This window comes from Streptomyces virginiae, assembly GCF_000720455.1.
Classification (GTDB): Bacteria; Actinomycetota; Actinomycetes; order Streptomycetales; family Streptomycetaceae; genus Streptomyces; species Streptomyces virginiae.
This window is the reverse complement of sequence record NZ_JOAK01000016.1, coordinates 1-114,299: the sequence shown is the minus strand read 5'-3', so window position 1 is coordinate 114,299 and position 114,299 is coordinate 1. Positions and strand designations below refer to the sequence as shown.

Genomic DNA, 114,299 nt, shown 5'->3' with positions numbered 1-114,299 from the left:
GGAGCTCCTGGCGGAGCTGTTCGCGCAGGTGCTGGGGCTGCCGTCGGTGGGCGCCGAGGACAGCTTCTTCGAGCTGGGCGGCCATTCGCTGCTCGCGACCCGGCTGCTCTCGCGGATCCGGGCCGTCCTGGGCGGCGATCTGGGCATCCGCCAGCTGTTCCAGCACCCGACGGTGGCCGGGCTGGCCGCCTGCCTGGCGCGGGAAACGGCCGCCGGGGCGGCCCACCGTCCGGCCCTGACCGCGGCGGCGGAGCGGCCCGAGGCCCCGCCGCTGTCGGCCGCCCAGCGCCGGCTGTGGTTCCTGAGCCGGGCCGGCCAGTCCGCGGGCTACCACTGCCCGTTCGCGCTGCGGCTGCGCGGCCCGCTGGACACGTCGGCGCTGGCCGCGGCCCTGGGTGACGTCACCGATCGGCACGAGGCCCTGCGCACGGTGTTTCCCGAGGCGGCGGGCGAGCCGTACCAGCGGGTGCTGCCCGCGGGCGGCGGCGTACCCCTGGACCTGGTGGAGTGCGGTCCGGAGGGAACCTCCGCGGCCCTCGACGCACTGCTGGCCCGCCCGTTCGACCTGGCCGCGCGGCCCCCCGTACGGGCGGCGCTGCTCGCGGCAGGCCCCCAGGAGTGGGTGCTGGCCCTGGTCGTGCACCACATCGCGCTCGACGGGTGGTCCTGGGGGCCGCTGTTCCGGGACCTGTCCGAGGCGTACGCCTCCCGGTGCGCGGGCGCCGCGCCCGGTTTCGAACCGCTGCCGGTGCAGTACGCCGACTACACGCTGTGGCAGCGGGAGCTGCTCGGCGCCGAGGACGACCCCACGAGCCCGATCGCCCGCCAACTCGCCTTCTGGACCGGCGCACTGGCCGGTGCGCCCGCCGAGCTGGCCCTGCCCCACGACCGGCCGCGCCCGGCGGTGGCGGACTTCGCGGGCGGCTCCGTCCCCGTCGTGCTGGACGCCGATCTGCACGGCCGGCTGCTGGAGGTGGCCCGCGCGCACGGCTGCACCCTCTTCATGGTGGTGCAGGCGGCGCTGGCCGTGACCCTGTCCCGGCTCGGCGCGGGGACCGACGTACCGATCGGGACGCCCGTCGCGGGCCGTACGGACGAGGCCCTGGACGACCTCGTCGGCTTCTTCGTCAACACCCTCGTCCTGCGCACCGACGTCTCCGGCGATCCGACCTTCGCCGAACTCCTGGGCCGGGTCCGGGAGACCGACCTCGCGGCGTACGAACACCAGGACGTGCCCTTCGAGCGGGTCGTGGAGGCGGTCAACCCCGAGCGGTCCCTCGCCCGCCACCCCCTCTTCCAGGTGCTGCTCCAGGTACAGGACGGCGAGGACGGGACGCTCGCGCTGCCCGGCCTCGACTGCCGCCCGGAGCCGTTCCGCTTCGACGTCGCCCAGTTCGACCTGACGCTGGACGTCCAGGAGCGCCGGGACGCCGAGGGCCGCCCCGCCGGGATCTCGGGCTTCCTGGAGTACGCGGCCGAGCTGTTCGACCACGCCACCGCCGAGGACCTCGCCGCGGCCCTGGTACGGATGGTCGCACTGCTCGCGCAGGCGCCGGAGCTGCCGGTCGGGGCCGCCGACCCGCTGGCCCCCGCCGCCCGCCGGCGGATGCTGGAGGAGTGGAACGACACCGCGCTGCCGGTTCCGGACGCCACCGTGCCCGAGCTGTTCGCGGCGCAGGCCGCCCGCACCCCGGACGCGACGGCGCTGGTGCACGGCGCCGAGCGGATCGGCTTCGCAGCCCTCGACGCCTGGTCCGACCGGCTCGCCCGGCGTCTCGTCCTGGACGGGGCGGGTCCGGAACGGGTGGTGGCCATCGCCCTGCCGCGCTCCCCGGCGGCGGTGGCCGCGATCCTGGCCGTCCTCAAGTCCGGTGCGGCGTTCGTCGTGGTGGACACCGGATACCCGGCCGAGCGGATCGCGCACATGCTGGCCGACTCCGCCCCGGCGCTGGTGGTCACGGACTCCGCGACCGCCCCGCTGCTGCCCCTCGCGGAGTCGGCGCGGCAGGTCCCGCTCGTCCTCACCGACGGGGAGGACACGGCCGCCCGCGCGCCCGGTGCCGGGCCGCTGCGGCGGCCCCGGCCGGGCGACGCCGCGTACGTCGTGTACACCTCGGGCTCCACGGGCCGGCCCAAGGGCGTCGTCGTCGACCACGCCGCGCTGCGCAACCTGTACGCCTTCCACCGCGCCCACACCATGGCCGAGGCGGAACGGACCTCTGCCGGACGGCAGTTGCGGGTGGCGCTGGTGGCCTCGCTGTCCTTCGACGCCTCCTGGGACGCCCTGATGTGGATGGTGGCCGGGCACGAACTCCACCTGATCGGCGACGCCGTGCGCCGCGACGCCGCCGCCTTCGCCCGGCACGTCGCCGACGCCGCCCTCGACGTCGTCGACACCACTCCGACGCACGCCGAGCACCTGATCGAGGAGGGTCTGCTCGACGCCCCGCCGCGGCTGCTGCTGATCGGCGGGGAGGCCGCGGGCGAGGGCCTGTGGAGCCGGCTGCGCGCCACGGAGGGGATGCTCGCCTACAACCTGTACGGACCCACGGAGTGCACGGTCGACGCCCTGTGGTGGGACACCGCGCGCAGCGAGCGCCCGCTCATCGGCGGTCCCGTCGCCAACACCCGCGCCTACGTGCTCGACGCAGCGCTGAACCCGGTGGCGCCGGGGGTGCCCGGCGAGCTGTACCTGGCGGGTGCCGGGCTGGCGCGGGGCTACCTGCGCCGCCCGGGGACGACGGCGGAGCGGTTCGTGGCCTGCCCGTTCGAGGACGGGGCTCGCATGTACCGCACGGGCGACCTCGTCCGCCGGGACCGCGAGGGCCGCATCGAGTACCTCGGCCGCGCCGACGACCAGGTCAAGATCCGCGGCTTCCGCGTCGAACCCGGCGAGATCGAGGCCGCGCTCGCGGCGGCGCCCGGGGTGGACCGGGCCGCGGTGACCGTACGGGAGGACGGCCCCGGCGGTGCGAAGCGGCTGGTCGGGTACGTGGTCCCGGCCCCCGGCGGCGACGGCGACGGCGGCACGTGCTCCGCGGTGGACGCGGCGGACCTGCGCGCCCATCTGGCGGGGACGCTCCCGGCGCACATGGTGCCGTCGGCGTTCGTCGTGCTCGACGCCTTCCCGCGGACCCCGAACGACAAGCTCGACCGGGCCGCGCTGCCCGCGCCGGACCCCGGCGGGGCCGGGGACGGCCGTGTGCGCCGGGCGCCGCGCGGCCGGCGGGAGGAGGTCCTGGCGGGCCTGTTCGCCGAGGTGCTGGGGCTGCCCGCGGACGCCGTCGGCGCCGACGACGGCTTCTTCGACCTGGGCGGCCACTCCCTGCTGGCGGCCCGGCTGATGGCCCGGGTGCGCGAGGCACTGGGCGAGGAGCTCGGGGTCCAGGACCTGTTCGCCGCGCCCACGGTCACCGCTCTCGCCGCCCGCTCCGGCGGCGCGGTCCCCCGGGGGGACGCCGACCCGCTGGCGCCGCTGGTCACGCTGCGCACGGGAGCGCCCGGCGCGCCCGCCCTGTTCTGCGTCCACCCGGGCGCGGGCACCGGCTGGGTGTACCGGGGGCTGCTGGAGCACCTGGACCCGCGGCAGCCCGTGCACGCCCTGCAGTCGCGGGCGCTGAGCGAGCCGGGGGCACGGTCCGGGAGCGTGGCGGAGCTGGCCGCGGAGTACGCGGCGCGGATCCGCGCGGTGCAGCAGCACGGCCCGTACCACCTGCTGGGCTGGTCCTTCGGGGCGGTGGTCGCGCACGAGGTGGCCGTGACGCTCCAGCGGGACGGCGAGGAGGTGGCCGCTCTCACCCTGCTGGACGGGTATCCGGCGGCCCCCGGCGAGACGGCGGCCCCGGCGGCGGACCCGCTGCGGGACCTGCTGGAATCGCTCGGCTACCCACCGCGGGAGGAGTGCGGCGCGGCCGGAGGGGGTCCGCTGACCCTCGCCGGGCTGGTGGCGGCGGCTGCCGAAGAGGGCCCGCTGTCTGTCTTCGACGGGGAGACCGTCGCCGCCCTGGGCGAGGCCTACGTCCACCACGACCGGCTGGCCGCCGCCCACCGTCCGGGGGTGTTCCGGGGCGGGGTGACGCTGGCCGTCGCCGCCCACGAACCGGACGCGCCCGGGCCTCGGGTGTGGGATCCGTACGTCACAGGCCCGGTCACCCAGCACGAAATACCCTGTGCGCACGGCGAGATGATGGCGACCAAGCCCGCCGCCGAGATCGCCGCGCTGCTGGGCGAGGGCACGGTGGGACGGTGAGCGCCGGTCGCGGCGCGCTGCGCCGCCGGGACTTCCGGCTGCTGTGGGCGGGCGAGTCCGTGAGCCAGTTCGGGAGCGCGGCCACCCGCGTGCTGCTGCCGCTGATCGCGGTGGACACGCTGGACGCGGGGCCCTTGACCATGGGGGTGCTGAACGCCGCGGCCTGGGTGCCGTGGCTGCTGTTCGGACTGCCCGTGGGGGCGTGGACCGACCGGATGCGCCGCCGGCCGGTGATGATCGTGTGCAACGCGGTGTCGGCGCTGCTGATGCTGTCGCTGACGGCGACGGTCTGGCTGGAGGTCCTGACGACCTCCCAACTGATGCTGGTGGCCGTCCTGTCGGGGACCGCCGACGTGTTCTTCCGGGCCGCCTACAGCGCGTACCTGCCGACCCTGCTGCCGCACGAGGAGCTCGCCGACGGCAACGCCCGGCTCCAGACCAGCGAATCGGTCGCGGAGGTCGTCGCACCGGGGGCGGGCGGGGCGCTGGCCCAGGCCGGGGGCGCGGCGGTCGGCTTCCTCGCCGACGGGCTGAGCTTCCTGGTCTCGGCGGCTCTGCTGCTGCGGATCCGGACCCCGGAGGGGCCGCCCGGCGGAGAGGAACGGGCACCCGCGGAACGGTCGTTGGCCAAGGAGATCCGCGAGGGCGTGGCCTTCCTCGTCCGGGACCCCTTCCTGCGGACGATCCTGCTGTGCGACGCCGCGATGAACCTGTTCCTGGCCGGTGCGCAGTCCCTGTCGATCCTGTTCCTGAGCCGGACGGTGGGCGCGCCGGGCGCGCTGATCGGTGTCCTGATCGCCCTGGCCGGGCTGGGCGGGGTCCTGGGCGCGGTGGTCTCGCCGCGCCTGACCCGCCGGTTCGGGACGGCCCGGGCGGTCCTGCTGTGCGCCTTCTGCGGGGGCCCGTTCGGGCTGCTGATCCCGCTCACCACGGACGGGGTGGGGCTGCTGGCCTTCCTGGTCGGGGAGTTCTGCCTGATGACCGGGGTGGTCGCCGGGAACGTCATCATCGTCAGCTTCCGGCAGGCGTACTGCCCGCCGGACATGCTGGGCCGGGTCGGCTCCACCATCCGCTTCGTGATGTACGGGACGATCCCCGTCGGCAGCCTCCTCGGCGGCGCCCTCGGCACCCTCCTCGGCGAACGCGACGCCCTGTGGCTCCTCTACGGCGGCAACGCACTGTGCGCTCTGCTCCTCCTGACGGGCCCGCTCCGCGCCGGGCAGGACCTGCCGACGGTACCGGAGCCGGCCGGGAAGGGGGACGGGATCACCCCGTGAGCGCGCCGGGCGCCCGGCGGTGCGGCCGGTCTTCCTTCATCCGCGCCACTCGAACAGGACGAGCGTCGCGTCGTCCGAGGTGGTTTCGCCGCGTGCCCTCTTGAGGGTGTGGGACAGGTCCCGGGCCACCGTGCGGATCCCGTGGTCGTCCTGCTCCAGCCGGTTCACCCAGTCGATCAGCTGTTCCTCGCCGAACTGCTCCTGCCCGCTTTCGTGTTCTTCGATCAGACCGTCGGTGAAGCAGAGGACACGGTCGCCGGGCTCCAGCGCCACCGCGCTGACCTGCGGCTGCGCCCCTCCGAAGCCGACGGGGAGGGTCGTGGGGCTGTCCAGTCGGCGTACGACGCGGTGCGCGCGGATCAGCATCGGCGCGGGATGCCCCGCGTTGACCCACTGCAGGCGCCCCGTGTCGGTGTCCAGGCGCATCATCTGGGCGGTCACGAAGTGGTCCGGGTCGAACTGCTCGGCGACGGCCCGGTCCATGAAGAGGTAGATCTCGGACAGTTCGATGCTGATCCGGCGGGCGTGGCGGTACGCGCCGATGGCCACCGTGGCCATCGTCGCCGCGTCCAGGCCGTGCCCCATGGCGTCGACCATGGCGAGGTGCAGGACGTCGCCGTTCAGGGCGTAGTCGAAGCTGTCCCCCGCCACGGCGTAGGCGGGCTCCAGGACTCCGGCGACCGCGACGTGCGGCATCACCATCGACAGCGGGGGCAGCAGGGACCACTGGATCTCCGCGGCCACGGTCATCGGTTCACTGCGGCGGGTCCGGAAGAAGAGGTCGGTGTAGCCGTTCTTGGTCTGCAGCAGGTCGGCCACCAGGCCCGCGATCCTGCGCAGGAGGCGGCGGGCGTCGTCGTCGATCCCGTCCAGGGTGACCGAGAGGACCCCCACCTGGTCGCCGCCGTCCAGCAGGGGCAGGTGGACCCGCACGCCGTCGGGCGCCAAGACCTCGACGGTGCGTGACTCCAGGAAGCACCGGCCGGCCTCGGACCGGTCGATGGGCTGCGGATCACCGGCGCCCGCACCGTCGGCGGGCAGGGGGACCAGCTGCTGCTGTCCGTAGTCCTGGAGCAGGACCTGCGGTGCGCGGCCACCCATCCGGGCCACCGTCTCCGCGACGAGCGGGCCGACCAGATGGGGTGGCAGCTCGTGCGCACGATCCAGGAACACCCCGAGCAGCTCCTCCCCGAAGCTCTCCGAGCGGTCCGGGTCCCCGCGCCCTCTGACGGTCATCCTGTTGCCTCCAACCAGGCGGCGGGACGGCATCCGGTTGCACGGGCGGCCTGCCCTCCAGGATGCTCCCCGGTGACCGGGCACGCCACACGGCTTCCGTGCGCGCCCCGGCCCTCGTCGGCCGATGATGGGGGTACGGCCGAACACGCGGAGCTGACCATGACGGGGTGGCGCGTCAGGGACTACACCCAGGACGATCTCGAAGCGGTGCTCCGCGTGGACGCCGAGACAGGGACGGGCGAAGAGTCACCGCTCTTTCCGCTCTCGGACACCGTGGCGGCCCTCCAGGCCCTCCACCCGGCGGTGGTGGCCACCGCCGACGAGGAGGTCGTCGGCGCTGCCGTGAGCAGGGTGGAGGGTGACCGGGCGTGGATCCTGCGCATAAGCATGGCGCCGGCCTGGCGGCACCAGGGGCTGGGCAGCGACCTGATCACGGCCCTCGAACACCGGCTGTTCGCCGGTGGCGTCCGGACGGTCCACGCGGTCCTGCCCGACGGTGAGACCGGGGCCACCGCCCTGCACAACTGCGGCTTCGGCGCCCGTCCGGGCCTGGTCTTCTTCGAGAAGCGCGGGCGGGTGACCCCGCAGGCGGTCGGCATGCTCGCGTCGCTGGGAGCGGAGCTGCCTCCCGGAGGACTGTGGCAGAGGGTCGCGGGCATGCAGCGGGAGAAGGAGCTCATCGAGCGGCGTCTCGTCCTGCCACTGGCCCATCCGGAAATGGCCGCCCAGCACGGAGTGGAGCTGCCTCGGGCGGTGATGCTGTTCGGGCCGCCCGGGACGGGGAAGAGCACGTTCGCGCACGCCATCGCCAGCCGTCTGGGATGGCCGTTCCTCGAACTGTTCCCCGCCCGGCTGGCCGCCGAGTACGGGCTGGCCAGCGGGCTGAACCGGCGATTCGACGAGATCGCCCGGCTCGATCACGTCCTGGTCTTCATCGACGAGGTCGAGGAGATCGCGGGGACCCGGAGCGGCGCCGACGCGACCGCGGTCGGCGTCGTCAACGAACTGCTCAAGGCGATCGTGCGGTTCCGGGGCCAGGACGGGCGGCTGCTCGTCTGCGCCACGAACGACGTGACCACGCTCGACTCCGCGTTCCTGCGGCACGGCCGTTTCGACTACGTACTGCCGATCGGCCCGCCCGACGACCGCGCGCGGACCGCGCTGTGGGAGAGCTACCTGGCCCGGGCGGGCGCGGAGGCCGACAGCGCGGTGCTGGCGACCGCCAGCGAGGGGTTCACCCCTGCCGACATCGCCCATGTGGCGCGCACCGTCTCCCAGGTCCAGTTCGAGCGCACCTTCGACACCGGAGCCCGGGCCCGCCCCACCACCGACGACTATCTGCGCACGATCGGCGGGACCAGGCCCACGGTCAGCGCGGCCATGGCGCAGGAGTTCGCCCGGCAGACCGAGAAGTTCGCCCGCATCTAGACACGCCCTAGGCGTGCTGTTCGGATGGGGCCGGGCCCGGGGCCGTCCCTTCCTCCTCGGCCTCCATGCGCCGGATTCCCTCGTGGGTGAGCGTGACCATCGCCGGGGTGTTGCCGGGTTCCCAGTCGACGGTGATCAGCCCTTCGCCCGCCAGGTAGGTGCAGGCGGCGGCCAGGTCCTGTTCCGGTACCTGGAGGTCGCGCCGCAGCTGTGTTCCGGTGATGCCGAGGAGGCGGTTGCCCTCGACGGCTTCGTACAGGACCCGGAGCACTTGATCGCGGTAGGTCTTGCGTTCGCGCAGGGTGGCCATGACCGCGTCCTTTCGTGTGGGGGTGGGTTGGGGGTGGGCTCCGGGGCCGGTCGGGGCTTCTCAGATTTCGTCGGAGTGCGCGCCGGTGCCGGCCGGGGTCCTGCTGGCGGCCAGCCACGAGCGGGCGGGGCCAGAGGGGGTCGCCGTGTCCACGGTGAGGTGGAGGCGGGTGTTGCCGTCGAGGGCGGGGTAGCTGCGCTGTTCCGCGCCTGCGAAGCAGCGGCGGAGCGCCTCCGCGACCGCTCGGGCGGCTTCCGGGGTATGCGCGATGATCCGGACCTCGGCGTGCCCGAGCGAGGGCAGTGTCTGGGTCTCGATGTACTTCACGTAGGCGTGTTCCCTTTCTGAGGGGTGAGAGGCCGGCGGAGCGGGGCGCCGGGGCGCCCCGACCGCTGCCCCCGGTCGGAGGAAGGTGTTCCTCACCGGCCGGCACCCGTGTGGTGGGCTCGACGACCGGTGTCGTCCGGCAGGCCGGAGGGCCTCGGCAGGGGGTCACTGAAGCGGTAGGCCTCGATCCGCGCGTCGTGCCGGGCGTTCAGCAGGTGGATCCAGCGCATTCCGATGCCGATCATGAGGATGATCACGGCGATGACGACGACGGTCTCCACGGAGCTCACCTCCAGCCGTTCGCGGACAGCGGTAGGGCGCTTCGTCCGAACGGCTCACCGAAGGTGGACATGCAGGCCCCGCCCTCGTCCTCCCAGGCGGCTTCCCGACGGCGCGCGTCGCGGACGCCACGTCCGATGACGGTTTCGTTGGCCATCAGGACGCCTGCGGCCAGGACGCTGCCCGGGATCGCGGCGGCGGCCATCAGCCGGGCCGCGGCCGCGGGCTCGGTCTCGGGCGGGACGACGAGGAGGTCCCAGCGGCCGACGGTGTAGGAGAGCAGGATCAGCTTGTCCGGGTCCTGTTCGGTGAACCAGCCCACGTGCAACAGGTGCCCGGCCACGGCGACCGTGCGCGGGATGACCGGCCAGCGGCTGGGGTTCACGCTGACGCGGGTGATGCGCCCCCAGGTCTCGTCCAACGCGGCGGCGAGAGGAGGGAGCTCGGCTTCGAGGTCACGCGAGCGGGGCCACCAGGCACCGTCCAGTTGACCTGCGAGGGTGGTCTTCGGGGTGAGGGACAGTCGGGCCGGGCGCAGGACAACAGCCGGCTGCGCGGCGCGGTCGAGGGTCGTGGTCATGTCGCGGACCCGTCCCCGGGCCGTTCGTGAACGGCCCGGTGCAGTGATCGCCGGAAACGACGTCCGCGTGGGAGCGGGTGTGCGAGGTACTCCCGGTCTCTTCACCGTACTCCGGTTCGCGAGCCAGGAAGCCGCTTCTGACCAGTGTATTTTCCGGCGCAGACGGCGAGAGCGGCGCAGCCGGTCCCCCTCGCCGCACCGTGGGGGCGGGCGGAGTACCGTGAAACGACGGAGACGCTCCGCAGCTCAACAGCCCTTTCGGCGCCGCCGCAGGCAGTCGGACGGGGTGCCGCCGCACCGTGAGACAGGCGGAACCACCATGGCCGCATCCGACCACCCCGACCCTTCGAAGCTCCTCCCGGACGCGATCCACGAAGCGGTCAGGCCGGGCGCCGCCCTGCTCCGGCTGGAAACGACGCGGTCCCGCCAGGGGCTCCTGGACGGCGCCTGGTGGCCGCGCTCCAGGGACGTCACCGTCGAGCTGCCCGCCCTGATCACGGCACTGACCGCACATCTCGGGCCCATCACGCGGGTCGGCCTGGACACCTCCGCCTGGCAGGACGTCCCGACCCGCCTGGTCATCGACGGCCAGGTCGTGCACCTCGACGCCGACCCCGTCGGCGACGACACCGTCCTCGTCACGCGCGGCCACAACGATCACTTCGCCCTGCTGGTGGTCCCCCCGGACACCACCGCCGACGCCGCCCGCGAAGCGATGGCCCGCGCCGTCCGGGCCGACAACATCACGCAGGCCACTCAGATCCTCGTCACCACGACACCCGAACCTGAGGACGGCGCCGCCGAGGCGGCGGGCTGATCCCTCATCCTCAGCGGCGAGTGCCCGAGTGGTGCGCCGGTCAGAGCCCCTCGTCGTGCAGGTCCTCTTCGCGCAGAAGATCGTCCTCGCGGCGGCGCGACGTCTCCTTCTGCCCGGACTTGTGTCCCTTCTCGCGGGAGGACCTGCCGGGCTGGGGGTGCGCGGGGTCTCCGGGGCGACGGTGTTCCTGCGCCTCGCGCCCCTTGCCCGGCTCCTGGTGCTTGTCGTGCTTACCGTCCATGACGGCCACTCCTCTGGATGCGTGGGGTACGGGTTCCTCTCCGATCACGCTGACACGCGCCGCGAGGGTCTGCATCACGTCGACCGCGAAGCGAGGCACACGGCTGACGCCCCCCGCCGGCCCCGCGGAGCGAACCGGGACCTGACAGAGCCCGGCCGGGGCGAGTACGGGCTCCGGCCGGGCTCTGCGTGCGTGGGGTGACCCTCGGTCAGAGGTTCTCGTCGCGCAGGTCCTCTTCGCGCAGGAGGTCACCCTCGCGACGGTGCGTCTTCTCCTCGCGGCCCGGCTGACGGGACGGCCGGGCAGGCCCGGGGTGCATCGGGTCCTGGCCAGGGCGCTGCGGACGCTGCTGTTCCTCGCGGCCCTTGCCCGGCTCTTGGCGCTTGTCCTGCATACCGCCCATGACGGCAACTCCTTCGGGTGGGGAGGCGTTCGTGCCTCCCTCTCACGCTCGCACGCGTTGTCACATCTCGCATCTCGTTGACTACGGAGCGTGGCGCGCGGCAGCCGTCTCCGGACCTGGGCGAACCGGTTGTGAGCCTCGACATCCCTGCGGCACTGCCGTCCGCCTCCGGCTTCCTCTCCGACGCCGGAGCATCCGGGCAGTTTCCTCTGACGCGACGTGTACAGGAGAGTGAGGCGAGCCGGGTGGCCGGCTCATGTGCGTTGGGCGCGGTGCAGGAGGGGGTGGAGCCCGTGGCGTCGCAGAGCGGCCCGGGCGGCGTTCGCGCCCGGGGCACCGTGGACGCCGCCGCCGGGGTGGGCGGCCGCGGAGGCGAGGTAGAGGTTCTTGACGGGGGTCTCGGGGCGGCCGGTGCCCGGGGTGGGGCGGAAGATCGCCTGCTGGTGCATCGCGGTGGTGCCGTTGTTGACGGCGCCGTTGTGGAGGTTCTCGTTCATGGCCTGGAGGGTGGTGGGGGCCAGGATCCGGCGCGCGGCGATCCGGGCGCGGAAGCCCGGTGCGAACCGTTCCACCTGCGCTTCGATGCGGTCGGCCATGGCTTCCTGTTCGCGGGCATCCCAGCGGCCGGTGATGCGGTCGGGGCCCGCGTCGGAGGTGATGCGCTGCGGAAGATGGGTGTAGGCCCAGGCCGATTCCGTGCCGGCCGGTGAGCGACTGGGATCCGCCGTGGTCATCTGGCCGAACAGGGCGAACGGCTCGTCGGGAACCTGTCCCATGGCGATCTGCGAGGCGAACCGGGTCAGGCCGTCCACGCCGTCGGCCACGTGGACCGTCCCCGCTCCGGCAGCCTGCGGGGCCGTCCACGGCACCGAGCCGGTCAGTGCCCAGTCGACCTTGAACGTCGCAAAATCCCACTGAAAGCGTTCCAGGTCCCGCAGGAGGCGGGACGGTAGGTGTTCTTCGCCGACGAGGTCCCGGTACAGAGCCGGAGCGGACGTGTCGGCCAGTACGGCCCGTCGCGCGCTCACGGTCTCCCCGCTCGCGGTCCTCACCCCGACCGCCGTGCCACCGCGTACGGCGACGGAGGCGACGCGCTCCCCGCAGCGCAGGACGCCCCCTCGGCGCCTGAGGCGGTTCACGAGCGCCTCGGTCAGCGCGCGGGCGCCACCCACGGGCACGGGGAAGCCGTGGCTCTGGCCGAGCATCGACATCAGCCAGCCGAAGCCGCCGCTGCCGACGGCCTCCGGGGCCAGGTCTGCGTGCAGGGCGTTGCCGGCCAGCAGGAGCCGGCCCCCGTCCCCGGCGAACTCCTCCTCGCCCAGGCGGCGCACCGGCAGGGCCAGGTTCCGGGCCAGCCGCAGCCCCCCTGCGGCGCGGAGGCCGGCTGCCAGACGGAGCCCGGAGCGGACCGGCGGGAAGGGGGTGAACAGGGCCTGCACGAGGTCCGGGCCGACACGGCTCCACGCCTCGTACATGTCGCGCCAGGCGTCCGCGTCGGCCGCAGCGAACTCCCCCAGCCCGGCTGCCGTCTCCTCCATACGACGCTCCAGCACCGCGCACCGTCCGGTCCGGAGCGGGTGGGCCAGTACGGACGGGGCGTGGCTCCATCGCAGGCCCTCCGCGGCGAGGTCGAGGCGCGCGAGCACCGGGGAGGCCGCGGCCAGCGGGTAGAAGGCACTGAAGAGGTCCGACACGTAGTCCGGATGGACACCGCGGTCGCTGCGCACGGCTCCGCCGGGCTCCTGCTGTGCCTCCAGGACCTCCACGCTCCATCCCGCGTCGACCAGGAGGTTCGCGGCCACCAGCCCGTTCGGGCCTGCGCCGATCACCACCGCGTCAGGCATGACGGACCTTGCGGGGGTCGTTCTCGACGAGCCTGGCCAGGCGGGCCAGCATGCCCCGGTGCCGGAGCTGGAGCGCCACCTCGCTCACGGGGTTGTGGAGAGTGCCGCCCAGGCCGCGCAACGGGTGCTCGTCGCATACGACGAGCGTCTCCTCGCCCCACGGCCGGAGTTGCAGGAAGATCCTCGCCGTGCCCAAGGCCTTGAACGATGCCTCCAGTTCAAGTTCACGGCCTGGCACCTGGTGCCGGACCGTAGTCACCCCCTCGGCCGACCAGGGGCCCAGTCGCACGGTGTAGAGAAGCCGGGAGCCGACCTCGGGCCAGGCCTGATCAAGTGGCGTGGACTCGGATGGTCCCACCACCCACTCCCCGTAGCGGCTTGGATCCGCGAGTACCGCCCAGACAGCCGACGGCGAACGGTGGATCAGCTGGTTCCGTACGGCCATGAGCAAGTCCTTCTCGTGGACAGGAGAATGCGAACGCGGAGGGTGCCCCGCCTCGTTGCCGGCGCCTCGGGCCGTCGCCTGCGCGCGTGCAGCAGGAAGGAGGTACTACGGTTTCACACGACCCGGTGCACTCGTTGGTGCCGGAAAACCGCTAGCCGGCGCTGCGCTTGCCGGGCGGGTCCTGAGGGTCCACGCCCGTCGTGGCGGACGCGTCCTTCGTTCCGCTGGGCCGCTGGGAGCGGCCGCGGGGGCCCTGGTCGTGCATGCCCTTCTCCCCGGAGCCCTTGCTCTGGTCCTCGCCTCGTGTGCCGTGGCTCTTGACCGGCTTGCCGTGGGGGTTTCCGGCCTCTTCCTTGGAAACGGTACGTCCGGGGCCCTTGGCCGGCGCGTATGTGTCCGGGTGGAAGGAACGATGGGCGCTCGGGTTCTCCTGCTGACGGGTTTCGTCCACATCGGGGGACCAGCCGTGCTGCTTGGTGCCCTCGTGGGGACTCGGTCCCTCGCCGTGCTTCGGCTGGGACGGCTTCGGCTGTTTCGTCATGGCCTGGCCTGCTGTCCGGTTCGGGAACGGCGCGCATAGGGACCTGCGCGTTTGCCGTCGGTCTTCCCATCGTCCCACCGTCCACCGCAGCGGTCGCGTCGGCTCCGGACCAGGCGCCCTCCCCTGCGGTCGGCCGACAGCCCGGTTTCGCCGCGCCTGGCAGCCCCGGCATGGCACGACCGGCATCGCCCAACTGGCCTACGATGCCATGGGGGCCGCGGGACGAGCAGGACCGGAGGGCACATGCGAGAGCCGGGCCGGGAGACGGAGGCTGACCCGATCAACGCCGCCCAGCAAGGGGTACTGCGGTGGGTCGGCCTCACGGCTGCCTCCGATACCGGGATGGACCGGTTCGCCCGGCTGGTTTCACGAGTGCTGGGCGTGCCGGTGGCCTTCGTTTCGCTGGTCGAAGAGAACCGGCAGATCCTGCCCGGACTGATCGGTCTGCCGGAGCCCTGGGCCGGGCGCCGCGCACTTCCGCTGTCGCATTCGCTGTGCCGGTACGTGGTGGCTTCCGGTCAGCCCCTCGTGGTGCCGGACGCACGCGCCGACGAGCGGCTCCGCACCAATCCGGCCGTCACGGACCTTGGGGTCGTCGCTTACGCGGGCATTCCACTGAGAGACACCGACGGTCTCGTCCTGGGCTCCCTGTGCGCCATCGATCATCAGCCACGGTCCTGGCAGCAGGGCGAACTGTCCGACCTCGACGATCTGGCCGCGGCCTGCTCCGCCGAGCTGTGCCTGCGCATCCTGTCGGCCAAGAGCCGGTCCGCACAGCAGGTCCTGGAAACCGCTCGCGCCGCCGCCGAACACGCCCGGCGCGATGCCCAGCGTCTGGAACAAGAGGCCCAGGCCGGACTGGACCACGCTGAGCTGCTACTGCGGGCGTCTGAGGAACTGGCCCAGACCTCCGGGCTGGAGGACGTCCGACGACGGGTGCGGGACCTCTTCGTCGGCGCCGGGAAGCCCTCCTATGTCGGCCTGCTGGTCGCGGACAAGGACGAACTGCACCGGGTCGCCGACCCTGACATCGAACACTCGGTGGAACAGGAAGTCCTCACGCTGTCCGTGGACGCTGCGTTCCCGAGCGCCAGGGTCATGCGGGATCGGAGGGCGGTGTTCGTTCCCGACCGCGAGACGCTCGTCGCCGGGTACAGCCCCGTGGCGGTCCGCTTCTTCGACCGCATGGGCTTCACCACCGCGCTGTGCCTGCCGCTCTGGGGCAGCCGCGCCCTCCTGGGCGTGCTCGCGATCTGCTGGGCCAAGCGGCACGAGGTGGACGTCACCGAGCGGGCAACCCTCACCGCCGCGTCCGGCTACGTCGCGCAGGCGGTGGAACGTGCCCTGTACCTGGACGAACGGATCTCGGTCGCCCGGCAGCTCCAGGCCGCCATGCTCACCGACCTCCCCCTCGCCGACGGCGTCGAGATCAGCGCCCTGTACCAGCCGGCCGCGGACGACCACATGATCGGCGGAGACTGGTACGACGCCTATCACCTGCCCCGTGCGGCCAACTCGGACGGTGAGACCTCGGCGCTGATGGTCACGGTCGGCGACATCACCGGCCACGACATGCACGCCGCCACGATCATGGGGCAGATCCGCAGCATGCTGCGGCAGGCCACCCTCGACCATCCGCCCTACAGCCCGGCCGCCGCTCTGGCCGCCCTCGACGCGGCCTGTTCGATCCTGCCCCTGGAGACCAGCGGCACCCTCGTGCACGCCCGCCTCGACCCCGTCGACGGCAGCCCCGACTGGACGCTGACCTGGTCCAACGCCGGCCACCCGCCGCCCCTGCTCCGCGCTCCCGACGGGCACGTGACCCAGCTGCTGGAACACGACGTGCTGCTGCACCGGTCGCTCGGGGCCTTCGACCGCACGGAGCACCGACGCCCCCTGCAACCGGGCTCGACGCTCCTGCTCTACACCGACGGGCTCGTCGAACGCCGCGGTCACGACATGGACGCGGCCGTGGCACAGCTCATCGCCCTGCTGGCCCGCCACGGGGGCGGTTCCCTGGACGAATTGCTCCGCCGGATCAGCAACCGGCTGGCTCACCCGGCGCCCGAGGACGACGTCGTCCTGCTCGCCGTGCGTACCCCCGTGGTCGCACAGCCATAGCGGTGCGGAGACGACAGCAGCCACGGCGCCTCGGGACTCCTTCGTCGCCGTGATCCGAGCCGCGTTTCGCGGCTCTCCGCAGACCAGGCCTTTGTGACGCAGATCTGAGCGTTGAGCGCAGTTGGCGGGGCAGGCGCAGACCGGAGGTGGTCGATCTTGCTCAGAGGGGTGGATACGGCGCGAAGGATCTGGTCGGCGGTCACGGAGCGAGCCGGCTATCTGCGCCGCGCGGTGCGGGGAGCCGGGGGTGAGCGCGACGAGGTGCTGCTCGTCGCCAAGACGGTGGTCGCGGCGATGGCGGCTTGGGTGCTGGCGCGCCATCTGCTGCCTCCTGCCGTTTCGACGTTCGCACCGTTCACCGCGTTGGTGGCACTTCAGGCAACGGTGTACCGATCGGTCCGCGACTGTCTGCAGTACGTGGTGGCCGTGGCAGCGGGAGCCACGCTCGCCGCCACCCTGGCGGCCGTAGCCGGCATCCACGGCTGGACGTTCGGCTTGCTCACGCTCATCGCCCTCTGCATCGGCAGGGTCCGGCGCTTCGGGCAGCAGGGCATCCAGGTCGCCATCGTCGGCTTCTTCGCGTTCTCCTCCGGACAGGGGCAGATCGACTACATCGGCCACCTGATCGCGTCCGTGGGCATCGGCGCGCTCTGCGGCCTCGCCGCCCACATCATCCTCGCTCCCGCCCGGCACACCGGCCATCGGCAACAAGCCGTCACCGACCTGTACACCACCATGGCCCAGCGCCTCGACGACCTCGCGGTCACCCTCGAAGCGAGCGATCCCGATCGGGACCACCTGCGCCAGTGGCGCCGCGACTGGCGCAGCCTGTCCGAGGAGTGCGAGCGCATCCGCCACAGCATCGAGGCCGAGATCGAAAACGGCCGCTTGAACCCTCGCCGAACCCTCAGCGGCTCCGGCGAGGCCCTCCCCCGCGCCCGGGAAGCGATCACGGTCGCCGAACGCAGCATGGACCACCTCCGTTCCATGACCCGGACCCTGGACTACGCCCTCGACAGTGGGGAACTGGGGAACCTGCCGGCGTCTTTCCGGCCCCGCTTCAGCGCTGTCCTGCGCGCTGTGGCCACGGTGCTGGAGGAAATCGGCAAGGCGGCCCACGTCAGTCCGAACGTCCTCGACGCGAAGACCGACCGGGCAGCCGCAGAACTCGACCTCGTGCAACGGCAGGAACGGACCGCCCCGGAAGCCTCTCCGGCAGTGCACGCCTTGCAGGGCACGCTCCTCACGGACGCCGGCCGCCTCCTGGCCGATCTCCGGTCGGGGCGGCAAAGCCTCGCGAGCACCTGAGGACCCGCGCACCAACCCCGGTCCCGCGTGGTGTGACGTAGCGGGGGCGGGGTAGGCGGCCATGAGAAAGGCGTCAGCTGCTCCTGCGGACGGACGTCCACCGCGGTTGAGTCATTCGAGGTCAACCGCGCGCCAAACGCCCCCTCAGATGCCACCACCCTCCGTGGAGCGTCCGGTGAAGCGTGGCGTCGGCAAGGAACGACCATGAAAGCGGCAGTGTACGAAGGTCCGCGCACGGTGACGGTCAAGGACGTCCCCGACGCGAAGATCGAGCACCCCGGCGACATCCTGGTGAAGATCACCACCACCAACATCTGCGGCTCCGACCTGCACATGTACGAGGGCCGGACCTCTTTCGAGACGGGCCGGACCCTCGGCCACGAGAACCTCGGCCAGGTCGTCGAGGTCGGACAGGCGGTCAGCAAGGTCAAAGTCGGAGACTGGGTTGTCCTGCCCTTCAACATCGCCTGCGGCTTCTGCAAGCAGTGCGAGCAGGGCCTGACGAACTACTGCCTCACCATGCAGCCCGAGCCGGACATGGCCGGCGCCGCGTACGGCTTCGCCGAGATGGGCCCCTACCAGGGCGGCCAGGCGGAACTCCTGCGCGTACCCTACGGCGACTTCAATGCCCTGCGCCTGGGCGAGGACGCCGCCGAGCGCCAGCTCGACTACGTGATGCTGGCCGACATCTTCCCCACGGGCTACCACGCCACGGAGATGGCGGGCGTCAAGCCCGGCGACCAGACGATCGTCTACGGCGCGGGCCCCGTCGGCCTCATGGCCGCCTACTCGGCGATCCTCAAGGGCGCCGGCCGCGTCTGGGTCGCCGACCACCACCCCGACCGACTGCGGCTGGCCGAGGAGATCGGCGCGATCGCGATCAGCACCGCCGAGCAGGATCCGGCCGAGGTGGTCAAGGAAGCCACCCTCGGTCTGGGCGCGGACAACGGCTGCGAATGCGTGGGCTACCAAGCCCACGACCCCCAGGGCGAGGAGGACGCGACGCTGACCATGAACGGGCTCATCGAGTCGGTCCGGTTCACCGGCGGCATCGGCGTGGTCGGGGTGTTCCTGCCCGAGGACCCGGGCGGAGCCGAGGCCCAGGGCGAGCTGGAAGCCCAGGGGAAGGTGCCGCTGGACTTCGGCATGCTCTGGTTCAAGGGCCAGCACATCGGTACCGGCCAGGCTCCCGTCAAACGCTACAACCGGGCCCTTCGGGATCTCATCGCCGGCGGCAAGGCTCAGCCGAGCTTCCTCGTCTCCCACGAACTCGGCCTCGACGAGGCGTCTTCGGCCTACGAGCACTTCGACAACCGCGACGACGGCTGGACCAAGGTCGTTCTCCACCCCAACGGCAGTGCCGGCAGCGGCCGCCGGACGTCCGCCGCCAAGCGCAGCGGGCGCACCACGGGCGGTTCCTCCGAGCACACCCTGGAGGAGCTGCGCCGAGAGGCCAGAGCGCAGGGCATCGAGGGCCGTTCTCACATGAACAAGCAACAGCTGGAGCGGGCTCTCGAACACTGATCGCGGACCGGGCCGGACCCGCCCTGCCGGGTCCGGCCGCGGATCAAGACGGCGGAGCCTGCCGGAACACCGCACGCCGACGGCTTGAGCCAAAGGGGATGAAAAGGGATTGCTTGCGACATCAAAGGCGGGGGTGGGGGTAGCCGAACACCATGGATCCCAACAATCACACCCCGCTCCGCGCTGTTGCGCTCGTTCGCACCCTGTCGCCCTCTCGGTCGCCGCGGTCTGTGTCGTCGGCAACGAGGACGCAGCCCACACGGTCAGCGCCGGCCTCTTCCGGGGCCTGAACGACGTCGGCTTCCCTCGCCCCGAACGCCGTCACCTGCTGGGTCGGCGAAGCCTCAGGGCAGCCCCCTGCCCGGCGAGCTGACCCACAGCCCCGCCCCTGCGTGCCCCGGAGACCGGAGATACGAATGTCGTCCCAGAAAGCGCCCCGAGTTTCCGACCCCGTCACCCGCCACCCACGCCCGCCGTTCCCCGACCAGGAGCAGGAGCCCCCGGGCTCGACCGAGGAGATGGATCCCCGACCCGATCACGGCGAGGGCTCCTACCAAGGCCACGACGTCCTCCTGGACCGGGCGGCCCTGGTCACGGGAGGCGATTCCGGCATCGGCAGGGCCGTATGCCTGGCCTTCGCCCGGGAGGGCGCGGACGTCGTCCTCACCCACCTGCCGGAGGAAGCCGACGATGCGGCCGAGACCGCCCGTCTGGTCGGTGAGGCGGGCCGCAAAGCCGTCCCCGTCCAGTGCGACATCCGCGACGAGGCTCAGTGCGAGGCCCTGATCGACCGTGCCGTGAGCGAGCTGGGGCACCTCGACATCCTCGTGAACAACGCCGCGTACCAGATGTCCCAGCCCGACGGGATCGAGGCGATCACCACGGAGCAGTTCGACCGGGTGATGAAGACCAACCTGTACGGGATGTTCTGGCTCTCCCGTGCGGCCCTCGCCCATATTCCGCGTGGCGGGTCGATCATCAACACCGCCTCGGTACAGGGCTATCAGCCCAGCCCGCACCTGCTCGACTACGCGATGACGAAGTCGGCGATCATCTCTTTCACCCACGGGCTGGCGCAGATGGTCGCCGAACGCGGCATCCGCGTCAACGCAGTGGCCCCAGGACCGGTCTGGACGCCGTTGATCCCGGCGACCATGCCCGACGTGACGGAGTTCGGCAAGCAGTCGCCCCTGGGGCGGGCGGCCCAGCCGGCGGAGATGGCTCCCGCCTACGTCTTCCTGGCCTCGCCCCAAGCCGGCTACATCACCGGCGAGATCGTCAATGCCACCGGCGGCACACCCCTCCCGTGACCTGCGGAGAGCAGATGCGCAGGCCCCTCGTCCCACCACACCGGCGCCCATGAGGAGACCGACCATGACGAAGCAACAGCAGTCGGCAGAAGACGCCGCCAGGAACGAACTGCCGGGCCGACCGGGCCCCGTACCCCCGCCCGTGGCCGAGCCCCTGCAACCGGGGGAACCGCTGCCCCCGAAGCCGGACCAGGAAGGCCCCGAGACGGTGAGCCCCACCGGACAGCCCACCGGAGCGGACCAGGCACGCGTGGCGCAGAGCGGCGCATACCTGACCACCGCCCAAGGCACACGTCTGCCGGAGACCGATCACTCACTCAAGGCCGGAGCCCGCGGTCCGGTCCTCCTGCAGGACCACCACCTACGCGAGAAAATCACCCACTTCGACCACGAGCGGATCCCCGAGCGAGTGGTTCATGCGCGTGGCGCCGCCGCGCACGGGGTCTTCCAGGGGTACGGAACGGCGGGCGAGGTGTCCAAGGCCGCGTTCCTCGCCAAGGACGTGGAGACGCCCGTCTTCGTACGCTTCTCCACCGTCCTCGGCTCACGCGGCTCCGCCGACACGGTGCGCGACACCCGTGGGTTCCCAGAGCGCGCACGACACCTTCTGGGACTTCGTCTCCCTGCACACCGAAGCCACCCACCACACCATCTGGAACATGTCCGACCGGGGCATCCCCCGCTCGTACCGCATGATGGAGGGCTTCGGAGTCCACACCTTCCGGCTGGTCAACGCAGCCGAGGAGAGCGTGCTGGTGAAGTTCCACTGGAAGCCGAAGCTGGGCGTGCACTCCCTGGTCTGGGAGGAAGCACAGCTCATCAGCGGCATGGACCCGGACTTCCACCGCCGGGACCTCTTCGACGCCATCCAATCCGGCGCGTTCCCACAGTGGGAACTGGGCATCCAGGTCTTCCCCGACACCGACGACCAGATGTTCGAGGGCATCGACCTCCTCGACCCCACCAAAATCGTCCCCGAGGAACTCTCGCCCGTTCAGCCCATCGGCCTCATGACCCTGAACGCCAACACCAAGAACTACTTCGCCGAGACGGAGCAGGTCGCCTTCCACCCCGGCCACCTGGTCCCCGGCATCGACGTCACCGACGACCCGCTGCTCGCCGGCCGGCTCTTCTCCTACCTCGACACGCAGATCAGCCGGCTCGGCGGCCCGAACTTCGGGCAGATCCCGATCAACCGGCCGCACGCGCCCGTCAACGACATGCTCCGCGACGGCATGCACCAGAGCGCCGTCCACACGGGCGTAGCCCCCTATCACCCCAACAGCCTCGACGGCGGCTGCCCCTTCCTCGCCGGCGCCGACATGAGCGCCTTCATCGAAACGCCCGTCAAGGTTCCGGCAGCGAGCAAGGTCCGCGAGGCACCCGCCTCCTTCTCGGACCACTTTTCCCAACCGCGGCTCTTCTGGCTCAGCATGACCCCGCCCGAGCGCGAACACATCGTCGCCGCCTACACCTTCGAACTGAACAAGTGCTACGAGCAGGCCATCAAGGAACGCACCCTCCAAGTCCTCGCGAACATCGACACGGAACTCTGCGAACAGGTCGCCACCGGACTCGGCCTCCCGGCCCCCACGTCCACCGAACCGCTCGCTTCGCCCGACCCCAGTCCGGCCCTCTCCCAGATGGGCGGGACCTGGCCGCCGGACGGCCGCGTCATCGGCATCATCGCCGACGCCGCCTCCGATGTGGACGGCGTACGTAGCGCCCGGCAAGCCGTCCTCGACACCGGCATGGTGCCCCTCGTCATCGCCCCGACCGGCGGCACCCTCGGCCCGGACGGCGACCCGATCGCGGTCCAGCGGACCTACGCGACCGCCCGCTCCGTCGAATTCGATGCGCTCCTCCTGGCAGGTGAGCCCCGGGCGGGCGCAGATGCGTACGGCGCCCGCGACGCCAAGGCCGGCACCGCGCAGCCGCCACAAGCCCCCGACCCGCGCGTGCTGCTGCTCCTGACGGAGGCGTACCGCCACGGGAAGGCTGTCGGCGGGTGGGACGGCGCGGAGCGCCTACTGGAGTCCGCCGGCATCACTGCGGACGAGCCGGGCATCGCCACCGGCGAATCCAGCACGGCCGTCGTGGCGGAACTGACGCGGGCGCTGGGTGGACACCGCGCATGGGACCGCTTCCCTGCCAACCTCTGACGCCATCGCTCCTTGCCGCCCACCCGCGGGCTCGCGGATGGGCGGCAACGGGCGGGTCGGTAAGGGCAGCGCGTCCCGGCTCGGGGCTTACCGCGGTTCACCCGTGAGGTGGTGTGGTGTCGGCCTCACCGGCTCCCGGCGCAGGTCCGTGAGGGAGATCAACACGGTCCTTCATCTGAGGAGCAGCGCCCGCCGGCACGCTTCGGCGGTCGCGTCTCCCCGTGAGCGCGCGAGCGAGCCGACCGGCCCGCGATCAGTCTTTGGCGCTCGGGACGGCAAGGGGTTCGCCGGGGGCCTTCTTCTTCGCCGCCTCCATCTGTTCGCCCAGTTCCGTGAGACGGTTACGGCCCATGGCCTTGCGAACGTCGGGGAACCACTCCTTCTCCTCTTCCTCGACGTGGTGCCGGACGTTCTCCATCAGCACGCTCATCTTCGCGTCGAACCGCTCGTCGGCCGCGTCCAGGTCCTTCAGCTCGGAGAGCATCCACAGCACGACGTGATGCTCCTCGATGCTCTCGAGGACGTGGTCCTTGGTGTCGGGGGCGGCCTCACGCGCGGCCGGGTAGAAGATCTTCTCCTCGATCCAGGTGTGGGTGGTCAGCTCTTCGATCACCTGGTCGGCGATCTTCCGTTTCTCCGCGTGAGCGTCGTCGTCTGCCTTCTCGAACTGCTTGAACAGCTTCTCGACCGTCTTGTGGTCTTCCTTGAGCAGCACGATCCCGTCCACCAACGCCTCCAGAGCTCGCAGTACCGGGCGGCCCGGCCGGCCACCCACGCGCGTGTACCCGGCCCGCGCTCGCGGCGCTCGCCCGAGAGGAGGGATTGGCCAGGACGGGTGACATGCCTACGCCGTCCGCTGGGCCACCGAACCGCGCCGGCACACCGTCCGGCATAGACCCGTTCGACGTCTTGGCATGTGCGTGAACGGCCTGGTCCTCGGAACGTGCCGGAGGCTTCAGCATGACGAGCCCCTGCGCGCCTGCTCCACCCCGCGGGGAAGCCCCGGCCGGTCATCCGGGTTCGATGGCCCTGACCGACGCCCCCGGCGAGGCGGGCCTTCTTCAGGAGGGGGGCGTTGCGGTGTGATCGGGATGGTCGGGGGTGCGGCGAATCGTTTTGAGGCGGGCCTCCAGCAGGTGGTCGCGTCCACCGGCCACCTCGTCGACGATGTTCCGTTCCACCGCGGCGAAGGGCCGGTAGTAGGTGGAGTTGTAGGCCTCGATGATCTGGAACGTCCAGTGGCCCGGGATGACGTTGCGGCCCACGATCTCGCGCTCGACGCGGGCGGCCTGCTCCTCGTGCCCCGCCTCGCGCAGGAGCCGGGCCGCGTCGCCCAGCTCGAAGTCCGCGGTTCCGGTCAGCTGGTGGAACCCGTAGAGGTGACCGCGGGCTCTCTCCGTGGTTTCCAGCGCCTTCGAAAGCGCGCCCAGAGCGCGCACCGTCTTCTCGTCGACACCCTCCGGAGCCTCGTGGGCCGGATCCATCTCGTGATTGCTGTCCATGGAGCATGTCTGCCCCAACGCCCCTTTGGCGCCTTGCCGACTGGGCCATTCGGCGTAAGGCGGCCCTCTGCGTGCGCCCGGCTCCGCGCGTCTGGCGCCCAAGCGTCGTCGCGGAGAAGCGGGTGATCGCAGGCGAGATCTCCTGCCCTTCGGCCGGAATAAGAAACACATAAGAATCGCATACATGTCCTGGGTCCGGTCGGGCACACGGTGCTTCGGAGGTTGATAACTATGGTTCCCCTGCTTCTCGTTCTTCTGCTGGCCCTGATCCTCTTCGGCGCGGGTTTCGCGGTGAAGATTCTCTGGTGGGTGGCTGTCGCAGTCCTGATCCTGTGGCTGATCGGTTTCGTCGCCCGCCCCAAGGGCGGTAGTGCCCGCTGGTATCGCTGGTAGCCGTACCGGTCGCCGTGACTCAGCAGCAACCCGTTCGATCCGGGTGCGTGAAGTCGCAAAGGCGGGGCAGGCGAAGTTCAGGCGGAACGCAGGACCATCCGCCGAGCACGACGTACGGAACAAAGAGGACGACGGAGAACCACTTCTCCGTCGTCCTCCATTGACCGGAGGAGTTGTTTTTCGCGTGACTGAGCATGTGTGGAGTTACCAGCCGACCTCGGGCCACCTGGCCGGTGCGGATCTGACCGGCTACAAGGTCGAGGCGACCGACGGCAGCATCGGCAAGGTCGACAAGCACTCCGACGAGGTCGGTGACGCCTACCTGGTGGTCGACACCGGTGTCTGGATCTTCGGCAAGGAGGTCCTGCTGCCGGCGAGCACCGTCGTCAGGATCGACCCGGAGGAGCAGAAGGTCTTCGTCGACCGCACGAAGGAACAGATCAAGAGCGCCCCCGAGTTCCACCGGGACAAGCACCTCGGCGACGCCGGGTACCGGGAGGAACTGGGCACGTACTACGGCACCGGAGCCCCCTTCGGCGGCCGCCCCGCCTGATCGCCATCCCGCACGACGACGCCGGTCCCGGCACCCACCTGGGTGCCGGGACCGGCGTCGTGAGGGTCAGCCCTCCTCGAATTCGAGGACCTCGGCCAACGCGGCTTCCTGCTCCTCCACGTCTCCGGCACGCCTGGCGATCACCGCGTCCGCGTCCGCGTACACAACCACGCCCTCGCCGCGCTCCGGGTCGAACGCCAGACGGGAGGCGCGCAGCCGGGCAAGGGCTCCTTCGAAGTCCGCGGGGCTGCGCGTCCAGCCCTACGCCACCGACCAGTGGCAGCGGTGTCGGCGGCCGCGGTCGGTCCACGCCGAGCTGCCCGCCGCGGGGTGGAACGACTTCCCGCGTCCCGGTCGGGTTCGTGGCGGCAGTCAGGGGGTCTGCGGCACTCTGAGAGGGGCTCCGGCCGCGTGGAGGCTGGCGAGGGTCTGCCGGTAGGAGTTGACCAGGCTGGTCTCCAGGTAGCTGACCCCGAGCTCCCGGCAGTACCCGCGGACGATGATCCGGGCCCGGCGCAGGTGCGGGCTGGGCATGCTCGGGAAGAGGTGGTGCTCAATCTGGTAGTTGAGACCGCCCAGGACGATGTCCGTGAGCCGGCCTCCGCGCACGTTGCGGGAGGTCAGCACCTGGCGCCGCAGGAAGTCGGGACGGTCGGCGCCCCGCAGGACCGGCATGCCCTTGTGGTTCGGCGCGAAGATCGAACCGAGGTAGACGCCGAAGAGGCACTGGTGGACCAGGATGAACGCGACCGCCTTGCCGGGCGGCAGCACCAGGAACATCGCGCCGAGGTAAGCGGCAAAGTGCGCGGCGAGCAGGACCCCCTCCCACACCCGATGCTTGAGCGAGCGGTCGAACAGCGACCGCACCCCGGACACGTGCAGGTTGAACCCTTCCAGCGTGAGCAGCGGGAAGAACAGCAACGCCTGCGAGCGGCCGAGCAGCCGCGGCAGTCCGCTGGCCGCGCGGGCCTGGTCCTGCGTCCAGACGAAGATGTCCGGGTCGAGGTCGGGATCGAGGTCCTCGTGGTTGGGGTTGGCGTGGTGGCGGGTGTGCTTGTCCTGCCACCAGCCGTACCCCATGCCGATGCCGAAGTTGCCGGCGAGGCGTCCGGACACCTCGCTGGCCCTGCGCAGTCGGAACACCTGCCGGTGGGCCAGGTCGTGCGCGAGCAGGGCCACCTGCCCGAACACGAAGGCGAGGAAGGCAGCCGCCGACAGCGTCCACCAGTTGTCGCCGATCAGGAAAAGGGCCGTCCACCCGGCGGCGTACAGGGACGTCACGGCCACGATGCGCAGCGCGTAGTACCCGGGGCGTCGGGCCATGAGACCCGCTTCTTGGATCTTCCGGGAGAGTCGGGCGAAGTCGCTCCCCGAATCCGCCCGTACGGGAGGGGGACGCACCGTCTGGGAGGAATTCATGTCAGGAGTCGCTTTCCTCGTCGGTCTCGGAGGAGCGGCCACGGCACCTGCGGAACGCCCTGTGCCGGGCCCACCCGGCCCGCGGGTGACGCTCCCCGTCCCAGTGCGCATACCCGCGATATCGACATTGACGTGCCCGGCTGCCAGCGCGAACGTCATGGTGTGAGGCAGGGACGCAGGGTGAAGAGATTGCGGGTGCCGGTGAGGTCGAGGACGCGCAGTGCTTGGCGCGGGACGCCGCACAAGTGCAGGACGCCGTCCTCGGCGCGGGCGCGGTTGCGCAGGGTGAGGAGCACGTTGAGGCCGCTGGAGTCCATGTAGGTCAAGGCCGACAGGTCGAGGGCGAGGATCTGCCCATGCAGGGTCAGGTCGTCGGTGGCTCGGGTGACGTAGGGGCAGGTGGTCATGTCGAGTTCGCCTGTCACGGTCACGACCGTCACGTCGGGTTGTGCACTGACGACGAGGTCAAACCTGTTGGGGAGCATGGCTGTCCGCCGTTCGGGGATCGAAGCCCATTACGGTCGGCTCCCGCGAGCGCGGAGGAGGCCGTCAAGCGTGCAGCCGTCGGAAGGCCACTCACAGCCGAGCGAGACCACCCGTGCCGCCGGTCGCCTTCAGGCGTGCGGGGTCTCCCACCAGACCAGGCTGGTTCCCCCTGAGCGTGTCACGCCGACGCCGGGAACACCAGACCGCCCCACCCGTCGACGGCGGCAAGCGCCGGTAACCGTGCCACAGCGATCCGCTGTCGCATCTGTCCGTCCGCACTGTCCGGCCGCACTCGGCATACGGTGTCGCGGTTTGCGTTCGCGTAGCGGGGCATCCGCCAGTCAGGCACGCCGGGCAAAGGAGGAACAGGTGACCACAGCCGTCCTGGATCAGTCGCTGTCTCGTACCGGCTGGCCTGGAGCAGCAGCTCGCGAGGCCACCCGTGCCTTCCTCGCGCGCGCAGCCCGCCTGCGGGCGCCCACCAGGGACGGAAGCATGGATGACGTGCTCCTCGTGGTGGCCGAGCTGGTCGCGAATGCGACCCGGCACACCGACGGCCCCTCTTCGCTGCACCTGGAACTGCTCGATGACGCCGTCGATGTCTGCGTCTGCGACCCCAGCCCCCGGCCGCCCGAGCCGAGGACCCCTCGCACGGACGGGAGCGGTGGGTGGGGATGGTTCATGATCCAGCGCCTCGCAACCCACATCCGGATCGGCCCGGCAGTCGGCGGCGGAAAGATCATCTGCGCGAAACTCCCCTGGTAGCAGGATGTCGGCGCGGCTCGTGACCGGTCCCGGCCGAGCCGACTCCGGAACGTGTCGCCGCGCAGGCTGCGGGTTCACCGGCCGCCCGGGGTCCCGTGGTGCAATGTGACTGTCCGACGCCGCCTTGGCGCGGGTCTCCCCGATCCGCGACGAGTCCGGGCCTCCATCACGCGATAAGGGGTCGTTGTGACCGCAAGAGAGCCGGACGACGCGCATGCCTCTCGTCACTCCATGGGCGGCAGCCGACCCGGCCTGACCATGACGTTGGCGGAAACGTTGGAGGCTGCGGAGGCCGCGGCGCCCGTGGAGTCGCTCGATGTGGTCGCGCGCATGCTCAGGGAGCACCTCGGGGCAGCCTCGGTGTCCTTCTTGATCGCCGACTTCACGGGCAGTTCGGTCGTACGCCTGGGGGTGGCGGGCAGCGTCGACACGGGCGAGCCGGCCGCGCGCATTCGGCTGCGGGGGACCCTGTACGACGACGTGATCCGCAGCCAGCGGCCGCAGGTGGAGGACAGGGGCGGCGGTGAGCTGGTGCGGGTCGTCGCCCCGGTGACCAACCGGGGGGATGCCATCGGGCTCCTGGAGCTGTTCCTGCCCACCGCTCCGGGCGACGAAGTGATGCGGGAGATCGGTGAGACCGCGCACGCGCTGGGGTACATCGTCATCGCCAACCGGTCCCACACCGATGTGTACCAGTGGGGCCGGCGCACCAAGCCGCTGAGTCTGGCCGCGGAGATCCAGCACCGCCTGCTCCCGGCGTCGCTGGCATGTGAGGCGGCACAGTTCGCGGTCGCAGGCGCCCTGGAACCCGCCGACCACGTCGGGGGCGACACCTTCGACTACGTGATCGACCGGGATACGGTGCAGCTCTCCGTCACCGACGCCATGGGGCACGACGTCGACGCCGCACTGCTGGCCACCCTCGTCGTGGGGGCCCTGCGGAGGGCGCGGCGGGCGGGCGCCGACCTCGAGGAACAGGCCCGCCAGGCCGACCGGGCCATGCGCGATCACGGCCGGGGCGGTTACGTCACCGGTCAGCTGCTGCGCATCAGTCTGCTCGACGGCCGGGCCGAGTTCGTCAACGCCGGGCATCCCTGGCCGTTGCGGATGCGCGACGGGCAGGTAGAAGAGATCGTTCCCGAAGTCGATCGGCCGTTCGGCCTTAATGTCCAGGGATCCCCGGCCGGCACCTACCGGGTGCAGAAGCTGGATCTGCGGCCGGATGACCGGCTGGTGATGTTGACGGACGGCATGCTGGAGCGCAACGCCGAGAGTCTCGACCTGTCGGACCTGATCCTCCGCACCCGCGCCCTGCATCCCCGCGAGGCCGCCCGCACCCTCATCGGAGCGATCGTGGACGCCGGCAACGGCCGTCTGGACGACGACGCAACCGTCATGTGCCTGGACTGGCGCGGCGTCGGCGCCTCCGAGCGTGACGCGGCCACGGGCGCCGACCTCGCCGATGCCTCACGACCGTCGACTGCGCAGCTCTACCCGGACGCGTAGGGGACAGACCTCGGGCCACAGGCGCATGGAACGGGCGCCGCGGGACACACGTATGCCAACGGGCCTGAGTGCAGGCACAGTCGGGCCGTCCGTATCCACGCGCGCCTGGAAAGTGAGACGTCATGCCGCTGACATTCCGCAAGAGCTTCAGGATCCTGCCCGGTGTCCGACTCAACATCAATCGCAAGTCGTGGTCGATCACCACCGGCGGCGGCAAGTACGGCCCCCGCCGTACCCACAGCAGCACCGGACGCCGGACCACTTCGGTGGATCTCCCCGGCCCCTTCGGCTGGCGCAAGAGCCGGGGCTGACCCGCGAGGGTCCGCGGCGCATCCACGAGCCCCGGTCGCACGGGCCGGGGGCCCACCGCTTGATGTACACGGTCCGTGGTCGGCATCCGGCCGCCCGCCTGATCCCGGCGGCCTGGTCCGAGCGAGCCCGCATCCCCGGCCGGGGATGCGGGCTCGCCGCGTCCTCAGAGTGTGCCGGGCGGCGATGCGGCGGGCGACAGCTCCTGGGCGGCGACCCACCAGCCCTTGCCGGTTCGATTCCCTGGCCATCTCCATCGACGAGTCGATGGCCTGCTGGTCCGTGACTCCGTAGAGGCCGCACAGGTCCCGCACATCGCGCAGGCTGATCCCGCGACGGCCGGTCTCCACATGGCTGACCTTGGGCTGGGAGATCAACAGGTGTTCGGCCACCTGCGTACCGGTCGGGCCACTGGCCAGACGGAGCCAGCGCAGCTCCGCGCCCAGCCGGCGTCGCCTGACGGTCGGGTTTCCGTTCACCGCCACGGGCGGTCTGCCTCCGGCTCGGGACTGTCCACCAGCCACAGGAACCGCCGCGGCCGGGCCCGAATGAACGCATGCGGCGGGAAATGATGATCTACGGGCCCCGCTGCCGAGCGTCACGCGCCGCGAGCGCAGCCGCGTGCACAGCCCGAGCCCACCCGAATGCCCCGACACTCCACCTATCTGCCGGAAACGAGAAGCGGACGAAGTCACCGGCGGGTGAAGTCACGCTCGATTCGACAGGGCAGACACGCTCACCAATTCGACCAGGCCGGTGTTCGAGTTCGCGCAAGAACCCGCGCAAGAAAGGGAGCGCAACGGCTCCCGCCAGAGCCACAGGGATTCACGGAAGACTCGATCGGCGCGCCCGCCCTCCATCAACCTCACGAAATCACCCTCCTGGCGGCACTCCTCACGCGCGGCCGGGTTTGACGCATGCACATATGAACGGTTCCGCCTCGTGTGAGTTAATTCGGCCCCACTCGACGGAAACAACATCACATAATACGTGCGGTAGGTTTTGGCATTTTCATCGCGCCTCGCGGCGCTGAATATGCTTGTCATTCCCCCTCCTTCCCCTTGCCTATTTTTGACACGTGAATATGCCTGCGTAATATGCGGCGACACGACAAAGGCTTCCCGGGCGATCGGTAGGAGCCCGGTATGCCACGGCCCCCACAGGAAGTGGCCCCCTCGATGAAGCTGAAATTCCAAGCGGCTCAGCGCCGCACCATGTCCGGCTGGCTGGCCTCGGCCGTCGCCGGAACGGTTGCCGCTGTGATGGTCGCCGCACTGCCCACGCAGGCTCTGGCCATCGCGACACCCGTGCCCCTGGCCACGGCCGCCAGCTTTTCCGTTCTGGCAGGTCAGGGCGTCACCAACACCGGCCCCTCCGTGATCAGCCACGACCTCGGGACGCACCCGAACCCTGCCATCTCCGGATTCCCGCCCGGCCTGGTGCTTGGCGCCGTGCACGCTGCGGACGCCGTGGCGCTTCAGGCCAAGTCCGACCTGGTCCAGGCCTACAACAACGCAGCGGGCCAGGCCACGGACTTCGCGCTCGCAGCGGGAATCGGCGCCGGCCAGACGCTGCTTCCGGGCGTTCACACGGCTGTCGGCGGTGTCGGACTCACCGGCGACCTGATCCTGGACGCGGGCGGAAACCCCAACGCCGTCTGGGTGTTCCAGATCCCAGAAGCCCTGACGACTGCCTCCAATAGCCGTGTGCTCCTCACGAACGGCGCTTCGGCGTGCAACGTCTACTGGCAGATCGGGAGTTCGGCCACCCTCGGCACTACCTCCACTTTCGTGGGCACCATCATGGCTCTGACCTCTATCAGCGTTACCACGGGGACGAACATCGAAGGCCGGGCGTTGGCCCGTAACGGTGCCGTGACGCTCGACACCAACAGGATCTTCCTCGGCGGGTGCGCCACCGGTGGAACGACGACCGGTACGACCAACGGCACGACGACCGGTACGACCACCGGCACGACGACCGGTACCACCGGAACGCCTACCGCCGGATCGACGACCGGTACGACCGTGGGGCTGATCGGTGGTGGCCTCCTGGGCGGACCGATCGTCGACCTCGTGTCGGGCGGCACCTCGGGGAACATCGCCGGCAACACCTCCGGCAACACCGCGGGCAACACGGCCGGAAACAGCACCGGTGGCAACACGACCGGCGGCAACACGACCGGCGGAACCATCACCGGGGGCAACGTCACCGGCGGGCACGGCGGTCAGCCCGGCGGCCCGGGCCACGGCGGACCGGGCGGCCCGGACCACCATGGCGTGGAACACCACGGTCCGGAGCACGGCGGGCCGGGCAACGGGCACGACGAGGGACCCGGCAAGCCGGATCACGGCCACGGCCACGACGGGAAGCCCGGCGACCACTACGGCTACGGCAACAAGCCCGCGGGCCACGAGGGTCACGAAGGCCACGAGGGCTAGACAGCAGGCTGCACGAAGCCCGCTCATCGGATGACGGTGCGCGGCGGGATCCTCATGGATCCGCCGCGCGCCGTCGGTAAGTCCCAGAGACCTCAGGCGAACAGCAGACATGAGAAGGACCGGGTGGGTGGTGTCGAGCGGAGTTGAATCTGTGGGCGTGAAGGAACTTCATCAGTCCGATTCCGGTCCGGTCCTCCAAGAGCGTCGTGACGAAGCGGCCATGCCGGGCAAGCGGCCCATGAGAATTCGCGCAGTGGAAGCAGGGCTGCGCACCGCCGTAGCCCTCTGCCTGGTGACGACTCTGGTCCACGTCGTCCTGGTATTCCTTCACGTTGCCCCCTCCAACCCTGTATCGAAGCGTTACAGCTCGCAGGTCAACGGATGGGTGTACCCCCTCTTCGAACAGAACTGGCGACTCTTCGCCCCGGACCCCGACTCCTTCAACCGAAAAATCCTGGCGCGAACCGCACACACCGACTCCAAAGGATCGGTGCAGGTGACGCCCTGGTTCGACCTGGCTGCCGTGGACCATTCCGCGGTCGACCACAACGCATTTCCGAGCCATACGTCCCAGAACCTTCTGCGCCGCGCCTGGACCTCTTATGTCGAGACACATGGAGGAAGCGACACGGCTCGCTCCGAACGGGCCGTGATGCTGCAGACGTACCTGCGCAACATCGCTGCGGACCGCGTCGCCGCCCACAACGACGACCGCGCATTCGACTTCATTCAGCTCCGGGTCGTCACACTGCCCGTCGCTGCGCCGGGGACGACGGCCGGTGACCACCCGCCGCCACCCACCGAGGACCGGCTCCTGCCCTGGTGGAAGGTGACCTCCCATGGGAAGTGAACAGATCCCCCGACCCCCCTCCACGGCAGCCGCACAACACCTGCCCGCGACCCAGGAGGCTTCGGTCGCCGGCAGGGCCCACCGATGGCTCCTCGACCGGACCGGCGCTCTGTGGGCGCTTCTCACCGACCGGCCGGTCTCCCTGTACGCCGCGTCGGTTCTGCGCATCGGCTACGGGCTGCTCTACCTGGTCTTCCTCCTGCGCGAATTCCCGCACCGTGACGAGATCTGGGGCCCCGGCTCCCCCTGGACACCCGCGCTGGCACAGCAACTCTTCGACCAGACGGGCTGGAACAGCATCCTGCTCCTGTCCGACAGCCGCGCCTACTTCGAACTCTGCTACGTGACGGCGCTCTTCACGTCCGCACTGTTCATGCTGGGCTGGCGGACCCGGGTCATGTCCGTCCTCTTCGCCGTCGTGGTGGCCTCCTTCCATGCCAGATCGATCTTCATGACGGACGGGGGCGACAACCTGATCCTGCTGATGGCCCTCTACCTCGTCCTCACCGCGTGCGGCCGGCGCTGGTCCCTGGACGCACGCAGGAACCGGCTCAAGGCAGGCCGTGCGGGCGACGCGCCGGAGCCGGTGCGGAGCCTCTTCGCACAACAACTGCGCGACGCCCGTGACACCTTGACCACAGTGGTGCACAACTGCGGCATCCTCGTCATCGCGGCGCAGGTCTGCTTCCTCTACGGATCGGCCGGCCTGTACAAGATCCAGGGCCCGACCTGGGGCGGCGGCACCGCTCTCCACTACGCGCTGAACCTCGAACTGTTCCAGCCCTGGCCCGCGCTCTCCCACCTCGTGGACGACTACCCGATGGTGATCGCGATCGCCAGCTACGTGACGGTGCTCTTGCAGGTCGCCTTCCCGTTCGTACTCTTCGGCAAGCTCAAGTACCCCGTTCTGACCGTGCTGCTGGGCATGCACATCGGCATCGCCGTGCTCCTGGGACTGCCCCTCTTCTCCGGCGCGATGATCGTCGCGGACGCCGTGTTCCTTCCCGACCGCTTCTACTCCTTCCTGCCTCGCCCGTGGCGACGCGCGACACGGCGCACCGGGGTGTGGCGGCCGGAACCCGGCCGCGCGGCGGGATCCACGTCGGTACCTCCGCAGGGACGGCCCAGCGAACCCACCTCGAAGCATCGAGTCACTTCGGCAGGGCAACTGAACACCGCGCCCGCCACCGTCGAGGTCGCAGATGCCGGTAAGGGTTTCAGTTGACGCCGGTGCGGTCGGCCCGGTGAGGCGGCTACTGGCGGGCCATGTGCATGCGCATCTCGCTCTCCGCGTCGACGATGAGGTCGCCGGACAGATCGACGGTGACGCTGTGGAGGGTGCCGGTGAAGGGAAACTGCCCCCGGTAGTCGGGGGTGACGGCAGAGCCGGGGTTGGCGCCGCAGGCCATGCCGCCCGGGTTGATGGCGATCGGGGTGGTGACCGGCATGTCGCCGCCCTGTCCTACGAGGCGGCCGTCGAGATGGAGCTGGGCGCTCAGTAGGAGTTGCGGGAGACCTTGATCAGCTTGCACTCGATCTTGTCCCCGGACTTTGCGGACTTCGCCACGTCGAATGCCAGGGCCCCGGCGTTGTCGTCCGTGTACTTCTGGCCGGGTGCCAGGTTCTGACCGGTGGAGAAGATGTCGCTCTTCTTCTCGCCGTTGACGGTGATCTCGCCCTCGGCCAGGTAGTTGAACCGACGGTCACCGCTGTTGATGTACTCGATCTTGAGGTCGAGCTCCTTGATTCCGTACTCGCCGGCCTTCACCTTGCAGGACGTGACCTTCACGTCCTTGGTGATGTCCGGCTCGTCGACCTTCGAGCTGCCGCCGCCCCGGGCAGCGCCGTCAGGAGCGACGGCTGCGGAGTCGTGGTTCTTGTCGAGCTCCTTGCCGGCGTCGCTGGCGGCCTTGGTGAACAACAGCCCGCAGCCGCCGATCAGAATCAGACCGAGGACAGTGGGGATACCGCATCCCAGCGCCACCTTGAGGCCCGTGCTCATCCCCTGCTTCGGCGGAGGCTGGTACCCGGCCGGCTGGTGCGGATTGCCGTGACCGGACTGCGGCTGCGTGGACATGGAACATCTCCTGGGGGTCTGCGTGAGCAGCGCTCAAGTAATAGGCAGGTGGCCTGAGCAGGCCGATGCGCGGGGGCGAAAACAGATGTCATGCCGCCGGGCGCGGTGCCGCGAGGACGCGGGACCGTCGAGGTACGAAAGATGCCCGCGCATCCCGGGCCGTCCCCGACGCCAGGTGGGTACGACATCCCAACGCCCCTGGGACAGGCCGGTTACCGGCAACACGCCCATCGAAGCCTCCGAGATCCAGATTGGCCGGATCTCACAGCACGTGGCCGGTCCTGCAGTCGACGTCCCGCAGGCTGGGGGCTCCGGCTCGTCCCCGCACCGCCCAAGATCCGTCGCCTGGACACCGGCGACCACCCGGCGACGGGTGTGCCCACCGCACCGACGTTCCCCTGCCGTTGCCGACCGGTCACGGTCGCGGGGGGTCCGCCCAGCCGTTTCGGACCGCGTGGGCGCCGAGCTGCATCCGGCTTCGTACGCCGGCCAGGTCCATGAGGTGACGCAGACGCCGGTGCAGCGTCCGCGCCGACAGACCGAGCTGTGCCGCAGCCGTCAGGTCCGTCAGGCCGGCCAGGAGCAGCCCCAGGATCCTGCGGTCGAGCTCGGTCGGGCCTTGCGGACCGACCTCGACGGTGGCTTCGGCCTCTCCGTCGGTGGCTGAGAGCGCGAGCGGGTGGGCGTTGCGCCATACCGTCTCGAACAGCGCGTCCAGCGCGTCCAGCAGGCCGCTGCGGTGCAGCAGCACGGCGCCGGGCTCCCCGTCCGGTGTGACCGCGAGGGGGACGAGCCCGAGGTCCGCGTCGGCCAGCACGAGTTTCATCGGCAGCTGGTCGGCGACACGGAGCTGCACGCCCTTGCCCAGTGAATCGATGGCGTCGTCGACGATGCCCGGCTCTGCGAGCACGGCCCGGTCCAGTACCGCCCGGAACTGCACGCCGCGGCCGATGGCCACGGGCTCGGCCGTGTTCTCTTCGGGCGGCAGGGCGACGAACGGTGCGGTGATGAAGGAGCGGACCTGCGTGCGTGCCGCCTGCTGCACCTGGAGGAAGCGGTGGCGGATGGCGTCGACGCCCGTGACGACCTCGATCAGATCATTGATGCTGTTCCCGGTCATCGCCGCCCGGTGCTCCTCGGCGAAGGTCACCAGGGCATGCTCGGCCATCCGCAGCCCGTCCCGCCGCTGGCTGATGAGCGCGCCGAGAGCCATGGCCGGCGGCGCGGCGGTGAACCGGTCGTCCGCCGACCTCGTCACCAGCCCCCACCCCACAAGACGGGACAGGGCCTTGTCGACATGGGCGTACGGGAGGGCTACCTCGTCGCTCAGCAGGATCGCAGTGGAGTTCGGCCGTCCGAGCAGCGCCCGGTAGACACGCTCGTCATCGGGTTCGAGGCCCAGAACATCCAGCATCGGCGACCGACTCTCTTCCGCTTGCCGCAGCGGGGAGAGTATCCGCCATGGCGGCAGACCCTGAATAGTCCCTGCTGGGAGCGGGTGCGAGAGGAAGGGCCCCGGGGAGTCGCCGCCCCGGGGCCCGACAGTGCGGTTCATCGCAGGCCGTACGCCCGGATGATCTCGTTCCTGACGCTGAAGCCGCTGTCGGTCTCGGCGCTCGCGCGCACCGAAATGTAGCCGCCGGGCTTCTCGGCCGTCCTGAACGAACCCGTCCAGCGGCCGTGTGCGCCCTTGGTCACGGTCACCTTCTGCCAGGTGGCGCCGTCGTCGTACGAGACGTCCAGTTTCACCGACTTGACGGTGCCCGGCACCGTGCCGACGCCCATCGACACCGGCTTGAGCGCGATCTCCTGGGTCGCGCTGGCCTTGACGTCGCCGTGCAGGTCCGACTCCAGCGCGTAGTCCAGGTTCAGCACCGGGAACGGCTCGAAGAACTCCGAGTCGACGGTGTCGGACATGAACGTCCACTCGGTGTGGGTGCGCGTCGACAGCCGGAAGAGGTCACCGGGCCGCTCGGCGTCGAGGACCGCCCGGTAGGGCAGGTTGCCCGCCGGGACCTCCACCCACTGCATGTCCGTGCTGTACGGGTTGTCGTGGATCAGCCTGTCGCCCTGGAAGACCTGCAGGTGGGTCGGCGTCTCACCCCACTGCAGGAAGCCGCCCAGTCGCATGGTGTCGCTGGAGGAGGCCCACGCCTGCACGTTCCAGGTCATGTGGTTCTGCCAGCGGGAGTTGTACACGCCGAAGGACTCGCTCTGGGCGGGCCGGGTCACCGGGGCGAACCAGTCCAGACGGGTGGTGCTGCCCTTGGCGTACGTGTTGTCGCCCGACACCATCACCCACGGCAGGGCCGTGTCGACGCCCTGCGCGTGGAACTCCCTCCAGACCTGGCCCGGGGTCACCCACTCGGTGCGGGTGCCCGGGTGCCACTCGCGCTCGGGGAAGTTGACCGACGGGCTGAGGGTGAAGTCGGACCTGTAGCCTTCCGCCGACCGGCCGTCCGTGGCCGAGTAGTAGCGGGCGTCGATCCGCGCGAGGTCGTCCTTGGCCGGCTTGTAGACCAGGGCCCGGTCCGGAACCCGGCCGGGGTACTCCCGGGTGAGGTCGTAGACGAACGGCGTGTACTCGGTCTGCTCCACGGTCAGCTTGTGGCTGCCGGCCGTGGCCATCGCGACAAGGGCCTTGCCCGCCTCGCGGTGCACGGTGGCGACCGGGATGTGCGATTCGCCGACGTACTCCATCAGACCGCCGACACCGTCGTTGACCACGATCAGCGCCTTCGCACCGGCCGCGACCGCGGCCTCGGTGCGCTCCTGGGGCGAGACCCCGTCGCTGCGGTCGATGACGACGACCTTGCCCTTGGCCTTGACCTTCTCGTACGCGGCCGTCGCGCCGTTGCCCGCGTAGACGGCGTCCAGCGTGTCGCGGGCGGTACCCAGGGAGCTGCCCGCCTGCACGAGTGCCTCGAATGGGAGCCGGCCGCCCGGTGTGCTCAGGCCGAGCTGCGGCTCACCCTTGCGCCAGCGGGTGGTCAGGATGAACTCGCCCTGCTTCATGGGTTCCGTCGGCGCGACGTAGACATCGTCGTACGTCGGCGGCAGCACGTACGCGCTGCGGTAGTCCGTGAACGGGTCGAAGCCCTCGTAGTGGACGTTGAAGTCGACCTTGCGCTGTCGGTCCTCGGTGCGCTGCGGCGCCTCGGTCTGCAGCAGGCGTGCCTTGCTCGCGTCCAGCACCACCTCCGCGGAGCGGTCCTTGAGTACGGTCTCCGGGTCGACCAGCACGGCCAGACCCGAGCGGTCGGCCTTCTCGCCGGCCACGTCGAGGTATCCCGCGGCGGTGTACGTACCGGGTGCCATGCGCATGGTGGTCGTGCCGTCGACGTAGAGCGACCAGGGCCAGAGGTCGCCGGCCAGGTTGACCGTGACCCAGCCGGCGGCGGGCTTGCCGTCCCGGCCGACCAGCTTGATGTTCAGGTCGTAGCGCTCCTCCTCTTTGAGCAGCGCCAAGGACGTGCGGGTCACCGGCTGCCCGGTGGCGACGTCGGTGGCCGTCACGTGGCCGACGTGCCGGCCGGCGGCCGCGGCCTTCGGGTCACCGGTCACCGGGACGGCGGCCGTGCCGCGCGCCGGGACATTCACCCTCGTGGCTCCCAGCGTGAACGGGCCGCCGCCGGTCTGCGCGAGGTTCAGGGTGATGTCGGTGGCACCGGTGTTGGTGAAGGTCAGGTCCTTGGTGACGGCGGCGTCGCTCGGCTCGTGCGGCCACGTGTGGTTGCCGAAGAAGAGCGATCCGGTGCCGCGGACCGTGGTGCGCACGGCGGCGGCCACGTCGAGACGCCCGGTGCCCACCTCGTACGGCGAGTACCCGCCGTCCAGGCCCTTCGCGGTGCTCATCAGGTGTTCCTTGAGCTGCGCGCCGGTCCAGTCCGGGTGCCGCTGGGCCAGGATCGCCGCCGCGCCGACGACGTGCGGGGTGGCCATCGAGGTGCCGCTGAGGGTGCGGTAAGGGCCCTCCCCACCGCCGGTCATCTCCTGCGAGCGGGCCGCGGTGATGTCCACGCCGGGCGCCGCGATGTCCGGCTTCATACCGCCGGAGTGGGCCAGCGGGCCGGTGCTGGAGAAGGACGCGAGCCGGTCCTGCTTGTCCGTGGCGGCCACGGTCAGCGCCGAGGCGGCCGCGCCCGGTGCGGAGATGCTCTCCGGGCCGGAGTTGCCGGCGGCTATGACGAACAGCGTGCCGTACTGCGCGGACAGTGCGTCCACCGTCTGCGACATGGGGTCGCTGCCGTCCGTAGGGTAGGAGTCGCCGAGGCTCATGTTGACGACGTCCGCACCGGACTCCGCGGCCCACTGCATGCCGGCCATGACCCAGGAGTCCTGGCCGGAGCCCTCCGCACCACCGAGGACCTTGCCGACGAACAGGTCGGCGCCGGGCGCGACGCCCTTGTTGCCGCCGCCGGAGGCGGCGCCCGAACCGACGATCGTGCCGGCGACATGGGTGCCGTGCCCGTTGACGTCGGTGACGGCCTCACCCGGCACGAAGCTGGCCGTGCCGTCGATCAGGCCGGCGAAGTCGGGGTGGTTGACGTCGATGCCGGTGTCGAGCACCGCGACCTTGGCGCCCTTGCCGTCGTACCCGGCCGCCCAGGCCTCGGGCGCCCCGATCAGCGGCACGCTCTCCTTCAGACTGGCCTTCACCCGACCGTCGAGCCACAGCTTCGCCACGCCCTCGCCCAACGACCCACTGCCCTGCGGCGCGACGGTGGTCCAGAAGGTGCGGGCCTGCCTCTTCTCGGTGCTGAGCGCGGCACCGCCGATGCCCTTGAGCGGGCGGGTCACCTTGCTGCCCCGGGGGGCCGCCGGCTCCCCGGCCGACCGGGACTTCGACTCGGCGTACGTCGCGATCAGCGGAACAGCAGCCGACTTCGCGTCGTCGTAGCCCATCTCGATCAGGTCCGTCACGTTGAACAGCCGCCGGTCCAGCTTGTCCGTGCCCAGCAGCGGCGCCGCCTCGTCCGGGATGACGAACAGGTCTCCCTTCACCTGCTGGATCTTCACGCCGCCGACGGCGCTGTCGGGCCGGTCGACTTCGGCGGTCTGCTTGCCGTCGGCCATCGTGGTGACCGTGACGACGTCACCGGTGACCAGGGTGACCTTGTGGGTCGCCGATGACCTGGCGGAATGGGTGGGCTTGCTCGGAGCGGCTTGTGCGGGCGCTTGCAGGACCGCAAGCCCCGACGCCAACAGCGGCACCGCGGTGGCGGCCGAGATCAGCTGCCGGCGCCGACGCCGGAAGGCGGAAACATGAGAGGGGGAGGACATGCCAAGGGTCTATCGACCCGAGAGTGCCGACGTGAAGGCATCATGACGGCAAGTCCTCGCCATGGCAGATGCTTGACAACCGTGAACCGCTCGACAGCGGGTGCAAAGACGCCATACGTCGGGACGGTCCTTCGCGCCGACACGGTGCCGGGGCGAAGCCGTGCCGGAATCGATCAGGGCTCGCGCAGGGCGGTGTCCGTGGACCAGGCGTGACCGCAACAGGTCAAGATCGTTGGCCGGGCATGAACAACACCACCCGCGTAGTTGCAATCTTCGCCCTCGCCGGAGTCGCCCTGTCGGTCGTGGCTACCGCGCACGCCGCCGGTCCTGCGCCCGTTGCGGGCCCTTCGCGACTCTCCCCCGATGACGCCCTGGTCGTGGAAGCCGTCCACACCGACGCCTGGCGCTCCGGCTTCGGCATGGACAGCGGCGGCTTCTGAACCGGCGGACCAGCGGTCCGAAAGCAATGGACATGGACACACACGACCGGCTCCTTCGGGTGAAAGACATCGACGTGCCGAACGGTGGCAGCTCTGGCCCGCGCGTTGCACACACCCGAGATGGAGTTGCTGGAGCCGCGACGACGCGCCACCACAAATCCGGCCCCCGGAACCGGGCCGGAGTTCGGGGACTGCCCTGCGCGACCGACCGATCGGCCAGTGGAACCCTCACGACCTTGAAGTCCACCCCGCTGCACCAGCCACCGGGCAGCAGGCACTGCCGGGTCGCCGTCGTGACCTCCGCGTCCATCACGTCGAGCGGCAGCATGACCGCGCGCACCGGGTGGACGTCACGCCCCCGCGGTGCCCGGCAGCACGGCGAGGCCAGAGCACCCACAGGCACGACGCCTGGCGTACCGCCACCACCAATGTCCTCGCAGCAGTGCGCAGCGTGTCCCCCCGAGCGGTGGGAGGCGAGGACGTCCGCAATGGCCGACCGGCGGCGACTGTGAAAATCGCTGTCCGATCATCGGAGCACGGTGATAGACATCCGGCGTGGAAAAGAATCTTGAGTTCCCTGACCTGTTGCGACTGATCGATGAGCGGTCGACCGCCTTCCGCGCCGTGGTCGCCGCCGCGCCCGATCTCGACGCGCAGGTGCCGTCCTGCCCCGGGTGGACGCTGTTCGATCTGGTGAAGCACCTGGGTGGGGGAGACCGTTTCTGGGCCGCGATCGTCGGCGCGGGGTCTGCCGACGCTCCCCCGGCCGAGGCCGTCGCCGCGCGCGCCGCGCTGGAAGTGCCGCAGGAGCGTGAGGCCCTGCTGGCCTGGCTGGACGCGTCGACGCAGCTTCTGCTGGGCGCCCTGCGCGCGGCGGGACCGGAGGGCGGTTGCTGGACGTGGTGGCCGGCGTCGCAGTCACCGCAGACCGCCGGCGGCACCGCCCGGCACCGGGTCCAGGAGACCGCGGTGCACACGTACGACGCCGAGCTCGCCGGGGGCTCCCCGCAGCCGCTGCCGGTCGAGCTGGCACTCGACGGTGTGGAGGAGTTCCTGTTCACCGTCTGCGCAACGCCGAGTGCCTGGCCGCACAAGCCCACGGCCTTCGACTTCCACGCCGCCGAGGGCCGCTCCTGGCGCCTCACCGTCGACGGCGACGGCGCACGCATCACCCGCATCCCCGCGCCCACCGCCGCGACCGGCGAAGACTCGGACGCAGCCGGCGCCGCCGTCCACGGCACGGCCAGTGAGCTGGTCCTCTACCTGTACGACCGGATCCAGGCCGACTCCTTGCACGTTGACGGAGACGCAGGGCTGCTCGACCTGCTCCGCGCCTGGGAGCCGGAGGAGAAGTAGGACGCAGCGGGGGCGGCTCGCCGCGCCTCGAGCCGGTAGGACACGACTCTTCGCCGGGTTCGTCAGTCCCGGGCACGGTTTTCGACTTCGCCGCCTCCGCCGGTTCGGGCCGCGCCGGCTCCACACCGGGAGCAGGCAGACCTTCGGAGGCGGCGGGGCCGACGACGGCGTCGTTGCCCGGGGCCAGTACCTCACCAACGCGTGAGCGGGCGATGCCCACTGGAGGCGGTCGGCCTCCTCCCGCAGATCGTGGACACGACGGCGAGCGGTGAGCTCACGCTGTTCCACCAGTCCCACAACGACGGCCACGCGCACTGACCCCGCGGATCACACCACCGGCGACTGCCCGGCGCCACCGAGCAGAACGGCCAGCAGCCGCCCCGTGATCGCCTCCGGTTCGTCTCCGCTTCCGGGAACGCGCGTCATCAGCAGGTGGTGAATCGTGCCGACGAGGGCGAGCGCGATGGTGGCAGCGTCAGCGTCGGCGGGCAGTCGGCCGCCGCGCTGCTCCGCCCGCAGGTAAGCGGTGAAGGCGTGCTGAATCGCCTCGAAGGCGGGCGCGCCGGCCCCAAGACCCTCCCGGGTGTGCAGCACGGCCGCCGGGCGGGTCATCGCCAGCCCCACCACCGCCGGCGGCAGAGCCTCCAGCAGGGCGAGAACGATGTCCTGAAGATTGGCCGCCACCGTGGCCTGCCCCACCTTGGCGTCCAGCGCCTCGGCCCGGCGGGCGCTGGACGCGAACCGGTCCAGGACCAGCTCGGCGACGAACTCGTCCAGGCCGGCGAAGTGCGTGTGCAGGACGCCCTTGCCGCAGTCCGCCTCCGCCGTGACCGCGCGGCTGGTCAGGGCTGCGGCGCCATCGCGGTCCACCACGGCCTGTGCGGTGTTGATGTCGCACGATCGGCATTCCGGATCAGAACCAGAACGGCGGGGGCAGGCGTCGTGGCCTGCACACCGATGCCGTCACGGCTCAAACCGGAACGACATCCACCACCCCATGCGGGTGCACGATCCATGGCCCCGCAGGGTCGTGCCCACTGTGCGGACGGTCACCTTGACGGCGATCGACGCTTAGGCCAGCCTTACCTTCGCTCACTCCTTGCATGTGTGGGCGCACCCTGCAGAAGATCCCTGGAGCACCCATGTCCGCCGCCGCCGACGCCACCGCGACCGAACGAAGACATGGACGGGAAGCGGACCTTCTCCAGCTCCCCTCGTGGTGCGGAACCGCCGCGGCATCGCTGGCGGTCTGCGTCGGCTGGGCGGCGACCACGTGGATCGCCCTGCATCTGCGCGCCGATGTCACCCTCCACACCGTGGCGCTCTTCGCGCACCTCGCCTCCCTGGTGCTGGGATTCGGCGCGGTGCTCGCCATCGACTACTACGGCGCGCTGTGGCTCATGGGCCGCAAGACACTCCATGAGGTGCTCGACTTCACGGCCCCACTGCACGTGCCCGTGTGGGCCGGCCTCGGCGGGCTGCTCTTCAGCGGTGCCTTCCTCCACCCCGATGTCAGCTCACCTCTGACGTGCGTCAAGCTCGGCCTCGTCCTGGTGCTCTCCCTCAACGGCGTCCAGGCGTCCGCCCTGCACCGCCGGCTGGCCGCCGTCGACGGCGGCCCCGTCGGCCGTCGGCTGATGATCCGCGGTGCCGCGACGGCCTCTGTCTCACAAGCCGCCTGGTGGGGTGCGGTGGCGATCGGCTTCCTGAACAGCCGGCACTGATCGCCCTCTCTCATCCATGCGGAGCGGGCGGCCGTTACGCGCCAGCGGCTGCGCGGCGACCTCGCGCACGACAAGATCGAGCACGGCAGGCGGAACGCGAGCAGCGCTACTCGTACGTGCTTTTGCGCAGGGCGCGGTGTCGGCGGTCGCCCTGGCCGGCTCCGTTCACCACTGTGAGGGACGGGAGCGCCGCTCCGTTGTTCCACAGGCCGAGGTGGTCACGGTGAACGGCGACGACATCGTTCTGCACGGCGCAGCGTTCGGCGGGGCCGCTGAAGTACGTGGTGGTGACGAAAACGGCGACGTCGGCTTTGAAGTGCACCTGCGAGCCAAGGAGGTTGCGGACCTCCCCATTGGAGATCTTCCGCTTCGGGTTGTACCGCTTGCACTGGATCACCATGGTGCGGCCGTCGGGCAGACGTCCGCGTACGTCGGCGCCGTCGTCACCCGTGCGGCCGACGCGGCGGACTTCCGTACATCCGTCCCGCCGGCACAGGTCGGCCACGAAGTCCTCGAACTGCGTGCCGTCCATCCGGTCCACTTCGGCGAGCGTTCGATGGCCGACGTCGACCGCGTCCTCGTGACGCCACTGCCGGTCACTGCCCCGGATGAGACGGTCCGTCCTCCACAGCCACCAAGTGCCACCGCCGACAGCCCCGAGCAGCAACAATCCGACCAGGTACGGCCAGATGGCCGACCAGAACGTCAGGAGCAGCGCCAGGACGACTACGCCGGCCCATGCGCCCGCCTTGAGCCGAGCCTTCCCGCGCTTCCGTGATGCCGACCGGCGCCTCTTGCGTACCGCCACCCAGTACCTCCCCGTCTCCGATCAGCAGTCTGGGCAGGAGGACGCGTGTCAGTAAGGGCGCCCGTCGGCCGTGGCCCGATCCCTGCGGGCCGCCCACCGAACGGGGCCGGGCGCGTGCTCGACGACGACCCACTGTCCCCGCGGCCGAGGCCGAGGAGCACTGGAGGTCATCCGCTCGGGCCGTTGCCCGGACGAGTCCCGAATGCTGTGACGGCGGCGGTGATCGACAGTGCGGCGAGCAGTGCGAACAGTGCGGGGTAGCCGCCGAGGGGTCCGGCCAGGAGGGCGCCGGCGAAGGGGGCGAGGGCGGCTGCGGCGTGTGCGGGTGCGCCGAGGAGTCCGGAGAGTCGGCCGTAGTGGGTGGTGCCCCAGCGGTCGGTGACGGCGGTGGCCTGGAGGAGGGTGAGGTTGCCGCGGATCACGCCGGCGAGGACGGATACGGCTACGAGGAGCGCGTAGGGGCCGGCCACGGTGGCGAGGGCTGCGGTGGTGAGGGCTCCGAGTGCGATCAGGATGACGGTGCGGGCGGTGACGCCGAGGTGGCGGGCGAGGGCCGCGTAGAGGGTGCGGCCGAGGGTCTGGCCGGCACCGCCGAGGCCGAGGGCCCATGCGGCCTGGGTGGTGGTGTAGCCGCGTTCGAGGAGGAGGGGAACGAGGCCGATGACGACGGCGTACATGGCGAACGCGGAGAGGGTGAAGGTGACGGCCAGCATCCAGAACGCCCGGCTGCGCACGACCCGCTCGTGGCCGCTGGTGACGTGCGGCGGGCTCGGCGGGGCCGGCGGCCACGGGGCTTTCAGTGCGATCGCGTGGGCCGGGACGGTCAGGGCCGCGAGGATGCCGGCGAGGACTACGTAGGTGGCGCGCCACGACATGTGGTCGGCGAGGATCGCGGTCAGGGGGGCGAAGACGGTCGAGGCGAGTCCGCCGGCGAGGGTGACGATCGTGAGTGCGCGGATGTGGTCGGGGGCCCACCAGCGCGTGAGCGCGGCGAAGGCGGGCTGGTAGAGGATGGCGGCCATGGCCGCTCCGGCGAGCAGCCACCCGGCGAAGAAGACGGCCAGGTTGGGGGCGGCGGCCATCACCAGCAGACTCAGCGAACCCAGGACGGAGCCGGCGGTCATGACGGTGCGGGGCCCGCGGTGGTCCAGGACGCGGCCGACGTAGATCCCGGCGACGGCGGACACGACGAGGGCTGCGGAGAACGCCGCGGTGGTCGCCCCCGCGCTCCAGCCGGTGTCGGCGGTGATGGCCGGGTTGAGGACGATGAAGGCGTAGTAGACGATGCCCCAGCTGGTGATCTGGGTGAGGCAGAGGGCGGGCAGGACGGCGCGTGGCCGCGACCGGACCCCCGTCCCGGCCGCGGCCACGCCGCTTTGAAGGTCGCTCACCTCAGCAGCCGCCGGAGGCAGCGGGAGCGGGAGCGGGAGCGGCGCCGATGGTGAGGGTGGCCGGGGCCGCGCAGCACCCGCCACCGGTCTCTTCCGCGGCCGCGGGCTCGTCGAAGAGGCCTGCACCGCCGCACACGCCCGTCTCGGGGAGGGTGAGTTCGACGCGCTCGGCCGCTTCGTGGTCGCCTGCGAGGTGGGCGGCGATGGAGCGGACCTGCTCGTAGCCGGTCATGGCGAGGAAGGTGGGGGCGCGGCCGTAGGACTTCATGCCGACGAGGTAGACGTCCTTCTCCGGGTGGGAGAGTTCGCCCACGCCGTGCGGGTAGACCGTGCCGCAGGAGTGCTGGTTCGGGTCGATCAGCGGCGCCAGCTCGACCGGTGCCTGGAGGCGCTCGTCCAGGCCGAGGCGCAGCTCGCCCAGGAAGGACAGGTCGGGGCGGAAGCCGGTGAGGACGACGACCTCGTCCACCGGGTCGAGGCGGCGGCCGTCCTCACCGATCAGGATCACGTGGCCGTCTTCGGTGCGCTCGACGGTGTCGGTGCGGAAGCCGGTGACCGCGTCGGCGTGGCCGCCGTCGACTGCGGCCTTGGCCGCCAGGCCGAGGGCGCCGCGGGCGGGCAGCTGGTCGGCCTCACCGCCGCCGAAGGTCGATCCGGAGATCCCGCGGCGCAGGATCCACGTGGCGTGAGTCCCCTGGCCGTCGGCGGACTTGGCGAGATCGGCGAGGTGGGCGAGGGCGGTGAAGGCGGAGGCGCCGGAGCCGATGACGGCGGTGCGCTTGCCCGCGTAGCGGGCACGGACGGCGGGGTCCTTCAGGTCCGGGACCCGGTAGGTGATGTGGTCGGCGGCTGCCTTCTCGCCGAGGGCGGCGAGTCCGCTGCCGCCGGCGGGGCTGGGGGTGGACCAGGTGCCGGAGGCGTCGATGACGGCGCGGGCGAAGAGGCGGTGCTCGTGGCCATCGGCGTTCTCGTAGTGGACGACGAAGGGCTGGGAGTCGCGGTCGGCGTCGACGATGCGGTCGCGGCCGGTGCGGGAGACGCCGGTGACGCGTGCTCCGTAGCGGACCTGCTCGCCGAGTACGTCGGCCAGCGGCTGGAGGTAGCGCTCGGCCCAGTCACCCCCGGAGGGGTAGGTGCCTTCGGCCGGCTTGGTCCAGCCGGTCGGGGCCAGGAGCTTCTCGGCGGCCGGGTCGACGAGCTCGCCCCAGCGGGAGAACAGCCGTACGTGGGCCCACTCGCGCACGGCGGCCCCGGCGAGCGGGCCGGCTTCCAGGACGAGGGGTTCCAGGCCGCGGTCGAGGAGGTGGGCGGCGGCCGCGAGTCCGGCAGGGCCGGCCCCGATGACGACGACGGGCAGCTCGGTGGTGATCTCGCTCATGGCATGTCTCCGGGTCTTCGTGCAGGCGGGCGGGCGGGGGGGGGCGGGGGGCGGGGGCTTCAGGCGGTCAGCAGCAGCCGACGCCGGTGGCGACGGCTTCGCGCTTGGCCTGCGGGTCGCAGCAGGCTCCGGCGGCCTCCGCGCCCTCACTGGTGCCACAGCAGGGTGAGGACTGGACGGACGCCACCTCGACGGCGGGCTGAGCGGGGGTGGGGCCGCAACAGGAACCTGCCGCCTCGGCGCGGTTCGGGCTGGTGGGCGTGACCGGCTCGTTCATGACGACTCCCTGGTGTTTCGAAGTTTGTCTATGGCTTGCGCGATCAGGATGACACCTGTATCGATAGACGTCAACATAGACATTCATCTAATCAATGGGGTTGTCGTGGAACACGTGGAAGCGGTCGTCGTCGGAGGCGGGCAGTCGGGGCTGGCCACTGCGCATGCGCTGGTCAGGGCGGGGCTGAAGCCGGTGGTGCTGGAGGCCTCGGACAGGGCGGCGGGGTCGTGGCCCCGCTACTACGACAGCCTGACCCTGTTCTCCCCGGCCCGGTTCAGCGCGCTGCCCGGCATACCGTTCGGCGGGGACCTGGACCGCCACCCGCACCGGGACGAGGTCGTCGCCTATCTGACCGCCTGCGCCGACCGCCTCCAGGCCGACATCCGCACCGGACAGCGCGTCATCGCGGTCCGGGCCGACGGCAGCGGGTTCACGGTCGAGCTGGAGGGCGGCGGGCGGCTGTCGGCGCGGGCGGTGGTCGCCGCCTCGGGCAGCTTCGGCCGCCCGCACCGCCCCGACCTGCCGGGCCTGGAGACCTTTGCCGGCCAGGTCCTGCACGCGGCCGACTACCGCAGCCCGACCCCGTTCGCCGGGCAGCGCGTGGTGGTCGTCGGGGCGGGGAACTCCGCGGTTCAGATCGCCGCCGAGCTCGCCCGCGAAAGCCGCACGAGCCTGGCCACGCGGACGCCGGTGAAGTTCGCCCGGCAGCACCTACTGGGCAAGGACCTGCACTTCTGGCTCACCCGCACCGGCCTGGACACCGCCCCGCTCGGACATCTCCTGAAGAATCCGCCCGCCCCGCCGGTCCTGGACGACGGCCGCTACCGCGCCGCCCTCACCGCCGGCGCCCCCGACCGGCGCCCGATGTTCACCCGGCTCACCGGCGACCGGGTCACATGGGCCGACGGCACCACGGAGCGGCTGGACGCGCTGATCCTCGCCACCGGTTACCGCCCCCACCTGCCCTACCTCGCCGGACTCGACGGCATCCTCGACCCGGCCGGACACCCCCGCCACCGCGGCGGGGCCTCCCCCGCCCATCCGGGCCTGGCGTTCGTCGGGCTGGAGTGGCAGCGCAGCCTGTCCTCGAACACCCTGCGCGGAGTCGGGAGGGATGCCGCCCGGGCGGCACGCCGACTGGCCGCCCACCTGGCCCGCAGCTGACCCCTGCCTCTTAGTTCGATGTGTGTCAACATAGACGTATGTCGAATGTGAAGGTTCTGCCGCTGCTGGAGCCCGACGTCGTCGCGGCCTGCTGCCCGCCGCTGAACGAGCGCCCGATGTCGGCCGAGGAGGCCGAGGTCGCGGCGAAGATGTTCAAGGCCCTCGGCGACCCCGTGCGCCTGCGCCTGTTCTCCGCCGTCGCCTCCCACGAGGGCGGGGAGGCGTGCGTGTGCGACATCTCCGACGTCGGAGTCTCCCAGCCCACCGTCTCCCACCACCTGAAGAAGCTCAAAGAGGCCGGCCTGCTGTCCTCCGAGCGCCGCGGGACGTGGGTCTACTACCGGGTCGAGCCGTCCGTGCTCGCCGCCATGGGCGCGCTGCTGGCCGGCCCCGCGAAGACGGTGTGACCGGCGTGCGGATCGAGGCGCTGCTGCCCGAGCACGCCGAACAGGTGCTGGGCATCTACCAGTCGGGGATCGACGAGGGCAATGCGACCTTCGAGACGAAGGCCCCCGAATGGGCCGCGTTCGACAAGACCAAGCTGCCGGGCCACCGCTTCGTCGCCCTCGACGACGACGGCCGAGTGTTGGGCTGGGTCGCGGCGAGCGCCGTCTCGGACCGGTGCGCGTACGCGGGCGTGGTCGAGCACTCCATCTACGTCCACCCCGAGGCACGCGGCCGCGGCGTCGCCCGCGGTCTGCTGGACGCGCTCATCGCCTCTACCGAGACCGCGGGCATCTGGACCATCCAGTCCGGCGTCTTCCCCGAGAACACCGCCAGCCTCGCCGTCCACGCACGTGCCGGGTTCCGCGTCATCGGCACGCGTGAGCGCATCGGCCGCCACCACGGGGCCTGGAGGGACGTGGTCCTCCTGGAACGCCGGAGCCCTCTGATCGACTGAACAGGGTCCGGCGGCTCTGTCCGCGGGGCCCCGACGACATGCGGAGGCGTCTCGGCGCAGTCATTCGTGACGGGCGAGCTTGACCGCGGACACGAGGAGGATCACGGCGAGCAGAGGGACAAGGATCAGATCCGGGAAGACGCCCAGGAGCAGCCCGCCCACGACCGCGCCGGCGATGGAGCCGACGGCCATGATCGCCGTGAAGCGGAGGTTGGCGCCGAGGACGGCGAAGCTGCCGTCGCGGCTGTAGCGGGCGAACGCCACGAGCATGGTGGGCAGGGAGACCAGCAGGGAGAGGCTTCCGGCGGTCTTGATGTCCTCTCCGAACAGCAGCACGATCGTCGGGATCAGCAGCTCACCGCCTGCTACACCCATGATCGCAGCCACCCCACCGATCCCGAACCCGGCCACCACACCAGCGGGTACCTGCGCCCACAGCGGCAGATCGAGGGTGCCGAAGGCAGTGGTGTGGGTGACCACGAGGGCGGCGGCCATGAGCACCATCAGGGCGGCCAGCACCTTGTAGAGGGTGCTGCTGCGCATGCGAACTGCCCAGCTCGCTCCCGCCCATGCGCCCAGCAGGCTGCCGGCGAGGAGGTTGACCGCCACAGGCCAGCGTGCCGCGATCTCGGCCGCCGGGACCGCGCCGAGGCGGGCGGGCAGCGCGACCAGGACCACGACCAGGCTCATCGCCTTGTTCAGGATGACCGCCGAGAGCGCGGCGAACCCGAATAGACCGATCAACAGCGGCAGACGGAACTCGGCGCCGCCCAGCCCGATCATCCCGCCCAGAACACCGATCGCGGCGCCCGCCCCGAACACGACCGGCGTCGCGTGTGTCGAGCGGAGAGGGGCGAGGTTCGCGTCAGCCGGCATGACGGACATCCTTGCTGGTCACAGCCCCATTCGCTACGAGGCGATCCCAGCTTCGGGGAAAGGCACCGGCCGTGCACGCAGCCTTCGTCCAGACCTCCGAGCGCCGTATGCTGCCCGCCGAGCTGCCCGGGCACGTCTGGGGTGACGGCATACCGCTGTGGAGTCGCGGTCCAAAGGCGGGGTGGACGATGAGCCGGCGTGTGCTGTCTTCGTGGAGCATGCGCAGGACTCGGTGGACGTTGGTGCCGTCACTGCGGCCGGGGCCTGCTGCAGCTGCGGGGCGGAGCACAGCGTGCCGCCGGCGCCCACGAGTTCGGTGTCGATTCCCCGCGGAGCCGCGTCGGCATCCGCAGCGGCCAGTTCGTAGTGGCGCACCGGCTCGCCGGCTGCCCGGAAGAGGTGGTCGAGTACCGCGGTGGTGGAACGCAGCTGGTCGAAGAGGAAACCCCAGTCGCGGCGTACGAGGGCGTTGGCGGGCATCCCGAGCGGCTGGCCGACCGCGCCGCGGTGACGGCCAGGAGCAGCCGGTCGCCCAGCTCCCGCCGACCCGAGCCCTTGGAGCCTCTGCGGCTCCCGGCCCGTTGTCGATGGCGCCGGCAGGGGCAGCGCGGGCGGGGTGCGGCGGATGTGGGTGCCCTTGGGGGTGTCCACGAGGAGCGTGAGCACCTCGGGGTCACCATCTTGGTCAGGAAGCCACAGGAAGGGTGCTTGAGGGGCCGTCACACCGGCCCTTAGGCGCGTTATCCATCCACCCTGTCCTGATGTTTAGCAGCATCAATGGCGTATGAAGTCAGCGATGTCCCGGGCGGCCTCCCGCGCCGGGCGGCCGACGCCGATGAGGGTGGCGGAGGCCGGGCCGGTCCAGTCGCCGTAGCCGAGCAGGTGCAGGCGCGGTTCGTCCACCGCGCGAGTGCCGACGGTGGCGATGTGTCCGCGGGTACCACGCAGGCGCAGGGCGGCGAAGTGCGCCAAGGCGGGACGGAATCCGGTGCACCAGATGACCGTGTCCGCCTCCGCCCGGGTACCGTCGGCCCACTCGACCCCGGTCGTGTTGAGCCGGGCGAACATCGGCCTGGAGGCGAGGAGTCCGGCGTCGCGGGCGGCGCGGACGGGCGGGACGGCGACGATGTCGCCGAGGGAGGCGACGCCGCCGGCGTCGGTGCGGCCTTCGTCGAGGGCGCGGCGGCGGGCGGTCGCGGCGTCGAAGAGGGCACGGCCGTCGATGTCGTCGGCGAGGTAGCGGGGCGGTCGCTGGGTCACCCAGATCAAGTCGATCCGTGCGTGGGCGAGGTCGGCGGCGATCTGGGCGCCGGAGTTGCCGCCGCCCACGACGACCACCCGCTGCCCGGCGAACTCGGACGGCCTGCGGTACTGCACGGTGTGGAGCTGGCGACCCCGATAGTCCCGCCTGCCAGGAACGGCAGGCAGGAACGGGCGGGTCCAGGTGCCGGTGGCGCTGATGACCGCCCGCGCAGTCCAGGGTCCGGAGTCCGTCCCGACCCGCAGGACGGGGCCGTCACGGTCCACGCTGTCGACCCGCTGGCCGCGCTGGACAGGGAGGTCGTAGCGCTTCTCGTAGTCCGCGAGGTAGTCGACCACGTGGGCGGCGTTCGGGTAGAGCTCGCCCGGCCGGGAGGGCATGAGCCGCCCGGGCAGGGAGGAGTACTGGGCCGGGGAGAACAGGCGCAGGGAGTCCCAGGTGTGCTGCCAGGCTCCGCCGGGCGCCGTCTGGGCGTCGAGGATGACGTGCTCGATGCCCAGGCGGCGCAGGTGATATCCGGCGGCGAGCCCGGACTGGCCGCCGCCGATCACCACCACGTCGGTGCGCTGCGTCATGCCGCGGGCGTTCCGTTGTCCGTCTTGCCGCGCATGAAGATGACGGCTACGAGCACCAGGCCCACCACGGCGCCGACGAGCTGCATGGCGATGAAACCCGGGACCGAGGCTGGGGCGATGCCCGCGAACGTGTCCGTGAAGGCGCGGCCGATGGTGACGGCCGGGTTGGCGAAGGAGGTGGAGGAGGTGAACCAGTACGCGGCGCCGATGTACGAGGCGACGGCGACGGGCGCAAACCGGAGGCGGTCCGTGCGGGCCAGACCGAAAATCAGCAGGATCAGACCGGCGGTCGCCACGACCTCGCCCAGCAGCAGGTTCCCGGCGGAGCGGTCGTGCGTGGACCACCTGACCAGCGGCTCGCCGAACATCGCGTCGGCCAGGACCGCGCCCGCGATCGCACCCGCGATCTGCGAGGGCACGTAGACAGCGACCTCGCGGGCGGTGACGCCGGCGCCGCCGCGGCGGGCAGTCCACCATTCGGCCAGCGTGACCGCCGGGTTGAAGTGGGCACCGGAGACCGGGCCGAGGAGGGCGATGAGGACGCCGAGCCCGAAGACCGTGGCGGTGGAGTTGGCCAGCAGCTGCAGGGCCACGTCCTGGGTGAGCTTCGTGGCCTGGATGCCCGAGCCGACGACGACCGCCACGAGGGCCGCGGTACCGACCAGCTCGGCGGCGGCGCGGGCGATGAGCGGGGTGCGGGGCGGGGTCGCGCCGGGTGCGGGCTGGGGCTCGTCGGCAGGTATCGGGGGGCCGACGGGCTGGGTGGCGGTCAAGGCTGGTTCTCCTCGGGCAGGTGAGGCAGAGCGCGGAAGGCTATGGGCAGGACCGCTTGAGGTTCGCTTCGGCGGTGGCTCGCGCGGTCCGGGCGAGGTCGGCGAACTGACCGGCGAGGGCTTCGATGACTTCCGGGCGCAGGCGGTAGTAGATGTACCTCCCGCACGGTTCCGTCTCCACGACCCCGGCCTCGCGCAGCACCTTCATGTGGTTGGAGAGGTTCGTCTGCTTGGCGCCCGTCTCCTCCACGAGGTGGGTGGTGCAGAGCGTCTCCTTGGCGAGGAGGGCCACGATCTTGAGCCTGAGCGGGTCGGCCAGAACCCGGATCAGATCAGTGTCGACTGACGTCATCATGGACTGATACTGTCACATCAGTTGGGGCTGATACCAGCCCGAGCTGATCCGATTGGCTCCTTTGAACGGGATCGCCATGCCCTCGCCTTCCTCACCCCTCCAGATGGCCGCCGCCCGCCCCGCCCACCGCGCGGGCAGTCGGGTTACCGTCTCCTCCGCGCGCACCCACCCCGCAGGCGAGATGGCGCCGCAAGGCCGGAGTGGGCCTGGCCCACGCCTACCCCAAGCCGCTGACCGAAGAGGTCGTCCAGGCCGTCGACAGCGTGATCGCGATGAGCTGCGGCGACGCCCGCCCCGTGGTGCCGGGCCGCCGCTACCTCGACCGGCCCGTCCGCGGCATCCGCGGCACCATCGACGCCCGCATCTGCGACCCGTTCACCCAGCTCACCCCTCAAGCCCCACACCCCAAGGAAGAACAGATGTCCTCCGCTCCCGCCGCCTCCGTCCTGTTCGTCTGCATCCACAACGCGGGCCGCTCCCAGATGGCGGCCGGGTTCCTGCGCCACCTCGCGGGTGACCGCGTCGAGGTCCGCTCCGCCGGATCCATGCCCGGCGAGCAGATCAACCCCTCCGCCGTCGCCGCCATGGCCGAGCTGGGCATCGACATCTCCGACCAGAAGCCGAAGATCCTCACCCCCGAGGCCGCCCAGGCGTCCGACTACATCATCACGATGGGCTGCGGGGACGCCTGCCCCTACTTCCCCGGCAAGACCTACCTCGACTGGCAGCTCGAGGACCCGGCAGGCCAGGGCGTCGAAGCCGTCCGCCCCATCCGCGACGAGATCAAGGGCCTCATCGAGGGCCTCATCGCCGAAATCGACGCCACGTCGAAGGCCTGAGGGACCTGCCGTGACCGAGACGACCCGACCGACGACGTCCGCGACGTCATCGTCATAGGCTCCGACCCCGCCGGATACACCGCCGCCCTCTACGCCGCCCACGCACAGCTGAAGCCGTTGCCCTTCGGCAGCTCCGTCTTTGTGGGCGGCTCCCTCACCACGACCACCGAGGAGGAGAAGCCTGCACGCGCGGCAGCCTTCGGCAGAACCAACCTCTGACGGCTACGCTCCGTACAACCTGACGCGCAGGGCCCGAGGACCGCGTCCGCGGTTCTTTCCAGACCGTGGAAGGCATCCGGCAGCCTGACGAACCGTCACCAAAAGCATCGGGTCCGCATTGGCGCCGAGGAGTCCCGCACCGTATGGCAACGAAGTCGCTCGCCCACAGCATGGGCACCTTCTAGAAGGACTGCGAGCACCCGCAGTCCCGCTGTCGAAGTGCCCGCACCACCACACACTCCGATACCGCGACGCGATTGGGAAGCGGACCCGGTGCTTCGTCACGAGACCCCGATCCCCGCCAGCTGCATGTAGTACACGCCGAACTGGTCGGCGGTGAGCGTGGTGCCGGTGACCTTCACGTACCGGGCGGTGGCGGCGGCGAAGGCGAAGGAGAGGCCGCCGGCCCCGGGACGCGGGTACGAGCTCTTCGACACCACGGTGGTCCAGTTCGTGCCGTCGGCCGAGAGCTGGACGGTGAAGGCCGACGGGAAGCCGCGCCCGGTGTTCGGGATGTCGTCGCGGGGGTACAACGTGACCCGGCTGATCCGTGACGGGCCTCCGAGGTCCACCCGCGCCCACTGCGTGGTGTTCGGGGAGCCGGCCCCGGCGCTGCTCCAGCCCGAGGAGTTCCACAGGTCGGTGTGATGGGTACCGTTGGTGAGGTTGGCGGTCAGCCAGCCCTCGGTGGGGTACTCGACCGAGCTGGAGGTGGTCGCCGTGCGGCCCAGTGCCAGATCCCCGCCGACAGCCTCGATCTCCGCGAACTGCATGCGGAAGGCACCGAACTGATCTCTGCTCAGATTGGTTCCCGTCACCTTCACGTAGCGCGCGGTGACCGTCGCGAACGGGAAGGTCTGCGCCGTGGCGCCGGGCCTCGCGTACCCAGTCTGGGTGCTGACCGTGGTCCAATTCGTGCCGTCGGTGGAGGTCTGGACGGTGAAGTCGACAGGGAAGCCCTGACCGGCGTTGGCCCCGTCGCCGCGCGGGTAGAGGTCCACTCGGCTCAGCGGCCGGGTCGAGCCCAGGTCCAGCCGCACCCACTCGGTGTGGTTGGTCTCTACACTGCCGGAGCTGCTCCACCCCGCAGCGTTCGGCGCCGACGGCCGCTGTCCGTCGACCGCCGAGCGGATGCCCCAGCCGTCGGCCTCGTACGAGCTGGAGGCGGTGACGGCGGCACTCTCGGCCGGGGCGAGAGAGGTCGGCATGACCCGGGCGTTCCAGAAGTTCGCGCTGGCGCCGCCGGTGACCAGACCCACGTCGCCCGCGGTGAATGCCGCGTCGGTGACGGTCAGCACCGGCGCATGCCCGGTTCCGGAGTACACCGTCAGCGCGTTCCCGCGCGCCACTACGCGCAGGCGGGTGCGCTGCCCCGGCACGTAGCCGGGCACGGACGCCGAGCCGATCGTTGTGCCGCTGCGGTAGACGAAAACCTGACCGTTGTTCCGCTGGGCGATCAGGTAGCCGGAGTCCATGTCCGTGCCGTTGGCCGAACGGACCATCAGACCTGCCCAGTTGGTGCTTCCGCCGAACGAGCTCACTCCGGTGATCTGCAGGTCCACGCCGACCGAGACGTCGGTGTAGCCCCGGCCGCGCAGGTAGGAGACGTCCCCCCACCTCGCCGCCGCGTCGGACTGCGCGTACCGGGCGCCGCTGGTCGACCAGGCCCCCCGGGTGTGGGTCCAGAAGTGGTCGCCGCCGCTGAAGTCGTCCGTGAACGGCAGCGCCAGGTCACCGGTCGCGGAGGCCAGTTCGTCGAGGAGCTGCTTGTGCCGGCCCTCGACGTTCCACCCGGAGAGGTCGTACGCCGTCGGGTTGGTGATCAGCGTCTCGGCCAGGGTGCGTGCCGCCTGCGGCTTGACCGCGGCCAGCTGCTGGAGCAGTTCGAAGTCCTGCAGGCCCGCGGTCTGGGCTTCGCTGCGGAGGCTGTCGTAGATGCCGTAGGCGGCCTTGTTCGGATAGACCAGCCAGTGGTCGCCGGTCTGCCAGGTGTTGAAGGTGTCGGCGGCCGGGTACGGCGGGCTGAAGTCGTCGTGCCAGTAGTTCCAGCCCCAGTGCAGGTAGCCGTCGCCGCCGATCTTCCAGGTCAGCCAGGGGAGGAGCCTGGTCGCGCTGAGGTGGTTGCTGGTGAAGCGGTTCATGTACGAGCCCTGCGGGAGGATGCAGCTGTACAGCCACAGGTCCTTCCCGCTGATCCGGTAGTTCTGGTAGAGCGCGACGTTCGCGTCGTAGTTCGACGTGAGGGGGGTCTGCGTCGACAGGTGTGCAGCGTTCCCGGTGAAGTTGGTCAGCTGCGCCTCGTTGGTCCGCGGGTTCGGGAAGTACTTCTCGTACTGCGTGTAGAGCCAGTTGGCAGCCGTCGCCTGTTGCGCGGTAGTGGGCTCGTCCAGGGCGCTCATGTAGAAGTTGTCCGTCCAGCCCTTGGCATCCAGGTGCGCCTTCAGTGCCGGGAACAACTGGTTCAACCAGTTGTTGGTGTCCGGGCAGCCGTTGGCCGCAGCGGAGTCGGGCCGGCAGAGCACGTGCTTGACCGCGCCGCTGACGCCGTTGGCCGGCACCAGGGTGTCGAGCTGCGGATCGGAGGCGGGCGGCTCCAGCAGGGTCGGGGTGTAGAGGTACTGCATGGCCCCGGCGCTGACGAAGAGGTTGACGAACCGGTCGAAGGTGGACCAGCCGAAGGTGAAGCGGCCCGCGGCGTCGACGGTGGTGTCCGGAATCAGCAGGGCCACCGCGTCGGCGTAGATCACGTTGTTCCGGTGCCGCGCCATGTTCGCCGCGATGTTGGTCTCGACCTTCCACCAGTTGGCGTCGTACATCTGCACGCCGTACTCGTTCGGGATCGACGCCTCGGTGCCCGCGTAGTCCCAGCCCGCCGAGGAGAACCAGTTGTTCATCTTGAACGTGGACTGCGACGTCGGCGGGATCGTGGCGCTGTACACGGTCACCGAAACCGGCACCGTGACGGCGCCCAGGCTGCTGTTCACCGTGGCGTTGCCGATGTAGACGCCCGGCGCCTGACCGGCCGGGACGTAGACCTGGTAGTACGCGGCGTACGTGGTGTTCGCCGCCACCGGCTGCGGAGTGTTGTCCATCAGCGCGTCGTAGTAGGCGGTTCCACCGTCGGGCGGGTTCTGGACGTTGCCGACCTTCTGGATGTTCGGGTGGTTGTACTCGTAGCGCGTGGTGATGTTGGCGACGGAAATGACCGCGCCACCGGGTCCGGTCAGTGCCCCGGGGGTGACGGACACCCCGGTCTGCGCCGAACCGGACCGCACCAGGATCTGCGCCCCCTCATAGGCGTTGCGGGCCGCGTACAGCTCGATCTCTGTCGGCGCCCGGCCCGGCGGGGTGGTCGAGGTGAAGGGCCTGTCGGTGGCGTCCAGGATCCACACGGTCGGCCCGCCGGCTGCGTCGGCCCGAGGCGCGGCGAGGACGGACAGCGGCACTGCATACAGTGACAGTGCCAGGCACACCAGGAGACGCAGGGATCTGCGGCGACGCGTGCGCATGGAAACCCTCCGGACTCTGAGAAATGGCTTCGAAAGCCGAGCAGGCCTTTCCTATGGACCTGTTCGGGCCGCTCGCAATTGTTTTGCGGCGACTTTCGGTCGACGCGGGGCCTCGCTGTTCGGAGTCCTGATGGCGGCGCGCGGGCAGCTCACGGCAATGACAGCGAGATCGGGGATGACACGAAGGGCGGCCGCTGGTCGCGCGATCGCATCGGGGATATGCGCACCCGGCCACCTGACGGCCAGCACGTTGCCCTTCGGTAAATGGAGTATTTCCAGAATTGCGATCCGCAACCATGCGTGCTTGAACATTATTTGACTGAGCGTCACTGTCCCTTCGGCCGGGGGGGTGACACCGTGTCCATGCCGTGCAGCTCAGGTCAGGTCAGGTCAGGTCAGGTCAGGTCAGGCGAGCCCCACACGGGCTGCGGCGGCGTCCCACGCGCGGATGTCTCCGGACGGCTCGTAGCGCCGCAGTCGCTGGGTACGGGCGATCAGGCGACGCATGGCGCCGAGGTCCTCGACCAGGCCGTGGGTGCGGGCCTGGACGAGAATGTTGCCGATGGCGGTGGCCTCGGCGGGGCCCGCGATGACGGGCAGGCCGGTGGCGTCGGCGGTGAGCCGGCACAGCAGGGCGTTGCGGCTGCCGCCGCCGACGAGATGGACGGCGCGGATCGTGCGCCCGGTCAACCGAGCTGCGGTGAACAGCGCGTGACGGTGCGCCAGCGCCAGGCTCTCCAGGATGCAGCGGACGACGGCGCCCTGGTCCCCGGGTGGCTGCTGGCCGGTGCGGGCGCAGTGCTCGGCGAGGCGGGCCGGCAGGTCACCGGGGGCGAGGAACTCGGGGGCGCCGGGGTCGACGATCGCCGCCAACGGGCGTGCGGCGGCGGCGCGTTCGAGCAGCTCGGGCAGGTGGTGCCCCTCGCCACGGGCGCGCCAGGTGCGCTGGCTCTCGCTGAGCAGCCACAGGCCCATGACGTTGCGCAAGTAGCGGACGGTGCCGTCGATACCGAGTTCGTTGGTGAAGTTGGCGGCGCGGGAGGCGTCGGTGAGGACGGGCGCGTCGAGTTCGAGGCCGACGAGCGACCAGGTGCCGCAGGAGATGTAGGCGAAGTCCTCGGTGGCGGCGGGGACGGCGGCGACCGCGGAGGCGGTGTCGTGGGAGGCGACCGCGACTACCGGGGTGTCGGGGCGCAGGCCCGTGGCGGCGGCGACGTGCGAGAGGACGGTGCCGGCGTGGTCGCCGGGGCGGCGCAGTGCGGGCAGGAGGGCCGGGTCCAGGTTGAGCGCGGTGAGGACCGGGGCGGACCAGGCGCCGGTGCGGGCGTCGTACAGGCCCGTGGTGGAGGCGTTGGTGACCTCTGCGCCGACGGTGCCGGTGAGCCAGTGGGTGATCAGGTCGGGCAGCAGGAGCAGGGTGCGGGCGCGGTCGAGGTGCTTCTCGGCGGCGAGCTGGAAGATCGTGTTGAACGGCAGGTGCTGAAGGCCGGTGATCCGGTACAGCTCACGGGCCGGGAGGCGGCACCAGACCGCCTGGACGGCGGCGGCGCCGCGCGGGTCGCGGTAGTGGAACGGGTTGCCGAGGAGCGCACCGTCGGCGTCGAGGAGCCCGTAGTCGACGGCCCAGCTGTCGATGCCGACGGAGGCGAGGTCCCAGCGCGCGGCGGCCTCGCGGAAGCCGTCCAGGACGCCTTGGTACAGGCCGAGGGCGTTCCAGTGCAGCCCGTCCGGGAGTTGGACGGGAGTGTTGTCGAAGCGGTGGGTCTCGGTGAGATCGAGGCGGTCACGGCCGACCCGGCCGACGAGCACCCGTCCGCTGGTGGCGCCGAGGTCTGCCGCGGCGAAGGCGGCCGGGGTGTGTGGGGTGCGGGGCGTCACGGCCGCCTCAGCGCAGGAAGGCCGCGGCGACGCCGGCGTCGACGGGGATGTGGAGGCCGGTGGTGTGGGTGAGGTCGCCGCCGGTGAGGGCGAATACGGCGGCGGCGACGTGCTCGGGCAGCACCTCGCGCTTGAGGAGGGTGCGCTGGGCGTAGAACGCGCCGAGGTGCTCCTCCGCGATGCCGTAGGTCGCGGCGCGCTGGGCGCCCCAGCCGCTGGCGAAGATGCCCGAGCCGCGGACCACGCCGTCCGGGTTGACGCCGTTGACGCGGATTCCGTGTTCGCCCAACTCGGTGGCGAGCAAACGCACTTGGTGGGCCTGGTCGGCCTTGGTGGCGGAATACGCGATGTTGTCGGGGCCGGCGAAGACCGCGTTCTTCGAGGTGACGTAGACGAGGTCGCCGCCCAGGCCCTGCCGGATCATGGTGCGGGCGGCCTCCCGGGAGACGAGGAAGGAGCCGCGGGCCATGATGGCGTGCTGCCGGTCCCAGTCATCGGCGGTGGTCTCCAGCAGCGGCTTGGAGATGGAGATGCCCGCGTTGTTGACCACCAGGTCGACACCGCCGAAGGCCAGGACCGCGGTGCGGAACGCCTCGGCGATCTGCTCCTCGGAGGTGACGTCGACGGTGACGGCCACGGCCCGGTCCGAGCCGCCGAGTTCGTCGGCGACGGCCCGGGCGGTGGCGGTGTTGACGTCGGCGACGACGACGCAGGCGCCCTCGGCGGCCAGGCGGTGCGCGATGGCCCTGCCGATGCCGGAGCCGGCGCCGGTGACCAGGGCGACGCGGGTGTCCAGCGGTTTGGGCGCGGACATCCGCCGCAGCTTCGCCTCTTCCAGTGCCCAGTACTCGATGGCGAACTTCTCGCGCTCCTCGATCGGGGCGTAGCCGGAGACCGCTTCCGCGCCGCGCATCACGTTGATCGCATTGAGGTAGAACTCGCCGGCTACGCGGGCGGTCTGCTTGTCCCTGCCGAAGGAGAACATGCCGACGCCCGGGACCAGGACGATCGCCGGGTCGGCGCCGCGCATGGGGGGCGACTCCGCGGTGGCGTACCGCTCGTAGTAGGCCCGGTAGCCGGCCCGGTAGTCGGTGTGCAGCTCCCGCAGGCGGACGATCGTCTCGTCCAGGGGCGCGATGGCGGGCAGGTCGAGGAGCAGCGGGGCGACCTTGGTGCGCAGGAAGTGGTCGGGGCAGGAGGTGCCGAGGGCGGCCAGGCGAGGATGCTCGGCGCGGGCGAGAAAGTCCAGCACGGGCGCGGCGTCGGTGAAGTGGCCGACCTGCGGGAGGTCGGTGGAGGCCAGACCGCGGATGGCGGGGGCGAGCGAGGCGGCGCGCCGCCGGCGTTCGGCCTCTGGCAGCGCGTGGTAGCCGTCGAGCTGCGGGCCGAACGGCTCGGCCTTGCCGTGGCGGGCCAGGAAGGCCTCGGCGGTGCCGATGATGTGCAGGGCGTTGGCCTCGCACTCCTCGCTGGTGGCGCCCCAGGCGGTGATGCCGTGACCGCCCAGGACGCAGCCGATGGCCTGCGGGTGGGTCCGATGGAGCTCGGCGATGTCCAGGCCGAGCTGGAAGCCGGGGCGGCGCCAGGGCAGCCACGGCACGGCGTCGCCGAAGCAGGCGGCGGTGAGCCTTTCGCCGTCGGCGGCGGTGGCGAGCGCGATGCCGGAGTCGGGGTGCAGGTGATCGACGTGCGCGGCGTCGACCAGACCGTGCATGGCGGTGTCGATGGACGGAGCCGCGCCGCCATTGCCGTGCAGGCAGTACTCGAACGCGGCGACCATCTCGTCCTCCTGTTCCACGCCCGGGTAGGTGTCGGCGAGGGCGCGCAGGCGGTCCAGCCGCAGCACGGCCAGGCCCGCCTCGGCGAGGGTGGCGAGGTCGCCGCCCGAGCCCTTCACCCACATCAGGTCGACGGGCTGCCCGGTGACGGGGTCGGTGGCCGCGCCCTTGGCAGAGGTGTTGCCGCCGGCGTAGTTGGTGTTGCGCGGATCCGATCCGAGCCGGTGGGAGCGGGCGAGGAGGGCGGCGACGACGGGGTGCTGGGCCATGGCGGGAGCAGCTTCCTTGTCCGGGGGCGGTGGCGCTCTCATGGGGGGCACGAGGAGGGTGCGGGCCGGCCCGTGGGTACGAGGAGGGTGCGGGCCGGCCCGCGGGTACGAGGTGGTGCGGGCCGGCCCGCGCGGCGGACGGGTCAAGCCCCCCATCCGGCCTGGGCGCCGCCGACCCGCTCGGCGACGATCTTCTCGGCCCAGCCGCCGGCCCGGTAGGCCGCGACCGGATTCGGGTCCCGCCCGTCCTCGGCCCGGACCTCGGCCAGCAGCGGACGGACGTCGGTGGCGTAGGCGTCCATCAGCACCTCGTTCGCGCCGAGTACGTCGCCCGCGTCCTGGGCGGCCGTCAGGGCCGGGCGGTCGACCAACAGGGCCTTGGCCGTGGCCTCCTGGACGTTCATCACCGAGCGGATGATCGCGGGAATCTTCGCCTCGATGTTGTGACACTGGTCGAGCATGAACGCGACGCCGGCCTCGGGGGCGAAGCCGCCGTTCCCGGTGACCTCGTGCAGGATCCGGAACAGCTGGAACGGGTCGGCGGCGCCGACCATCAGGTCGTCGTCCGCGTAGAAGCGGGAGTTGAAGTCGAAGCCGCCGAGCTTGCCCTCGCGCAGCAGGAACGCGACGATGAACTCGATGTTGGTGCCGGGGGCGTGGTGGCCGGTGTCGACGACGACCGCGGCTCTGGGCCCGAGCCGCAGGCAGTGCGCGTACGCGGTGCCCCAGTCAGGGACGTCCGTGGTGTAGAACGCGGGCTCGAACAGCTTGTACTCCAGCAGGATCCGCTGGTCGTCGCCGAGCCGCCGGTACACCTCTGACAGGGCGTCGGAGAGGCGTTGTTGGCGGGCCGAAATGTCGTCCTGACCTGGGTAGTTGGTGCCGTCGGAGAACCACAGCTTGAGATCGCGCGAGCCGGTGGCGTCCATGATGTCGACGCATTCCAGCAGGTGGTCAAGAGCCTTGCGGCGCACCCGCGGGTCCGGATGGGTGACGGAGCCGAGCTTGTAGTCCTCGTCCTGGAAGACGTTCGCGTTGATCGCGCCGATCTCGAGCCCGAGCTCGCGGGCGTGGGCGGACAGCGCTCCGTAGTCCTCGACCCGGTCCCAGGGAATGTGCAGCGAGACCTTGGGGGCGACACCGGTGGCGGCGTGCACCTGGGCCGCGTCGGCGAGCTTCTCGAACGGGTCGCGCGGGACGCCGGGTTGGGCGAAGACCTTGAAGCGGGTTCCCGAGTTCCCGTAGCCCCACGAGGGCGTCTCGATGCGCTGGGCCCGAAGGGCGTCCTTCACGGCGGATCGGTCGGCCACCGGAGCACCTCCCACGATCTGAATCGTTTCATCCCGACGGTAGGTAGGACCGTGGGGAGCGTCAAGGCACCGACGGGGGGCGGTTGGCGTGATGTCGTAACCTGACCTCCGGGTCGGCTGTCGGAGCCGGTGAAACATTTCAATGGTGGGAAATGGGCGGCGCGGCGAGCATCAAGGACGTGGCACGGGCAGCCGGTGTGTCGGTCGGCACGGTCTCCAACGTGATCAACCGGCCGGAGACGGTCGGCGAGGGGACCAGAGCCAGGGTCCGGGCCGCGATCGAACAGCTCGGCTACGTACGCGACGAGTCGGCGCGCCAGCTGCGCTCCGGCAGCAGCCGGATCATCGGTCTGCTGGTCCTCGACCTGGGCAACCCGTTCTTCGTCTCCTTGGCGCGCGGGGCCGAACAGGCAGCGCGCGCGGCGGGCCTGGGCGTGATGGTCTGCAACAGCGCTCAGCAGCTCGCCGACGAGGCGGACTACCTCGCCCTCTTCGCGGAGCAGCGGGTGCGCGGGGTGTTGCTGACCCCGGCCGACGCGGAGGGGTCGGGAGCGGCGGCGCTCCGTCGCAGCGGCGTGCCCTTCGTGCTGGTGGACCGGCTCGCCGCGGGGCTGGAAGCCTGCTCGGTGTCGGTGGACGACGTCGGGGGCGGCGCCCTGGCGGCCGGGCACCTGCTGGAGAGCGGTCACCGACGGATCGCGTTCGCGGGCGGCCGCCACCGGCTACAGCAGGTCGCCGACCGCCGCCGCGGCGCGCTGCAGGCGCTGGCCGGTCGCGACGCCGTCCTGCTGGACCTGGAGGTGGACGGGCTGGACGTGGCGGCGGGCCGCGACGCCGGCGCCCGCCTGCTGGGGATGTCGCCGAGACCGACCGCAGCGTTCTGCGCGAACGATCTGTTGGCCCTCGGAATGCTGCAGGCCGCGTTCGCCGCGGGCCTGCGGGTACCAGAGGACCTCGCGATCGTCGGCTACGACGACATCGAGTTCGCCGCGGCGGCCGCGGTGCCGCTGACCTCGGTGCGCCAGCCCGCGGAGGCGATGGGGCGGACGGCGGCCGAGATGCTCGCCGAGGAGACCGGACCGGGCGGAGCGGCCCACCGGCACCGGCAAGTCGTTTTCGAGCCGGAGCTGGTGGTGCGGCGTTCGACGTCGGTCGTGCCGCTGCCCGGCTGAGCGTGGCCTCTACGCCGCGCATCGCCGGCTGCCCACACCGTCCCGCCGGCCTGCGCGACGGAGCGCCAGCCGCCACGGCCTCGGGCGAGACACCATCCAGAACCGACCGTGGCAGCCGGAGAGTCCGTTACGTCATCCTCGGTGCCATCGACGCCCAAGCGGTCTGCCGAGCCGTCCACCCCGACTACCACGCCGACCGCTACCCGCACACCCAGGACTACCGCGACCACGTCGCCAGCGGCCGCCCCATCCGCATCATCCGCATACGCCTCGCCCGGGCGAAGGCTGTGTGGCTCCCACCGAGTACCTGCCGCACGACGGTTCAACCGAGGCTCAGGACCGGCCCTCAGCCGCCGCACTCTGGCTCGGGCACTGGCCCCGCGGCATCCTGCCCTCCCTCATCTGACCTCTCGCGGGGATGCCTTCTGTGGGACTCAGACTGATGGCAAGGCCACCCGGTAGGCCCGGGGCACCACGCGGACCGCACAGCTTCGCGGTCGTCAGGACATCCGCGGCAACAGCAGTGCGGGCCGCCGCTCCCCGGCAGCGGCGGCCCGCACTCCCCCATCGCCGGAGGTCGCGGAGATCGCATGCCCCTGCAAGCTGCGAGCGCTTGCGACAGCAGGTCGGGCAGGGAAATCTGGCGAAGCTCGGGCCAAAGGTGCCGTATGGTGGAGGCATCGACGCGGGGTGGAGCAGCTCGGTAGCTCGCTGGGCTCATAACCCAGAGGTCGCAGGTTCAAATCCTGTCCCCGCTACTGCTCGGAAGGGCCCAGATCTCCCATAGAGATCTGGGCCCTTCTGCTGTATCCGGCACCGACGTTCTCAGGTGCGCGCCTACGCCCTTCACGTGCCCCTGCCTTCCGGGCCCTGAGCCGCCCTGACACCCTGATCCGGTCGAGCGCCACGTTCAGCCAAATCGCGAAAGAGGGCCTGGGCCGCCGCCCGTGCCAGTGGCCGTACCGGCGGGCGGAAGTGCAATCTCGGCCCGCGCCATGTGCAGCTGGTGCGGAAGATGCGCTGACAGCGGCCGGACTCAGCTCGGTCCGCTCCTCGGCAGCCGCGGAATGGACTTCACGCACCGTCGTCCTGGCGACCAGCCGGCCAAGCCGCGAATCCGCGACGACGGGCCGGTTCGTGCTCTGGCCGTCCGGTGGGTGTTCAGCGCCTGCCCGGGCCCACAGCAGCCAGTCCCGCCAAGCGTCGTGCTCGCCGGGCCTCTGGGCCGTGGCGCCACGGACCTGCCGGCGCAGCGCCCCGACATGGCCAGACTGGTGTTCCTCGACAATCACACCCGCGAGACGGCGTCTGTGGCCTGCGGGGCCGCCGCGAGGAACGAGGCCGGCCCCGGCCCTGCCTTCTCCGGCCGCGGGGTAGAACTCGGTCGCTGATGTCGCGCCTCGTCCCACCCCCGCAGGCTGCCACCAGGGAGGAATCCCTCGTCCACCCGTTTGGCAGCACAGCGAGCCGCGCCCGCTGGCCTGGGGCGCCCCTAGGATGCCGACCGTGAGACCCACACTCCCGAAGACCGAGGGCGGGGGCCGGGTACAGGGCCTCCTGCAACTCCTCGAGGACGGCATCCACCTCATTGTCGCGGCGCTCCTCGTACTGCTCGCGGGACTCCTGACCGTCGGGGTCGTCCACGACGTCATCAGGTCGATCCAGGGGCCGTACGAGGAGGAGGCGGTCGTTCTGTCCGCCCTGGACAACAGCCTTGTGCTGTTCATCGTGGCCGAGCTGCTCCACACCGTCCGCCTGACCATCAGGAACCAGACCCTCGACGCGGAGCCGTTCCTCGTCGTCGGCCTGGTTGCCGGCATCCGCAAGGTGCTCATCGTGACGGCCGAGGCGGAGAAGTCCTTCCGGTGGAACGTCGAGGGGATCGAACTGCTCATCCTGGCAGGTCTGATCCTCGCGATGGCGACAGCGGGGTACGTGTGGCGTCGCTCGACGCGGCCGGCAGACTACTTCCCGCTCCAGGAGGCGCGGCGCGCTCCACCGTCGCCGGAGCCGTCACCCACCCCGGTGGGCAGGTCCTGATCCGTCACCTTCCGCCGCCGCGGCCGCCCGTACCCGTTGCTCCTCGCGAGCGGAGCCGACGTCCCGTTCCAGGGGTGTACGGCTCACGGCCGTCGCGAGGTCCTCCAACGCCTGCTTCTGCATTTCCGCCCCGCGCCGCACCACCGGGCTCCCGTCTCCGGCGGCGGCGCCCTCCCACGCGTGGAGCACCTCCTCCACGCGCACCCAGTCCGGATTCCTGTGCTCGCGCACGTCTACCGCCGCCTGCGCGGTGTCCGCCTCCAGGGCCTCGGCGAGCCGCTCCGCCTGCGGGACGGGACGGCTGTCGTCCCTCGGGACGTGGCTCTCCATGAGCATCGCCGCCCGGTCGAACCCCTTGAGCGCCTCCTGCGCCTCCTCCGCCTCGCGTGACGTCAGGCCCCTGGGGCGGACCGGTTCCTGTCTTGCCCGGTCGTATGTCTCCTGCCAGGCGGCACGTGCCTCCCTGCTCGCCAGCAGTGCCCTGCGCAGGTCGGCGTGATGTTCCCGGGTCGGTTCGGCGTAGCTGCGGAGCACCGCGGCCGCGTATCGGCCCTCGGCGGCGAGCCAATCCGCAAGCCGGCCCGGCAGCCGGGGTGTCTCCCATGCGGGGAACACCACGTACGCCAGCATCGCCAGGGCCCCGCCGAGCAGGGTGAGCACGACCCGCTCCGGGACCGTCTGCTCCCATGCCTGGCCGCCCATGCCGAGCAGGAAGACGACGTATGCGGCAGTGAAGCACTGGGAGTAGGCGTAGCCGGTACGGTTCAGCGTGAACGACAGGCCCGCCGAGACCACCGCCAGCAGGCCGAACACCTGGGCGTCCGGGCCCAGGGCCCGCACCATCCCGGTGGCGAGCGCGACCCCCGCCAGGGTCCCGGCGAGACGGGCCACCGCCCGCGCGTACGTCTGGTGGAAGTCCGGCCGCATCACCATCACCGAGGTGATGGGCACCCAGTAGCCGTGGCCCACGGGTAGCCGGGCGGCGATCAGGTACCCGAGCGTGGCCACCGCCGCCAGGCGGACGGCGTGCCGGAACACGGGCGAGTCCCGGCGGAGCTCAGGGCGGACCGCGCGGACCACGACCGGGACCAGCCGGAACATGGTCGGGCGCACCAGGAACTGGGCGTTCGCGGGGCCGGGCGGCGCGGGCATCCTCCCACGCGTGCCGCACCGGGCGATGTCCAAGGCCTCGCCGAGCAGTTCCACGAGCCGCTCGGCGGCCTGCCGCGCGGGGCCCTCCAGCACCTCGTGCTCCTCGTCGACGCGCAGGGCGTCCGTGCTTCCGGGCGACACCTCGGCGGGAGTGCCGCGGCGGATCGAACGGGCGGCCGCATCCAGGACCTCGGCGGCCGCGTCGAGCAACTCCCTTGCGCGGTCCCGCCCGGGTCCCTCCGCCGGGGCGCCGACGTCCGGGTCGGCGAGTGCGGCGACGACGGGCCGAATGCGTTCGGCGAGCCCCCGGGGGCCGTGCAGGACGGGGGGCCGGGTGCGGGCCTGCGACGGCGTCACGGCGGCCGCGTCCCGCGCCGTCATCAGCGGTTCCGGGTCGAACGGGGCGGTCGGGTCGTGCCGCAGCCGGCGGGCGTGGTCCGCCACGGCGGCCAGGGCGTCGGCGAGCGCGTCACGGTGCGCCCCCCAACGGCGGATCGGGAACAGCAGGATCAGCAGGGCCTGCGCCACTCCCCCGAGCGCGATGATCCCGGCGTGCTCCAGAGCCCGCCCGATGCTCGTGGGCAGGGTGACGGTCACCAGCATGCTGCCGACCGTCGTCGCTGCGACGATCCCGGCGGTCGATCCGACGGCCCACGCCATCCCTGCGGCAAAGGCCCATACGGCCAGCAGTGGGAGGAACGTCGCGAGTCGCCCCGCCGCCAGATAGCCCAGGAACGTGCTGAGCGCCAAACCTACGCCCGCGCCGAGCGCGATGACTTTGCGGGGACGCCATGTGCGCTGGAAAGTGGCTGCGCCCGCGGAGTAGGCACCGAGGGCGGCGGACGCGGCGTACGCCGGGGAGGCCAGCCACAGCGCCGGCCCGATGACGATCGCCACCCCCACAGCAGTGCGCAGCGCGAGCAGGGGCTCCAGTCGCGCCTCCTCGATCGTGAGTCCGGATCGCACGACTTCCCGGAGGGCCCGCAGCCACGTCACGGACAGGAGCCTAGCCCGACCCCCTACCAGGTCGCGTCGGCCACGCCGCCGATTCCGTTGAGCGCGAGGCCGGAGCCCTCGTGTCCCTCGGGGGCGACTCAGGTCACCAGCTGGTCACCGTGGTCGCCTTGGAGCATGTGGCGACGTTCCTTCTCGCGCGTGGAGTAGGCGGCCGCGCGGATCGCCTCGTCGCTCTCCAAGCCTGATCCCAGCGCGCCGGCCACCGTGGCGACCGAAGCGACGAACCAGGACAACGTCAAGTACTCCGTGGCGTGCAGCGGGGTTCCTGTCATGGACGCGAACACTCGGTCGTTGAGGATGAACAGCGCCCACACCAAGTTGACGACCATCAGACCCACGTAGCAGACGAGCGCCCCGATACCGACGGTGAGGACCGTCGAGGTGTTGTAGAGCCGCGCCCTCTGCCTCGCCTCCGGCGAGCCCTCTGTCGATCGATGCCACAGCTCCCCGTCCACGATCAGCCAGCCCATCATGAGCCCGACGGACCCGACCATGGCGATCACGAGGCGTGGCGCGCTCAGGGCCCCGGAGAGGCTCCAAGTGGTGGAGTCCAGGGTGGCGATGGCCCCCGTGGCGAGTGCGGCCGCCAGGGCTTTCGACAGGCCCGACACCAACCGCCAGGGCCGGTTGGCGCGGACCATACCGACGAGCACCCGCAGGTAGCCGCGCGGCCCGCTGACGACGTATCGAAGATCGACGGTCTCCTCGTCACCGACCCGGCCCCGTTGGACAGGCGCGAGCCGACCGGCAAAAGGGCCCAGATGCGGCTGACTCTGCGGAAGCCCCTCGGCCCCGGCGGCCTGCGGACCCACCAGGCCGAGCACGGCTTCTTCCACGGCCCGCCGGGCCCTCGTCTGCAGCCGCAGGCCCCCCAGGGAAGGAAGGGACAGCAGCGCCAAGCCGTGTTCGCGGCTCAGATCGACAACGATCTTGCGCCCGTGTGAGTGCAGCGGAAGGTCGGTGAGGGCCACCACGATGTCCCAGTCCTCCGCACTCCCGCGGTCCATGATCCGGCGCATCAAGGTGGGCGGGTCCTCGGTCCCTGAGGTGAATGGCTCACTGACCACCGTGACGTCGAACCGACGCCCTTGGCCCGCCCTTTCGGCGAGCCGATCAGGGAGTATCCGGGCGATGCGCTGCGCGATGTCCGTGGGCGCGTCCGGATCCGCCAGGAGAGCCACGACCGTAACGCCCTGCGCCGACACCCGCACGACCGGACCATCCTCCTCGGCTGCCCTCCGCGATTACAGGGGTTCACAGGATGCCCCGGGGTGGAGGCGAAGCCGCGGTGACACGCTGTTCTTACGGGTTGCGCCACCTGTGGGGTCGGTCAGGGGCAGGGTCAGCGCGAGGACACGGACCCGCCCGCTACCGGCCGACGCCCCTCGGAGTCGGCGGTGACCAGGTTTCCCCTCCGTTCCCGGTGCTCGTGCACGAGACGGATCGCCATGGCGCCTTCACCGGTCGCCGAGGCCACCCGTTTCACCGAGCCGCTCCTGACGTCGCCGGCGGCGAAGACCCCGGGAAGGGTGGTCTCCAGCAGCATCGGTTCGCGGCCCAGCGGGGCCCACCGGTTCGCGTCGGCCACCGCCCCGGCGTCGGCGCCGGTGAGGACGAAGCCCTTCTCGTCCAGGGCCAGCACGCCCCCCAGCCATTCCGTGCGCGGCCGGGCCCCGATGAACACGAACAGCGCCGCGGCCTGCAGTTCACGGCGCTCATTGCTTGCGTTGTCCTCCACCGTCAGCGACTCCAGCTTCTCCTCCCCGGCGACGCCCCGTACTTCGGTGTGGAGCAGCACCTCGATCTTGGGGTGCTGCTCCACCTGGTCCACCAGGTAGCGCGACATGTTCGCGTTGAGGTCGCCGCCCCGGACGAGGAGGTGGACCCCGGACGCGTGCTGGGCGAGGAACAGCGCCGCTTGCCCAGCGGAGTTCCCGCCGCCGACCACGGCGACCGGGTCCGCCCGGCAGAGGCCGGCCTCGTGGACCGTCGCCGCGTAGTAGACGCTGATGCCTTCCAGGCGGTCGATGCCGGGCACTTCGAGCCTGCGGTACCGCACGCCCGAGGCGAGCACCACGGCGCCGGCCTGGGCCCGGGACCCGTCTGTGAACGTGACGACGTACTCGTCGTCCTGCGGGGTGAGCGTGCTGACCTCCGCCGGCACCATGAGGCGGGCGCCGAACTTGTGGGCCTGGAGCACCGCACGTTCGATGAGTTCGCCCCCGGAGATGCCGGACGGGAAGCCGAGGTAGTTCTCGATGCGGGACGAGGTCGCGGCCTGGCCTCCCGTGGCCACGGCGTCGACGGTGACCGTGGTGAGGCCGTCGGAGGCACCGTACACGGCGGCGGCGAGTCCTGCGGGGCCCGCACCGACCACCATGACGTCGCACCGTTCGTTCTCGGACGAGGGGGCGGGAAGCCCGATGAGGCGGGCGAGTTCGGCGTTGCTCGGATTGCGCAGGAGCCGCTCGCCCTGCCAGAGGACCACCGGCGTCTCCTCGGGACGGATGGCGAACCGGCGCAGAAGTGCCTCGGCCTCCTTGTCCCTCTCCAGGTCCACCCAGCGGTGGGGCAGCCGGTTGCGGGCGGCGAACTCGCGCAGCCTCAGCGTGTCCCGTGAATAGCACGACCCCAGGATCCGGAAGCCGGCACCGAGGCCGATGAGCAGGTACCTGCGGCCCAGGTAGGCGCGGAGGATCAGGTCGCCGAGGACGGGGTCGCTGCCGACCAGGGCGCGTTGCCGCTCCACCGGTACGGCCAGGATCTCGCCGGCCTCGCGCACCACGGCGGTGTTGAACGCTGCCTGGCCCTCCAGCAGCCCGAGTTCGCCCAGGAACCTGCCGGGTCCGTGGACCGCCACCGTCCGCTCGTCGGGGCCGCCCTGGTCGTGGAGGATCTCGACGGTCCCGCTGAGGATCGCGAGGAACTCCCGGAACGGCTCGCCCTCGCGGTACAGCACCTCGCCCTCGGCGGTCCTGCGGCGCTCACCGTGCGCGCTCAGGTCCTCGAGCTGCTCCGGGGTGAGGCGCGGGAACGCCCCGTACCGGTCAGGTGTCTCGCGGACCGCACCCTTCTCGTGCTCGGCCGTGCTCATCAGACCAGGGCCTCGTGGACGTAGCACCAGCGCCAGTCCTCTCCCGGCTCGAAGGACTGTACGACGGGGTGAGCGACGCTCCCCGCGTGCCATCTGGCGTGCTTGAGGGGGGAGGAGTCGCAGCAGCCCACGTGCCCACAGGTGAGGCAGAGGCGCAGGTGCACCCACGGGGAATGCACCCTGAGGCACTCCTCGCAGCCCTCCGGGGTACGCGGTGTCACTGGGCGAACCATCGCCAGGTGCGGGTCGACAATCGTGGCCATGAGAGTTTTCCTTCCGTGAATGGGCCTGATCGGCCGCGGCCGACGGTCTTCTTCAGCACCGTCGTCCTCACCCTCCCGCGGTGGTCTTCCGGCCCCCCATCGCCTGCTCGACCCACGAGCGCAGGACGTGCGCGGGTGCCGCGCCGGCCTGCCGGGCGAGCGTCTCGCCCCGGTCCAGGACGAGCAGGGTCGGCACCGCCTGCACCTCGAACCGCCGACTGAGCCGTGGGTTCTGGTCGACGTCGACCTTGACGAGCTTGATCTGTCCGGCGAGGTCCCGGGCGACCTGTTCGAGGGCCGGGCTGACCATGCGGCAGGGGCCGCACCAGGTGGCCCAGAGGTCGACGACGACGGGCACCGTGGCGTTGTCGGCGACCTCGGCGAAGTCGTCGTCGCCGGCGTCGACGACCCAGGGCAGGGGCTGCTTGCACTGGCCGCATTGGGGCCGTCCCCCGGCGGCCACGGGAATCCGGTTGGCCCGCCCGCAATTCGGGCAGGTCACCGTCGTCGTCCGGGTGGTGTTCACGCCGCCCTCGCTTCCCGGTCGCCGTCCTGCTGGTCATAGGTGACCACCAGCTCTGCGTGCTCGGCGTCGACGCGCACCGTGGCGCCGTCCTGGACGTCGCCGCGCAGCAGGGCGCGCCCGACCAGCGTCTCGACCTCGTGGGAGATGTAACGCCGCAGCGGCCGGGCCCCGTACACCGGGTCGTAGCCCTGGTGGGCGATCAACTCCCGCGCACTGTCGGTGAGTTCGACCGTGATGCGGCGCTCGGCGAGGCGCCGCCGCAGCTCGTCGAACTGCAGCTCCACGATCCGCTCGATCTGCCGCTCACCGAGCGGCTTGAACAGCACGATGTCGTCGACGCGGTTGAGGAACTCCGGGCGGAAGTGCCCGCGCAGCTCGCCCATCACCAGGGCGCGGGCGTCGGGCTTGATCTCACCCTCGGCGGTGGCGCCGTCGAGGAGGTGCTCGGAGCCGATGTTCGACGTCATGATGACCACGGTGTTGCGGAAGTCGACGGTGCGGCCCTGGGCGTCGGTGATGCGACCGTCATCGAGGATCTGCAACAGCGTGTTGAAGACATCGGTGTGCGCCTTCTCGACCTCGTCGAACAGGACGACCGAGTACGGCTTGCGGCGCACGGCCTCGGTGAGCTGGCCGCCCTCCTCGTAGCCGACGTATCCGGGCGGTGCGCCCATGAGCCGGCTGACGGTGTGCCGCTCCTGGTACTCGCTCATGTCGAGGCGGACCATGTTCTCCTCGGAGTCGAACAGGGTGCGGGCGAGGGTCTTGGCCAGCTCGGTCTTCCCGACGCCGGTGGGGCCGAGGAAGATGAACGAGCCGATGGGACGGCGAGGGTCGCGGATGCCGGAGCGGGCCCGGATGATGGCGTCGGTGACGAGCTTGACCGCCTCGTCCTGGCCGATGACGCGCTCGCGCAGGATCTCGTCGAGGCGCAGCAGCTTCTCGCGTTCGCCCTCCTGGAGGCGGGCAACGGGGACGCCGGTCCAGGCGGCGACGATCTCGGCGATCTCCTCCTCGGTGACGACCTCGCGCAGCAGCCGGTTCTGACCTTGTTTGGAGGCGAGTTGCTCCTCCTCCGCGGCGAGTCGGCGCTCCAGGTCCTGGAGGCGGCCGTAGCGCAGTTCGGCGGCGCGGTTGAGGTCGTAGGCGCGTTCGGCCTCCTCGGCATCGTGGCGGACCTGTTCCAGTTCCTGGCGCAGTTCCTGCACGCGGCGGATCGCCTGCCGTTCGGCCTCCCACTGGGCGCGTTTGGCGTCGGCCTCGCCGCGCAGGTCGGCCAGTTCCCTGCGCAGCTCCTCCAGGCGTGTCCTGCTGGCGGGGTCGGTCTCCTTGGACAGGGCGGCATCCTCGATCTCCAGCCGCGTGACGCGGCGGGTGATCTCGTCGAGTTCGGCGGGCATCGAGTCGATCTCGGTACGCAGTCTGGCGCACGCCTCGTCGACGAGGTCGATGGCCTTGTCGGGCAGGAACCGATCGGTGATGTAACGGTGGCTGAGGGTGGCCGCGGAGACCATCGCGGTGTCCTGGATCTTCACGCCGTGGAAGACCTCGAGGCGTTCGCGCAGTCCGCGCAGGATGGAGATGGTGTCCTCCACGCTGGGCTCCTCGACCAGGACCTGCTGGAAGCGGCGTTCGAGGGCGGCGTCCTTCTCGATGTGCTTGCGGTACTCGTCGAGGGTGGTGGCGCCGACCATGTGGAGTTCGCCGCGGGCCAGCATCGGCTTGAGCATGTTGCCCGCGTCCATGGCGCCTTCCGCTGCTCCTGCGCCGACGACGGTGTGCAGTTCGTCGACGAAGAGCAGGATGCGCCCTTGGGCGGCCTTCACTTCGGACAGTACGGCCTTCAGGCGTTCCTCGAACTCGCCGCGGTACTTGGCGCCGGCGACCAGGGAGCCCATGTCCAGGGCGAACACCGTCCTGTCGCGCAAGCCATCGGGGACGTCGCCGCGAACGATGCGCTGGGCCAGGCCCTCGACGATGGCGGTCTTGCCGACGCCGGGGTCGCCGATGAGGACGGGGTTGTTCTTGGTCTTGCGGCTGAGGATCTGGGTGACGCGGCGGATCTCCGCGTCCCGGCCGATGACCGGGTCCAGCCGCCCGGACCGGGCCTCGACGACGAGGTCACGTCCGTACTTCTCAAGAGCCTCGTAGGCCACTTCGGGGTTGGCGGAGGTGACGCGCTGGTTGCCGCGGACCTGGGTGAGCGCGCTCAGGAACGAGTCCCTGGTGATGCCGGCCTGTTTGAGCAGTCGCCCGGCGGCAGTTGACGAGCTCTCCTCGGCCAGGGCGAGCAGGAGGTGTTCCACGGACACGTACTCGTCCTTGAGGCGTTTGGCCTCCCGTTCGGCGGTGTCGAACAGGTGGGCGAGGCGCTGGGTGACGAAGACCTGGCCGGGCGCCGCGCCGGGGCCGGTGACCTTCGGGCGACGGGAGAGTTCCTCGCGCACGGCCTCGCGCAGTCCCTTCGGCTCCTTGCCTGCCTGCTCCAGCAACCGCGGGATCAGGCCGTCCTCCTGATCGAGGAGTGCGAGCAGCAGGTGTTCCCCGTCGACCTCGGTGTGCCCCATGCGACCGGCCGCGGTCTGGGCCTCCTGGAGGGCTTCCTGGGACTTCTGGGTGAGACGGTTCATGTCCATGGGGGTGTTTCACTCCTCGTGCCGCGGCCGCGCAGGGCGGCTTCGAGCAGGCTGATGCGGTCGAGCAGGTCGAGCACCAGGCCGATGGATGCGTAGTTGAGGCAGAGACCGGTGCGCAGCCGCTGGATGCGGGCGAGAACCGCCGGGGCCGTGGGGTCGAACACCAGGTGACCCGCGGCGTCGCGTTCGGCGTCGATCAGGCCGAGTGCGACGAACCGGCGGATCAGCTCGGGGTGGAGGCCCGAGCGACGGGCCACGGCGTCGAGGGAGAGCCTGGGGGCGGGCACGAGCGCGTACCGGACTGCCGTCGAGGCAGTGAGGTCGGCGCCCGTTCGTACCGGACGGTTGCCCGCGCCGGCCCGGCCGGGGTCTGACGCTCCTGCGGGTGGTTCGTTCATCACGTCCTCCTGGGGTCGTACGAGGAGGCGGCGGCGAGCTCCGCGAACAGTTCGCGCTCCCGGTCGCCGAGGGTGGGTGGCACCACGATGCGGAGTTCGGCGTACAGGTCTCCGTCCGCGCCGCGCGGGTTCGGCATGCCCTCGCCGCGCAGCCGCAGCCGCCGGCCGCTGGACGAGCCGGCGGGCACCGTGACCTTGGCCGTGCCGCCGCCGGGGGTGGGCACCGGTACGGTCGCACCCAGGGCCGCCTCCCAGGGGGCCACCGGGACCTGGACGTGCACGTCGCGGCCGTCCAGCCGGAACCGGGGGTGGGGCTGGATGCGCACGCGCAGGTACAGGTCGCCCGCGGCGGCGTCACCACTGCCCCGGCCGCCCTCACCCGCCAGCCGGATGCGCTGCCCGTCGGTGACGCCCGGCGGCACGTCGACCTCGTACCGCCGCGGCTGGCCGGTGGGGCCGGCGAGCGTGACGGTGCGGCGGCCGCCCCGGTACGCCTCCTCGACGGTGAGCGCCAGTTCGGCCTCCTGGTCCGCTCCGGGGACGCCCCCTCGGGCGGCGCCGGCTCCGAACATGGATCCGAGCAGGTCCTCGATGTCGATGCCCTCCGCTGCGAAGTCGTCTCCGAAGCCGGTGTACCGGACCCGAGGACCGCCGCCGCCTGCGGTCGTGCGACCGCGGAAGCCGCCGCCCGCTCCGGCCGCGACCCGCTCGTCGAAGTCCTCGGGGATCTTGCGGAAGTCCTCGCCGAAGCGGTCGTAGCGGGCTCGGGTCTTGGGATCGGACAGGACGCTGTACGCCTCGTTGAGGTCCTTGAAACGTTCTTCCGCCCCGGGGTCCTTGTTGACGTCGGGGTGGTGCCTGCGGGCGAGCTTTCGATATGCCTGCTGGATCTCGTCCTGGCTCGCGGACCGCGACACCCCGAGCGCCTCGTAGTAGTCCCGCGCCATGACCGGTCACTCCCGCTTCGCGACGGTCACGGCGGCGGGCCTGAGCTGCCGCTCGCCGTCCCCGTAGCCGGCACGCAGTACCTCGACGACCGTGCCCGGTGCGGCGTCCGGGTCCTGGACGATGCCGACCACCTCGTGCAGGGCCGGGTCGAAGGCGACGCCGGTCTCCGCGTGCCTCGGGTAGCCGAGCAGTTCGAGGACGTTCACCGCTTGGTCGCGTACGGCCCGGATGCCCTCCACGATCGCGCCCGGATCGGCGCCCGCGTGGGTCAGGGCGAGTTCGAGGTTGTCGAGGACGGGCAGGAAGGCGGCCGCCGTGCGGGACCGCTCCACCGCCCGTTCGCGCTCAAGTTCCCTGGCGTGACGCTTGCGAAGGTTGTCGAGGTCGGCGAGTGCGCGCCGCCAACGGTCCTCCAGTTCCAGGATCGCGGTCGTGTACTCGTCCTCGGCAGGCGCGGGGCCGGCGGCATCGGGTCCCGGTTCGCCGTTCGCCGCTTCGGGCCGGGGCGGGCCCGGTTGGGGCAGATCCCCGCGAGGCGGGGGTCCGGCGCCTTCCGGGACCGGTTCGACCGGATCCGGCGCGGCCCGGTCGGGTTCCTGGGGGTAGGTGGGCATGGCGCGCCTCAGCCCTTGTCGAACTCGGCGTCGATGACATCATCGTCACCGCCACTGCCACTCGTCGGTCCGCCGGTGGCGGCGTCCTGACCGGGACCTCCGCCCGTGGCGGCGGCGCCCTGATGGGCCGCCAGCCCGGCGAGGACCTGCTGGAGTTCGGAGGTCAGGGGCCGCACGCGCTCGACGCCCGCCTCTTCCTTGACCGCCGCGCGGGCGTCCGACACGAGCATCTCGCCGCGTGCCTTCTCGTGCGCGGGCGCGGCGTCGCCCAGTTCGGCGAGACGCCTCTCGACCTGGTACGCGACGGCGTCGAGTTCGTTGCGGGCGTCGACGGCCTCGCGGAGTGCCTTGTCCTGGCCCTGGTTGCTTTCGGCCTCCTGGACCATGCGTTCGACCTCACTGCGGTCCAGGTTGGAACTCTCGCTGATGGTGATGCCCTGTTCCTTGCCGGTGTCCCGGTCGCGGGCCTTGACCTCCAGGATGCCGTTGGCGTCGATGTCGAAGGTGACCTCGATCTGGGCTTCGCCCCGCGGCGCCGGCCGGATGTCGGTGAGCTGGAACCGGCCCAGCACCCGGTTGTCGGCGGCCAGCTCGCGCTCGCCCTGGAGGACCACCACGTCGACGGCCGGCTGGTTGTCCTCGGCGGTGGAGAAGGTCTCGCTGCGGCGCACCGGGATGGTGGTGTTCCGCTCGATGATCTTCGTCATCACTCCGCCGCGTGTCTCCACGCCCAGCGACAAGGGGGTCACGTCGAGCAGCAGGACGTCCTTGACCTCACCCTTGAGCACCCCTGCCTGGATCGCCGCACCGAGGGCCACGACCTCATCCGGGTTGACGCTCATGTTGGGTTCCTTGCCGCCGGTCAGTCGGCGGACCAGGGTCTGGACAGCGGGGATGCGGGTGGATCCGCCCACGAGGATGACCTCGTCGATGTCGCTCTCGCCGACCTTGGCGTCGGCGATGGCCTGCTGGACCGGTCCCAGACAGCGCTCCACCAGGTCGCCGGTGATCTGCTCGAACGTGGACCGCATGATCGAGTCGGTGAGGTGCTTGGGCCCGGCGGCGTCGGCGGTGATGAACGGCAGGCTGACCTGCGTCTGCGTCACCGAACTCAGCTCGGTCTTGGCCTTCTCCGCCGCCTCGAACAAGCGTTGCAGCGCCTGCGCGTCCTGGCGCAGGTCGATGCCGTTCTCCTTCTGGAAGTCGTCCGCGAGGTGATCCACCAGACGCCGGTCGAAGTCGTCGCCGCCCAAGTGGCTGTCACCTGCGGTGGAGCGCACCTCCACCACGCCGTCGCCGACGTCGAGGATGCTCACGTCGAAGGTGCCGCCGCCCAGGTCGAAGACGAGGACGGTCTCGTGCTCCTTCTTGTCCACGCCGTACGCGAGGGCGGCCGCCGTCGGCTCGTTGATGATCCGCAGCACCTCCAGTCCCGCGATCCGTCCGGCGTCCTTGGTGGCGGTGCGCTGGGCGTCGTTGAAGTAGGCGGGCACCGTGATGACCGCCTCCGTGACCCGCTCCCCGAGCTGCTTGGAGGCGTCGTCCGTGAGTTTGCGCAGCACCTGTGCGCTGATCTCCTCAGGCGCGTACAGCTTGTCGCGCACCTTGAAGCGGGCCGCCCCGCCGTCGCCCTCGACGACGTCGTAGGCCACCGCCCTGGCCTCGTCGGAGATCTCGTCGAAATGCCGGCCGATGAACCGCTTGGCCGAGTAGATGGTGCCCTTGGGATTGAGGATCGCCTGGCGCCGGGCCAGCTGGCCCACCAGACGTTCCCCGGTGTCGGTGAAGCCCACCACGGAGGGTGTCGTGCGGTTGCCCTCGCTGTTGGGCACGACGGATGGCTCTCCGCCCTCCCAAACGGCGATCACCGAGTTGGTGGTGCCCAGGTCGATGCCCACTGCCTTGGCCATGAGGAACTCCTCCCGGTACGGCGCCTGCGCCGACTGTCCGGATCACGTTCGTTCAGGTACGGGTGGGACCTCTGCCAGTGGTCTGCATCCCGCCGATCAGCCCCGCGGCCTCGTCGGAGACCTCCTCGTCCACGACGACCTCGTACCGGCTCGACCGCATCGAGCAGCGCGAGGCAGAATCGCGGCTCGCCACGGGAAAACCCGTGGCCCAAGAGGTGGTCAACGGCGTGGGCGGCTTCCCGGTACGTCTCTTGTACGAGGCGACCGGCCTGCGGACCTGCTCGGTCACCGCCCGGCCCTTGCTGCCGGTGCGCACGGACGGTTTCGAACCCTTCCCAGCGTGGCGGGGCCAGTGGCTCCGCGCCTGCGCCTGGCGAGTCAGAAACGCAAGGGTCCGGTCGCCCCACGAGTACGAGAGGAAGAAACCGAACATCCCGTATGAGCCGGCTCGGCCAAGCACCACCGCTCGGCCGTAGGCTTGAAGAGAACGGAGTGATCCCATGGCCGGCAGCCGGGCGCACAACCTGTACTGCCGCCGCTGCGACAGGGAGAGCCGCCTTCCGCCGGGCAGCGGCAGGCGAATCCCCATGGCCGCGCGGCGTGAGCCCCGCCCACCCGCTCCAACCCCGGCCGACCGTGTCCCCCACGCACTGACGGTGCTCTCCGGCGCCCTGTTCGACACCCTGGACGAAGGCGAGATCCTGAGCCTGGCCATGGACCACATAGACGCCTCAGGGCCCTACAGTGCCGAGGCCGGATACCTCAAAATGGACGGCGACCTGGTCCCCAGCCCGCGGAACGGGCAGGTCCATGCGGTGGCCGTGGACCGGAGGGTACGGGAGCTGGCCGGGGAGGACGGCCCCGTGACCGTGCCCGGCTGGCCCTGGGGCCGGGCCCTGGGGCTACGCGGGATCGAAAGACTCCACGGCTACCTCGTGGTGACGTCCCCCTCCCTGCCCACCGAGGCCGAGCGCTCCCTGCTCGCCACGCTCGTCCGGCACACCGCCGCTGCACTGTCTGTCGCCTTCGCACACCGCCGCCAACGCGAGGACGCGCTGGAGCTGCACCGGCTGAGGGAGGAGCGGACAGCCCTCCAGGGGCGGCTGATCTCCGTCGTGGCCGAGCTGGGGTACGAGCAGGCAGTTCACGCGCTCATGGCCGACGTCGCCGCCTCGGGCGGCGGCGAGGAAGCCACCACCCGCGCGCTGCACGCGCTCACCGGACTCCCCGCGCTGGTCGAGGACCGCTTCGGGCGGCTGAGGTCCTGGACCGGTCCCGGTCGCCCCGACCCCTATCCCGAACCTGACCCCGTACGCCAGGACGAAATGCTGCACGCCGTCGCCCGTCGGGCCGGGCCGGTGCGAGTGAAGGACCGGCTGGTCACGCTGGTCCGCCCGCACGGCGAGATCCTGGGCGTGCTGGCCCTGGTCGACGTCCGGGGCGAGGCCGACGAACACACCCTGCGCGCGCTGGAGGACGGCGCCGCGTGGCTCGCCCCGGAGCTGGCGCACCTGCGCAATCTGGCCGAAGTGGAGTCGAGGCTGCACCGCGAGCTGGCCGACGACCTCCTGGCAGGGACGGACGAGCCGAGCGCCTACGCCCGCTCCGAGGCCGTCGGACACGACCTGCACCGCCGCCACTACGTCGTCGTGGTGCAGTGGTCGAACCGGACCGCGGACGGTTCCTTCGCACAGACCGTGGGCCGGGCGGCTTCCGCCGTGGGCATGCACGCGCTGCTGACCCGGCGTTCCGACCACGTGGTCCTGGTCACCGACGACAGACCGCACGCCCGCGCGCTGTACGAGGCGCTCGCCCGGGAGACCGGGACACGGTCCGGGACCATCGGGGTGAGCGCCCCTTGCGACTCCCTGGACGACATCCCCCAGCGATACCAGGAGGCGCAGCGCGCCCTGGAAGTGCGCCGCCACTCCCGCGGCGAGCACTACGGCACGACGTTCTTCGACGAACTGGGCCTCTACCGCATCCTGGGACCCGGCAACGACTACCGGGAACTGGAGACGTTCGTCCACGACTGGCTCGGGCAGCTGATCGACTACGACTCCCGGCACCACACGGCCATGGTGGAGACGCTGTCCCAGTACTTCGACTGCGGCGGCAACTACGACGAGACCGCCGAATCCCTCGCGATCCACCGCAGCACGCTGCGCTATCGGCTCCAGCGCATCCGCAGCATCAGCGGCAACGACCTCGCGGACGTCGAGGACCGGCTCAACCTCCAGGTGGCGACCCGGGTGTGGAAGATCGTGCTGGGCGAACAAGCAGGAGAACGGCATCGTTGAACGCGATGCGGCAGATCGATCACCTGCGCGCGAGCCGGGCCGCGAGGTAGGGCGCGGTGGCGCTGCGGCGGGCTCTGGCCACCTTGGCCGGCGAGCCCGCCGCGACCACCCGCCCGCCCGCGTCGCCGCCGCCGGGCCCGAGGTCGATCACCCAGTCGGCGGTGGTGATCGTGTCCAGGTCGTGCTCGACGAGGACGACCGTGTTGCCGGCGTCGACGAGCCGGTGCAGCTGTCGCAGCAGCAGCGCGACGTCCGAGGGGTGCAGCCCCGCCGTCGGTTCGTCGAGCAGGTAGAGCGCGTGGCCGCGGCGGGCTCGCTGCAGTTCGGTGGCCAGTTTGATGCGTTGCGCCTCACCCCCGCTCAGCTCCGTCGCGGGCTGCCCCAGCCGCAGGTACCCCAGTCCCACCTCGCGCAACGTCTCCAGACTGCGGGAGGCGGGAGGGACGGCGGACAGGAACGTGGCGGCGGCGTCGACGGACAACCCCAGCACTTCGGCGATGTTCTTGCCGCGGTAGGTGACTTCCAGCGTTTCGGCGTTGTAGCGGGCGCCCCCGCAGGTCGGGCACGGTGCGTAGGTGCCGGGCAGGAAGAGCAGTTCCACCGCGACGAATCCCTCGCCCTGGCAGGTCTCGCACCGTCCATCGGGCACGTTGAAGGAGAACCGCCCGGCCGAGTAGCCGCGCGCCCTGGCTTCGTCCGTCGCCGCGTACAGCTTGCGCACCGCGTCGAACATCCCCGTGTACGTGGCCAGGTTGGAACGGGGAGTGCGGCCGATGGGCCGTTGGTCGACCCGGACCAGCCGGTCGAAGGACTCGACCCCCGATGCGTCCTGGACGTCGACCACCAGCTGCGCCTCGTCGGGCTCCTCGGGTGCGAGTCCGAGGTGGCCGCGGACGACCTCGGCGAGCACCTGCGTCACCAGTGTCGACTTTCCGGAACCGGACACGCCCGTCACCGCCGTCAGCACGCACAGCGGTACGTCGACGGACACGTCGTGCAGATTGTGGCGGGAGACGCCCCTCAGGTGCAGCCAGCCCTGCGGGGTGCGCGGGCGGTGAGCGAGCGGTTCGGCGCGCCCGAACAGGTGATGGCTCGTGGCCGACTCCGCCACCCGCTCCAGACCGGCGACCGGGCCGCTGTACAGCACCCGGCCGCCGCCCTCGCCCGCGCCGGGGCCGATGTCGACCACCCAGTCCGCCCGCCGTACGACGTCCATGTCGTGCTCCACGACGAACAGCGAGTTGCCCGCCGCCTTGAGGCGCTCCAGCACGTCCAGCAGCGGTTCCGCGTCAGCCGGGTGCAGGCCCGCGGAGGGTTCGTCGAGGACGTAGACGACGCCGAACAGCCCCGAGCGCAGCTGGGTGGCGATCCGCAGGCGCTGCGCCTCGCCGGGCGACAGGGTCGTCGAGCGGCGTCCGAGGCTGAGGTATCCGAGGCCCAGGTCGAGCAGTACGTCGACCCGCGCGACCAGATCGCCGCAGATCCGGACCGCGACCTCGGTCGTCTCCCCGGATCGGGCGGTCGACGTGGTGGCGTCGGCCTGGGACCGCCCCGCGACGGGCCGCAGCAGCCCCGCGACCTCGGTGAGCGGCATCGCGTTGATCTCGGCGATGGAACGTCCGGCGAAGGTCACGGCGAGCGCCTCGGGCCGCAGTCCACTGCCGTGGCACTCGGGGCAGGGCACACTCCTGACGAACCGGAGCGCCCGTTCGCGCATCTTCTCGCTCTTGGAGTCGGCGAGGACGTGCATGACGTGCTTGCGGGCGCTCCAGAACTTTCCCTGGTAGCCGTAGTCGACGCGGTCCTCCTCCGGCTCGATGTACACGGAGGGCTGCTCGTCGGTGTACAGCAGCCAGTCCCGGTCCTTCTTCCTGAGCCTGCGCCACGGCCGGTCGATGTCGATCCCCAGGCCGTTCACGACACTGCGCAGGTTGGCGCCCTGCCAGGCGCCCGGCCAGGCGGCGATCGCCCCCTCGCGGATGCTCAGCGAGGGGTCCGGGACGAGCAGGTCCTCGGCGACGTCGTGCACGACGCCCAGTCCGTGGCATTCGGGGCAGGCACCGGCCGTGGTGTTGGGTGAGAACGACTCGGCTTCCAGCCGTGCGGCCCGGGGCGGATAGGTGCCGGCGCGTGAGTACAGCATGCGCAGCAGATTGGACAGCGTGGTGAGGGTGCCGACCGTCGAGCGCGAGCTGGGCGACCCGCGTCGCTGCTGCAGGGCCACGGCCGGTGGCAGTCCGGTGATCTCCTGCACGTGCGGTGCGCCGACCTGCTGCAACAGCCTTCGGGCGTACGGTGCCACGGACTCGAAATAGCGCCGCTGGGCCTCCGCGTAGAGCGTGCCGAACGCGAGCGAGGACTTGCCCGAACCGGAGACGCCGGTGAAGGCGACCATCGCGTCCCGCGGCACGTCGACGTCGATGTTCCGCAGGTTGTTCTCACTGGCGCCCCGGACATGCACGAAGGGGTCGGTCGCGTCCTTGTCCACCGTTCCTGATTACCTGATCGCGCCGGGAACCGCGCGACCGGCGCCTTCACCGGGGCCCCGCTCATACGAGCGTCCGGTTCGTTGGCTCCATTCGAATGGTCCAACAGCCGCGTGGGACCTGACCGGCCCCACCGGCGTGACGTCGGGGAAACCGGCACCCGGGAGACGGGCGGGCAGGCGGGCAACGCGTCTGGCGCGACAGGGCCGGCGCCCACTGGCGCGCGTACCTCAACGGGCACGTCCAGGAACCCGCCAACCACCGCCACGGCGCCTTGATCAACACTGAGGAGCATCTCCGACTGCGTCACGACACCATCGGCGTCCAGCCCACCCTCGACCTCGCCGAACGGATCGGCCACGACGAACTGCCCACCCACCCCTGTTCGCCCCCACCGCAGTCTCCGCGCTGCGGGCAGTGGCCGCCGAGATCGACTCCCTCCACAACGACGTCCACTCACCCGCCAGAGAGGAAGCGAGCTCCCACACGCACAACCTCCTGCTGATCCTCCGGCGCGACCACGGATCCGACCCCGCCACCGCCTTCGCATGGCGCTCGGCATGCTGCCCGCGCGCATCGTCTCGTCCGCGCGATTCGACTACGCTCCGTACAGCCCGTCGCACCGCGTCCGGGGCACCCGCCCAGGACTCCTTCACGACCCCCGGAAACGATGAAGCGAGCTGACGAACTGTCACCAAAGTCAGCATTGGGTCAGCATTGGTCCTGGCAAAGCTGACCCCAACTGGTCATACCTGGGAAACGTCGAGGATCCCGAGAGGGCCTTCCAGAGCCTCCAGTCGCCTGCCCCGCCGGAAGGACCTCCGTACGGTATGCGCTCTCTCCTCGACTGATGTCAACCGGTCGACCTACTGCAGAAAACCGCAGTTCAGCGCACCCGTCCCCGTGCTTTCAGCGGCACGGGCGGGAGTTGCGGAGCGGGGATCGGCGGGCCGTCGTAGCCCTTTACCTCGCCGTAGCGGGTGCCTTCCATCCAGTCCTTGCGGAACTGGATGATCTCCTCGTTGCTCCGGCCGATCCAGTTCCAGAACATCACGATCTCCTCCTCGAACGGCTCGCCGCCCAGGAGCATCAGGCCCGCGTCCGAGGCTGCGTGCAAGGGGAGTTCCGTGCGGCCGCAGCCGAGGTAGAGCATCGAGCCCGGGAGGACCGGGACGCCGTCGACGTGGGCTTCGCCCGACATGGACAGGACGGCGTACTCGAAGTCCGGGTCCAGCGGGAGGCGGGTCCGCGTACCCGCCGCCAGGGTGAGGTCCGCGCCCACGATCGGGGTGTACGCCGTGCCGGGCGAGGTCGCCGTGTCCAGGGTGCCGAGGATGACCGTCGCCGTCAGGCCCGGGGCCGTCACCCGCGGCAGGTCCGCGTGGTGCTGGAAGTGCGGTTCCACGTTCCGGTGGGCGTCGGGCAGGGCCACCCACAGCTGGGCGCCGTGCAGGAAGCGCGCGTGCGGGCGCGGGCTCTCCTCGGAGTGGCTGATGCCGCGGCCGGAGGTCATCAGGCCCAGCTCGCGCGGGCGGATCGTCTCCAGGCTGCCGACGCTGTCGCGGTGCAGCACCTCGCCCTCGTGGAGCCAGCTCACCGTCTGGAGCCCGGAGTGCGGGTGCGGCGCGACCTGCATGCCGGGCTCGTCGGCGATGTCGTCCGGACCGTAGTGGTCTACGAAGCACCAGGCGCCCACCATGCGGCGGCCCAGGTTCGGCAGGAGTCGGCGTACCTCGGTGGACTCCCCGAGCTTGACCGTGCGCGGGCTGAGGAGCTCGCGCACCGGTTCGGCCACGACGAATCCGCGGCCGCCGCAGGCGGAGAGAGCGGGCTGGCGATCGAGATTGCTCATGGGCACAACCTAGCCCCGAGGGGGCGGCCGTGTTGAGTGGAATGTTCCGGTCGCCGAGCGTGTTGGAGGCAGCGGACGAACCACCTGAACGGCGGAAGGGACGCGATGGACGCGATGAACGCGCCGACGGAGTACTACGAGCACGGGACGGCGGCCGAGCGCTGGGCGCGCGCCCAGCTCTTCTTCGACGCGCGGGAGTACGCGACGGCCGCCCGCATCCTGGAGCCGCTGGCCGGCGAGGCCCCCGAGCAGCTGGCGCCGCGGCTGCTGCTGGCCCGTGCCTACTACCACTCCGCCCAGCTCTCCCGCGCCGAGCGCGAGCTGCGCGCCGTGCTGGAGCGGTGGCCGGTGGAGGACTACGCCCGGCTCATGCTCGGTCGCACCCTGGAGCGTCTGGGGCGGCCCGGCGAGGCCCGCCCCCACTTGCGGATGGCCGCCGCGATGGCCGGCGAGTTCCCCGAGTAGCGGCCCGTACGACGGACGGCCCGGCCCGTGCGTTCGGGGCCGGGCGGCCGCCTCGGTTAGCCTGGGGGCACGATGAACCGTCTGACCACGCCTTTCGGCTCCTACGAGCTCACCCGCTTCCCCGAGGACCCGCGCGACCGGCTCCGCGCCTGGGACGCCGCCGACGAGTACCTGCTGCGCCACCTCGACTCCGGTACGGGGGAACGCGGTCCGGTGGACCTGGCCGGCGCCGGGCAGATCACCGTCCTCGGTGACCGCTGGGGAGCGCTGACGACGGCACTGGCCGCGTACCATCCGACGCAGATCACCGATTCCTACCTCTCCCGGGCCAGTACCGCGGCGAACCTGGACCGGGCCGGGATCGGCACCGCCAAGTCCACGGTGCGGCTCCTGACCACGCAGGACCCGCCGCCCGAGCGGATCGACGTACTCCTCGTACGCGTACCCAAGAGCCTGGCGCTGCTGGAGGACCAGCTGTACCGGCTGGCGCCGCACGTCCACGAGGGCACGGTCGTCGTCGGCACGGGCATGGTCAAGGAGATCCACACCTCCACCCTCAACCTCTTCGAGAAGATCCTCGGCCCGACCAGGACCTCCCTCGCCGAGAAGAAGGCCCGGCTGATCTTCTGCACGCCCGGCGCCGCCACCGCGACGCGCGGCGACGACGACCCGTGGCCGGTGACGTACAAGCTGGACCAGGAGGCGGGCTCGGGCGCCGGGCTGACCGCCGTCAACCACGCCGGCATCTTCTGCGCGGACCGGCTCGACGTCGGCACCCGCTTCTTCCTGCAGAGCATCCCGACCAACACGAACGGCGCCCGTGTCGTGGACCTGGGCTGCGGCAACGGCATCGTCGGCACCGCCGTCGCCGTCGCGGACCCGCGGGCCGAGATCGTGTTCACCGACGAGTCGTACCAGGCGGTCGCCTCGGCGAAGGCCACGTTCCGGGCCAACGTGCACCGCGAGCGCGAGCGGGCCGACTTCCTCGTCGGTGACGGCGTCGCCATGCTGGACCCGGGCTCGATCGACCTGATCCTGTGCAACCCGCCCTTCCACTCCCACCAGGCCACCACGGACGCGACGGCGCTGCGCATGTTCGCCCAGTCGCGCAAGGCGCTGCGGCCCCGCGGCGAGCTGTGGGTCGTCGCCAACCGGCACATGGGCTACCACACCCACCTGCGCCGGCTCTTCGGCAACAGTGAAGTCGTCGCCAGCGAGCCGAAGTTCGTGGTCCTGCGAGCGGTCAAGGAGGATCGTCCGCGCCCCGCACGCCCCATGTGACCTGCCGGTACGTCCTACACTCTGGCGCGTGAGCAGCCAGGTGGGGGACGGAAGCGGTGACGAGGCGGGCACCGGCGGGCGCTACCGCCGGGAGGACGTGGCCCGGGCGGCCGGCGTCAAGGTGCGCAACCTGCGTTACTACCAGGAGCGCGGGCTGCTCCCGCCGCCGCGCCGGGAGGGCCGGATCGCCTGGTACTCCGACGACCACCTGACCCGACTGCGCCTGATCAGCGACCTGTTGGGGCGCGGCTACACGGTCAACGGCATCGCGGAGCTGCTGAACGCGTGGGAAGACGGCGGCGGCCTGTCCCAACTGCTCGGCCTGGAGCGGGAGATGACCCGCGACTGGGTGCAGGACGAGCCGGTGACGATGACCCGGGCCGCGCTGCGCGAGCTGTTCGGTCCGACGGCCACCGCCGAGGACACCCGGCGGGCGGCGGAGCTGGGCTACGTCACGGTCGACGGCGACCTGGTCACCTACCCGAGCCGGCGGCTGCTCGACGCGACGCTGGCGCTGGTGCGGCAGGGGGTGCCGCTGACGGAGATCCTGGACGCCGGGGAGTTCGTGCAGGCGCAGGCGGCCGCGCTCGCGGACCGGTTCGTCGGACTGTTCCGGCGGCATGTGATCGGCGCGGAAGGACTGGAGCTGCTTTCGGCCACCCAGCTCCAGCACATCACGGCGGCGGTGACGGCCCTGCGGCCGGTGGCCGGAGAGGTCGTGTCCACGGAGTTCGCGCGGGCGATGGCCCGGCGGGTGGACGCGGAGGTCGCCGAACTGCTGCGTACGGAGCAGTAGGAGTCGGCTCAAAGGGTGCGCTCGCACAACCTTGCCAACCACCATTGGCACTCTTACATTCAACTCGTCGGTAACAACGGTGCACAGCCGAAATAAGGGACGATCCCATGACCGGTTCCCCCCACTTATCCGACGAGCACAACGACTCCGGCCGCGTGCGCTGGCGCCGGTTCGCGGTCCTGACCGTCCCCGCCGTCGCAGTGACCGCCGGCCTCGGCATCGCCCTCGCCCAGGGCGTGCTGGCCGCCTCGTTCGCCGTTTCGGGACAGCAGTTCAAGGTGTCGGCGAGCAGCCTGGAGGGCGAGGGCTTCGCCCAGTACGGCGGCGTCGACGTCAACGCCCGCGACGAGCTCATCCCGGTGGCCGTCACCGCAATCCGGGAGGCCAGGCTCAGCAACCTCTGCCAGTCCGTCGTCACCACGCTCCCGGTGATCGGGGACATCTCGCTCAACCTCACCGCGGGCGGGAAGACCCCGGTGGAGGCGAGCAACCTCTTCGTCGACGCGACCCAGCTCGCCGGTGACGCCGTCTTCAGCAACATCGAGATCGGGCGCGACGCCTCCACCCTCGACAAGGGGCCGGCCGACGCGCAGGGCATGCAGGACCTCTTCGCCCAGCAGGCCGACACGGTCCGCATCACCGGTCTCCAGCAGACGGCGTGGGCGACGAACGCCGGCACCTTCAAGCTCTCCGGCCTCAGCATGAACGTCAGCAAGGGCAAGAAGGAATGCTTCTGAGCCGCCGTCAGCGGTGGCGTCGGTGGCGGCGCAGCAGGCCCTTCTGGGGCGGGCTGTTCGCGATCCTGGCCGGGGCGTGGATCTGCGTCCTCCCACTGGCGCCGTTGAAGATCATGCTCCAGCAGGGGGTGGCGGGGATCCCGTCCGTCCTGATGGGCATCGTCATGGTCGTGCTGGGCCTCACCGCCTGGTTCTCGCCGCCCCAGCGCGCTCTCGCGGGCGTCCTCACCACCCTGATCGCCACCGCCGCGCTGGTCCTGTCGAATCTGGGCGGCTTCCTGATCGGCACCCTCCTCGGCATCCTCGGCGGCGGCCTGATGTTCGCCTGGCAGCCGTACGCCGCCCAGCGCGCCGGCGGCGGAACCGGAGCCGGGACCGGGGCGGAGCCCGACCCGGCTCCGGTCCCGGCCCGGAGCGCGCCCCCTCCCCCCACCCCGCACTCCGATCCCCAAGGAGCACAGCCATGAGCCGCACGCGTACCGCGCTCGCCCTCGGGACGGCCGCCGCCGGAGCCATAGCGCTCGCCTCGGTCACCGCCTCCGCCGCTCCCGCCCCCGTGGCCGGGTCGACCACCGTCACCCCGGCCGGCCACGACTTCAAGGCCGTCCTCAGCGGGAAGGCCACCCTCAAGGCCGGTTCGGTGACCGTGACCTGCACGGTCTCCGTCTCCACCGGAACGGTGCCGGCCGCCCCCGGCAACAACAACCCGGCCGGGCCCGTGTCCTCGCCGATCTCGCCGCCGACGTACAGCTCGTGCACGTCCAGCATGCCGGGGGTGACCCCGACGGTCACCACCAGCGGTGCGTGGGCGGTGTCCATGCAGGACGGCGCGCCGATCACCGCCACCATGACCGTGCCGACCGGCGGGCTGGTCCTCAAGACGACCGGGCTCGCCTCCTGTACGGTCACCGCGGCCCCGACGGGGCCGGCGAGCGTCCCCGGCACCTGGGCCAACGGCAGCCCGTCGACCCTGACCTTCACCAACGCCTCCGTACCGGTCAAGGTCACCGGCGGCTTCGGCTGCCCGACCAGCGCCACCGCGTCCGTGTTCAACGCGGTCTACAAGGTCTCCGACGTCACCGACCCGGCGCAGGCCATCACCGTCGGCCCCTGAGCCCGCCCCGGGCACGCCCGGCCCGTCCTCCCCGGAGCCGTCCGGAGAGGACGGGCCCCACTCGTGCGGCTGCGGGCGGGCGGGTGGGCGGGCGGAAATTGCGTTGCCGCACCCGGTGCGCCGCGAGAGGCTCGCTGTCATGTCGCAGAGCACCGAACCCCCGCAGCAGTCCGCCCCGCGCCCGGCCGGCCGGGACGTCTCCGACCTCTTCTCCGGCGGCCGCCTCACCGCGATCCCGCGCAAGGCGGCCCGGCGGGAGCAGCTCCTCGTCCACCTGACCGAGACCCTGTTCACGGTGGACCGCACCTACACGGAACCCGAGGTGAACGAGGCGCTGCGCACCGTGCACGACGACTGCTCGGCGCTGCGGCGCTACCTGATCACCGCGGGCCTGCTCACGCGGACCCGCGACGGCCGCAGCTATCAGCGGGCCACGACCACCCTGTAGTGGGTCGTCAGCCTGCCGTCGTCACCGAGCACGTGGAAGGCGACGGCCGGCGGTTCGTCGAGGTGCACGTGCTCGGAGGACCCGGTGCGCCCCTCCCACGGCAGCCGGAGGGTGGACACGACACCGGGCGCCACCAGGAGCGGCCGGCCGGCGAAGGTGGTGGCGGCCGCGGTGTGGGCGTGCCCGCACAGGAACGCCGTCAGGTGCGGGTGCCGCTCCACGAGCGCGGCGAGCCTGTCCTCGCCGAACTGGCGTATCTCGTCGACGTACGGGGTGTGCAGCGCGACCGGTGGGTGGTGGAAGGCGACCAGGACCGGGGTGTCCCGCGGGGTGTCGGTCAGTACGCCGTCCAGCCGGGCCAGCGTCGACTCCTCCAGGAAGCCGTGGTGCGCACCGGGGACGGAGGAGTCGCACACGGCGAGCACGAAGCCGTCGCCGCGCAGCACCTGGTCGACGGGCAGCGCGGACGGGGTCTCCTCGCCCAGCAGCCCGCGGCGGAAGGCGGCGCGCTCGTCGTGGTTGCCGGGACATACCACCAGGGGGTGGCGTGAACGCAGCAGCTTGGCGGCCTCCTCGTACTCCGCGTCCTCGCCGTGGTCGGCTATGTCCCCGCTCACGAGTACGGCGTCCAGGTCGTGGGGCAGGCCGTCGAGGTACTCCATGACGGCGCGGGTGCGGTCGGCTGCGCGCCGGTCACCGTCGAGGTGTACGTCGCTGAGGTGGGCGATCACGATCACGTGCGGTGTCTCCTGAATCCCTGGTCGAGAGATTGCGGTCGACACGTTCAACGGCCCGGACGGGCCCCGCCGTTCCCCCCGTTTCCCGTTTCCCCGTTTCCCCTCAGGACGTCAGCCGGTGCGGCGCGTCCGGCCACGGCGTACCAGCACCCAGCCGGCCGTGGTGAGCACGAGTGCGCCGCCCGCCAGGGAGGCCACGGCCGTTCCGGTGGAGGCGAGCGCGCCTCCGGTGGGGATGGTGCCCGTACCGCCGACCGTGGCGCCGGACGCTCCACCGGCCGAGCCGCCTGCCGAGGCTCCGGCGGTATCCGCCGATCCGCCCGATCCGCCCGTGTCGCCCGCCGTACCCCTGGTCGGGGACGCCGTGCCGCCGGGCGTCGGTGTCGTGCCGCCGCCGCCCGTCGTGGTGTCCGCGGCGGTGACGGTGAGCGTGGCCGGGCCGGTCCGGCTGACCCCGGCACCGTTGCCGAACTCCGCCCGGTAGCGCCGGCCGTTGTCGGCGGCCGCGGCCCTGAAGGTGTACGTCGCGGAGGTCGCTCCCGGCACGGCCTGCCAGGTCCGGCCCTCGTCCGTGCTGACCTGCCAGGCGACGGTGGGCGGCGGGGTCCCCTGGGCCTGCGCGGTCAGGGTGACCTCCGCCCCGGCGGTGACCGTCCGGTCCTCGGGGCCGCGGACGATTCTGGGGGACGTGGCACGCTCCAGCCGGGTGATCCGGCCGGCGGCCGGGTCCGACACGAAGACGGTGGCGCCGCCCGGTTGTACGGCGACTGCGGCGCTGCCCGACTGGGCGTGGTTTCCCGGGAGTACGGCCGGCTCCGCGGCCTGCGTGAGGTCGCGGGTGTGGTGGACGGTGAGCGAGCCGTCGCCGTCGCTGCCCGGCTGGGAGGTGTCCCCCGTGTCCTGCCACACCACGAACGCCTCGTGCGTGCCGGCGTCGAAACCGGCCGCGCACGGCATGTCTGCTCCGCCGCCTCCCTTGACGGTGCCGAGCCGCTTGCCGCTCGCGTCGTGGACGACGACGAGGGTGTCGAGCCCGACCCAGACGGCTCCGGTCTCGGGATCGACCTCGGTGAAGCCCGCGAACCCGTCGCCCACGGCCGGGAGTTCGACGCTCGACGTGACCTGGAAGGTGGTGACGTCCACGCGGTGCAGCCGACGGTTGCCGAGGTCGGTGAACCACACGGTTCCGCGCGTCCGGTCGTACGCGAACCGTTCGCCGCCCTCCAGCGTGAGGGAGCGCCTGACGGTCGCGGTGGCGATGTCGACCTCCGACAGTACGGAGCCCTGGGCCACCAGCACCGTCGACGGGGTGGGCCCCGGAGCGGCATCGGTGACGGGCCCGCCGGGCACCCACGCACCGGCCGCGGCGGCGTCCCCGTCCTTGGCCGTGCCGATGCCGCGCAGTGGATAGACGAAGACGGCCCCGTCTCCGGGCAGCGGAGCGACGAGCTGGCGCACGGCCCGCCGGCCGAGCGCGCCCGTGGGTCCCGGGGCCTGGCTGACGGTGCTGCGGACCTTGCCGTCGGCGGGTTCCAGGACGCGCAGCCCGCTCTCGTCGGTCTCCGTGGTCTCGGGCAGGTCGTCCGAACCGGCGTACAACTTCTTCGAGTCGGGGTGCAGGAGCAGGTCGCGGACCCTGCCCGCCGTCGTGAACTGCGCGGTCGTCCGGTAGACCACGGTGCCCTGCGGAACGTCACCGCCCTCACCGCCGGCGGCCGAGACGGGGCTGCCGGCGGCGGCCGCGGCGAGCACGAGCGCGAGCACCGCGGAGGCGGTGCCGGCACGGCCGGGGGTGAGGGGGTGTCGGGGCGTCATGGCTTCCTCGTCGACGGGCGGGCGGACCGGGATGCGGCTGAACCTGACCCGGATCGGGTTCAGTTGAAGGTCACCGGGACGTGGACGTCGTACTTGCGGTTCGAGGAGTTGAAGTGGTCGGCGCGGGTGACGACGGCGCACTCGACCGTCTCGCCGCAGATCCGGCCGCCGCCGAGGTCGGCCTTGACGTGGATGGTGACGCTGAAGGTGCCGCCCGGACCGAACGTGGAGGTGTTGGCGAGGGTGCCGCCGAAGACGTCGTTGATCCAGTGCGAGGCGCCGGTGGTGCCGGACTGGTCCGAACCGCCGAGACAGGGAGTGGGCTTGGTCGCGCCCTGCGCACCGCTGACCGCGCAGAGGCCCACGTATATGCCCTTGGAGGGGTTGAAGCCGCTGCCGGAGACGGTGACGTTCTGCCCGGCCGCGGCGGCGGAGGAGGGCGCCGTGACGCTGAGGTCGTAAGTGGCCGAGCCGTCGGTGACGGTACGCGTCGAAGTGGCGGCCGAGGCGGAACCGGCCGCGCCGACGGCGAGCGCGACGGCGGCGGAGGCGGCGACGGCCGCGCGGGCGGCGGTCCGGGGCAGGGAGGCGGCACGCATCACGAGAACACCCTTCAGGTGCAGGAGTCAGCGGAATCGAGGTAAGGCAAGGTAAGGCTAACCTAATCTCGATCAAGCGTGTACGGCTGATTCCCGCCACGCCACGGCCCGTCGGAACAGTTCACGGGCACGTCCGGGCGGCCTTCCTGATGCGAGCGAACGCGCGGATGGGAACACTGGGGACATGGCGAACAAGGCAGCCCTCGAGGGCGGCCCGGACGATCTGCGGGACCGGATCGTCGAGGCCGCTCCTCCCGGAGAAGACCTGAAAGTCGCGCACCGCGGCGGCTACGAGCACTTCAGGAGCACGTCGCGGACCCAGGACGGGCCCGAGGGGCGGCTCCCTGTCTACGAGTGGTGGGAACGCACCGAGATCGCCGAATGAGGCCCGCCCGGGCGGCCGGGACGCTCCCCCCTCCCCGCCTCAGCCGCGGTAGGTCTCCAGCAGGCGCAGCCAGATCTCGCTGACGGTCGGGAAGGCCGGAACGGCGTGCCACAGGCGCGCGATCGGGACCTCTCCGGCGACGGCGATGGTGGCCGCGTGCACCAGCTCGGCGGCTCCGGGGCCCACGAAGGTGGCTCCCAGCAGGACCTCGCGGTCGAGGTCGACGATCATCCGGGCCCGGCCGCGGTAGCCCTCGGCGTACAGTCCGGCGCCGGAGACCTTGGACATGTCGTAGTCGACGGCGCGCACCCTGTGGCCCGCCTGTTCGGCCTCGGCCAGGCTGAGGCCCACCGCGGCGGCCTCCGGGTCCGTGAAGACGGCCTGCGGGAGCGCGCGGGTGTCGGCGGTCGCCGCGTGGGCGCCCCAATCGGCGGTGTCCAGCGGGGTGCCCGCCGCACGGGCGGCGATGGCGGCGCCCGCGACGCGGGCCTGGTACTTGCCCTGGTGGGTGAGAAGGACGCGGTGGTTGACGTCCCCGACGGCGTAGAGCCAGTCGAAGCCGGGCACCTGACAGGTTTCGTCGACCCCGATCCAGCCGCCGGGCGCCAGCCCGACGGTGTCCAGCCCGATGTCCTCGGTCCGCGGCGCCCGGCCCGTCGCCATCAGCAGTTCGTCGCCCTCGACGACCTCCCCGCCCTTCAGCACCACGCTGACCGGCCCGGTCGAGCCGTCCCGTACGACCGACTCGACGGCCACGCCCGTACGGATCACGGCGCCCGCCTCGCGCAGGGCGTCGGCGACGAGTTCACCCGCGAAGGGCTCCATCCTCGGCAGCAGCCCGGAGCCGCGCACGAGGACGGTCACCTGCGATCCCAGGGCCTGCCAGGCGGTCGCCATCTCGCAGGCGACCACGGAACCGCCCACGATGATCAGCCGGCCGGGGGCCTGCCGTGCGGAGGTCGCCTCCCGGCTGGTCCAGGGGCGGGCGTCGGCGATGCCCGGGAGGTCCGGGACCACGGCCCGGGTCCCGGTGGCGACGACCACCGCGTGCCGGGCCGACAGCACCTGGTGCTCGCCCTCGGGGCTGGTGACGGCCACCTTGCGGACCCCGAAGAGGCGGCCGTGGCCGCGGTGGACGTCGGCTCCGATGGAGTCGAGCCAGTCGATCTGGCCCCGGTCCTTCCAGTCACCCACCCAGTAGTCGCGGTGCGCGTACACCGCCCCCGTGTCCAGGGGGCCCCCGACGGCGCCCGCCAGGCCCGGCACCCTGCGGGCGTCGGCCCGCGCCAGCACCGGACGCAGCAGCGCCTTGCTGGGGACGCACGCCCAGTACGAGCACTCCCCGCCGACCAGTTCGCTCTCCACCAGGGCCGTGCTCAGCCCGGCGGCGCGGGTCCGGTCGACGATGTTCTCGCCTGCCGGTCCCCCGCCGAGCACCACGACGTCGTACTCCACGACTTCATTCATGCGGCCCAGTCTCACCGCTGATCGGTGGCGGCGTCACGCACTCAGGCCTCCGGCGTGCCGGACCCCTGGCCGCCGGTGTCCTGCGCACCCGGCTGGGAGGCGGCGATCTTGGCGCGCACCTCGTCCATGTCGAGGGCGCGGGCCTGCCCGATGAGGTCGGTCAGGGCCGCCTCGGGCAGGGCGCCGGGCTGCGCGAAGATCGCCACCTGGTCCCGGACGATCATCAGGGTCGGGATCGAGGTGATCTGGAAGGCGCCGGCCAGCTCCTGCTGCGCCTCGGTGTCCACCTTGGCGAAGACCAGGTCGGGGTGGGCCTCCGAGGCCCGCTCGTAGACCGGTGCGAACTGGAGGCACGGCCGGCACCAGCCCGCCCAGAAATCGATCAGGACGAACGGGTTCTCGCTGACCGTCCGATCGAAGTTTTCCTTGGTGAGCTCGACTGTAGCCACGGTGTCCAGACCTCCTGATTGAGCCGTCTGCTCGTTGAACGAACGACCCGTCCCGCGCATTCCGCCCCGAACGGGGCGACTCTCAGAACGGGTGGCCGGCGGGTGTGGTGCGGGCCGTGGTCCAGCGCAGTTCGGTGAAGGCGTCGAGGTTGGCCTCGCCGCCGAAGCGGGCGCCGGTCCCGGAGGCGCCGACACCGCCGAAGGGCGCGACGGCCTCGTCATTGACCGTCTGGTCGTTGACGTGCGCGATCCCGGTCGGAATGCGCTCCGCCAGGTCGAGACCGCGCCCCGCGTCGCGGGTGACGATCCCGAGGGACAGGCCGTACGGTCCCGCCGAGGCCAGTTCCACCGCCTCGTCCTCCGTCGCGAAGGACCGTACGGGCGCGACCGGGCCGAAGACCTCCTCGGCGTAGGCGGGGGCGTCGTCGGCGGCGCCGGCGAGCACGGTCGGGCGGTAGAAGAGGTCCCGGTGCGCGCCGCCGGCGACGAGCTTGGCCCCGGCCGCGGTGCTGGCCTCCACCAGCGCGTGTACGCGTTCCAGCTGCGCGCGGTCGATCAGCGGGCCCAGGTGGACCTGCTCGCGGTACGGGTCGCCCACGGCCAGTTCCTCGGCGCGCGCGGCGAGCCGCTCGACGTACTCGTCGTAGAGCGAGGCGTGCACGAGGTGGCGGCCGGCCGTCATGCAGATCTGGCCCTGGTGGAAGAAGGAGCCCCAGGAGGCCTGGGCGACGGCGGCCTCGACGTCGGCGTCGCGGAGCACGACGAGAGCCGAGTTGCCGCCCAACTCCAGGTGCACGCGCTTGAGATGGCGCCCCGCCAGTTCGGCGACGGTACGGCCGACGGCGGTGGATCCGGTGAAGGAGACCACCCGCACCCGCGGGTCGGCGACCACCGCGGCGCCCGTGGCGGCGTCGCCGGGCAGGACGTGCAGCAGCCCGTCCGGCAGTCCGGCGGCGGCGAGGACCGCGGCGAGCGCGAGTCCGCCGCAGACGGCGGTGCGCCGGTCCGGCTTGAGCAGCACCCCGTTGCCGAGCGCCAGCGCCGGCGCGACCGAGCGGATCGCCAGGATCAGCGGGGCGTTGAAGGGGGCGATGACCCCGACCACGCCGGCCGGGACCCGGCGGGTGAAGGACAGCCGGGGCGCCTCGCTCGGCAGCACCTGCCCGGTCGGACGCGAGGCCAGCGCCGCCGCCTCGTAGCACTCCTGCGCGGCGACGTGCAGCTCGAAGGCGGCCTTCCCGGGTATCGACCCGGACTCGCGCACCAGCCACTCCCGCAGTTCGTCGGCGTGGGCGGTGAAGAGGTCCCCCGCGCGGCGCAGTACCGCCGCCCGCTCGGGGTGGGTGGTGCGGGCCCAGTCGCGCTGCGCCGCCCGGGCGCGTACGGCGGCCTCCGCGACGTCGGCGGGCGCGGCGAGGTCGAGGGTGGCGAGGGTGCGGCCGGTCGCGGGTTCGACGACCGGGGCCGCGCCGCCGGTGAGTGTGGGTCCGTCCTGCCAGAGCGTCGGGTCGAGGAGCGGCATGGCGCGGGGCCTCCGGGTGGGGATGGGCGGGATGCCGGACGAGGGGGGCGGCAGCACGCGCCATCGTGCCAGACCGGAGGCGCCACTTCTGTTCAGTTATTGGGCAGTTGACGACGAGCACTGACCGGAAACGATCGACGCCCTGGTGGACCGGGTCAGCGCTCCAGGACGAGTGCGATGCCCTGCCCGACGCCGATGCACAGCGCCGCCATGCCCGTACCCGAGCCCGCCGCGGCCAGCTGGTGCGCGACCGAGCCGGCCAGCCGGGCGCCCGACGCGCCGAGCGGGTGGCCGATCGCGATGGCGCCGCCCCGCGGGTTGACCACGGCCGGGTCCAGCTCCGGCCAGGCCGCCAGGCAGCCCAGCGCCTGCGCCGCGAAGGCCTCGTTGAGTTCGAGGACGGAGAGGTCGCCGAGGCCGCGGCCGGCCTTGCCGAGGGCACGCTGTACGGCCTCCACCGGGCCGAGGCCGAAGAGCTGGGGCTCGATCCCGGTGACGGCGGAGGCGCTGATCCGGGCGAGCGGTTCCCGTCCGGTGGCCGCCAGGCCCGCCTCGTCGGTCAGCAGCAGCGCGGCCGCCCCGTCATTGAGCGGGGAGGCGTTGCCGGCCGTGACCGTGCCCCGGCCGTCCGTCCGGAAGGCGGGCTTGAGCCTGGCCAGCGCCTCGGGCGTGGAACCCTCGCGGATGCACTCGTCGCGGGCCAGGTCCACACCCTCGTAGGGCACGACCTCGCCGTCGTACAGGCCGGCGGCCCAGGCGGCCGCGGCCTTGCGGTGGCTCTCCAGCGCGAAGGCGTCCTGCGCCTCACGGGTGACGGCGTACTTGTCGGCGATCAGTTCGGCGCCCTCGCCGAGGGAGCCGGTCCACTCGGCGGGCATCCGCGGGTTCGTCATCCGCCAGCCCAGCGTGGTGGACCACATCTGCTGGTGCCCGGCGGGGAAGGCCCGTTCGGGCTTCTGGACCACATAAGGGGCGCGGCTCATCGACTCGACGCCGCCCGCGACGGCCACCGAGGCGTCGCCGAGCGCGATGGCGCGGGCCGCCTGGATCACGGCCTCCAGGCCGGATCCGCAGAGCCGGTTGACGGTGACGCCCGGGACGGTCACGGGCAGTCCCGCCAGCAGTACCGCCATGCGGGCCACGTCGCGGTTGTCCTCGCCCGCGCCGTTGGCGTCGCCGAAGACGACCTCGTCGATACGGGCCGGGTCGAGGTCGGGCGTACGGTCCACGAGCGCGCGCACCACGTGCGCGGCCAGGTCGTCCGGCCGGACCCCGGCGAGGGCGCCGCCGAACTTGCCGATCGGGGTGCGGACGGCGTCGACGACGTAGACGTCGCGGACGGTGCGGATGCTCATGGGGTCTCTCCTGGGCGGATCCGTACGGGCGCGGGCGCACCGGTGCCGGTGTCGGCACCGGGGCACGCCACCGGGCACGCCCGGTGGGGCGCGCCCGCAGTCTCCGTCCGCAGGTCACCGCCTGTCAACGGGCCCCCTCGGGACGGGCGGCGGCGCCGCCGTCAGGTCGACTCGCGGTGGACGGCCTCCGCGGCCATGAGATCGTGCCGCTCCGTGACCTCGGACGGCTCGCGCACCGCGTAGTCCACGAGCGACGCCAGATGATCACCCGTCGGCATCTCGATGCGCACCGTACTGAGCCGCGGCCGCAGCAGCCGTCCGACGAGCAGGTCGTCGGCGCCGATCACGGCGACCTCCTCGGGAACGCGCAGCCCCTCGTCCTGCAGGGCCCGCATCAGCAGCATCGCGTACTCGTCGTTGTACGCGAACACCGCGTCCAGGCCGAGCCCGCGCCACCGGGCGGCGAGCTCCGCGGCGGACTCCTCCGCATACGCCATCGGGAGGACCTCGACCTCGGCGCCGGCCACGGAGCGGGCGCCCGCCAGCCGGGGTGCGGAGAACAGCTCCAGTCCCTGCTCCCGCGGAACCACCACGCCGATCCGGCGGCGGCCCCGCTCGACGAGGTGCGCGGCGGCCCGGGCGCCGACCTCCTGCTGGTCCATGACCAGCGCGTGCGCCCCGGGCACGCCGACCGGGCCCATCGTGATCACGGCGCGGGCGCCGGCCCGCTTGAGGGTGGCGACGTTGTGGGAGGTGAGCGTGATCTCGCCGAGGGATATCACCGCCACCGGACGCAGTTCCGCCCACGCCCGTACGGCCTCGTCCCCGCTGAGCCCGAGGCTGCCGTACTGCACGACGGTGTAGTCGAGCCGGCGCAGCGCCCACTGGAGCTCGTTGAGGAAGGTGCTGTAGAGCGGGCCGATCGGCACGTGCGGGGTGGGCAGCAGCACGATCCTGGTGTGCCCGGCGCGCAGGCTGCGGGCGGCGGCGTGCGGGACGTAGCCGAGCTCCTCGGCCGCCTCACGGACCTTGCGGCGGGTGGGCTCGCTGATCCGGACGGCCTCGGCGTTGTTCAGCACGTACGACACCGTCGCGCGCGACACGCCCGCCCGTCGGGCCACGTCGGCGCTGGTGGGGACGGGGGGTGGCGGCTGCTGCGGCGACTTCGATGACTCAGACATGGCCGTGGCATCTTTCCAGAACGGTTGTGCCCCAGGGCTGGCGGATGGCCGGAAACGAGTGCTACACAGTGCTTACACGAGTCATTGACACGTGTAACCACCGCATTGCATCCTCGTCGCACCCCTCGACCCATGCGTCAGCCACCGCACATGGCGCATGCCCCGTCGTGCCGTCGCCCTGTCGCGCTCCGTCGCACCCCCGCCGTCGCGACAGGGCGGCGCGCACCCACCGCCCCGCGCCTGCACCCGCGCACCCTCCGCGTGCGCCCTGCGCTCCCCCTCACCCGTCCGCACCCGCCCAGGAGGGCACCGTGGCCCTTTCCTCCCCCGGCACCGGCACCGGCACCAGCTCCGACGCCGCCGTCGCCGACATCCCCGCCCGCGGCCCGGCCGGCCCCCCTCGGCGCGGCCTGCTGCCCCTGCTGCTCGTCGGCAACAGCGCCATGTACGCCCTCTACATCGGCGTCGCCGGGGTCCTGCTCGCGCTCCAGGTCGAGGACGTCGACCCGGCGGACAAGGTGGCGAACTTCGGCCTGATAGCGGGGATCTCCGCGATCTTCGCCACGGTCTTCAACCCCGTCGCCGGCGCCCTGTCCGACCGCAGCGGTCGGCGCAATCCCTGGATCCTCGGCGGCGGGCTGGCCGCCGTGCCGGCGATGTTCCTGCTCGGCTCCGCCGACACGATCCTGCTGATCACGATCGCCTGGTGCCTCGGACAGGCCGTCATGAACGTGTACCAGGCGGCGATCACCTCCGTCGTCCCCGACCGGGTGCCCATGAGCGCCCGCGGCAAGGCCTCGGCGGCGGTCGGCCTCGGCCTGCCCTTCGGCTCGACCCTCGGCGCGCTGATCGGGGCGGCCTTCTCGGAGGACTACCGCACCGGGTACCTCGTCTTCGGCGCGCTCGTGGCGGGCGCCGCCGTCCTCTTCACCGCCTGCGGCCGCGAGGAGCGGCTCCCGGCGTGCGCCCCGCTGCCGGTCAGGTCCCAGCTCGCCGCCTTCGCGCGCGCGCTGCGCGACCACGACTTCCGATGGGCCTTCATCGGACGGGCCCTGCTCGTCCTCGGCTACTTCGCGGTGAGCGGCTACCAGCTCTACATCCTGCAGGACCGCACCGCGCTCCCCGCCGGCATGAAGCCCGAGGCCGCGGTGGCGGTGCTGATGCCGCTGACCAGCGTGGCGATGGTGGTCGCCACCGTCCTCGGCGGGTACCTCTCGGACCGTTTCGACCGCCGCAAGCTGTTCGTCGGCGCCTCCGCCCTCCTGTCGGCCGTCGCGCTCGTCGTCCCGGCCGTCTCCACGAGCTGGCCCGCGATGCTGGCCTTCGCCGCCGTGAACGGGCTGGCGTTCGGCTGCTACATGGCGGTGGACACCGCACTCGAGACGATGGTGCTCCCCAACGCCGAGGACGCGGCCCGCGACATGGGCGTGCTGAACGTCGCCAACGCCGGCCCCCAGATCATCGCGCCGTTCGTCGCCTCGGTGGTCGTCTCCGTCAGCGGCGGGTACACCGCCCTGTTCGTCGTCGCCGCCGTCCTGGCGGTGGCCGGGGCCCTGGCCGTCAAACCGATCCGCGGCGTGCGCTGAGCCTGGGCCGAGCTGTGGGCCGAGCCCTGCGGCCGTGCGCCGAGGCGCCCCTCCGGACCCTGCGCCTGCCGCCGCATTGGTCCGCACTTCGACCGAATTTCGCCGTTCACCGAACGCCGTCGAGAAAGGCACCACCGTGCAGCTGCACACCCAGTCCTGGGGCGAGGGCGACCGTTTCGCCCTCCTGATCCACGGCATGATGGCCGACCACCGGACCTGGCGCCGGGTCGGGCCCGCCCTCGCCGACCGCGGCTACCACGTCATCGCCGTGGACCTGCGCGGCCACGGGGCCAGCGGCCGCGGCGAGTACAGCCCGCGGCACTTCGCCGACGACGTGGTCGAGACGCTGCCCGCCGGCGCCGACCTCGCCATCGGCCACTCCCTCGGCGGCCTGACGCTGTCGCTGGCGGTGGACCGGCTGCGGCCGCGGCGGGCGGTGTTCTCCGACCCGGCCTGGCACCTGGCGGCCCCCGTGGAGGGTTTCGGCCCGGAGCTGCTGGCGCAGTTCAAGACCGCGACCAAGGAGGACATCCGGGCGATGAACCCGCGCTGGGCGGAGGTCGACGTCGACATCGAGCTGGAGACCCTGGCGGTGTGGGACGAGGGGACGGCACTGAGCCTCGCCCCGCTGTTCGGCGCCGATCTGATGCCGGCCGCGCCGGTGGTCCCCTCCCTGGTGCAGCTGGCCGACCCGAGCGCCCTGATCACGCCGGAACGTGCGCGGACGCTCAAGAGCCGCGGCTTCGAGGTGCGTTCGGTGGCCGGCGCCGGCCACACCATCCACCGTGACGACTTCGACGGGTTCATGGGGTCCCTGGAGGGGTGGGTCCCGGACGCGCCGCCGCGGTAGCGCCGACGGGGCGGGGGCGGGGCAGAAGCAGGGGTGGAGGCGGGCCTTGGGGGGATACCGGGGCTCGCGATGTCCGAGCCCCGTGCGACCATCAAGCCTGCCTTCACGGGGTGGCGGCCCACCGCCACCGCCCCGCCGTCGGCCGCGTATCACCCTCTGAGCAAGGAGCTCCACGCGCATGTCCATACCGCCCGGCCCCCCGTCGTCCCCCGAGCCGTACCCGCAGCCGGGGCCGTACGGACAGCCGGGGCAGCCCGCGCCGTTCGGCGCCCCGCAGGGCTGGTATCCGCCGCCGGCCCCGCAGAAGACCAACGCGCTCGCCATCGTCGCGTTCGTCATGTCGCTCGTGTGCGCGCTGCCGCTGGTCCCCCTGATCCTCGGCATCGTGGCCCTCTCCCAGATCCGCAACCGCGGTGAGAAGGGCAAGGGCTTCGCCGTCGCGGCGATCGTCATCCACTGCGTGACCATCGCCTTCTACGGGATCCTCCTGGTCCTCGGCCTCTCCGGAGCGCTGGACGACGGCCCCGCGCCGAAGCGCGACACCAGCGGCCAGGTCACCGGCTCGGGCTCCAGCAAGGTGAGCGACATCCGCAAGGGCGACTGCTTCAACACCGACGGCGATCTGGCGGAGTACCAGGACGAGGACGGCGGCGAGGCCTCCTTCTCGGTGCGCGTGCTGCCCTGCGACCAGCCGCACGAGGGCGAGGCGTACGCCGTCTTCAACCTGGACAACGGGGCGTACCCGGGCACGGAGAAGGTCACCTCGCTCGCCGAGGAGAAGTGCGCCGGCACGCTGCTGACCGACTACGTGGGCAAGGACCCCAAGCTGTCGGAGAAGCTGGAGGTCTACTACTACTTCCCGCAGGCCGCCACCTGGGCCCTCGGTGACCGCGAGGTCACCTGCTTCCTGGGCGACACCAGCGGTGCGAGCACCGGCTCGGTCCGCGCGACCGGTTCCTGAACCGCCGACGCCGACGACTGCGCCGGGCATGGCCGCAACGGCGCGGGGCCGCCACCACATCCGGTGGCGGCCCCGCGCCGTTGCGGCTCGCGGTGGCTCCGGCCGCCGGTTGTCAGAGGCTGTTGCGACACTGGCGCGATGAGCAACACCGGTGACCACGAAGCCCTTGTCGACCCGCGGGACCTGCTGCTGCAGACCGACTGGAACGCGGTGGAGCACTGCTGCCCGGACGTGGCGCCTGCCACGCCCGTGATCCTGCTGGAACTCCTCGACGAGGACCCCGTCACGCAGGGCTGGGCCTTCCGGGCCCTGGTCGAGGCCCACACGCGCCAGCAGGTGTTCTACACCGCCACGGCTCCCGCCGCCCGCTTCGTCGCCGCCGTCCTCGGGGATCCGCGGACGCTCGCGCGGGTCACGGACCGCTGCGCGCAGGAGGAGGCCGACCTCGGTCCGCAGACCCCGTTCCCGTTGCGCGCCGGGCTGCTGAGCTGGCTGGGGGACTCGGTCGTGGAGGCGATGTGGCAGCGGGAGCGGCCCTACGGCGACGAGGAGGACCTTGAGGCGTTCCTCGATCTCGCCCCGGAGTTCCACGCGGCCGCGCGCCCCTTCCTCGACGCCGGATGTCCCGAGGTCCGCGGGGCGGCTCTGGGAGTGCTCCTGGCCGTGCTCCGGCTGCCCGCCCTCGCCGGGCGGATACCCGGGCACCGGGACCGGGTCCGCGCCGCGGCCCTGGTCGAGGGCCCGTACCGGCGGCGCGCCGTCGACACGCTCTCCTGCTGGGGCGAGGAGGTCTCGTCCTTGCTCTGACATCCGGGGCGGCTCCCCGCTACGGTCTTCCTACCGATCGGTAATGGGGGAGGGTTCGCGATGTCGGAGTCATCCGGTGCTGCCACGGCAGCGGTCACGGCGGAGTCCACCGCAGGGTCCACGATGCCCCGCGGCCTGGTCGAGATGGCCGCCGCGCTGGCCGAAGGAAGTGTTTCCGCACGTGAGTTGACGCAGGAGGCGCTCCGCCGGATCGTCGCGGCGCAGCCCGAGCTCAACGCGTTCCGGACGGTGCGCGCCGAAGCCGCGCTCGCCGAGGCGGACGCTGCCGACCGCAGGCTCGCCGCGGGCGAGCGGCTGCCGCTGCTCGGAGTGCCGCTCGCGGTGAAGGACGACATGGACGTGGCGGGCGAGCCCACGGCGTTCGGCTGCGCGGGGTCCTTCGCCCGCAAGACCGTCGACAGCGAGGCGGTACGCAGGCTCCGGGCGGCCGGCGCGGTCATCGTCGGCAAGACCCAGACGCCGGAGCTGGGCCAGTGGCCCTTCACCGAGGGCGGGGCCTTCGGCGAGACCCGCAATCCGTGGAACCGGTCCTACACGCCGGGTGGTTCCTCGGGCGGCTCGGCGGCCGCCGTGGCGGCGGGCCTGGTGCCCGCCGCGCTCGGTTCGGACGGGGCCGGGTCGGTGCGGATCCCCGCCGCCTGGACCCATCTGGTCGGTGTGAAGCCGCAGCGCGGGCGCATCTCCACCTGGCCGGAGCCGGAGTCCTTCAACGGGCTCACGGTCAACGGCGTGCTGGCCCGTACGGTCGCGGACGCGGCGCTGCTGCTGGACGCCGCGAGCGGACCGCACCCCGAGGACCTGCACCGCCCCGCGCGCATCCGCGCGGTCGAGGCGGCCCGGCGCACCCCGCGCCGGCTGCGGATCGCGCTCTCCTTCGGGATGGCCTTCACCGCGACGCCCAAGTCGCTCGACCCGGAGGTGCGTTCCGCGGTGGAGCGGCTGGCCGCGCGGCTGGAGTCGCTGGGCCACGAGGTGATCCCGGAGGACCCCCGCTACGGCCCGATCGGGCTGACCTTCGTACCCCGCGCGACCAGCGGCGTACGGGACTGGGCGGCGCGGACGCCGGATCCGGCGCTGCTGGACCCGCGTACGCACGAGGCCGTGCGGACGGGCCGCCTGCTGGGCGGTCTGCCGCTGCGGGTCTCGCGCCGGGCGGAGGCCCTGCTGCACAGGCGGGTCGGCGAGATCTTCGGCCGCTTCGACGTGGTCCTGACCCCGACGACGGCCACTCCGCCGCTGCGGGTCGGGGCGCTGGCCGGGATGGGGGCCATGGCCACGGACCGGGCGATGATCGCCGCCTGCCCGTACGCCTGGACGTGGAACGTGCTGGGCTGGCCGGGGGTGAACATCCCGGCCGGGCTGACGGACGACGGGCTGCCGATGGGAGCCCAGTTGCTCGGTCCGGCGGACTCGGAGCCGCTGCTGCTGGGGCTGGCCGCGCAGGTGGAGGCGGCGGAGGGCTGGGCGGCGCGGCGACCGGGCTGAGGCGACCGGGCCGAGCCGACCGGGCTGAGACGACGTCACGGGGGCGGCGGTCGGCGGGCCGGAATGCCGACGGTGAGCACCCGTGACACGCTGAAGGGGGGATCTCGCCGGTCCCGGCCCCGCCCGGCCGGCCGGCCCTGGCACCCAAGGAGACCGAAATGGCCACTGACGCCGGCGGGTCGAAGGCGGCCCGCACGCATCCGGACCCGTGGCACGCGGCCACGTCGGGCAGAACCGTTCTGGCTGCGGTCCTGATGATCTTCGGCGGGGCGATGGCGTTCTTCGAGGGGATCGCCGCCGTCGCCAGCGACGACCTGTTCGTCGTGACGCGCCACTACCTGTTCGAGTTCAGCCTGACCGGCTGGGGCTGGGTCCACCTCATCCTGGGCGTCCTCCTCGTCGCGGGCGGATGCGCCATCCTCGCCAGCGGCGCCCTGTGGGCGCGCTATCTCGGCATCACCATCGCCGGTCTGGGCGCGTTCGCCAACTTCCTATGGCTGCCGTACTACCCCTTGTGGGCGCTGGTGCTCATCGCCGTGAACATCCTCGTCGCCTGGGCGCTGTGCACGGGCGCGCACCACGAGGCGGAGGGGCGCGTCCTGTAAGTTCCCTCTAGGAACGAACGCGAACGAACACGGATGGACGCAACGAGTGGGGGATCCGTGGCTCAGCGGACCTGGACGGCGGTCGACGCGTACTTCGACGGGCTGTTGGTCGACGAGGACGAAGCGCTGACGGCCGCCACGGCGGCCAGTGAGGCGGCGGGACTGCCCGCCCATCAGGTCGCGCCGAACCAAGGCAAGTTGCTGCACCTCCTGGCCCGGATCCGCGGCGCCCGCACCATCCTGGAGATAGGCACCCTCGGCGGCTACAGCACCATCTGGCTCGCCAGGGCGCTTCCGGAGGGCGGGCGCCTGGTCACGCTTGAGGCGGACGAGCGGTGTGCCGACACCGCCGCCGCCAACATCGCCCGCGCCGGGCTGGAGGACCGGGTCGAGATCCGCCGCGGCCGGGCCGTCGACCTCCTGCCCGGGCTGACCGGCCTGGACCCGTTCGACCTCGTCTTCATCGACGCGGACAAGCCGTCCAACCCCGAGTACCTGGAGTGGGCCCTCAAGCTCACCCGTCCCGGCAGCGTCATCGTCGGCGACAACGTCGTACGTGACGGCGCCGTGGTCGACCCCGCCTCCGACGATCCCCGGGTGCGGGGCGTACGCCGCTTCACCGAGCTCATCGCCGAACACCCCCGGCTGACCGCCACGGCTCTGCAGACCGTCGGCGCCAAGGGGTACGACGGCTTCGTCATGGCCCTGGTCACGGACTGACGGCCGGCGCGGCCCCCGGCAGGCAGTACCCTCGCCCGGATGACGGCACTTTCACACCACAGCGACGGCCGCGCCGACCAGCCGGGCCGCGACGGGGCCACGGCCACCACCGAGGCCGATCCGCACGCCATCGGGCCGGTACGGACCGAGTACGCGCCCGACCCCGACGGCGACCCCGACCCGGGCGAGATCGTGTGGACCTGGGTCCCCTTCGAGGAGAACGACGGCCGCGGCAAGGACCGCCCGGTACTGGTCGTGGCCCGCGAACCGGGTGGCGGGACGCTGCTCGCCGTACAGCTGTCCAGCAAGCGGCACGACCACGACCGCGAATGGGTCCCGATCGGGACGGGCCCGTGGGACAGCGCGGGCCGTGAGTCGTGGGTGGACGTCGACCGGGTGCTGCGGGTCCACGAGTCGGGGATGCGGCGGGAGGCCTGCGCGCTGGACCGGGGCCGCTTCGGCCTGGTGGTCGACCGCCTGCGCGAACGCTACGGCTGGCACTAGGGCGCGCCTGCCCCGCGGGCGGCCGACGCTCCTTTCCGGACACGCCTGAGGGCTCCGCCCTCAGGCCCGGGTGGCAGTGAAGGCTCGTTCGAAGGCTTCGCGGGAGACGGGATTGCGGTCCAGGACCGCGAAGACCACGCGGTCGAAGGTTCCCGCGAACCGGCCCGACAGCAGTCCGCGGAAGGCTTCGGCCACGTGCGCCGGGTCGTTGCGGAACACCCCGCAGCCCCACGCCCCCAGCACCAGCCGCCGGTACCCGTGCGAAGCCGCCACCTCAAGGACGAGCTCCGCGCGCCGGGCGAGCGCCCCGGGGATCTCCGCGGCCCGCTCCGGCTCCTGCCGCAGGATCGTGCCCGCGTTCGGAGCGGGCGAGGTCAGGAAGCCGGCCAGGAACGGCGACTCCATCAGTTCACCCCGGTCGTCGCGGAAGACCGGTACCCCGGGCGAGTGAATCACCCGGTCGGTGTAGAAGGTGCTGACTTCCGCGCGGTGCACCTCGTAGTACTCCGGGGCCTCCAGCAACGTCTCGTACAGCGCGGAGGCGCGGCACAGCGCCTCCTCCTGGGCCTTGGCCCCACGGACGTAGCCGCCCCCGGGATTGCGGGCCGAGGCGAAGTTCAGGACCGCCACTGCGGCCGCCGCCGTCCCTTCCGGAGCGTCCGCGGCGAGCCTACGGGCAGCGACCGTACTGCTCTCCCCCGTGACCTCGACGGCCGTCGCGCGGCCGTCACCCACGAGCTGCTCGCCTGGAATGACATGGTTTGGTCCATATATCCTGGTTCCTGCCTTGGCGTCCGCCAGGGCGGCGGCGAGTTCGACCTGCCGCCCCGACCGCGTCCGGTACCCCCCGGCCGCCAGGATCTCCGCGTTCTCCCGCGCGATCTCGCGCAATCTGCTGCTCACGCCGCCATCCTCGGCACTCCTTTCCCCGGCGGCAAAGGATTTTGTGCCCGAGGGAGGGGTAGGCACGGGTGATGTCACGGCCGACGACAGGAGAAGAGGACCCGGTCATGCCCTTCGACCCACCCGTTCCCCAACCCCCGCCGGAGGACGGCGCTCCGCCCTCCCCCGCGATCAGCGAGACGCAGGCGGAGCACCTGATCCACGGGATCTGTTTCAAGACCGGCCCGCCCCGACTGCTCGGCGCCGAACTCGAATGGCTGGTCCTGGACGCCGAGCGGCCCGGACTGCGCGTGACCCCCGAACGGCTCCGGGCGGCGCACGCCGCGGCCCGCGCGCTTCCCCTGAACTCCCGGGTGACCGTCGAGCCCGGCGGCCAGCTCGAACTCAGCTCGGCCCCCGCCACCTCCCTCACCGGCTGCGTGGACGGGCTCCAGGACGATCTCACCGCCGTCCGCGCGGCCTTGCGTGAGCAGGGACTGGTCCTGCACGGCCTCGGCCGGGACCCCCGCCTCCCGTACCACCGGCTGCTGAACAGCCCGCGCTACGACGCGATGGAGGCCTACTTCGACCGCACCGGCCCGGCCGGCCGCGCCATGATGTGCGCCTCCGCTTCCGTACAGGTCTGCGTGGACGCCGGGTACGAGGAGCCGGGCGGGCTCGGCCACGGCCGGCGCTGGCGGCTGGCGCACCTGCTGGGCGCGGTCCTGGTGGCCGCCTTCGCCAACTCCCCCGCGCACGAAGGCCCGTACGCCGGCTGGCGCTGCTCCCGCCAGGGGATCTGGAACGACCTGGACTCCCGGCGCACCCTCGCCCCGCCGCTGGACGCGCAACCGCGGGACGGCTGGGTGCGGCAGGCGCTGGACACCGAGGTGATGTGCGTACGGTCGTACGAGGGCGAGCCGTGGGACGTCCCGCCCGGTACGACGTTCCGCGACTGGCTGCGCGCGGGCGACGAGGGGCGGGCCCCGCGGGCGCCCACCGCCGAGGACCTGGACTACCACCTCACGACGCTCTTCCCGCCCGTGCGACCGCGCGGCCACATGGAGTTGCGCATGATCGACGCGCAGCCCGGCGACGACGGCTGGATGGTGCCGGTGGCCGTCGTGCACGCGCTGTTCGACGACCCGGAGGCCGCCGAGACCGCCTACCGGGTGACCAAAGCCCTGGCCGACGCCTACGGTTCGCAGCCCGCGCCCCGCAATCCGCTCTGGCGGTCCGCCGCCCGGCACGGTCTGTCCGACCCCGAACTGCGGGCCGCCGCCAAGACCTGCTTCCGCGCGGCGGCCGAGGCCCTGCCCCGCCTCGGCGCCGGCCGGCACGTCCGGGACACCGTCGGAGCGTTCAGCGAGCGCTTCGTACTGCGCGGCCGATGTCCGGGTGACGAACCGCCGCAGCTGCGGCCCGAAGGGAAGGAGGCCCTGCGATGACCACCGAATCCCACCCCGGGCTGCGAGAACGGGCGGCCGCCACGCTGACCGCCGCGCGGGCCCGGACGGCGGCCCTCACCGACGCGGTGACCGACGCCGACCTCACCGCCCAGCACTCCCCCCTGATGTCCCCGCTGGTCTGGGACCTGGCGCACATCGGGAACCAGGAGGAGCTCTGGCTGCTCCGCCGGGTCGCCGGACGCGAGTCGATGCGCCCGGACATCGACCCCCTCTACGACGCGTTCGAGCATCCGCGCGCCGAACGGCCGAAGCTGCCGCTGCTGGGGCCCGAGGAGGCCCGCCGGTACGCGGCCGAGGTCCGCGGCCGGGTCTTCGACCTGCTGGAGAGCACCCCGCTGGAGGGCAGCGCGCTCCTGGACGACGGTTTCGCGTTCGGGATGATCGCCCAGCACGAACAGCAGCACGACGAGACCATGCTGATCACACATCAGCTGCGGCAGGGCGCCCCCGTGCTGACCGCCCCCGACCCGGACGGCCCCTACGATCCCCCGGGCGCCGCCGAAGTCCTCATACCCGCCGGCCCGTTCACGATGGGAACCTCGGCCGAGCCGTGGTCGCTGGACAACGAGCGCCCGGCGCACCAGCGGGAGACGGCGGCGTTCTGGATGGACACGCTGCCGGTGACGAACGCCGCGTACCGCGCCTTCATCGCCGACGGCGGCTACCACGAACCCCGCTGGTGGGCGGCGGCCGGCTGGGACCAGATCCGCCGGCACTCCATCGAGGCGCCGCTGTTCTGGCACCGCGAAGGCGGCGAATGGCTGCGCCGCCGCTTCGGGGTGACCGAGCCCGTCCCCGATGAAGAACCGGTTCTGCACGTCAGCTGGTACGAGGCGGACGCCTACGCCCGCTGGGCGGGCCGGCGACTCCCCACGGAGACCGAGTGGGAGAAGGCGGCCCGCTTCGATCCCGCGACCGGCCGCTCGGCCCGCTACCCGTGGGGCGACGCGGACCCGACCCCCGCCCACGCCAATCTGGGGCAGCGCCACCTGCGCCCGTCCCGCGCGGGCAGCTACCCGGCCGGGGCGTCCCCGCTCGGCGTGCGCCAGCTGATCGGCGACGTGTGGGAGTGGACGGCCTCCGACTTCCTGCCGTACCCGGGCTTCCGGGCCTTCCCCTACCGGGAGTACTCGGAGGTGTTCTTCGGCCCGGAGCACAAGGTGCTGCGGGGCGGCTCCTTCGCCGTGGACCCGGTGGCCTGCCGGGGCACCTTCCGCAATTGGGACCTGCCGGTGCGGCGGCAGATCTTCTCCGGCTTCCGCACTGCGAGGGACGTCTGATGTGCCGCCATCTCGCTTATGTGGGACCGGTGGTGACGCTCGGGAGGCTGCTGAGCGAACCCGAGCACTCACTGGTCCGCCAGTCCTGGGAGCCGCGCCGTCAGCAGCACGGCACGGTCAACGCCGACGGCTTCGGCGTCGGCTGGTACGCGGAGGGCGACCCGGTCCCCGCCCGCTACCGTCGCGCCGGACCCATCTGGGGCGACCTGACCTTCACCGATCTCACCCGGGTCGTACGCAGCGGGGCCGTGCTGGCCGCCGTACGCGACGCAACGCTGGCCGGAGCCGACGGAGAGGCCGCCGCCGCACCGTTCACGGACGGGCCCTGGCTGTTCAGCCACAACGGCGCCGTGCGCGACTGGCCCGCCGCGGCCGCCCCGCTCGCGGCGGCGCTGCCGCCCGAGGAGCTGCTCCAGCTGGCGGCCCGCACGGACTCGGCGCTGGTCTGGGCGCTGGTACGACGCCGCCTGCGGGCCGGGGACGACCTGGGCACGGCGCTCGCCGAGCCCGTGCGGGAGCTGTCCTCGGCCGCGCCCGGTTCCCGGCTGAACCTGCTCCTGACGGACGGAGCGGCGATCGCCGCGACCGCCTGGGGCGACTCGCTGTGGTACCTGGCCGATCCTCCGGGCGGGCGCACCGTGGTGGCGTCCGAGCCGTACGACGACGACCCCCGGTGGTGCGAAGTGCCCGACCGGACCCTGCTGACCGCCACCCCCACCCGGGTCCGTCTGACCCCGCTCAAGGAGAACCGCACGTGACCAGCTTCCAGTTGACCCGGACCCTCGACGAGGACGCGGCGGAGACCGCACTGCGCGCGGACGTGCTGCACGGGCTGACCCACACGCCCAAGGTGCTGCCGCCCAAGTGGTTCTACGACGCGCGGGGCAGCGAACTCTTCGAGGAGATCACCCGGCTGCCCGAGTACTACCCGACCCGCGCGGAGCGGGAGATCCTGCTGGAGCGGGCGGGGGAGATCGCCGCGGTGAGCGGCGCCCGCACCCTGGTGGAGCTCGGTTCCGGCTCCTCCGAGAAGACCCGGCACCTGATCGAGGCGATGCCGGCGCTGGACACCTACGTGCCGGTGGACGTCAGCGAGAGCGCCCTGCGGGGCGCGGCCGAGACGCTGCTCGCCGGCCATCCGGGGCTGCGGGTGCACGCCCTCCTGGCCGATTTCACCGCGGCGCTGCACCTGCCGGACTCTCCCCAACCCCGGCTGGTGGTGTTCCTGGGCGGCACGATCGGCAATCTGCTGCCGCCGGAGCGGGCGGTGTTCCTGGCGTCCGTACGGGCGATGCTGTCGCCCGGGGACGCGCTGCTGATGGGCACGGACCTGGTCAAGGACGAGGCCGTGCTGGTGACGGCGTACGACGACGCGCGCGGGGTGACGGCGGAGTTCAACAAGAACGTGCTGGCCGTCATCAACCGGGAGCTGGACGCCGATTTCCACACCGCCGACTTCGAGCACGTGGCGGTGTGGAACAGCGAGCAGGAGTGGATCGAGATGCGGCTGCGGGCCCGGTCCGAGCTGACGGTGAAGGTCCGGGCACTGGACCTGGTGGTGCCGTTCGCGGCGGGTGAGGAGATCCTGACGGAGGTTTCCGCGAAGTTCCGTCAGGAGGGCGTGCGCAAGGAGCTGGCCGCGGCCGGGCTGGAGCTGACCCAGTGGTGGACGGACGCGGCGGGCCGCTTCGCGCTGTCCCTGTCGGTCGCCGACGGGCCGGTGGTCTGACCGGGTAGGGCCGTCCGCGGCGTCCGCTCGGACGCGCGGTCGGTCACGGCCCGCTGGGCGGCGGCCGCGAGGTCCCGCCGGTCCGTGTGACGGCCCGGCGGGATCCGCGGCAGCAGCGTGACCTCGGCCCGGATCCCGCGGGCCCGGGCGATCCGCCACAGCGAGGCGGTCAGCGGGTCGTCCCCGACGAAGGCGGGCGCCCCGGCGGGGCTCCCGTCGGGGCGCAGGTACGCCAGGTGGACGGGCTGGACGGGTACCTTCGCGTCCAGGGCGGACTGGAAGGCGGCCCGGCGGAAGGCACCCTGGGCGCGCCCGCACCAGGTGGAGCCCTCGGGGAAGACGGCGACCCGGTCGCCGGCGAGGAGTGCGCGGGTCATCGTGGTGACGGTGGCGGGCAGCGCGCGGATCCGGTCGCGTTCGATGAACAGGGTTCCGGCCCGCCCGGCGAGGCGGCCGAGGACGGGCCAGGCCCGGATGTCGCTCTTGGCCACCATCCGGCTGGGCAGGACGGCGGCGACGAGCGGGATGTCGAGCCAGGAGACGTGGTTGGCGACGAGCAGGCGGCCGCCGCGCCGGCCCGGGCTGCCGTGCACGGTGATCCGTATGCCGAAGGCGCGCACCAGTGCGGCCGACCAGGCCCGTACCACCGCGTGCCGGGGGCCGGCCGGCAGCAGCCGGACCGGCGGGGCGCCCAGGATCCCGAGCAGGACCAGGGCCACGGCGCCGGTGAGCCGCAGCACCGCGTGCGGGACGCTCGCGGTGCGCCCCTCGTGGCCGGCACAGGCCTCGGGGGTGCAGGGCGAGGTGGGCAGCCAGACGCTCATGCGCCCGGGATGAGCGAGCGGAAGTGCTTGAGGTAGCGCGGGTTGGTGCGGCGCAGGGAGAGCAGCACGTACAGGTCGGCGCAGCCGAACTCGGCGTCGAGGGCGGGCTCGCCGCAGACCCACGCGCCCAGGCGCAGGTAGCCGCGCAGCAGCGGGGGCAGCTCCATGCGGTCGGGGAAGTCGATGCCTTCGGGGTTCCACGGGATGTGGGGGGTGACCCGGTACTCCTCGGGTGCGGGACTGCGGGTCAGGGCTTTCTCGCGGGTGGCCGCGGCCAGGACGCCGCCGTCGGCGAGCGGTATCGAGCAGCAGCCGGCGAGCCAGTTGTGGCCGGTGCGGTCCATGTAGTGGGCGAGGCCGGCCCAGATGAGGGCGATGACGGCGCCGTTGCGGTGGTCGGGGTGCACGCAGGAGCGGCCCACCTCTACGAGGTCGGGGCGGATGGGAGCCAGCGCGGAGAGGTCGAACTCGCCCTCCGAGTAGAGGCGGCCCGCGACGGCGGCGCGCTCGGGGGGCAGCAGCCGGTAGGTGCCGACGACCTGCTCTGCCTCCTCGTCGACGACGAGGAGGTGGTCGCAGTACGCGTCGAAGGCGTCGGCGTCGAGGCCCGGCTCGGGGCCGTCGAGGCGGGCGCCGAGCTCGCCGGCGAAGACCTGGTGGCGCAGGCGCTGGGCGGCCCGTACCTCGTCCTCGTCGCGGGCGAGGCGCACGGTGTAGTGGGGGCCGGAGGAGGGGGCGGCGGCCTTGGCG

The 114,299-nt window shown here is 71.7% G+C and carries 103 protein-coding genes, 1 tRNA gene and 5 pseudogenes (1 of these 109 running past the window's edge); 52 read left to right on the top strand and 57 right to left on the bottom strand.

All coding sequences use genetic code 11. The annotated features are described in order from the left end of the window. Together IG86_RS0122905 and IG86_RS0122900 are read left to right on the top strand one after the other, a co-directional pair. Positions 1-4,249 carry the 3' portion of an amino acid adenylation domain-containing protein gene (locus IG86_RS0122905; RefSeq protein ID WP_051785335.1) on the top strand. It extends 2,924 nt beyond the left edge of the window, so 4,249 of the gene's 7,173 nt are visible here — the last part of the coding sequence; its start codon lies off the left edge, out of view; its stop codon occupies positions 4,247-4,249. Next, positions 4,246-5,526: an MFS transporter gene (locus tag IG86_RS0122900; protein ID WP_045936668.1), complete on the top strand. Its 1,281-nt coding sequence runs from the start codon at positions 4,246-4,248 to the stop codon at positions 5,524-5,526. The genes IG86_RS0122905 and IG86_RS0122900 overlap by 4 nt, the downstream gene beginning before the upstream one ends. A gap of 36 nt (positions 5,527-5,562) precedes the next feature. On the opposite strand, the gene IG86_RS0122895 is transcribed toward IG86_RS0122900, so the two are convergent. After that, positions 5,563-6,762: a PP2C family protein-serine/threonine phosphatase gene (locus IG86_RS0122895; protein ID WP_030899152.1), complete on the bottom strand. Its 1,200-nt coding sequence runs from the start codon at positions 6,760-6,762 to the stop codon at positions 5,563-5,565. A 159-nt stretch (positions 6,763-6,921) separates the two neighbouring features. Here IG86_RS0122895 and IG86_RS0122890 point away from each other — a divergent pair, with 159 nt between their 5' ends. Continuing rightward, complete coding sequence (locus tag IG86_RS0122890; protein ID WP_030899150.1) at positions 6,922-8,190, top strand: ATP-binding protein; 1,269 nt, start codon at positions 6,922-6,924, stop codon at positions 8,188-8,190. 7 nt (positions 8,191-8,197) lie between these two features. Here IG86_RS0122890 and IG86_RS0122885 read toward each other — a convergent pair whose 3' ends face one another. The 4 genes from IG86_RS0122885 to IG86_RS0122870 all read right to left on the bottom strand — a co-directional run bounded on the left by IG86_RS0122885 (position 8,198) and on the right by IG86_RS0122870 (position 9,686). After that, a complete protein-coding gene (locus tag IG86_RS0122885) occupies positions 8,198-8,500 on the bottom strand; it encodes a hypothetical protein (RefSeq protein ID WP_030899146.1) in 303 nt (100 codons plus the stop codon). A gap of 60 nt (positions 8,501-8,560) precedes the next feature. Further along, on the bottom strand, positions 8,561-8,827 hold the full coding sequence (locus IG86_RS0122880; protein WP_030821669.1) for a hypothetical protein: 267 nt from the start codon (positions 8,825-8,827) through the stop codon (positions 8,561-8,563). Positions 8,828-8,919: 92 nt separating this feature from the next. Beyond that, on the bottom strand, positions 8,920-9,108 hold the full coding sequence (locus tag IG86_RS0122875; protein ID WP_157854864.1) for a hypothetical protein: 189 nt from the start codon (positions 9,106-9,108) through the stop codon (positions 8,920-8,922). 5 nt (positions 9,109-9,113) lie between these two features. Continuing rightward, positions 9,114-9,686 carry a DUF5994 family protein gene (locus IG86_RS0122870; RefSeq protein WP_030899141.1) on the bottom strand — a complete coding sequence of 191 codons (573 nt, stop codon included), beginning with the start codon at positions 9,684-9,686 and terminating at the stop codon, positions 9,114-9,116. Between the two features lie 319 nt (positions 9,687-10,005). On the opposite strand from IG86_RS0122870, the gene IG86_RS0122865 reads away from it, so the two are divergent. After that, entirely contained in the window at positions 10,006-10,503 is a 498-nt protein-coding gene (locus IG86_RS0122865) for a DUF5994 family protein (protein ID WP_030899139.1), read from the top strand. A gap of 40 nt (positions 10,504-10,543) precedes the next feature. On the opposite strand, the gene IG86_RS0122860 is transcribed toward IG86_RS0122865, so the two are convergent. The 5 genes from IG86_RS0122860 to IG86_RS0122840 all read right to left on the bottom strand — a co-directional run bounded on the left by IG86_RS0122860 (position 10,544) and on the right by IG86_RS0122840 (position 13,977). After that, positions 10,544-10,744, bottom strand: a complete 201-nt coding sequence (locus tag IG86_RS0122860; RefSeq protein ID WP_051785369.1) for a hypothetical protein — start codon at positions 10,742-10,744, stop codon at positions 10,544-10,546. Between the two features lie 208 nt (positions 10,745-10,952). After that, the gene (locus IG86_RS0122855; RefSeq protein ID WP_030821659.1) at positions 10,953-11,147 is read right to left on the bottom strand and encodes a hypothetical protein; all 195 of its coding nucleotides are present in this window, start codon (positions 11,145-11,147) and stop codon (positions 10,953-10,955) included. Between the two features lie 254 nt (positions 11,148-11,401). Further along, positions 11,402-12,991, bottom strand: coding sequence for a phytoene desaturase family protein (locus IG86_RS0122850; RefSeq protein ID WP_030899135.1), 1,590 nt, complete (start codon positions 12,989-12,991; stop codon positions 11,402-11,404). Then, positions 12,984-13,436, bottom strand: coding sequence for an SRPBCC family protein (locus IG86_RS0122845; protein ID WP_030821655.1), 453 nt, complete (start codon positions 13,434-13,436; stop codon positions 12,984-12,986). Before IG86_RS0122845 ends, IG86_RS0122850 begins: the two co-directional genes overlap by 8 nt. A 151-nt stretch (positions 13,437-13,587) precedes the next feature. After that, positions 13,588-13,977: a hypothetical protein gene (locus tag IG86_RS0122840; RefSeq protein WP_030899132.1), complete on the bottom strand. Its 390-nt coding sequence runs from the start codon at positions 13,975-13,977 to the stop codon at positions 13,588-13,590. Between the two features lie 342 nt (positions 13,978-14,319). Here IG86_RS0122840 and IG86_RS0122835 point away from each other — a divergent pair, with 342 nt between their 5' ends. The 6 genes and pseudogenes from IG86_RS0122835 to IG86_RS38970 all read left to right on the top strand — a co-directional run bounded on the left by IG86_RS0122835 (position 14,320) and on the right by IG86_RS38970 (position 22,402). Beyond that, positions 14,320-16,098, top strand: a complete 1,779-nt coding sequence (locus IG86_RS0122835; RefSeq protein ID WP_244306015.1) for a SpoIIE family protein phosphatase — start codon at positions 14,320-14,322, stop codon at positions 16,096-16,098. A 168-nt stretch (positions 16,099-16,266) separates the two neighbouring features. After that, entirely contained in the window at positions 16,267-17,406 is a 1,140-nt protein-coding gene (locus IG86_RS0122830) for an FUSC family protein (RefSeq protein WP_244306013.1), read from the top strand. Positions 17,407-17,610: 204 nt separating this feature from the next. Next, positions 17,611-18,930 (top strand): alcohol dehydrogenase catalytic domain-containing protein, encoded by a 1,320-nt coding sequence (locus tag IG86_RS0122825; RefSeq protein ID WP_030821647.1) that lies wholly within the window; start codon positions 17,611-17,613, stop codon positions 18,928-18,930. 217 nt (positions 18,931-19,147) lie between these two features. After that, a pseudogene (locus IG86_RS44520) lies at positions 19,148-19,274 on the top strand (NADPH-dependent oxidoreductase); the annotation flags it as partial. A gap of 72 nt (positions 19,275-19,346) precedes the next feature. Further along, entirely contained in the window at positions 19,347-20,240 is an 894-nt protein-coding gene (locus tag IG86_RS0122820) for an SDR family oxidoreductase (protein WP_030821645.1), read from the top strand. A gap of 64 nt (positions 20,241-20,304) precedes the next feature. Then, positions 20,305-22,402 (top strand): annotated as a pseudogene (locus IG86_RS38970) (catalase). A 253-nt stretch (positions 22,403-22,655) separates the two neighbouring features. Here the strand turns inward: IG86_RS38970 and IG86_RS0122810 are convergent. Both IG86_RS0122810 and IG86_RS0122805 read right to left on the bottom strand, forming a co-directional pair. Further along, complete coding sequence (locus IG86_RS0122810; protein ID WP_030821641.1) at positions 22,656-23,129, bottom strand: hemerythrin domain-containing protein; 474 nt, start codon at positions 23,127-23,129, stop codon at positions 22,656-22,658. A 334-nt stretch (positions 23,130-23,463) separates the two neighbouring features. Beyond that, positions 23,464-23,904 carry a hypothetical protein gene (locus IG86_RS0122805; protein ID WP_030899126.1) on the bottom strand — a complete coding sequence of 147 codons (441 nt, stop codon included), beginning with the start codon at positions 23,902-23,904 and terminating at the stop codon, positions 23,464-23,466. 231 nt (positions 23,905-24,135) lie between these two features. Here IG86_RS0122805 and IG86_RS0122800 point away from each other — a divergent pair, with 231 nt between their 5' ends. After that, positions 24,136-24,297, top strand: a complete 162-nt coding sequence (locus tag IG86_RS0122800) for a hypothetical protein (RefSeq protein ID WP_030821637.1) — start codon at positions 24,136-24,138, stop codon at positions 24,295-24,297. Positions 24,298-24,481: 184 nt separating this feature from the next. Next, a complete protein-coding gene (locus IG86_RS0122795; protein ID WP_037942878.1) occupies positions 24,482-24,850 on the top strand; it encodes a PRC-barrel domain-containing protein in 369 nt (122 codons plus the stop codon). Positions 24,851-24,916: 66 nt separating this feature from the next. On the opposite strand, the gene IG86_RS45090 is transcribed toward IG86_RS0122795, so the two are convergent. The 3 genes from IG86_RS45090 to IG86_RS38965 form a co-directional block, all read right to left on the bottom strand. Beyond that, positions 24,917-25,066 (bottom strand): peptide ligase PGM1-related protein, encoded by a 150-nt coding sequence (locus IG86_RS45090; RefSeq protein ID WP_157854876.1) that lies wholly within the window; start codon positions 25,064-25,066, stop codon positions 24,917-24,919. A 156-nt stretch (positions 25,067-25,222) separates the two neighbouring features. Continuing rightward, complete coding sequence (locus tag IG86_RS0122785) at positions 25,223-26,269, bottom strand: fatty acid desaturase family protein (protein WP_030899120.1); 1,047 nt, start codon at positions 26,267-26,269, stop codon at positions 25,223-25,225. Positions 26,270-26,424: 155 nt separating this feature from the next. After that, positions 26,425-26,754 (bottom strand): STAS domain-containing protein, encoded by a 330-nt coding sequence (locus IG86_RS38965; RefSeq protein WP_045936658.1) that lies wholly within the window; start codon positions 26,752-26,754, stop codon positions 26,425-26,427. Here IG86_RS38965 and IG86_RS44515 point away from each other — a divergent pair. The 3 genes from IG86_RS44515 to IG86_RS0122765 all read left to right on the top strand — a co-directional run bounded on the left by IG86_RS44515 (position 26,675) and on the right by IG86_RS0122765 (position 29,337). Beyond that, positions 26,675-27,520, top strand: a complete 846-nt coding sequence (locus IG86_RS44515) for an ATP-binding protein (protein WP_107056271.1) — start codon at positions 26,675-26,677, stop codon at positions 27,518-27,520. The two genes, IG86_RS38965 and IG86_RS44515, sit on opposite strands and share 80 nt — an antisense overlap. Before the next feature lie 258 nt (positions 27,521-27,778). Next, the gene (locus tag IG86_RS0122770) at positions 27,779-29,026 is read left to right on the top strand and encodes a PP2C family protein-serine/threonine phosphatase (protein ID WP_030821626.1); all 1,248 of its coding nucleotides are present in this window, start codon (positions 27,779-27,781) and stop codon (positions 29,024-29,026) included. A gap of 122 nt (positions 29,027-29,148) precedes the next feature. After that, entirely contained in the window at positions 29,149-29,337 is a 189-nt protein-coding gene (locus tag IG86_RS0122765; RefSeq protein WP_030821624.1) for a DUF4236 domain-containing protein, read from the top strand. A 333-nt stretch (positions 29,338-29,670) separates the two neighbouring features. Here the strand turns inward: IG86_RS0122765 and IG86_RS45540 are convergent. Then, a pseudogene (locus tag IG86_RS45540) lies at positions 29,671-29,727 on the bottom strand (hypothetical protein); the annotation flags it as partial. 786 nt (positions 29,728-30,513) lie between these two features. Here IG86_RS45540 and IG86_RS0122760 point away from each other — a divergent pair. The 3 genes from IG86_RS0122760 (at position 30,514) to IG86_RS0122750 (ending at position 33,851) form a co-directional block, all read left to right on the top strand. After that, a complete protein-coding gene (locus IG86_RS0122760; protein WP_030899115.1) occupies positions 30,514-31,776 on the top strand; it encodes an ice-binding family protein in 1,263 nt (420 codons plus the stop codon). A 109-nt stretch (positions 31,777-31,885) separates the two neighbouring features. Beyond that, entirely contained in the window at positions 31,886-32,626 is a 741-nt protein-coding gene (locus IG86_RS0122755; protein WP_030899112.1) for a DUF5819 family protein, read from the top strand. Continuing rightward, positions 32,616-33,851, top strand: coding sequence for an HTTM domain-containing protein (locus tag IG86_RS0122750; RefSeq protein ID WP_030899109.1), 1,236 nt, complete (start codon positions 32,616-32,618; stop codon positions 33,849-33,851). Before IG86_RS0122755 ends, IG86_RS0122750 begins: the two co-directional genes overlap by 11 nt. A gap of 28 nt (positions 33,852-33,879) precedes the next feature. Here the strand turns inward: IG86_RS0122750 and IG86_RS0122745 are convergent, their stop codons facing one another. From IG86_RS0122745 to IG86_RS0122730, 4 genes are all read right to left on the bottom strand, one after another. Beyond that, positions 33,880-34,074, bottom strand: a complete 195-nt coding sequence (locus tag IG86_RS0122745; protein ID WP_030899106.1) for a hypothetical protein — start codon at positions 34,072-34,074, stop codon at positions 33,880-33,882. Positions 34,075-34,121: 47 nt separating this feature from the next. After that, on the bottom strand, positions 34,122-34,703 hold the full coding sequence (locus IG86_RS42345) for a hypothetical protein (protein WP_051785333.1): 582 nt from the start codon (positions 34,701-34,703) through the stop codon (positions 34,122-34,124). A gap of 415 nt (positions 34,704-35,118) precedes the next feature. Beyond that, positions 35,119-36,117 carry a helix-turn-helix domain-containing protein gene (locus IG86_RS0122735; RefSeq protein ID WP_030821615.1) on the bottom strand — a complete coding sequence of 333 codons (999 nt, stop codon included), beginning with the start codon at positions 36,115-36,117 and terminating at the stop codon, positions 35,119-35,121. Between the two features lie 137 nt (positions 36,118-36,254). After that, positions 36,255-39,986 (bottom strand): S8 family peptidase, encoded by a 3,732-nt coding sequence (locus IG86_RS0122730; protein ID WP_030899101.1) that lies wholly within the window; start codon positions 39,984-39,986, stop codon positions 36,255-36,257. Between the two features lie 242 nt (positions 39,987-40,228). Here IG86_RS0122730 and IG86_RS0122725 point away from each other — a divergent pair, with 242 nt between their 5' ends. Beyond that, complete coding sequence (locus IG86_RS0122725; protein ID WP_030899099.1) at positions 40,229-40,426, top strand: hypothetical protein; 198 nt, start codon at positions 40,229-40,231, stop codon at positions 40,424-40,426. Between the two features lie 555 nt (positions 40,427-40,981). Continuing rightward, positions 40,982-41,782 carry a maleylpyruvate isomerase family mycothiol-dependent enzyme gene (locus IG86_RS0122720; RefSeq protein WP_030821609.1) on the top strand — a complete coding sequence of 267 codons (801 nt, stop codon included), beginning with the start codon at positions 40,982-40,984 and terminating at the stop codon, positions 41,780-41,782. Between the two features lie 327 nt (positions 41,783-42,109). Here the strand turns inward: IG86_RS0122720 and IG86_RS0122715 are convergent, their stop codons facing one another. After that, positions 42,110-42,655 carry a TetR/AcrR family transcriptional regulator gene (locus IG86_RS0122715; protein ID WP_234316071.1) on the bottom strand — a complete coding sequence of 182 codons (546 nt, stop codon included), beginning with the start codon at positions 42,653-42,655 and terminating at the stop codon, positions 42,110-42,112. A 269-nt stretch (positions 42,656-42,924) separates the two neighbouring features. Here IG86_RS0122715 and IG86_RS0122710 point away from each other — a divergent pair, with 269 nt between their 5' ends. Further along, entirely contained in the window at positions 42,925-43,506 is a 582-nt protein-coding gene (locus tag IG86_RS0122710) for a hypothetical protein (protein WP_199814460.1), read from the top strand. Positions 43,507-43,612: 106 nt separating this feature from the next. On the opposite strand, the gene IG86_RS0122705 is transcribed toward IG86_RS0122710, so the two are convergent. From IG86_RS0122705 to IG86_RS38960, 4 genes are all read right to left on the bottom strand, one after another. Next, positions 43,613-44,314, bottom strand: coding sequence for a restriction endonuclease (locus IG86_RS0122705; protein ID WP_078905995.1), 702 nt, complete (start codon positions 44,312-44,314; stop codon positions 43,613-43,615). A gap of 167 nt (positions 44,315-44,481) precedes the next feature. After that, positions 44,482-45,705 (bottom strand): MFS transporter, encoded by a 1,224-nt coding sequence (locus tag IG86_RS0122700; RefSeq protein ID WP_030899091.1) that lies wholly within the window; start codon positions 45,703-45,705, stop codon positions 44,482-44,484. 1 nt (position 45,706) lies between these two features. Next, positions 45,707-47,083 carry an NAD(P)-binding domain-containing protein gene (locus tag IG86_RS0122695; RefSeq protein ID WP_030821598.1) on the bottom strand — a complete coding sequence of 459 codons (1,377 nt, stop codon included), beginning with the start codon at positions 47,081-47,083 and terminating at the stop codon, positions 45,707-45,709. A gap of 67 nt (positions 47,084-47,150) precedes the next feature. Further along, entirely contained in the window at positions 47,151-47,360 is a 210-nt protein-coding gene (locus IG86_RS38960; RefSeq protein WP_037848064.1) for a hypothetical protein, read from the bottom strand. Positions 47,361-47,465: 105 nt separating this feature from the next. Between IG86_RS38960 and IG86_RS0122685 the strand changes: the two genes are divergently transcribed. From IG86_RS0122685 to IG86_RS0122675, 3 genes are read left to right on the top strand one after another with little or no spacing between them, the layout of a single operon-like run. Beyond that, positions 47,466-48,524, top strand: coding sequence for a flavin-containing monooxygenase (locus tag IG86_RS0122685; RefSeq protein WP_030821126.1), 1,059 nt, complete (start codon positions 47,466-47,468; stop codon positions 48,522-48,524). A gap of 38 nt (positions 48,525-48,562) precedes the next feature. Continuing rightward, positions 48,563-48,931 carry an ArsR/SmtB family transcription factor gene (locus IG86_RS0122680; RefSeq protein ID WP_030821119.1) on the top strand — a complete coding sequence of 123 codons (369 nt, stop codon included), beginning with the start codon at positions 48,563-48,565 and terminating at the stop codon, positions 48,929-48,931. After that, positions 48,928-49,425: a GNAT family N-acetyltransferase gene (locus tag IG86_RS0122675; protein ID WP_037848061.1), complete on the top strand. Its 498-nt coding sequence runs from the start codon at positions 48,928-48,930 to the stop codon at positions 49,423-49,425. Before IG86_RS0122680 ends, IG86_RS0122675 begins: the two co-directional genes overlap by 4 nt. 60 nt (positions 49,426-49,485) lie before the next feature. Here IG86_RS0122675 and IG86_RS0122670 read toward each other — a convergent pair whose 3' ends face one another. The 4 genes from IG86_RS0122670 to IG86_RS0122655 all read right to left on the bottom strand — a co-directional run bounded on the left by IG86_RS0122670 (position 49,486) and on the right by IG86_RS0122655 (position 53,265). Beyond that, positions 49,486-50,301 (bottom strand): sulfite exporter TauE/SafE family protein, encoded by an 816-nt coding sequence (locus IG86_RS0122670; RefSeq protein ID WP_030899087.1) that lies wholly within the window; start codon positions 50,299-50,301, stop codon positions 49,486-49,488. A gap of 774 nt (positions 50,302-51,075) precedes the next feature. Further along, entirely contained in the window at positions 51,076-52,137 is a 1,062-nt protein-coding gene (locus IG86_RS0122665) for an ArsO family NAD(P)H-dependent flavin-containing monooxygenase (protein WP_030821113.1), read from the bottom strand. Then, positions 52,134-52,910 (bottom strand): aquaporin, encoded by a 777-nt coding sequence (locus IG86_RS0122660; protein WP_030821110.1) that lies wholly within the window; start codon positions 52,908-52,910, stop codon positions 52,134-52,136. Before IG86_RS0122660 ends, IG86_RS0122665 begins: the two co-directional genes overlap by 4 nt. Before the next feature lie 40 nt (positions 52,911-52,950). Beyond that, a complete protein-coding gene (locus IG86_RS0122655; RefSeq protein WP_030821107.1) occupies positions 52,951-53,265 on the bottom strand; it encodes an ArsR/SmtB family transcription factor in 315 nt (104 codons plus the stop codon). Positions 53,266-53,684: 419 nt separating this feature from the next. Between IG86_RS0122655 and IG86_RS0122650 the strand changes: the two genes are divergently transcribed. Further along, the gene (locus IG86_RS0122650) at positions 53,685-54,104 is read left to right on the top strand and encodes an arsenate reductase ArsC (protein ID WP_030821104.1); all 420 of its coding nucleotides are present in this window, start codon (positions 53,685-53,687) and stop codon (positions 54,102-54,104) included. Between the two features lie 48 nt (positions 54,105-54,152). After that, positions 54,153-54,281 (top strand): annotated as a pseudogene (locus IG86_RS44505) (thioredoxin-disulfide reductase); the annotation flags it as partial. A gap of 323 nt (positions 54,282-54,604) precedes the next feature. Here IG86_RS44505 and IG86_RS0122645 read toward each other — a convergent pair. The 4 genes from IG86_RS0122645 to rhaI form a co-directional block, all read right to left on the bottom strand. Continuing rightward, on the bottom strand, positions 54,605-57,769 hold the full coding sequence (locus tag IG86_RS0122645; protein WP_030821101.1) for a discoidin domain-containing protein: 3,165 nt from the start codon (positions 57,767-57,769) through the stop codon (positions 54,605-54,607). 468 nt (positions 57,770-58,237) lie between these two features. Further along, positions 58,238-59,710: a rhamnulokinase gene (locus tag IG86_RS0122640; protein ID WP_030821098.1), complete on the bottom strand. Its 1,473-nt coding sequence runs from the start codon at positions 59,708-59,710 to the stop codon at positions 58,238-58,240. Between the two features lie 7 nt (positions 59,711-59,717). After that, a complete protein-coding gene (locus tag IG86_RS0122635; protein ID WP_030899082.1) occupies positions 59,718-61,757 on the bottom strand; it encodes a bifunctional rhamnulose-1-phosphate aldolase/short-chain dehydrogenase in 2,040 nt (679 codons plus the stop codon). Between the two features lie 143 nt (positions 61,758-61,900). Then, positions 61,901-63,067, bottom strand: a complete 1,167-nt coding sequence (gene rhaI / locus IG86_RS0122630; protein ID WP_030821092.1) for an L-rhamnose isomerase — start codon at positions 63,065-63,067, stop codon at positions 61,901-61,903. Positions 63,068-63,219: 152 nt separating this feature from the next. Here rhaI and IG86_RS0122625 point away from each other — a divergent pair, with 152 nt between their 5' ends. The 3 genes from IG86_RS0122625 (at position 63,220) to IG86_RS0122615 (ending at position 66,279) form a co-directional block, all read left to right on the top strand. Next, a complete protein-coding gene (locus IG86_RS0122625) occupies positions 63,220-64,239 on the top strand; it encodes a LacI family DNA-binding transcriptional regulator (RefSeq protein WP_030899077.1) in 1,020 nt (339 codons plus the stop codon). Between the two features lie 684 nt (positions 64,240-64,923). Then, positions 64,924-64,997: transfer RNA gene (locus IG86_RS0122620), tRNA-Met, on the top strand. A gap of 739 nt (positions 64,998-65,736) precedes the next feature. Next, positions 65,737-66,279, top strand: a complete 543-nt coding sequence (locus IG86_RS0122615; protein ID WP_030899074.1) for a phosphate-starvation-inducible PsiE family protein — start codon at positions 65,737-65,739, stop codon at positions 66,277-66,279. Here IG86_RS0122615 and IG86_RS0122610 read toward each other — a convergent pair. The 11 genes from IG86_RS0122610 to IG86_RS0122560 form a co-directional block, all read right to left on the bottom strand. Continuing rightward, a complete protein-coding gene (locus tag IG86_RS0122610; protein WP_030899072.1) occupies positions 66,253-68,427 on the bottom strand; it encodes an FUSC family protein in 2,175 nt (724 codons plus the stop codon). The genes IG86_RS0122615 and IG86_RS0122610 overlap by 27 nt on opposite strands. A gap of 98 nt (positions 68,428-68,525) precedes the next feature. Then, positions 68,526-69,659, bottom strand: a complete 1,134-nt coding sequence (locus tag IG86_RS0122605) for a hypothetical protein (RefSeq protein WP_199828721.1) — start codon at positions 69,657-69,659, stop codon at positions 68,526-68,528. Positions 69,660-69,790: 131 nt separating this feature from the next. After that, positions 69,791-71,542, bottom strand: coding sequence for an FAD-dependent oxidoreductase (locus IG86_RS0122600; protein WP_030821082.1), 1,752 nt, complete (start codon positions 71,540-71,542; stop codon positions 69,791-69,793). Continuing rightward, complete coding sequence (locus IG86_RS0122595) at positions 71,542-71,805, bottom strand: UBP-type zinc finger domain-containing protein (protein ID WP_030821080.1); 264 nt, start codon at positions 71,803-71,805, stop codon at positions 71,542-71,544. Before IG86_RS0122595 ends, IG86_RS0122600 begins: the two co-directional genes overlap by 1 nt. Before the next feature lie 67 nt (positions 71,806-71,872). After that, on the bottom strand, positions 71,873-72,331 hold the full coding sequence (gene trxA / locus IG86_RS0122590) for a thioredoxin (RefSeq protein ID WP_030821078.1): 459 nt from the start codon (positions 72,329-72,331) through the stop codon (positions 71,873-71,875). Further along, positions 72,328-74,967 (bottom strand): ATP-dependent chaperone ClpB, encoded by a 2,640-nt coding sequence (gene clpB, locus IG86_RS0122585; protein ID WP_030899064.1) that lies wholly within the window; start codon positions 74,965-74,967, stop codon positions 72,328-72,330. The genes trxA and clpB overlap by 4 nt, the downstream gene beginning before the upstream one ends. Then, the gene (locus IG86_RS0122580; protein WP_030821074.1) at positions 74,958-75,365 is read right to left on the bottom strand and encodes a chaperone modulator CbpM; all 408 of its coding nucleotides are present in this window, start codon (positions 75,363-75,365) and stop codon (positions 74,958-74,960) included. The genes clpB and IG86_RS0122580 overlap by 10 nt, the downstream gene beginning before the upstream one ends. Next, positions 75,365-76,312: a DnaJ C-terminal domain-containing protein gene (locus IG86_RS0122575; RefSeq protein ID WP_030821072.1), complete on the bottom strand. Its 948-nt coding sequence runs from the start codon at positions 76,310-76,312 to the stop codon at positions 75,365-75,367. The genes IG86_RS0122580 and IG86_RS0122575 overlap by 1 nt, the downstream gene beginning before the upstream one ends. Positions 76,313-76,318: 6 nt before the next feature. Continuing rightward, positions 76,319-76,927, bottom strand: a complete 609-nt coding sequence (locus IG86_RS0122570) for a nucleotide exchange factor GrpE (RefSeq protein WP_030821069.1) — start codon at positions 76,925-76,927, stop codon at positions 76,319-76,321. 8 nt (positions 76,928-76,935) lie between these two features. After that, complete coding sequence (dnaK, locus tag IG86_RS0122565) at positions 76,936-78,837, bottom strand: molecular chaperone DnaK (protein ID WP_030821066.1); 1,902 nt, start codon at positions 78,835-78,837, stop codon at positions 76,936-76,938. A gap of 52 nt (positions 78,838-78,889) precedes the next feature. Beyond that, positions 78,890-79,153, bottom strand: coding sequence for a hypothetical protein (locus IG86_RS0122560; RefSeq protein WP_157854862.1), 264 nt, complete (start codon positions 79,151-79,153; stop codon positions 78,890-78,892). A gap of 271 nt (positions 79,154-79,424) precedes the next feature. On the opposite strand from IG86_RS0122560, the gene IG86_RS0122555 reads away from it, so the two are divergent. Then, the gene (locus tag IG86_RS0122555) at positions 79,425-81,137 is read left to right on the top strand and encodes a PucR family transcriptional regulator (protein ID WP_030899060.1); all 1,713 of its coding nucleotides are present in this window, start codon (positions 79,425-79,427) and stop codon (positions 81,135-81,137) included. Between the two features lie 19 nt (positions 81,138-81,156). Here the strand turns inward: IG86_RS0122555 and uvrA are convergent, their stop codons facing one another. Then, on the bottom strand, positions 81,157-83,625 hold the full coding sequence (gene uvrA / locus IG86_RS0122550) for an excinuclease ABC subunit UvrA (RefSeq protein ID WP_030899057.1): 2,469 nt from the start codon (positions 83,623-83,625) through the stop codon (positions 81,157-81,159). A 194-nt stretch (positions 83,626-83,819) separates the two neighbouring features. On the opposite strand from uvrA, the pseudogene IG86_RS45535 reads away from it, so the two are divergent. Then, a pseudogene (locus tag IG86_RS45535) lies at positions 83,820-83,990 on the top strand (terpene synthase family protein); the annotation flags it as partial. Between the two features lie 14 nt (positions 83,991-84,004). Beyond that, positions 84,005-84,307, top strand: a complete 303-nt coding sequence (locus IG86_RS45530) for a terpene synthase family protein (RefSeq protein WP_362950895.1) — start codon at positions 84,005-84,007, stop codon at positions 84,305-84,307. Between the two features lie 202 nt (positions 84,308-84,509). Here the strand turns inward: IG86_RS45530 and IG86_RS0122545 are convergent, their stop codons facing one another. Continuing rightward, on the bottom strand, positions 84,510-85,475 hold the full coding sequence (locus IG86_RS0122545; protein ID WP_030821054.1) for a pirin family protein: 966 nt from the start codon (positions 85,473-85,475) through the stop codon (positions 84,510-84,512). Positions 85,476-85,589: 114 nt separating this feature from the next. Here IG86_RS0122545 and IG86_RS0122540 point away from each other — a divergent pair, with 114 nt between their 5' ends. The 7 genes from IG86_RS0122540 (at position 85,590) to IG86_RS0122510 (ending at position 90,316) form a co-directional block, all read left to right on the top strand. Then, positions 85,590-85,940, top strand: coding sequence for a tetratricopeptide repeat protein (locus tag IG86_RS0122540; protein ID WP_030899055.1), 351 nt, complete (start codon positions 85,590-85,592; stop codon positions 85,938-85,940). An 81-nt stretch (positions 85,941-86,021) separates the two neighbouring features. Then, complete coding sequence (locus IG86_RS0122535; protein ID WP_030821048.1) at positions 86,022-87,221, top strand: methyltransferase; 1,200 nt, start codon at positions 86,022-86,024, stop codon at positions 87,219-87,221. 28 nt (positions 87,222-87,249) lie between these two features. Next, positions 87,250-88,017 carry a MerR family transcriptional regulator gene (locus tag IG86_RS0122530; RefSeq protein WP_234348918.1) on the top strand — a complete coding sequence of 256 codons (768 nt, stop codon included), beginning with the start codon at positions 87,250-87,252 and terminating at the stop codon, positions 88,015-88,017. Between the two features lie 107 nt (positions 88,018-88,124). Next, positions 88,125-88,754 (top strand): DUF6230 family protein, encoded by a 630-nt coding sequence (locus IG86_RS0122525; RefSeq protein ID WP_030821043.1) that lies wholly within the window; start codon positions 88,125-88,127, stop codon positions 88,752-88,754. Further along, on the top strand, positions 88,745-89,221 hold the full coding sequence (locus IG86_RS0122520; protein ID WP_037848113.1) for a DUF6114 domain-containing protein: 477 nt from the start codon (positions 88,745-88,747) through the stop codon (positions 89,219-89,221). The genes IG86_RS0122525 and IG86_RS0122520 overlap by 10 nt, the downstream gene beginning before the upstream one ends. Next, on the top strand, positions 89,218-89,868 hold the full coding sequence (locus IG86_RS0122515; protein WP_030899048.1) for a hypothetical protein: 651 nt from the start codon (positions 89,218-89,220) through the stop codon (positions 89,866-89,868). The genes IG86_RS0122520 and IG86_RS0122515 overlap by 4 nt, the downstream gene beginning before the upstream one ends. A 139-nt stretch (positions 89,869-90,007) precedes the next feature. Next, on the top strand, positions 90,008-90,316 hold the full coding sequence (locus tag IG86_RS0122510) for a DUF2087 domain-containing protein (RefSeq protein WP_030821037.1): 309 nt from the start codon (positions 90,008-90,010) through the stop codon (positions 90,314-90,316). Here IG86_RS0122510 and IG86_RS0122505 read toward each other — a convergent pair. From IG86_RS0122505 to IG86_RS0122495, 3 genes are all read right to left on the bottom strand, one after another. Further along, the gene (locus tag IG86_RS0122505; protein WP_030899045.1) at positions 90,292-91,053 is read right to left on the bottom strand and encodes a metallophosphoesterase; all 762 of its coding nucleotides are present in this window, start codon (positions 91,051-91,053) and stop codon (positions 90,292-90,294) included. The genes IG86_RS0122510 and IG86_RS0122505 overlap by 25 nt on opposite strands. Before the next feature lie 111 nt (positions 91,054-91,164). Then, complete coding sequence (locus tag IG86_RS0122500; RefSeq protein WP_051785331.1) at positions 91,165-92,868, bottom strand: immunoglobulin domain-containing protein; 1,704 nt, start codon at positions 92,866-92,868, stop codon at positions 91,165-91,167. Positions 92,869-92,927: 59 nt separating this feature from the next. After that, on the bottom strand, positions 92,928-93,467 hold the full coding sequence (locus tag IG86_RS0122495; RefSeq protein WP_030899041.1) for a hypothetical protein: 540 nt from the start codon (positions 93,465-93,467) through the stop codon (positions 92,928-92,930). A gap of 184 nt (positions 93,468-93,651) precedes the next feature. Between IG86_RS0122495 and IG86_RS0122490 the strand changes: the two genes are divergently transcribed. After that, the gene (locus IG86_RS0122490; protein WP_030648755.1) at positions 93,652-93,852 is read left to right on the top strand and encodes a DUF5988 family protein; all 201 of its coding nucleotides are present in this window, start codon (positions 93,652-93,654) and stop codon (positions 93,850-93,852) included. Positions 93,853-93,891: 39 nt separating this feature from the next. On the opposite strand, the gene IG86_RS0122485 is transcribed toward IG86_RS0122490, so the two are convergent. From IG86_RS0122485 to IG86_RS0122460, 5 genes are all read right to left on the bottom strand, one after another. After that, positions 93,892-95,319 carry a dihydrolipoyl dehydrogenase family protein gene (locus IG86_RS0122485; protein ID WP_030899037.1) on the bottom strand — a complete coding sequence of 476 codons (1,428 nt, stop codon included), beginning with the start codon at positions 95,317-95,319 and terminating at the stop codon, positions 93,892-93,894. A gap of 41 nt (positions 95,320-95,360) precedes the next feature. Further along, a complete protein-coding gene (locus IG86_RS0122480; protein ID WP_030821028.1) occupies positions 95,361-95,768 on the bottom strand; it encodes a thioredoxin family protein in 408 nt (135 codons plus the stop codon). Between the two features lie 82 nt (positions 95,769-95,850). After that, positions 95,851-97,290, bottom strand: a complete 1,440-nt coding sequence (locus IG86_RS0122475; protein ID WP_030821027.1) for an aldehyde dehydrogenase family protein — start codon at positions 97,288-97,290, stop codon at positions 95,851-95,853. Positions 97,291-97,445: 155 nt separating this feature from the next. Then, complete coding sequence (locus tag IG86_RS0122465; protein ID WP_030821024.1) at positions 97,446-98,645, bottom strand: thiolase family protein; 1,200 nt, start codon at positions 98,643-98,645, stop codon at positions 97,446-97,448. Positions 98,646-98,806: 161 nt separating this feature from the next. Next, positions 98,807-99,826: a LacI family DNA-binding transcriptional regulator gene (locus IG86_RS0122460; RefSeq protein WP_030821021.1), complete on the bottom strand. Its 1,020-nt coding sequence runs from the start codon at positions 99,824-99,826 to the stop codon at positions 98,807-98,809. 311 nt (positions 99,827-100,137) lie between these two features. On the opposite strand from IG86_RS0122460, the gene IG86_RS0122455 reads away from it, so the two are divergent. The 8 genes from IG86_RS0122455 to IG86_RS0122420 all read left to right on the top strand — a co-directional run bounded on the left by IG86_RS0122455 (position 100,138) and on the right by IG86_RS0122420 (position 107,365). After that, the gene (locus IG86_RS0122455) at positions 100,138-101,412 is read left to right on the top strand and encodes an MFS transporter (protein WP_030899034.1); all 1,275 of its coding nucleotides are present in this window, start codon (positions 100,138-100,140) and stop codon (positions 101,410-101,412) included. A gap of 136 nt (positions 101,413-101,548) precedes the next feature. Further along, entirely contained in the window at positions 101,549-102,262 is a 714-nt protein-coding gene (locus IG86_RS0122450) for an alpha/beta fold hydrolase (RefSeq protein WP_030899031.1), read from the top strand. A gap of 178 nt (positions 102,263-102,440) precedes the next feature. Then, on the top strand, positions 102,441-103,223 hold the full coding sequence (locus IG86_RS0122445) for a DUF4190 domain-containing protein (RefSeq protein ID WP_030821016.1): 783 nt from the start codon (positions 102,441-102,443) through the stop codon (positions 103,221-103,223). 138 nt (positions 103,224-103,361) lie between these two features. Then, positions 103,362-104,030 carry a hypothetical protein gene (locus IG86_RS40075; RefSeq protein WP_051785330.1) on the top strand — a complete coding sequence of 223 codons (669 nt, stop codon included), beginning with the start codon at positions 103,362-103,364 and terminating at the stop codon, positions 104,028-104,030. 60 nt (positions 104,031-104,090) lie between these two features. Beyond that, positions 104,091-105,536 (top strand): amidase, encoded by a 1,446-nt coding sequence (locus IG86_RS0122435; protein WP_078848594.1) that lies wholly within the window; start codon positions 104,091-104,093, stop codon positions 105,534-105,536. A 158-nt stretch (positions 105,537-105,694) separates the two neighbouring features. Beyond that, entirely contained in the window at positions 105,695-106,141 is a 447-nt protein-coding gene (locus IG86_RS0122430) for a DUF7144 family membrane protein (protein ID WP_030821011.1), read from the top strand. Between the two features lie 57 nt (positions 106,142-106,198). Beyond that, on the top strand, positions 106,199-106,861 hold the full coding sequence (locus IG86_RS0122425; protein WP_030899024.1) for an O-methyltransferase: 663 nt from the start codon (positions 106,199-106,201) through the stop codon (positions 106,859-106,861). Between the two features lie 39 nt (positions 106,862-106,900). After that, positions 106,901-107,365 carry a type II toxin-antitoxin system PemK/MazF family toxin gene (locus tag IG86_RS0122420; protein WP_030821006.1) on the top strand — a complete coding sequence of 155 codons (465 nt, stop codon included), beginning with the start codon at positions 106,901-106,903 and terminating at the stop codon, positions 107,363-107,365. A gap of 60 nt (positions 107,366-107,425) precedes the next feature. On the opposite strand, the gene IG86_RS0122415 is transcribed toward IG86_RS0122420, so the two are convergent. Next, entirely contained in the window at positions 107,426-108,268 is an 843-nt protein-coding gene (locus tag IG86_RS0122415; RefSeq protein ID WP_030821004.1) for a TIGR02452 family protein, read from the bottom strand. A 107-nt stretch (positions 108,269-108,375) separates the two neighbouring features. Here IG86_RS0122415 and egtA point away from each other — a divergent pair, with 107 nt between their 5' ends. Genes egtA through egtD form a run of 4 tightly spaced genes read left to right on the top strand, consistent with a single transcriptional unit; the run spans position 108,376 to position 112,725 of the window. Further along, positions 108,376-109,695, top strand: coding sequence for an ergothioneine biosynthesis glutamate--cysteine ligase EgtA (gene egtA / locus IG86_RS0122410; protein ID WP_030899021.1), 1,320 nt, complete (start codon positions 108,376-108,378; stop codon positions 109,693-109,695). Continuing rightward, positions 109,692-110,996: an ergothioneine biosynthesis protein EgtB gene (egtB, locus tag IG86_RS0122405; protein WP_030821000.1), complete on the top strand. Its 1,305-nt coding sequence runs from the start codon at positions 109,692-109,694 to the stop codon at positions 110,994-110,996. The genes egtA and egtB overlap by 4 nt, the downstream gene beginning before the upstream one ends. Continuing rightward, complete coding sequence (gene egtC / locus IG86_RS0122400; protein WP_030820998.1) at positions 110,996-111,754, top strand: ergothioneine biosynthesis protein EgtC; 759 nt, start codon at positions 110,996-110,998, stop codon at positions 111,752-111,754. Before egtB ends, egtC begins: the two co-directional genes overlap by 1 nt. Next, the gene (egtD, locus tag IG86_RS0122395; protein WP_030899017.1) at positions 111,751-112,725 is read left to right on the top strand and encodes an L-histidine N(alpha)-methyltransferase; all 975 of its coding nucleotides are present in this window, start codon (positions 111,751-111,753) and stop codon (positions 112,723-112,725) included. The genes egtC and egtD overlap by 4 nt, the downstream gene beginning before the upstream one ends. Here the strand turns inward: egtD and IG86_RS41365 are convergent. Continuing rightward, positions 112,608-113,549 (bottom strand): lysophospholipid acyltransferase family protein, encoded by a 942-nt coding sequence (locus tag IG86_RS41365; protein ID WP_030820994.1) that lies wholly within the window; start codon positions 113,547-113,549, stop codon positions 112,608-112,610. The two genes, egtD and IG86_RS41365, sit on opposite strands and share 118 nt — an antisense overlap. Beyond that, a complete protein-coding gene (locus IG86_RS0122385; RefSeq protein WP_078848595.1) occupies positions 113,546-114,259 on the bottom strand; it encodes a GNAT family N-acetyltransferase in 714 nt (237 codons plus the stop codon). The genes IG86_RS41365 and IG86_RS0122385 overlap by 4 nt, the downstream gene beginning before the upstream one ends. Positions 114,260-114,299 lie beyond the last annotated feature (40 nt).

Coding starts and splice junctions, on each gene's coding strand:
- IG86_RS0122895 (WP_030899152.1), bottom strand. CDS start 6,762: ATGACCGTCAGAGGGCGCGGGGACCCGGACCGCTCGGAGAGCTTCGGG.
- IG86_RS0122890 (WP_030899150.1), top strand. CDS start 6,922: ATGACGGGGTGGCGCGTCAGGGACTACACCCAGGACGATCTCGAAGCG.
- IG86_RS0122885 (WP_030899146.1), bottom strand. CDS start 8,500: ATGGCCACCCTGCGCGAACGCAAGACCTACCGCGATCAAGTGCTCCGG.
- IG86_RS0122870 (WP_030899141.1), bottom strand. CDS start 9,686: ATGACCACGACCCTCGACCGCGCCGCGCAGCCGGCTGTTGTCCTGCGC.
- IG86_RS0122865 (WP_030899139.1), top strand. CDS start 10,006: ATGGCCGCATCCGACCACCCCGACCCTTCGAAGCTCCTCCCGGACGCG.
- IG86_RS0122860 (WP_051785369.1), bottom strand. CDS start 10,744: ATGGACGGTAAGCACGACAAGCACCAGGAGCCGGGCAAGGGGCGCGAG.
- IG86_RS0122855 (WP_030821659.1), bottom strand. CDS start 11,147: ATGGGCGGTATGCAGGACAAGCGCCAAGAGCCGGGCAAGGGCCGCGAG.
- IG86_RS0122850 (WP_030899135.1), bottom strand. CDS start 12,991: ATGCCTGACGCGGTGGTGATCGGCGCAGGCCCGAACGGGCTGGTGGCC.
- IG86_RS0122845 (WP_030821655.1), bottom strand. CDS start 13,436: ATGGCCGTACGGAACCAGCTGATCCACCGTTCGCCGTCGGCTGTCTGG.
- IG86_RS0122840 (WP_030899132.1), bottom strand. CDS start 13,977: ATGACGAAACAGCCGAAGCCGTCCCAGCCGAAGCACGGCGAGGGACCG.
- IG86_RS0122835 (WP_244306015.1), top strand. CDS start 14,320: ATGGACCGGTTCGCCCGGCTGGTTTCACGAGTGCTGGGCGTGCCGGTG.
- IG86_RS0122825 (WP_030821647.1), top strand. CDS start 17,611: ATGAAAGCGGCAGTGTACGAAGGTCCGCGCACGGTGACGGTCAAGGAC.
- IG86_RS0122820 (WP_030821645.1), top strand. CDS start 19,347: ATGTCGTCCCAGAAAGCGCCCCGAGTTTCCGACCCCGTCACCCGCCAC.
- IG86_RS0122805 (WP_030899126.1), bottom strand. CDS start 23,904: ATGGACAGCAATCACGAGATGGATCCGGCCCACGAGGCTCCGGAGGGT.
- IG86_RS0122800 (WP_030821637.1), top strand. CDS start 24,136: ATGGTTCCCCTGCTTCTCGTTCTTCTGCTGGCCCTGATCCTCTTCGGC.
- IG86_RS0122785 (WP_030899120.1), bottom strand. CDS start 26,269: ATGAATTCCTCCCAGACGGTGCGTCCCCCTCCCGTACGGGCGGATTCG.
- IG86_RS44515 (WP_107056271.1), top strand. CDS start 26,675: ATGTCGAGTTCGCCTGTCACGGTCACGACCGTCACGTCGGGTTGTGCA.
- IG86_RS38965 (WP_045936658.1), bottom strand. CDS start 26,754: ATGCTCCCCAACAGGTTTGACCTCGTCGTCAGTGCACAACCCGACGTG.
- IG86_RS0122770 (WP_030821626.1), top strand. CDS start 27,779: ATGACGTTGGCGGAAACGTTGGAGGCTGCGGAGGCCGCGGCGCCCGTG.
- IG86_RS0122765 (WP_030821624.1), top strand. CDS start 29,149: ATGCCGCTGACATTCCGCAAGAGCTTCAGGATCCTGCCCGGTGTCCGA.
- IG86_RS0122760 (WP_030899115.1), top strand. CDS start 30,514: ATGAAGCTGAAATTCCAAGCGGCTCAGCGCCGCACCATGTCCGGCTGG.
- IG86_RS0122755 (WP_030899112.1), top strand. CDS start 31,886: ATGAGAAGGACCGGGTGGGTGGTGTCGAGCGGAGTTGAATCTGTGGGC.
- IG86_RS0122750 (WP_030899109.1), top strand. CDS start 32,616: ATGGGAAGTGAACAGATCCCCCGACCCCCCTCCACGGCAGCCGCACAA.
- IG86_RS0122745 (WP_030899106.1), bottom strand. CDS start 34,074: ATGCCGGTCACCACCCCGATCGCCATCAACCCGGGCGGCATGGCCTGC.
- IG86_RS42345 (WP_051785333.1), bottom strand. CDS start 34,703: ATGTCCACGCAGCCGCAGTCCGGTCACGGCAATCCGCACCAGCCGGCC.
- IG86_RS0122735 (WP_030821615.1), bottom strand. CDS start 36,117: ATGCTGGATGTTCTGGGCCTCGAACCCGATGACGAGCGTGTCTACCGG.
- IG86_RS0122730 (WP_030899101.1), bottom strand. CDS start 39,986: ATGTCCTCCCCCTCTCATGTTTCCGCCTTCCGGCGTCGGCGCCGGCAG.
- IG86_RS0122725 (WP_030899099.1), top strand. CDS start 40,229: ATGAACAACACCACCCGCGTAGTTGCAATCTTCGCCCTCGCCGGAGTC.
- IG86_RS0122710 (WP_199814460.1), top strand. CDS start 42,925: ATGTCCGCCGCCGCCGACGCCACCGCGACCGAACGAAGACATGGACGG.
- IG86_RS0122695 (WP_030821598.1), bottom strand. CDS start 47,083: ATGAGCGAGATCACCACCGAGCTGCCCGTCGTCGTCATCGGGGCCGGC.
- IG86_RS38960 (WP_037848064.1), bottom strand. CDS start 47,360: ATGAACGAGCCGGTCACGCCCACCAGCCCGAACCGCGCCGAGGCGGCA.
- IG86_RS0122680 (WP_030821119.1), top strand. CDS start 48,563: ATGTCGAATGTGAAGGTTCTGCCGCTGCTGGAGCCCGACGTCGTCGCG.
- IG86_RS0122670 (WP_030899087.1), bottom strand. CDS start 50,301: ATGCCGGCTGACGCGAACCTCGCCCCTCTCCGCTCGACACACGCGACG.
- IG86_RS0122665 (WP_030821113.1), bottom strand. CDS start 52,137: ATGACGCAGCGCACCGACGTGGTGGTGATCGGCGGCGGCCAGTCCGGG.
- IG86_RS0122655 (WP_030821107.1), bottom strand. CDS start 53,265: ATGATGACGTCAGTCGACACTGATCTGATCCGGGTTCTGGCCGACCCG.
- IG86_RS0122650 (WP_030821104.1), top strand. CDS start 53,685: ATGTCCTCCGCTCCCGCCGCCTCCGTCCTGTTCGTCTGCATCCACAAC.
- IG86_RS0122635 (WP_030899082.1), bottom strand. CDS start 61,757: ATGGCCCAGCACCCCGTCGTCGCCGCCCTCCTCGCCCGCTCCCACCGG.
- IG86_RS0122625 (WP_030899077.1), top strand. CDS start 63,220: ATGGGCGGCGCGGCGAGCATCAAGGACGTGGCACGGGCAGCCGGTGTG.
- IG86_RS0122615 (WP_030899074.1), top strand. CDS start 65,737: ATGCCGACCGTGAGACCCACACTCCCGAAGACCGAGGGCGGGGGCCGG.
- IG86_RS0122600 (WP_030821082.1), bottom strand. CDS start 71,542: ATGAGCACGGCCGAGCACGAGAAGGGTGCGGTCCGCGAGACACCTGAC.
- IG86_RS0122595 (WP_030821080.1), bottom strand. CDS start 71,805: ATGGCCACGATTGTCGACCCGCACCTGGCGATGGTTCGCCCAGTGACA.
- clpB (WP_030899064.1), bottom strand. CDS start 74,967: ATGGACATGAACCGTCTCACCCAGAAGTCCCAGGAAGCCCTCCAGGAG.
- IG86_RS0122580 (WP_030821074.1), bottom strand. CDS start 75,365: ATGAACGAACCACCCGCAGGAGCGTCAGACCCCGGCCGGGCCGGCGCG.
- IG86_RS0122575 (WP_030821072.1), bottom strand. CDS start 76,312: ATGGCGCGGGACTACTACGAGGCGCTCGGGGTGTCGCGGTCCGCGAGC.
- IG86_RS0122570 (WP_030821069.1), bottom strand. CDS start 76,927: ATGCCCACCTACCCCCAGGAACCCGACCGGGCCGCGCCGGATCCGGTC.
- dnaK (WP_030821066.1), bottom strand. CDS start 78,837: ATGGCCAAGGCAGTGGGCATCGACCTGGGCACCACCAACTCGGTGATC.
- IG86_RS0122555 (WP_030899060.1), top strand. CDS start 79,425: ATGGCCGCGCGGCGTGAGCCCCGCCCACCCGCTCCAACCCCGGCCGAC.
- IG86_RS0122545 (WP_030821054.1), bottom strand. CDS start 85,475: ATGAGCAATCTCGATCGCCAGCCCGCTCTCTCCGCCTGCGGCGGCCGC.
- IG86_RS0122540 (WP_030899055.1), top strand. CDS start 85,590: ATGAACGCGCCGACGGAGTACTACGAGCACGGGACGGCGGCCGAGCGC.
- IG86_RS0122525 (WP_030821043.1), top strand. CDS start 88,125: ATGACCGGTTCCCCCCACTTATCCGACGAGCACAACGACTCCGGCCGC.
- IG86_RS0122520 (WP_037848113.1), top strand. CDS start 88,745: ATGCTTCTGAGCCGCCGTCAGCGGTGGCGTCGGTGGCGGCGCAGCAGG.
- IG86_RS0122515 (WP_030899048.1), top strand. CDS start 89,218: ATGAGCCGCACGCGTACCGCGCTCGCCCTCGGGACGGCCGCCGCCGGA.
- IG86_RS0122510 (WP_030821037.1), top strand. CDS start 90,008: ATGTCGCAGAGCACCGAACCCCCGCAGCAGTCCGCCCCGCGCCCGGCC.
- IG86_RS0122500 (WP_051785331.1), bottom strand. CDS start 92,868: ATGACGCCCCGACACCCCCTCACCCCCGGCCGTGCCGGCACCGCCTCC.
- IG86_RS0122495 (WP_030899041.1), bottom strand. CDS start 93,467: ATGCGTGCCGCCTCCCTGCCCCGGACCGCCGCCCGCGCGGCCGTCGCC.
- IG86_RS0122490 (WP_030648755.1), top strand. CDS start 93,652: ATGGCGAACAAGGCAGCCCTCGAGGGCGGCCCGGACGATCTGCGGGAC.
- IG86_RS0122485 (WP_030899037.1), bottom strand. CDS start 95,319: ATGAATGAAGTCGTGGAGTACGACGTCGTGGTGCTCGGCGGGGGACCG.
- IG86_RS0122475 (WP_030821027.1), bottom strand. CDS start 97,290: ATGCCGCTCCTCGACCCGACGCTCTGGCAGGACGGACCCACACTCACC.
- IG86_RS0122465 (WP_030821024.1), bottom strand. CDS start 98,645: ATGAGCATCCGCACCGTCCGCGACGTCTACGTCGTCGACGCCGTCCGC.
- IG86_RS0122460 (WP_030821021.1), bottom strand. CDS start 99,826: ATGTCTGAGTCATCGAAGTCGCCGCAGCAGCCGCCACCCCCCGTCCCC.
- IG86_RS0122445 (WP_030821016.1), top strand. CDS start 102,441: ATGTCCATACCGCCCGGCCCCCCGTCGTCCCCCGAGCCGTACCCGCAG.
- IG86_RS40075 (WP_051785330.1), top strand. CDS start 103,362: ATGAGCAACACCGGTGACCACGAAGCCCTTGTCGACCCGCGGGACCTG.
- IG86_RS0122435 (WP_078848594.1), top strand. CDS start 104,091: ATGTCGGAGTCATCCGGTGCTGCCACGGCAGCGGTCACGGCGGAGTCC.
- IG86_RS0122430 (WP_030821011.1), top strand. CDS start 105,695: ATGGCCACTGACGCCGGCGGGTCGAAGGCGGCCCGCACGCATCCGGAC.
- IG86_RS0122420 (WP_030821006.1), top strand. CDS start 106,901: ATGACGGCACTTTCACACCACAGCGACGGCCGCGCCGACCAGCCGGGC.
- egtA (WP_030899021.1), top strand. CDS start 108,376: ATGCCCTTCGACCCACCCGTTCCCCAACCCCCGCCGGAGGACGGCGCT.
- egtB (WP_030821000.1), top strand. CDS start 109,692: ATGACCACCGAATCCCACCCCGGGCTGCGAGAACGGGCGGCCGCCACG.
- egtC (WP_030820998.1), top strand. CDS start 110,996: ATGTGCCGCCATCTCGCTTATGTGGGACCGGTGGTGACGCTCGGGAGG.
- IG86_RS41365 (WP_030820994.1), bottom strand. CDS start 113,549: ATGAGCGTCTGGCTGCCCACCTCGCCCTGCACCCCCGAGGCCTGTGCC.